The 115343-nt window shown below is 42.4% G+C and carries 107 protein-coding genes (1 of these 107 cut by a window edge); 3 read left to right on the top strand and 104 right to left on the bottom strand.

Going from position 1 to position 115343, the window contains the following annotated elements; genetic code table 11:
* Positions 1–699 carry the 5' portion of a GTPase HflX gene (gene hflX, locus B5X77_RS13675; RefSeq protein WP_079508537.1) on the bottom strand. 561 nt of this gene lie to the left of the window's left edge, so 699 of the gene's 1260 nt are visible here — the first part of the coding sequence; the start codon lies at positions 697–699; its stop codon lies beyond the left edge, outside the window.
* A gap of 181 nt (positions 700–880) precedes the next feature.
* On the opposite strand from hflX, the gene B5X77_RS13670 reads away from it, so the two are divergent.
* Positions 881–1486: a trimeric intracellular cation channel family protein gene (locus B5X77_RS13670; RefSeq protein ID WP_079508536.1), complete on the top strand. Its 606-nt coding sequence runs from the start codon at positions 881–883 to the stop codon at positions 1484–1486.
* A gap of 61 nt (positions 1487–1547) precedes the next feature.
* Here B5X77_RS13670 and B5X77_RS13665 read toward each other — a convergent pair whose 3' ends face one another.
* The 5 genes from B5X77_RS13665 to miaA form a co-directional block, all read right to left on the bottom strand.
* A complete protein-coding gene (locus tag B5X77_RS13665) occupies positions 1548–2567 on the bottom strand; it encodes an STAS domain-containing protein (protein WP_079508535.1) in 1020 nt (339 codons plus the stop codon).
* Positions 2568–2796: 229 nt separating this feature from the next.
* Complete coding sequence (locus tag B5X77_RS13660; RefSeq protein ID WP_079508534.1) at positions 2797–3027, bottom strand: glutaredoxin family protein; 231 nt, start codon at positions 3025–3027, stop codon at positions 2797–2799.
* An 86-nt stretch (positions 3028–3113) separates the two neighbouring features.
* Positions 3114–4073: a stage V sporulation protein K gene (gene spoVK / locus B5X77_RS13655; RefSeq protein WP_079508533.1), complete on the bottom strand. Its 960-nt coding sequence runs from the start codon at positions 4071–4073 to the stop codon at positions 3114–3116.
* Between the two features lie 319 nt (positions 4074–4392).
* The gene (gene hfq, locus B5X77_RS13650; RefSeq protein WP_041966638.1) at positions 4393–4623 is read right to left on the bottom strand and encodes an RNA chaperone Hfq; all 231 of its coding nucleotides are present in this window, start codon (positions 4621–4623) and stop codon (positions 4393–4395) included.
* Between the two features lie 30 nt (positions 4624–4653).
* Entirely contained in the window at positions 4654–5607 is a 954-nt protein-coding gene (gene miaA, locus B5X77_RS13645) for a tRNA (adenosine(37)-N6)-dimethylallyltransferase MiaA (RefSeq protein WP_079508532.1), read from the bottom strand.
* A gap of 274 nt (positions 5608–5881) precedes the next feature.
* Here miaA and mreBH point away from each other — a divergent pair, with 274 nt between their 5' ends.
* Positions 5882–6889: a rod-share determining protein MreBH gene (mreBH, locus tag B5X77_RS13640; protein ID WP_079508531.1), complete on the top strand. Its 1008-nt coding sequence runs from the start codon at positions 5882–5884 to the stop codon at positions 6887–6889.
* A gap of 617 nt (positions 6890–7506) precedes the next feature.
* On the opposite strand, the gene B5X77_RS13635 is transcribed toward mreBH, so the two are convergent.
* From B5X77_RS13635 to B5X77_RS13560, 16 genes are all read right to left on the bottom strand, one after another.
* Positions 7507–8025 (bottom strand): DinB family protein, encoded by a 519-nt coding sequence (locus tag B5X77_RS13635; RefSeq protein WP_079508530.1) that lies wholly within the window; start codon positions 8023–8025, stop codon positions 7507–7509.
* A 100-nt stretch (positions 8026–8125) separates the two neighbouring features.
* Positions 8126–8569 (bottom strand): hypothetical protein, encoded by a 444-nt coding sequence (locus B5X77_RS13630; RefSeq protein ID WP_257391886.1) that lies wholly within the window; start codon positions 8567–8569, stop codon positions 8126–8128.
* A gap of 205 nt (positions 8570–8774) precedes the next feature.
* A complete protein-coding gene (gene mutL, locus B5X77_RS13625; protein WP_079508528.1) occupies positions 8775–10697 on the bottom strand; it encodes a DNA mismatch repair endonuclease MutL in 1923 nt (640 codons plus the stop codon).
* A gap of 62 nt (positions 10698–10759) precedes the next feature.
* Complete coding sequence (gene mutS, locus B5X77_RS13620; RefSeq protein WP_079508527.1) at positions 10760–13411, bottom strand: DNA mismatch repair protein MutS; 2652 nt, start codon at positions 13409–13411, stop codon at positions 10760–10762.
* A 243-nt stretch (positions 13412–13654) separates the two neighbouring features.
* Positions 13655–14788, bottom strand: a complete 1134-nt coding sequence (locus B5X77_RS13615) for an ABC transporter permease (protein ID WP_079508526.1) — start codon at positions 14786–14788, stop codon at positions 13655–13657.
* The gene (locus B5X77_RS13610; protein WP_079508525.1) at positions 14781–15971 is read right to left on the bottom strand and encodes an ABC transporter permease; all 1191 of its coding nucleotides are present in this window, start codon (positions 15969–15971) and stop codon (positions 14781–14783) included. The genes B5X77_RS13615 and B5X77_RS13610 overlap by 8 nt, the downstream gene beginning before the upstream one ends.
* 13 nt (positions 15972–15984) lie before the next feature.
* Positions 15985–16911, bottom strand: a complete 927-nt coding sequence (locus B5X77_RS13605; protein WP_257391808.1) for an ABC transporter ATP-binding protein — start codon at positions 16909–16911, stop codon at positions 15985–15987.
* 186 nt (positions 16912–17097) lie between these two features.
* Positions 17098–17715: a response regulator transcription factor gene (locus tag B5X77_RS13600; RefSeq protein ID WP_257391885.1), complete on the bottom strand. Its 618-nt coding sequence runs from the start codon at positions 17713–17715 to the stop codon at positions 17098–17100.
* A complete protein-coding gene (locus B5X77_RS13595; protein ID WP_079508522.1) occupies positions 17702–18745 on the bottom strand; it encodes a sensor histidine kinase in 1044 nt (347 codons plus the stop codon). Before B5X77_RS13595 ends, B5X77_RS13600 begins: the two co-directional genes overlap by 14 nt.
* Positions 18746–18884: 139 nt before the next feature.
* Positions 18885–19388, bottom strand: coding sequence for a GNAT family N-acetyltransferase (locus tag B5X77_RS13590; RefSeq protein WP_079508521.1), 504 nt, complete (start codon positions 19386–19388; stop codon positions 18885–18887).
* Positions 19389–19490: 102 nt separating this feature from the next.
* The gene (locus B5X77_RS13585; RefSeq protein ID WP_079508520.1) at positions 19491–19817 is read right to left on the bottom strand and encodes a hypothetical protein; all 327 of its coding nucleotides are present in this window, start codon (positions 19815–19817) and stop codon (positions 19491–19493) included.
* A gap of 345 nt (positions 19818–20162) precedes the next feature.
* Positions 20163–20618, bottom strand: coding sequence for an NUDIX domain-containing protein (locus B5X77_RS13580; protein WP_079508519.1), 456 nt, complete (start codon positions 20616–20618; stop codon positions 20163–20165).
* Positions 20619–21477: 859 nt separating this feature from the next.
* Positions 21478–22374 (bottom strand): NrfD/PsrC family molybdoenzyme membrane anchor subunit, encoded by an 897-nt coding sequence (nrfD, locus tag B5X77_RS13575; RefSeq protein ID WP_079508518.1) that lies wholly within the window; start codon positions 22372–22374, stop codon positions 21478–21480.
* Positions 22375–22379: 5 nt separating this feature from the next.
* Positions 22380–22916 (bottom strand): 4Fe-4S dicluster domain-containing protein, encoded by a 537-nt coding sequence (locus tag B5X77_RS13570; protein WP_079508517.1) that lies wholly within the window; start codon positions 22914–22916, stop codon positions 22380–22382.
* The gene (locus tag B5X77_RS13565; protein WP_079508516.1) at positions 22916–25111 is read right to left on the bottom strand and encodes a molybdopterin-containing oxidoreductase family protein; all 2196 of its coding nucleotides are present in this window, start codon (positions 25109–25111) and stop codon (positions 22916–22918) included. The genes B5X77_RS13570 and B5X77_RS13565 overlap by 1 nt, the downstream gene beginning before the upstream one ends.
* A 132-nt stretch (positions 25112–25243) precedes the next feature.
* Positions 25244–25861 (bottom strand): TorD/DmsD family molecular chaperone, encoded by a 618-nt coding sequence (locus B5X77_RS13560; RefSeq protein WP_079508515.1) that lies wholly within the window; start codon positions 25859–25861, stop codon positions 25244–25246.
* Between the two features lie 318 nt (positions 25862–26179).
* Between B5X77_RS13560 and B5X77_RS13555 the strand changes: the two genes are divergently transcribed.
* On the top strand, positions 26180–27091 hold the full coding sequence (locus B5X77_RS13555; RefSeq protein ID WP_079508514.1) for an indolepyruvate ferredoxin oxidoreductase subunit alpha: 912 nt from the start codon (positions 26180–26182) through the stop codon (positions 27089–27091).
* A gap of 264 nt (positions 27092–27355) precedes the next feature.
* Here the strand turns inward: B5X77_RS13555 and B5X77_RS13545 are convergent, their stop codons facing one another.
* The 82 genes from B5X77_RS13545 to B5X77_RS13140 form a co-directional block, all read right to left on the bottom strand.
* Entirely contained in the window at positions 27356–27898 is a 543-nt protein-coding gene (locus B5X77_RS13545; protein ID WP_079508512.1) for an outer spore coat protein CotE, read from the bottom strand.
* A gap of 327 nt (positions 27899–28225) precedes the next feature.
* Positions 28226–28663, bottom strand: coding sequence for a YlbF/YmcA family competence regulator (locus B5X77_RS13540; RefSeq protein ID WP_079508511.1), 438 nt, complete (start codon positions 28661–28663; stop codon positions 28226–28228).
* A 1-nt stretch (position 28664) separates the two neighbouring features.
* Positions 28665–30209: a tRNA (N6-isopentenyl adenosine(37)-C2)-methylthiotransferase MiaB gene (miaB, locus tag B5X77_RS13535; protein WP_079508510.1), complete on the bottom strand. Its 1545-nt coding sequence runs from the start codon at positions 30207–30209 to the stop codon at positions 28665–28667.
* Between the two features lie 332 nt (positions 30210–30541).
* A complete protein-coding gene (locus B5X77_RS13530; RefSeq protein WP_079508509.1) occupies positions 30542–31408 on the bottom strand; it encodes a 2-oxoacid:ferredoxin oxidoreductase subunit beta in 867 nt (288 codons plus the stop codon).
* A 1-nt stretch (position 31409) separates the two neighbouring features.
* The gene (locus tag B5X77_RS13525; protein WP_079508508.1) at positions 31410–33143 is read right to left on the bottom strand and encodes a 2-oxoacid:acceptor oxidoreductase subunit alpha; all 1734 of its coding nucleotides are present in this window, start codon (positions 33141–33143) and stop codon (positions 31410–31412) included.
* 287 nt (positions 33144–33430) lie between these two features.
* Positions 33431–34393, bottom strand: a complete 963-nt coding sequence (locus B5X77_RS13520; protein WP_176167314.1) for a dipeptidase — start codon at positions 34391–34393, stop codon at positions 33431–33433.
* Between the two features lie 99 nt (positions 34394–34492).
* On the bottom strand, positions 34493–34753 hold the full coding sequence (gene spoVS, locus B5X77_RS13515) for a stage V sporulation protein SpoVS (RefSeq protein ID WP_079508506.1): 261 nt from the start codon (positions 34751–34753) through the stop codon (positions 34493–34495).
* A 447-nt stretch (positions 34754–35200) separates the two neighbouring features.
* The gene (locus tag B5X77_RS13510) at positions 35201–35998 is read right to left on the bottom strand and encodes a TIGR00282 family metallophosphoesterase (RefSeq protein WP_079508505.1); all 798 of its coding nucleotides are present in this window, start codon (positions 35996–35998) and stop codon (positions 35201–35203) included.
* Positions 35999–36129: 131 nt separating this feature from the next.
* Entirely contained in the window at positions 36130–37692 is a 1563-nt protein-coding gene (gene rny, locus B5X77_RS13505; RefSeq protein ID WP_079508504.1) for a ribonuclease Y, read from the bottom strand.
* A gap of 285 nt (positions 37693–37977) precedes the next feature.
* Entirely contained in the window at positions 37978–39018 is a 1041-nt protein-coding gene (recA, locus tag B5X77_RS13500; protein ID WP_079508503.1) for a recombinase RecA, read from the bottom strand.
* A 274-nt stretch (positions 39019–39292) separates the two neighbouring features.
* A complete protein-coding gene (locus B5X77_RS13495) occupies positions 39293–40540 on the bottom strand; it encodes a competence/damage-inducible protein A (protein WP_079508502.1) in 1248 nt (415 codons plus the stop codon).
* Positions 40541–40564: 24 nt separating this feature from the next.
* The gene (gene pgsA / locus B5X77_RS13490; RefSeq protein ID WP_079508501.1) at positions 40565–41143 is read right to left on the bottom strand and encodes a CDP-diacylglycerol--glycerol-3-phosphate 3-phosphatidyltransferase; all 579 of its coding nucleotides are present in this window, start codon (positions 41141–41143) and stop codon (positions 40565–40567) included.
* Positions 41144–41420: 277 nt separating this feature from the next.
* Positions 41421–42296 (bottom strand): helix-turn-helix domain-containing protein, encoded by an 876-nt coding sequence (locus B5X77_RS13485; protein ID WP_079508500.1) that lies wholly within the window; start codon positions 42294–42296, stop codon positions 41421–41423.
* A gap of 20 nt (positions 42297–42316) precedes the next feature.
* On the bottom strand, positions 42317–43108 hold the full coding sequence (locus B5X77_RS13480) for a DUF3388 domain-containing protein (protein ID WP_079508499.1): 792 nt from the start codon (positions 43106–43108) through the stop codon (positions 42317–42319).
* A gap of 191 nt (positions 43109–43299) precedes the next feature.
* On the bottom strand, positions 43300–43557 hold the full coding sequence (locus B5X77_RS13475; protein WP_079508498.1) for a DUF3243 domain-containing protein: 258 nt from the start codon (positions 43555–43557) through the stop codon (positions 43300–43302).
* A 103-nt stretch (positions 43558–43660) separates the two neighbouring features.
* The gene (gene ymfI, locus B5X77_RS13470; protein WP_079510233.1) at positions 43661–44383 is read right to left on the bottom strand and encodes an elongation factor P 5-aminopentanone reductase; all 723 of its coding nucleotides are present in this window, start codon (positions 44381–44383) and stop codon (positions 43661–43663) included.
* Positions 44384–44452: 69 nt separating this feature from the next.
* Positions 44453–45745, bottom strand: a complete 1293-nt coding sequence (gene yfmH / locus B5X77_RS13465) for an EF-P 5-aminopentanol modification-associated protein YfmH (protein ID WP_079508497.1) — start codon at positions 45743–45745, stop codon at positions 44453–44455.
* Positions 45745–47022 carry an EF-P 5-aminopentanol modification-associated protein YfmF gene (gene yfmF / locus B5X77_RS13460; RefSeq protein ID WP_079508496.1) on the bottom strand — a complete coding sequence of 426 codons (1278 nt, stop codon included), beginning with the start codon at positions 47020–47022 and terminating at the stop codon, positions 45745–45747. The genes yfmH and yfmF overlap by 1 nt, the downstream gene beginning before the upstream one ends.
* A gap of 274 nt (positions 47023–47296) precedes the next feature.
* Positions 47297–48388, bottom strand: coding sequence for a GGDEF domain-containing protein (locus tag B5X77_RS13455; RefSeq protein ID WP_079508495.1), 1092 nt, complete (start codon positions 48386–48388; stop codon positions 47297–47299).
* Positions 48389–48597: 209 nt separating this feature from the next.
* Positions 48598–49557, bottom strand: a complete 960-nt coding sequence (locus B5X77_RS13450) for an ABC transporter permease (RefSeq protein WP_079508494.1) — start codon at positions 49555–49557, stop codon at positions 48598–48600.
* A complete protein-coding gene (locus B5X77_RS13445) occupies positions 49558–50604 on the bottom strand; it encodes an ABC transporter permease (protein WP_079508493.1) in 1047 nt (348 codons plus the stop codon).
* On the bottom strand, positions 50597–52132 hold the full coding sequence (locus tag B5X77_RS13440) for an ABC transporter ATP-binding protein (protein ID WP_079508492.1): 1536 nt from the start codon (positions 52130–52132) through the stop codon (positions 50597–50599). The genes B5X77_RS13445 and B5X77_RS13440 overlap by 8 nt, the downstream gene beginning before the upstream one ends.
* A 220-nt stretch (positions 52133–52352) precedes the next feature.
* Entirely contained in the window at positions 52353–53462 is a 1110-nt protein-coding gene (locus B5X77_RS13435; RefSeq protein WP_079508491.1) for a BMP family lipoprotein, read from the bottom strand.
* Positions 53463–53550: 88 nt separating this feature from the next.
* On the bottom strand, positions 53551–54276 hold the full coding sequence (locus B5X77_RS13430; RefSeq protein WP_079508490.1) for a GntR family transcriptional regulator: 726 nt from the start codon (positions 54274–54276) through the stop codon (positions 53551–53553).
* Between the two features lie 394 nt (positions 54277–54670).
* On the bottom strand, positions 54671–55153 hold the full coding sequence (gene tnpA, locus B5X77_RS13425; protein ID WP_079508489.1) for an IS200/IS605 family transposase: 483 nt from the start codon (positions 55151–55153) through the stop codon (positions 54671–54673).
* Positions 55154–55335: 182 nt separating this feature from the next.
* Positions 55336–57669, bottom strand: coding sequence for an FtsK/SpoIIIE family DNA translocase (locus tag B5X77_RS13420; RefSeq protein ID WP_079508488.1), 2334 nt, complete (start codon positions 57667–57669; stop codon positions 55336–55338).
* 189 nt (positions 57670–57858) lie between these two features.
* A complete protein-coding gene (locus tag B5X77_RS13415) occupies positions 57859–58071 on the bottom strand; it encodes a YlzJ-like family protein (protein ID WP_079508487.1) in 213 nt (70 codons plus the stop codon).
* Entirely contained in the window at positions 58068–58829 is a 762-nt protein-coding gene (locus B5X77_RS13410) for a ClpP family protease (RefSeq protein WP_079508486.1), read from the bottom strand. Before B5X77_RS13410 ends, B5X77_RS13415 begins: the two co-directional genes overlap by 4 nt.
* A 151-nt stretch (positions 58830–58980) precedes the next feature.
* Entirely contained in the window at positions 58981–60651 is a 1671-nt protein-coding gene (locus B5X77_RS13405; protein ID WP_079508485.1) for a ribonuclease J, read from the bottom strand.
* A 316-nt stretch (positions 60652–60967) separates the two neighbouring features.
* Entirely contained in the window at positions 60968–61834 is an 867-nt protein-coding gene (gene dapA / locus B5X77_RS13400) for a 4-hydroxy-tetrahydrodipicolinate synthase (protein WP_079508484.1), read from the bottom strand.
* A 59-nt stretch (positions 61835–61893) separates the two neighbouring features.
* Complete coding sequence (dapG, locus tag B5X77_RS13395; protein ID WP_079508483.1) at positions 61894–63138, bottom strand: aspartate kinase; 1245 nt, start codon at positions 63136–63138, stop codon at positions 61894–61896.
* Between the two features lie 42 nt (positions 63139–63180).
* The gene (gene asd, locus B5X77_RS13390) at positions 63181–64230 is read right to left on the bottom strand and encodes an aspartate-semialdehyde dehydrogenase (protein ID WP_079508482.1); all 1050 of its coding nucleotides are present in this window, start codon (positions 64228–64230) and stop codon (positions 63181–63183) included.
* A gap of 403 nt (positions 64231–64633) precedes the next feature.
* A complete protein-coding gene (gene dpaB, locus B5X77_RS13385) occupies positions 64634–65230 on the bottom strand; it encodes a dipicolinate synthase subunit B (protein WP_079508481.1) in 597 nt (198 codons plus the stop codon).
* The gene (dpaA, locus tag B5X77_RS13380; RefSeq protein ID WP_079508480.1) at positions 65227–66129 is read right to left on the bottom strand and encodes a dipicolinic acid synthetase subunit A; all 903 of its coding nucleotides are present in this window, start codon (positions 66127–66129) and stop codon (positions 65227–65229) included. Before dpaA ends, dpaB begins: the two co-directional genes overlap by 4 nt.
* Before the next feature lie 178 nt (positions 66130–66307).
* Positions 66308–66553, bottom strand: coding sequence for a YlmC/YmxH family sporulation protein (locus tag B5X77_RS13375; RefSeq protein ID WP_079508479.1), 246 nt, complete (start codon positions 66551–66553; stop codon positions 66308–66310).
* Between the two features lie 110 nt (positions 66554–66663).
* Positions 66664–67893 carry a M16 family metallopeptidase gene (locus tag B5X77_RS13370; RefSeq protein ID WP_079508478.1) on the bottom strand — a complete coding sequence of 410 codons (1230 nt, stop codon included), beginning with the start codon at positions 67891–67893 and terminating at the stop codon, positions 66664–66666.
* Between the two features lie 84 nt (positions 67894–67977).
* The gene (locus tag B5X77_RS13365; protein WP_079508477.1) at positions 67978–68943 is read right to left on the bottom strand and encodes a polysaccharide deacetylase family protein; all 966 of its coding nucleotides are present in this window, start codon (positions 68941–68943) and stop codon (positions 67978–67980) included.
* 215 nt (positions 68944–69158) lie between these two features.
* Positions 69159–71276, bottom strand: a complete 2118-nt coding sequence (pnp, locus tag B5X77_RS13360) for a polyribonucleotide nucleotidyltransferase (protein WP_079508476.1) — start codon at positions 71274–71276, stop codon at positions 69159–69161.
* A 377-nt stretch (positions 71277–71653) separates the two neighbouring features.
* On the bottom strand, positions 71654–71923 hold the full coding sequence (gene rpsO, locus B5X77_RS13355) for a 30S ribosomal protein S15 (RefSeq protein WP_079508475.1): 270 nt from the start codon (positions 71921–71923) through the stop codon (positions 71654–71656).
* A gap of 123 nt (positions 71924–72046) precedes the next feature.
* Positions 72047–73000 (bottom strand): bifunctional riboflavin kinase/FAD synthetase, encoded by a 954-nt coding sequence (gene ribF, locus B5X77_RS13350; RefSeq protein WP_079508474.1) that lies wholly within the window; start codon positions 72998–73000, stop codon positions 72047–72049.
* Positions 73001–73095: 95 nt separating this feature from the next.
* The gene (gene truB / locus B5X77_RS13345) at positions 73096–74013 is read right to left on the bottom strand and encodes a tRNA pseudouridine(55) synthase TruB (RefSeq protein WP_079508473.1); all 918 of its coding nucleotides are present in this window, start codon (positions 74011–74013) and stop codon (positions 73096–73098) included.
* Between the two features lie 304 nt (positions 74014–74317).
* Positions 74318–74698 (bottom strand): 30S ribosome-binding factor RbfA, encoded by a 381-nt coding sequence (gene rbfA / locus B5X77_RS13340; protein ID WP_079508472.1) that lies wholly within the window; start codon positions 74696–74698, stop codon positions 74318–74320.
* Positions 74699–74716: 18 nt separating this feature from the next.
* Positions 74717–74998, bottom strand: coding sequence for a DUF503 domain-containing protein (locus B5X77_RS13335; protein ID WP_079508471.1), 282 nt, complete (start codon positions 74996–74998; stop codon positions 74717–74719).
* Positions 74998–77328 carry a translation initiation factor IF-2 gene (gene infB / locus B5X77_RS13330; RefSeq protein WP_079508470.1) on the bottom strand — a complete coding sequence of 777 codons (2331 nt, stop codon included), beginning with the start codon at positions 77326–77328 and terminating at the stop codon, positions 74998–75000. Before infB ends, B5X77_RS13335 begins: the two co-directional genes overlap by 1 nt.
* A 19-nt stretch (positions 77329–77347) precedes the next feature.
* The gene (locus tag B5X77_RS13325) at positions 77348–77650 is read right to left on the bottom strand and encodes a YlxQ family RNA-binding protein (protein ID WP_079508469.1); all 303 of its coding nucleotides are present in this window, start codon (positions 77648–77650) and stop codon (positions 77348–77350) included.
* On the bottom strand, positions 77650–77931 hold the full coding sequence (gene rnpM / locus B5X77_RS13320; protein WP_079508468.1) for an RNase P modulator RnpM: 282 nt from the start codon (positions 77929–77931) through the stop codon (positions 77650–77652). The genes B5X77_RS13325 and rnpM overlap by 1 nt, the downstream gene beginning before the upstream one ends.
* Positions 77932–77947: 16 nt before the next feature.
* Complete coding sequence (nusA, locus tag B5X77_RS13315; protein ID WP_079508467.1) at positions 77948–79057, bottom strand: transcription termination factor NusA; 1110 nt, start codon at positions 79055–79057, stop codon at positions 77948–77950.
* 120 nt (positions 79058–79177) lie between these two features.
* On the bottom strand, positions 79178–79648 hold the full coding sequence (gene rimP, locus B5X77_RS13310) for a ribosome maturation factor RimP (protein WP_079508466.1): 471 nt from the start codon (positions 79646–79648) through the stop codon (positions 79178–79180).
* Between the two features lie 263 nt (positions 79649–79911).
* Positions 79912–84237, bottom strand: coding sequence for a PolC-type DNA polymerase III (locus tag B5X77_RS13305; RefSeq protein ID WP_079508465.1), 4326 nt, complete (start codon positions 84235–84237; stop codon positions 79912–79914).
* 504 nt (positions 84238–84741) lie between these two features.
* Positions 84742–86445 carry a proline--tRNA ligase gene (locus B5X77_RS13300; protein ID WP_079508464.1) on the bottom strand — a complete coding sequence of 568 codons (1704 nt, stop codon included), beginning with the start codon at positions 86443–86445 and terminating at the stop codon, positions 84742–84744.
* Between the two features lie 81 nt (positions 86446–86526).
* Positions 86527–87789: an RIP metalloprotease RseP gene (gene rseP, locus B5X77_RS13295; RefSeq protein WP_079508463.1), complete on the bottom strand. Its 1263-nt coding sequence runs from the start codon at positions 87787–87789 to the stop codon at positions 86527–86529.
* A 45-nt stretch (positions 87790–87834) separates the two neighbouring features.
* Entirely contained in the window at positions 87835–88977 is a 1143-nt protein-coding gene (dxr, locus tag B5X77_RS13290; RefSeq protein WP_079508462.1) for a 1-deoxy-D-xylulose-5-phosphate reductoisomerase, read from the bottom strand.
* 90 nt (positions 88978–89067) lie between these two features.
* Entirely contained in the window at positions 89068–89856 is a 789-nt protein-coding gene (locus tag B5X77_RS13285; protein ID WP_079508461.1) for a phosphatidate cytidylyltransferase, read from the bottom strand.
* Positions 89857–89875: 19 nt separating this feature from the next.
* The gene (locus tag B5X77_RS13280) at positions 89876–90652 is read right to left on the bottom strand and encodes an isoprenyl transferase (protein ID WP_079508460.1); all 777 of its coding nucleotides are present in this window, start codon (positions 90650–90652) and stop codon (positions 89876–89878) included.
* A gap of 667 nt (positions 90653–91319) precedes the next feature.
* A complete protein-coding gene (gene frr / locus B5X77_RS13275; RefSeq protein WP_079508459.1) occupies positions 91320–91877 on the bottom strand; it encodes a ribosome recycling factor in 558 nt (185 codons plus the stop codon).
* Positions 91877–92602, bottom strand: a complete 726-nt coding sequence (gene pyrH, locus B5X77_RS13270) for a UMP kinase (RefSeq protein WP_079508458.1) — start codon at positions 92600–92602, stop codon at positions 91877–91879. Before pyrH ends, frr begins: the two co-directional genes overlap by 1 nt.
* Positions 92603–92730: 128 nt before the next feature.
* The gene (gene tsf / locus B5X77_RS13265) at positions 92731–93615 is read right to left on the bottom strand and encodes a translation elongation factor Ts (RefSeq protein ID WP_079508457.1); all 885 of its coding nucleotides are present in this window, start codon (positions 93613–93615) and stop codon (positions 92731–92733) included.
* Positions 93616–93764: 149 nt separating this feature from the next.
* Positions 93765–94475, bottom strand: a complete 711-nt coding sequence (rpsB, locus tag B5X77_RS13260) for a 30S ribosomal protein S2 (RefSeq protein ID WP_079508456.1) — start codon at positions 94473–94475, stop codon at positions 93765–93767.
* Between the two features lie 144 nt (positions 94476–94619).
* Positions 94620–95195: a hypothetical protein gene (locus B5X77_RS13255; RefSeq protein WP_079508455.1), complete on the bottom strand. Its 576-nt coding sequence runs from the start codon at positions 95193–95195 to the stop codon at positions 94620–94622.
* A 9-nt stretch (positions 95196–95204) separates the two neighbouring features.
* Positions 95205–95519, bottom strand: coding sequence for a hypothetical protein (locus B5X77_RS13250; RefSeq protein WP_257391807.1), 315 nt, complete (start codon positions 95517–95519; stop codon positions 95205–95207).
* Position 95520: 1 nt separating this feature from the next.
* Positions 95521–96909, bottom strand: coding sequence for a DUF342 domain-containing protein (locus B5X77_RS13245; protein ID WP_176167313.1), 1389 nt, complete (start codon positions 96907–96909; stop codon positions 95521–95523).
* A 19-nt stretch (positions 96910–96928) separates the two neighbouring features.
* Positions 96929–97690, bottom strand: coding sequence for a FliA/WhiG family RNA polymerase sigma factor (locus B5X77_RS13240; protein ID WP_079508452.1), 762 nt, complete (start codon positions 97688–97690; stop codon positions 96929–96931).
* 171 nt (positions 97691–97861) lie between these two features.
* A complete protein-coding gene (locus tag B5X77_RS13235) occupies positions 97862–98359 on the bottom strand; it encodes a chemotaxis protein CheD (protein WP_079508451.1) in 498 nt (165 codons plus the stop codon).
* Positions 98352–98993 (bottom strand): chemotaxis protein CheC, encoded by a 642-nt coding sequence (locus B5X77_RS13230; RefSeq protein WP_079508450.1) that lies wholly within the window; start codon positions 98991–98993, stop codon positions 98352–98354. Before B5X77_RS13230 ends, B5X77_RS13235 begins: the two co-directional genes overlap by 8 nt.
* Before the next feature lie 20 nt (positions 98994–99013).
* Positions 99014–99469, bottom strand: coding sequence for a chemotaxis protein CheW (locus B5X77_RS13225; RefSeq protein ID WP_139378354.1), 456 nt, complete (start codon positions 99467–99469; stop codon positions 99014–99016).
* A gap of 45 nt (positions 99470–99514) precedes the next feature.
* Positions 99515–101569: a chemotaxis protein CheA gene (locus B5X77_RS13220; RefSeq protein WP_079508448.1), complete on the bottom strand. Its 2055-nt coding sequence runs from the start codon at positions 101567–101569 to the stop codon at positions 99515–99517.
* Between the two features lie 18 nt (positions 101570–101587).
* A complete protein-coding gene (locus B5X77_RS13215) occupies positions 101588–102673 on the bottom strand; it encodes a protein-glutamate methylesterase/protein-glutamine glutaminase (protein WP_079508447.1) in 1086 nt (361 codons plus the stop codon).
* 7 nt (positions 102674–102680) lie between these two features.
* Complete coding sequence (locus B5X77_RS13210) at positions 102681–103547, bottom strand: MinD/ParA family protein (protein ID WP_079508446.1); 867 nt, start codon at positions 103545–103547, stop codon at positions 102681–102683.
* Entirely contained in the window at positions 103540–104718 is a 1179-nt protein-coding gene (gene flhF, locus B5X77_RS13205; RefSeq protein WP_079508445.1) for a flagellar biosynthesis protein FlhF, read from the bottom strand. Before flhF ends, B5X77_RS13210 begins: the two co-directional genes overlap by 8 nt.
* Positions 104715–106751: a flagellar biosynthesis protein FlhA gene (gene flhA, locus B5X77_RS13200; protein WP_079508444.1), complete on the bottom strand. Its 2037-nt coding sequence runs from the start codon at positions 106749–106751 to the stop codon at positions 104715–104717. Before flhA ends, flhF begins: the two co-directional genes overlap by 4 nt.
* A gap of 35 nt (positions 106752–106786) precedes the next feature.
* Positions 106787–107872, bottom strand: coding sequence for a flagellar biosynthesis protein FlhB (flhB, locus tag B5X77_RS13195; protein ID WP_079508443.1), 1086 nt, complete (start codon positions 107870–107872; stop codon positions 106787–106789).
* Positions 107873–107874: 2 nt separating this feature from the next.
* Positions 107875–108651, bottom strand: a complete 777-nt coding sequence (gene fliR / locus B5X77_RS13190; RefSeq protein ID WP_079508442.1) for a flagellar biosynthetic protein FliR — start codon at positions 108649–108651, stop codon at positions 107875–107877.
* A gap of 4 nt (positions 108652–108655) precedes the next feature.
* Complete coding sequence (gene fliQ / locus B5X77_RS13185; protein WP_079508441.1) at positions 108656–108925, bottom strand: flagellar biosynthesis protein FliQ; 270 nt, start codon at positions 108923–108925, stop codon at positions 108656–108658.
* A gap of 14 nt (positions 108926–108939) precedes the next feature.
* Positions 108940–109605, bottom strand: a complete 666-nt coding sequence (gene fliP, locus B5X77_RS13180) for a flagellar type III secretion system pore protein FliP (RefSeq protein ID WP_079508440.1) — start codon at positions 109603–109605, stop codon at positions 108940–108942.
* Complete coding sequence (locus B5X77_RS13175; RefSeq protein ID WP_373887812.1) at positions 109598–110266, bottom strand: flagellar biosynthetic protein FliO; 669 nt, start codon at positions 110264–110266, stop codon at positions 109598–109600. The genes fliP and B5X77_RS13175 overlap by 8 nt, the downstream gene beginning before the upstream one ends.
* A 24-nt stretch (positions 110267–110290) precedes the next feature.
* Complete coding sequence (locus B5X77_RS13170; protein ID WP_079508438.1) at positions 110291–110653, bottom strand: response regulator; 363 nt, start codon at positions 110651–110653, stop codon at positions 110291–110293.
* 18 nt (positions 110654–110671) lie between these two features.
* The gene (gene fliY, locus B5X77_RS13165) at positions 110672–111943 is read right to left on the bottom strand and encodes a flagellar motor switch phosphatase FliY (RefSeq protein ID WP_079510232.1); all 1272 of its coding nucleotides are present in this window, start codon (positions 111941–111943) and stop codon (positions 110672–110674) included.
* Positions 111930–112931 (bottom strand): flagellar motor switch protein FliM, encoded by a 1002-nt coding sequence (gene fliM, locus B5X77_RS13160; RefSeq protein WP_079508437.1) that lies wholly within the window; start codon positions 112929–112931, stop codon positions 111930–111932. The genes fliY and fliM overlap by 14 nt, the downstream gene beginning before the upstream one ends.
* A 42-nt stretch (positions 112932–112973) precedes the next feature.
* A complete protein-coding gene (fliL, locus tag B5X77_RS13155) occupies positions 112974–113402 on the bottom strand; it encodes a flagellar basal body-associated protein FliL (RefSeq protein ID WP_079508436.1) in 429 nt (142 codons plus the stop codon).
* Positions 113389–113613 carry a flagellar FlbD family protein gene (locus B5X77_RS13150; RefSeq protein ID WP_079508435.1) on the bottom strand — a complete coding sequence of 75 codons (225 nt, stop codon included), beginning with the start codon at positions 113611–113613 and terminating at the stop codon, positions 113389–113391. Before B5X77_RS13150 ends, fliL begins: the two co-directional genes overlap by 14 nt.
* Before the next feature lie 53 nt (positions 113614–113666).
* Positions 113667–114854 (bottom strand): flagellar hook protein FlgE, encoded by a 1188-nt coding sequence (locus B5X77_RS13145; protein ID WP_079508434.1) that lies wholly within the window; start codon positions 114852–114854, stop codon positions 113667–113669.
* A gap of 85 nt (positions 114855–114939) precedes the next feature.
* On the bottom strand, positions 114940–115329 hold the full coding sequence (locus tag B5X77_RS13140; RefSeq protein ID WP_079508433.1) for a TIGR02530 family flagellar biosynthesis protein: 390 nt from the start codon (positions 115327–115329) through the stop codon (positions 114940–114942).
* Positions 115330–115343: the final 14 nt, after the last annotated feature.

The raw sequence follows: 115343 nt of genomic DNA, 5'->3' as shown, positions 1-115343 counted from the left end.
CGTTGCGAAGAGCTGATTTTCCTCAAATGAGTCTGCTTCTGTCAAACGGTTAAACAATGTTGATTTTCCTGCATTTGTATAACCTACAAGCGCAATCTGGAAGGCTTTATTCTTTTTTCTTCTTTCTCTGTATCGGTCACGGTGCTGTACAATAACTGACAGCTGGGTTTTAATATCATCGATTCGTCTGCGGATATGGCGGCGGTCTGATTCAAGTTTTGTTTCACCAGGCCCCCTTGTCCCTATGCCAGCACCGAGCCGTGACATTTCTATCCCTTGTCCGCCAAGACGCGGGAGCAGGTATTGGAGCTGGGCTAACTCGACCTGGAGCTTGCCCTCCTTCGATCTGGCCCTTTGCGCGAAAATATCAAGAATCAGCTGTGTCCTGTCGATGATCCTCGCCTGTAGGCTAGCTGACAAATTCCGATTCTGACTGGGCGAGAGTTCATCATTGAATATGATGAGATCTGCCTCAAGTTCCTCTTCAAGAGCCTGGAGTTCTTCAACCTTCCCTTTTCCTATGTATGTAGCCGGATGAATTTTGGGCCGCTTTTGGGCAACCTGCATCAGGACATTTCCCTTCGCAGTTTCCGTGAGCGATTCGAGTTCCTCCATTGAGTATTGAAAACGAAGATCATCTTCTTCTGTCGTCTGGCAGCCTACAAGAATGACTTTTTCGAATACATTATCCTGTTCCAAATAGCACCCTTCTCTCCTTTTATAGCTAAAGACATCATACCAAAATACATCGGTAAATAAAAATATTGAAGACAGATTAAAAAGTAGTTGTAAATTGGAGCAAAGATGTTAAAATCAATATGTTTGTATTTTCATATTTTTAAGTCTTATGAGTTGATTTTATCTAGAGGAGAAAAGCAGAATGACATGGGAAGTTCTCAGCATGATTGGAACAGTAGCATTTGCGATTAGCGGTGCCATCATTGCAATGGAAGAAGAGTATGATATCTTCGGAGTTTATATATTGGGCATCGTTACTGCCTTTGGGGGCGGAGCAATCCGTAACCTTCTCATTGGAGTCCCCGTTTCAGCGATATGGGACCAGGGCATATTTTTCAATTTAGCCTTACTTTCAATCACAATCGTTTTCATGTTTCCCCGTAATCTTTTAAAACACTGGCAGCGTTGGGGAAACTTTTTCGATGCCATCGGGCTAGCGGCCTTTGCAATCCAGGGAGCAATTTACGCTTCTAACATGGGGCATCCACTAAGCGCAGTAATTGTAGCCGCAGTTCTGACTGGAAGCGGCGGAGGAATCATCCGCGACCTGCTAGCAGGCAGAAAACCATTAGTGTTAAAAGCAGAAATCTATGCTGTATGGGCCGTTCTCGCCGGCCTTGTCATCGGAATGGGTATGGCTGAAAAAGCAGCGGAACTCTATGGACTATTTATTGTTATCACTGCACTTCGTGTTCTTTCCTACACATATAAATGGCATTTGCCCGTCCGCAAACTCGGAGTAAACTAAATACAAGGAAAAAGCAGAGCCTATTTAAAGTTAGCTCTGCTTTTTGCTGACCGTCCATCACCTATATAATCTTTCTCCCCATCTGGCCAATTGCATAGTGGATGCCATGCTGGAGTGTCTGGAAGCAATCGAATTTTGCCAGGTTGATATTAGATTGAGTAATTTCGATACCCAATGTGGATGAAATCCCGACAAGTATTGTTTTTGTGCCGATGAGCCTTGCAGCTGACCCAATTTTCTCGATAAGGCTGACCGCATGTGGTCCTATTTCCCGATCCAACCCAGTTAAATCGAGAACAAGGTAGCTTGCTTTATATGATGGAAGTCGGTTTAGCGTGTTAATGATGAGCTGGTCCGCTCTCTCTTCGTCATACTTTCCAATCAGAGGGACGACGACGATGCCTTCAAGTACGGGTATGATTGGGGAAGAGAGTTGATGTACCAATGCTTTTAACTCTGAGGTCTTCTCCTCGACAAGGGATTCCAGTTTCTTGATTTGCTCAGACTCTTTCTTCCTGGCAAGTTGATGAATGTTGTCAGCAATGGTCACGTCGGACGGAAAATACTCAATGATGCTGTATTCATGTCCTTCCAATTGATGCTGGGTTATTTTATACCAAATATTCGTATTGAATAGACCAGAAAACACACCTGCATAATGTGCAGGCAGGAAATTGCCCCCTTTTTCTTTTCCCTGGGCTACATTTACCTTATGTTCCCAACTGTCTTTCATAAATGCGGTAAATGTTTTCGTTTCAAAATCAAGATCATTAATTATAGTTAAGCCCCATCCGGCGGTGGCATATGTATTAGTAATCATCTCAGCGGCTTCTTGGACACTGACCTCTTTCATTTTTTCAAAATATTGACCGACCACAAGTCCCTGGCGGAATCCCGTTGATTCGAACACAAGATTTGAAGCTTCTTCCCCAGAAATTTCTTCAATCGTATCAAAAAAAGTCTTCATTGCAGAAGAAATCCAAAATAGTACAGCATCCTCACCTTCATATGTGAACTTGCCGTTTTCAGTTTCCCATCCAAAACTAATACCTTTAATATCATATTTGTAGTCATACCCCATAATTTTTATAGCTCCTTTATATCTTCCTTTAAAAATAATCCAGTACTTTTATATCTCTGTATTAACGTGCAAAACCCTATTGTTTTTACCCATTTTTTACACACTTTAAACAAGATATCTAATAGTTTGTCCAATTTCAATGAAAAAGAAAGAAGAGATTAGTGACGCAGTTGGGAAAATAAAAATATAAAAAGGGATTCCAATTTAATGTGGAATCCCTTTTCTAAATTTATTTCAAGAAAGACATAATGGAATTAGGATCAAACCCCAGCACCCAGTTTCCATTCACGTTTGATTGCGGCACTCCCATTTGACCTGTTGCATTGACCAATCTCTGCGCCGCAATTGGATCTTGCTGAACATTTACTTCTTTATACGAAATCCCTTTATCGTCCAGGAAATTCTTGACCATGGTACAGTAAGGACATGTATTCGTTGTATAAACTGTAATTTCGTTCATTCTAAAACGCCTCCAGATATGTTTATAATATACCTATAAGGGTATATTAACAAATGCAAAAAACAATGTCAACAAAACTGCTGACATCATTTCCCTTTTAGATCATCTGAAAATACCAGGTCATTACTTCGCAGAGTCATCAGTTCATGCCGGTCATATTGATTTTGCATGAGTAGCCGCATTGCCTGTGCCCGTATTGATTTCTCAATCACGTTCCTGACATAACGACCATTCGAGAATGCGGCAGCCCCAAGCGATGATTTGACTGTTACAAGATGTTCTCTAAGTTTCCGTTCTGCCTCATGGCTCAGGCTATATTCTCTATCTTTCAGCATCCGCTGGCCGATTTCCATTAATTGATCTATGGAATAATCGGGAAAATCAATAACCAGAGGAAATCTTGAATGAAGGCCGGGATTCAGAGTCAAGAAAAAGTCCATTTCCCTCGAATAGCCTGCCAGAATCAAGATAAATTCATGCTGCTTATCCTCCATATGCTTAACTAATGTATCAATCGCTTCTTTTCCAAAGTCTTTCTCTCCTCCACGGCCGAGTGAATAGGCTTCATCAATGAACAGAATCCCTCCCATTGCCTTTTTAATCAGATCCCGGGTTTTTTGAGCGGTGTGTCCAATATATTCACCAACAAGATCGGCTCTCTCTGCTTCGATCAAATGCCCTTTGGAGAGGACATTCATCTTCAAGAAAAGCTTCCCGATAATCCTGGCGACTGTCGTCTTCCCTGTACCTGGATTTCCTTTGAACATCATGTGAAGAGCTTGCTTTCCGGCTTTAAGGCCCATGTCTTCCCGCTTTTTGTTCACATAGATCCAGGCATAGATTTCTTTAATCATCCTTTTCATTTCTTCCATACCAACAAGAGCTCCAAGCTCTTCCTCTATTTCCTTTAAAGCTGCGTGCTCCTGTGGAATTGACTTTGGAACCAGCTGCGGCTCAGGCAATTCCTTCGTTAACGCCTTTCTATTCTGGGCGTTCAATACAATGCTGATTTGACCGTTGTTTTTCTTTCGAAGCGGTTGGTCCAAAGATTTCACCTCTCATTCTGGAAACAATATGCGTCTCTTAACTGTATTGGTGATGTTCACCCATAAATTTAAAGATAAGTTACTAGGTCTTTTCATTTAAATTAAAACTGGGAAAAGACGCTTTTTGACAAATTCCAAAAGCATTTTTGTCTTTTTGTCACATTTTGCGGTTTCCCAAGAAATAAAACCTCTATATTTATATGTATTCAATCACGCTGGAATTCATTTTTAAAATAAACATTAAATCTCTACAGGATAAATCTCTCTTTTAGCCAATAAAAAAACCCGCAAATTTGCGGGTTTCCTACATGAATATGAATTAAGCCTGTCCTTCGAAATCAATCTGGACATTTTTTTGCGGCGCAAAGGTTGAAATGGCGTGCTTATAAACAAGCTGCTGTTTTCCTTCTGATTCGAATAGGACGGTAAAGTTATCAAATCCTTTAATTTGTCCCCTCAGCTGAAATCCGTTCAACAAAAATACGGTCACATTGATGTTGTCCTTGCGTAACTGGTTTAAATACTGGTCTTGAATGTTCACTTGTTTCATGGGCGGGATCCTCCTCTTTTATCTCTATTATTATGTATTCGCTTTTATCTTGAGCTTTCCTTCAATGAACTTGGAAATTTCAGCGAATTTTTTTTCAGCGTCATAAGACTCTGACATATCAAACCATTCCACATTCATCTTGTTTCGAAACCATGTTAGCTGCCTTTTTGCATATCTGCGGGAATTTTGTTTCAAATTCTCAATTGCCTCATCAAGGGAAACCTTGTCTTCAAAGTAGTCATACAGCTCTTTGTACCCTATTGCCTGGATGGATTGGCACTCTCTCAATCCTTTATCGTAAAAATACTGGACCTCTTCAAGCAGCCCTTGTTCCAACATTAGGTCTACACGCAAGTTGATTCGACGATAAAGCTGCTCTCTCTCCATCATCAGCCCCACCAACGCCGTATCATACAACAGTTCAGGTGACTGTTCTGACTGTAATTCTGCTGCAGTTTTGCCAGTACAATGTACGATCTCAAGTGCTCTGATAACACGGCGCACATTATTGGGGTGGATTCTTGATGCACTCACAGGATCGATCCTATCCAATTTTTCGTGTAAAAAAGCAAGGCCTTTTTCTTCTGCTTCATCTTCCAATTTACGCCGAAACCCAGGATCGGATGGTGCGTCAGTAAAATGATAATCATAAATAGCGGACTGAATATATAAACCGGTGCCGCCAACTATCATCGGCATTTTTCCGCGCGTACTGATTTCATCGATCTTCTCCCTGACCAGGTCTTGGAATTCTGCGGTCGAAAAGCTTTCTTCTGGCTCTTTCACATCGATTAAATGGTGACGAATCCCTTCCATTTCCTCAGGAGTGATTTTAGCGGTGCCAATATCCATTCCTTTATAAATTTGCATGGAGTCGCCACTGATGATTTCACCATTGAAATTTTTCGCAAGTTCAATGCTTAGCTTTGTTTTGCCAACTGCTGTCGGCCCAATTAACACAATCAATTTCTTTTTTTCATCCAAAAAATTTCACACTGCCTTTTCATAGAGGGTGTCAGGTCATTTAACTCTGACATCATGAATTTATTTTACCATTAAATAGAAAGCAGTTGAACATCTATGCATTATACCCCTGTTTTACAAGTATTATTCCCATATATCATTTTTAATAAATTTTTCCTGAACTTTTACAGTTAGATAACGATTGCGTAACATTAGCCCTTTTACCCCCAGAATCATGATAGTTTAATAGAAGTCTATGATGGTTTTATAATTTATAGGGAACTGGGTGAACACAATGTTATCTACTACAGAAATCGGAATTGATTTAGGTACTGCAAATACTCTTGTATATAGTAAAAATAAAGGAGTCGCCCTAAACGAACCTTCAGTTGTGGCGATTGATACTGAAACGAAAAATGTTCTTGCTGTCGGCAAGGAAGCGAAGGAAATGATCGGAAAGACACCTGGTAAAATTGTTGCCATTCGTCCACTAAAGGACGGGGTTATCGCCGATTTTGACGTAACTACCGAAATGCTTAAGCATATCATGAAGAAAGCTGCCAAAAAAGGCGGTTTTTCTCTTCGCAAGCCAGATGTCGTCGTTTGCACGCCTTCTGGATCAACAAGTGTAGAGCGCCGAGCGATTCAGGATGCAGTCAAAAACGCCGGAGCAAAAAAGGTGCATCTTATCGAGGAGCCTGTAGCAGCAGCTATTGGTGCTGGCCTGCCTGTTGATGAACCAGTGGCAAACGTTGTAGTGGATATTGGCGGAGGCACAACCGAGGTTGCAATCATCTCATACGGCGGCGTCGTTGCCTGCCACTCCATCCGAATTGCCGGCGACAGACTGGACGAGGATATCATCCAATATGTACGTAAAGAATACAATGTTCTGATTGGGGAAAGAACAGCTGAGAAAATCAAGATGGAGATTGGTTATGCGCTCGTAGACCATGAGGAATTGGAAATGGATATTCGCGGCCGCGACCTAGTTACAGGACTTCCAAAGACTGTAACACTCAATTCATATGAAATCAGGGATGCCATCAAGGAATCTCTTCTGCACATCATGGAAGCAATCCGTGCCACTTTAGAAGATTGCCCTGCCGAACTGAGCGGAGATATCGTCGACCGCGGCGTAATCCTTTCCGGAGGCGGCGCACTGCTTAACGGTATGCAGGACTGGCTGGGAAGCGAAATGGTAGTTCCTGTCCATATCGCTCCAAACCCGCTTGAATCTGTGGCAATCGGAACAGGCAAAGCATTGCAGTATATCCATAAGCTACAGCCAGCTGTAAGATAAATTACAGCCTAGTAAAAGATCGCTAATTAGTTAGCGGTCTTTTTTTTATGGCTAACTTGCAAATTATTTATCTCTGAGAACCTTAAATTCTTAAAGCGCTATTTGCGGCCTTGTAAGAGCTTTATTGAGTATATAGAATCTTGCTATATGACCTTTTTGGGTCAGGGACTTCTTTTTGGGCACATAGAAGATTTCTATATGACCTTTTTGGGCACATAGAATCTTTCTATATGACCTTTTTAGGTCTGGGACTTCTTTTTGGGCACATAGAATCTTTCTATAAGACCTTTTTGGGTTTGGGACTTCTTTTTGGGCACATAGAATCTTTCTATAAGACCTTTTTTAGGGCTGGGACCTCTTTTTGGGCACATAGAATCTTTCTATAAGACCTTTTTTAGGGCTGGGACCTCTTTTTGGGCACATAGAATCTTTCTATATGACCTTTTTAGGCCAGGGACTGTCTTTTGGTCACATAGAATCTTTCTATATGACCTTTTTAGGTCTGGGACTGCCTTTTGGTCACATAGAATCTTTCTATATGACCTTTTTGGGTTTGGGACTTCTTTTTGTGCACATAGATTTCACTCTATTAAAATCCTGGAAATTATGAGGTTCATTCAATCATTTATATACTTCTCTTGAATGATCTTCAGATGATGAAGTTCATGCCCTGCGATCATATAAGCGATGGATTCTACTGTTACGTCATATCCATTAGCATTGCCTTTATTCTGCAGGGATTTTTGCGGAAGTCCTTTCAACAAACTGATTGTTGATCTTCTGACATTTTGATAGTCTTCGAGAATGTCAGCTATTTTGCGATTGTGAAATGAGGCCTCTTTTACATATACATTTTCGTCGAATCCTTGGAGCGTATTCTTGTCTCCGCGGGCAATGCGCAGGATTCTGTAGTTCATGATCCTTTCAGTATCGGTCAAGTGTCCTAAGACTTCAGATAATGCCCATTTGCCTTCCGCATACCGATAGCCAGATTGCTCTACTGTAACTGTGGAAAATACCTTACTCGTTGTTTCAAGATGTTGGCCAAGAATATCAATTATATCGCCTTCTGGAAGTAATTGTATGTAGCTCCTTGTGTATTCAGGAAACTCTTCAAGATTTGGTCGTTTGTACATTCTTTTCATCCTTTCTTCATTAGTTATATAAATTCGCTGCCATGAAGATTATCCCTTTTAAGATAATAAAAAAGGCACCAAAATTCAGTGCCTTCTGGGTCTATTCTGATTGCTGCTTCCTTAATTTGTTGAAATAAAGGAATACCGGTAAAGGAATAACTATGAATCCGAGACTTTTTATTATTTGATTGATAGCTCTGTCTTTTTGCCGCTTCTCTTCTTCCTGAACATATATGTCATAGCTGCTGCGAATTTCTTCCTCACTCATTTCATTTTTAGAACCTTCCATTTTTCCAGCAACGATCATCTGCTTGTATTCGGTATAACTTTGATAATAACCGCTTGGACTTGCGAGATCAGCTGCGCCCATAAAAATTGAAACTCCGCCTCCAATGACCATCATCAATGTTGCAAATAAAACTAGATAGGTGTATAAATGTCTGACCACTTTTTCTCCCCCTTGCTCTTTATTTTTCACTGCAAAAGCAACAATAAAAACCACAATAACAATAGGCATGATTGATAATAATAACGAAAAAACCACCAATGGATCGCCTCCTTCCTCCAATATTACAAGAATCCGAGGTATTAGCATTTTCAAATCAGTACTTTTTAAAGTTTTACTTTAGTGTAATTTTACACTATTTCTAACCTGAATAAAAGCATTTTTTATCCATGTATTGAAAAATTTTCATAAAGGGCACAAAAAAAACAGTGTATCCTTTTTGGAAACACTGTTTTCTCATATATCACATTACCCTCTTGAACATTTTCTCCATTTCATAAGTTGAATAATGAACAATGATTGGCCGGCCATGCGGGCAGGTAAAAGGATCTGACGAGCGGCGCAGTTCATCTAGCAAGGCCTGAATTTCGTCATTTCGCAAATGATGATTTGCTTTGATGGATGCTTTGCAACTCATCATGATTGCTGCTTCTTCCCTTAGCTTTTTAATATCGACCTTTTTCATTAACAAAAGTTGTTCAATCATATCTTCAATCAGGCCTTTTTCCTCCCCACGAGGGAACCACTGGGGATGAGACCTGACAATGAAACTATTGTAGCCAAATGGCTCGAGAAATACGCCAACTTTCTCAAGTTCATGCTGATACTCATTGATTTTAATGCATTCATCCGCTGAATATTCAAGAGTGATTGGAACAAGCATATCCTGGAGTTCAGTCGCAACTTCGCCTACTTTTTCCCTGAAATACTCATATTTAATTCTTTCCTGGGCAGCATGCTGATCAATGATATACAAACCCCGTTCATTCTGGGCAAAAATATACGTTCCGTGCATCTGGCCGATTGGATATAAAGGTGGTACCCGGGAAGCCTGTTCGAGTGATTGAGATTCCTGTTCTTCAAAGTAGTTCTCTTTTTCAATCACTGTGTTATCAATCTCTTCATATTCATCTTCAACTACTTTAGTATCCATAAAGGATTCCTGGGCTACAAAGGCGTTTTGCCAGTTGGGTTCCTCTTCTTTAGAATGATCCTGCTGGACAGCAGCTTTATACCGCTGGCTCAATTCAGACGGCTTTTCCTCGACGAAAGGTTTGCTGAAACTGGTTGGTTTAGTAGAGTCTGACAGTTTAACCGCCTCGGGCATATGATCCAGTTCCATGTAGGTTTGTTCTGATTTAGGTTTTTCTAGCTTCTGTGCAACAAACCCGGCAGGAATCAGTTCCTTCGTCTTAAATGCTTTCTTGATAACGCTGGACACAAGTTCATTCAGTTCCTGTTCCTTGCTCAATCGGACTTCCATTTTTGAAGGGTGGACATTCACGTCTATGAGCAAGGGGTCCATCTCGATATTCAAAAGGACAACAGGATACCTGCCAATCGGGAGCAAGGTATGATACCCCTCCTGTATGGCCTTTACGAGTGCATAATTTTTTATAAAACGTCCATTGATCATCGTTGAAATATAATTTCTGGATGCCCTTGTAATATCAGGCAAAGAAATATAGCCGCTTATATTGTAATCCAGTGACTCTCCGGAAATGGGAATCATGGATTTTACCATATTGATGCCATAAATAGCGGCGAGCACCTGGCGGACGTCACCATTTCCAGTGGTTTTCAAAAGCTGGCGCCCATTATGGACAAGCCTGAATGAGATATCTGGATTTGCCAGTGCAAGACGGTTCACGACATCGGTGATATTACCTAGCTCTGTATGGATGGTCTTCATATATTTAAGGCGTGCCGGTGTGTTAAAAAACAAGTCCGAGATACTTATATCCGTCCCTTTACGGCTGTCTGCTTTTTCGATTGCTTCGACTTTGCCGCCTTCAATCACCACTTTATTGCCTTCAATTCCAGTCGATGTCTTCATTTCAAGCCTGGAAACTGACGCTATACTTGGCAGGGCTTCTCCCCTGAACCCGAGCGTCCTGATTCGGAATAAATCATTTTCATTCTTGATCTTGCTGGTAGCATGCCTCTGAAAGGCTAAAAGAACATCATCTTCCTGAATGCCATCTCCGTTATCCGTAATCCTGATCCTGGCAAGACCTGCTTCCTCAAGATCAATTTCAATTACAGTACTGTTGGCATCAATGGCGTTCTCAAGCAGCTCCTTTACAACTGAGGCTGGACGTTCCACTACCTCACCGGCCGCGATTTTGTTCGATAAAGCATCGTCGAGCTGCATAATCTTTCCCATTTCATCACCCCCCGCGCTTATTGAATATCATACAGTTCTCATGAATGGCAATACTCTTTATGTTACTTTCGAAGCTTTTTTTGTAATTCATACAGCATATTCATGGCTTGCAATGGTGTCATGTCCAGAATTTCCAGTCCACATAACTGATCTAAAACCTGTTTCTCCTTCTTGCTTGCCCTATTGGTTTTCTGTTGTTCAGGTCCTTCATCAAAAAAAGAAAGTTGTGCTGCTGCCGCGGTTTCCCTGTGTTGCAGAATGCTTTGATTGACTTGCACTGATTCTCGAGCAATATTCTGTCTACTTTTAGCATCCCGCTCATCAAAAGACTGATTGTCGGTCTGCTCGAGGAAATGCAGGATTTCTGCTGCCCGTTCAATTAGTTCTGGCGGCAATTCAGCAAGCTGGGCCACATGGATTCCGTAACTCTTATCAGCTGCCCCTTCCCTTATTTTATGAAGAAAAACGACTTTGCCGTTTTGCTCAACGGCACTGACATGGACATTTTTCAGTTTAGCTAATTCTTTTTCCAGTGAGGTCAATTCATGATAATGGGTGGAGAACAATGTCTTTGCACCAATTTTGTCATGAATATACTCAATCATTGCCTGGGCGAGGGCCATTCCATCATAAGTGGATGTTCCCCTGCCAATCTCATCAAACAAAATCAGGCTATCGCTTGAAGCATTGATAATCGCGTTCCTTGCTTCAAGCATTTCGACCATGAAAGTACTCTGTCCTGAAACAAGGTCGTCGGCTGCTCCAATTCTGGTAAACACCTGGTCAAATATTGGCAGTTCAGCTTTATCTGCAGGTACGAAGCAGCCGATTTGAGCCATAATGGCGGTTAATGCCACCTGGCGCATATAGGTGCTTTTACCCGACATATTTGGACCCGTAATCAGCAGGACTTCGCGTTCACTGTCCATAAAGCAATCATTAGGGACATATTCCTGTGCGTCCATTACCTTTTCGACAACAGGATGGCGCCCATCCTTCAGGACGATTTTTCTGTCAGAGGAGAATACAGGTTTAACGTAATGTCTTTGCTCACTGAGCTCTGCGAACCCAAGAAGGACATCCAGTTCACTTAAAGCCTTTGCGAGACCCTGCAGTCTTGGAATATAGTCTTTGATTGTCTCGCGGATGCCGACAAATAGCTGATACTCAAGCTCGACGCTCTTTTCCTCTGCAGCAAGGATTAATTCTTCCTTTTCCTTGAGTTCAGGAGTAATGAAACGCTCTGCGTTGGAAAGAGTCTGCTTTCTTTCGTACTGTCCTTCCTGCAGCAAATGCAAATTCGCCCTTGTCACTTCGATATAGTAGCCAAATATACGGTTGTATCCAACTTTAAGAGATTTAATGCCTGTTTTTTCACGTTCCTGCCGCTCGAGCATTGCAATCCAAGTCTTGCCATTCCGGCTGGCGTCACGGTACTGGTCCAGCTGCTGGTCATAACCATCACGAATGATGTTCCCTTCTTTAACAGATATAGGAGGATTATCGACAATCGCCTGTTCAAGTAAATCAGCTGCTTCCTCACATGGATCCAGTCGCTCTGCCATCATGGCAGCTTCCTCGTGGGGAAGGTTCTCCAAAATTCCCTTCAGCAACGGTACCTGCAGTAAGGATCTTTTCAGCTGCATCAAGTCCCTGGGATTCAAATTGCCAAAAGCTACACGGCCGGCCAAACGTTCCAGGTCGTAAACATCCTTCAGTTTTTCCCGTAATTCCTGACGTTCAAAGAACTGTCCGACGAAAAGCTGGACTAATTCCTGTCTGCGGCCGATTTCGGACTTGTCTATCAGCGGCCTGTTGATCCACTGCTTGAGCATCCTTCCGCCCATTGCCGTCATTGTTTCATCAAGCAGCCATAAAAGCGTTCCTTTTTTTGCGGTAGATCGGATAGTTTCGGTAAGCTCCAGATTCCTCTTGGAGAAATAATCGATTTTCATATATTGCTGGACTTTGTAGACTGACACCTTTTGCAAGTGGTCAAGGCTTCGCTTCTGGGTACGGTATAGATAATTGAATAATCTTGAAGCAGTGGTGATCAGCTGCTCATTATCCAATTCTGCCAAAAGACCTGAAAAGCTTTCATTAACCACACAGTTATCTTCTATGGAAAAAGCTAAAATCGAGCGTTCTTTAAGTTTTTTCTGGATTTCCGGTGATACACAGCTTTCAATTACTACTTCCTTCGCGCCGGATATTGATAATTCGTTAATCAGCTCTTCCGTACTTCCATTAATCAAGGTTGCTCTGCTCTCACCTGTTGATAGGTCACTGCAGGCAAAACCGAACTGATTTTCTCCGAAAACGGTAACTGTAGCAATGAAATTATTTTCTTTATCGAGAAGCCCTCGCCCCTCCATCACCGTTCCAGGGGTAATCAGCTGGACAACTTCCCGCTTTACAACACCTTTTGCCGTCTTCGGGTCTTCGGTTTGTTCACAAATCGCAACTTTATAGCCTTTATTTATAAGCTGCTCAATATAATTAGGAGCAGAATGGTAAGGCACGCCGCACATCGGAATCCGTTCCTCGCCGCCGCCCTCTCTGCTTGTTAATGTTATTTCCAGCTCCTGCGATGCCTTCAGCGCATCATCAAAGAACATTTCATAAAAATCGCCTAAGCGGAAAAATAAAAAGGCATCCTGGTAATCTGCCTTCACTTGCAGGTATTGCTTGATCATAGGGGTATATGTAGCCATATTCTCCTCCAACATTCACTATTGCTTAATCGTATTTTGGTAAACTTGCTTTTTACTAACATTGCGTCTATACAGCTTTAGGGCAATGCAGCTTTTCAACTTATACTTTTCTCATTCTCGGTCAGCTAAGCATTTTTTTAATTTCGACTCTTACTCTAAATATCTATTATAACTCGACAAAATATAATTTTCGATAGAATCCACTTAAAAACAATTACCAGTCCAAAACTGGACTGGCAATCGTTAATCATATTTCATTTTTTTTAAACCAACCACAAAGAATATCATACTGAAAGCGAGCAGCATCAAGGTGGACTTTATGATTGCCGGGGTGTATAAGCTCCCGCTGACAATCTCACGGAATCCAGTGATCATCCAGCTTTGAGGCACTGCCCTGGCTATTTGCTGCATGAATTCCGGGACGATTTCTAGCGGCCAGTAAACCCCTCCGATCATACATGTACTGACAATCAGCACTGCACTAATCGCACCTGACTGTTGTCTCGTTTTTACAATGCTGGCCATCATCAAACCAAAACCAACAATTGTTATGATCACCAGTCCTGCAAATGGTGCAAAATAAACAAGATTTCCCCAAGAGGAACCATAAATAAGGTTCATCACCACCATAAGAACCAATAATTGAATGGCCCCCATCATGAAATAAGAAATTAAATACCCTCCCATCACCTGCGCTTTTGATAATGGAGAGGTGAGCAGCCGCTGCCACGTACCGCCCATTCTTTCGTCAAGAATGGCCGATGCCGCTCCAGAAATCCCAAACATCATGAACATTATTGTGAAACCAATCGCCATCATGCCAACTGATTCAGAATCTGATTCCTCTTTTTGGGATATTTCCCTGCTGATCCCGATTGGTTCTCTCTCAGCCACTGCGTCCAGAATCCCAAAAGCTGTATCCATTCCTTTAACCGCGCCGATTTCAAATGACTGACTAACGATCCTTCCAATCCCTTCGACATAAGTGCTTAATGCCAGATACTCTTGTGTTTTCCTTTGGACAATGATTTGGAAAATAGGTTTTTCCCGATCGTAATTCGCACTGAATGGTTCTGTCATAACCACAGCAGCGATGGCCTCCAGGTTTTCGACTGAATTTCTTGCTTGATCCTCATCAGCCAGCTGCCATTTGTACTGGCTGTTTGAAGACAATAGCTCTGTTATTGCCTTTGCCCCATCCTCCTTTGGTTCAACCACAATGACAACAGGTTTCTTATTTGAGGAAGAGCCACCAGAGCCAATTCCACCAAAAATCAGACTGAATACTATCGGCATGACAAACATTAAAACAATAGCAGATGGCGTCTTGAACAAAGATTTAAGATGCAGACCGGCAATAGAAATAATCTTAAACATTTATAGCCCTCCCTCTTACAGAAAGAGATACAAATGCAAGCAAAAGTGAAACAATCCCGATCGTGATTAAAATAACTGCTTCCATCAACACTTGCGACAGTTCTGCACCGGTCATTAAATCCAGGAATGTCTGAAGTGCAAGGGCATTAGGGAGGACTTTCACAATGGAATTCATCCATTCAGGAAATAGATATAAAGGCACCATGCTCCCTCCAATGGCCGCCATGATTTGCGTGGCAAGCATGCCGGCAGCATTGAATGTTTTCTCTGTCTTTACGAAGGTACCAAGGAGAACCCCAAGTCCACAGACACTAAAAACAAACGAAAATCCGATAACGAAGACACCGCTCATTGAATTTCCCCAGTTAACACCATAGAGATAGCGTGTTCCGAGAAAAATGATGAAAAATTGAAGAGATGAAATGAACAACAATCCAATAAATTTGCCAATAAGATAATCGCGATTGGTCAATTTAGTAATAAGCAGACGACTGTAAACATCCTGCTCTTTTTCTTCAATCATTGCACTAACCCCTGTTATGACAGTCATTAGCAAAAACATCACCCCCATACCCGCGGCGTAATATTGAAACGAGCCTACTGGCTTCTGTTTCTGTTTTACCGCTACCTCTTCCATGATATTAAAAGAATCACCGACAGAATTAGCTATTCCAGGGGAAGAATTAACACGGCCAGGTTGACCCATAACCTGCATGGCTGCACCATTGACTGCAGATGACTGATTAAATTGAATTACTATACTCTCTATGATTGACGACTGGAGGGAAGCGGACGGAATGGAGACAATTTTCACCTGTGACTCTTCACCTAAAATTATATGATCCGAAAAGTCCTTCGGAAGAATGACTCCCACAGAAAGTTCCTGCTGCTTTAATTGATCTTTCATCTCCTTTTCGCTCATTCCCTCACCATCTATAAGTTCCGGCAGCCCATTCACGAATATTTCTTCTTCCAAAACCTTCCCCAATTCACCGTCGTCAAGATTGACAATTCCTATTTTGAATTTTTTTATCTGAGTTACTTCTTCATCACCCATCATATTGCCAAAAGCTGCACCAAGAATTCCAATTAATAAAATCGGCATGAAAATAAGTGTTAACAACGCCTTCTTATCCCTCGCAATAAGAACCGCATCCTTTAATGCCAGCCACCAAAATCCCACTATGTTTCCCCCCTTAATCCCTTAAGCTTCTTCCAGTAAGGCGGAGGAAGACACTTTCTAGATTAGGCTCAACGATTTCAACAGCTGTAATTTCAAATCCCGCTCCGGTAACTGACTGAATCAATTCGCTGAGAGCTTTTTGCGGCTCCGTATGGAAGATGGCAAGCTCCTTTTGCTGCATGACAAGATCTTCTTCAGGAACTATTGGAACCAGGAACTTTTTTAAGTTTCCGAGTTCGTGCACTTCTGAAAAATTCATTACAATACGAGATCGATCACCGATTGTCTCCCTTAATTCCGAAATGGTTCCAGAGGTAATGAATTCACCGTGATCCATAATGCCAATCTTTTCACAAAGATACTCGACTTCCTCCATATAATGACTGGTATAAATCACTGTCATACCTTCTTTATTCAGCTTTTTTACTGTATCAAGGATGTGGCTGCGAGACTGGGGATCAATACCCACGGTAGGTTCATCCATGATCAATAATTCAGGATTATGTAAAATGGCAGCACCAATATTGACTCTGCGTTTCATTCCACCAGAAAAAGTCTCTACTTTTTCCTTTGCCCGGTCTGCCAAACCGATGATTTCCAACACCTCGTTTATCCTTTTTTGCAGGCTGTTTCCCTTTAAACCATACATCTTCCCCCAAAAGGCCAGGTTTTCTCTTGCACTCATCGTTTGATAAAGAGCGATTTCCTGTGGAACTATTCCCAAAAGACCCTGCCCCTTTTTTGGGTGCCTGACCATATCAATTCCTGCAATCTCAATGTTTCCTGAAGTTGGGGGGAATAAGCCAGATACCATCTGAATCGTGGTTGTCTTACCCGCTCCATTTGGGCCCAGGAGACCAAATGATTCACCCTTATTGACAGAAAAAGAAACATTTTTTACCGCCTCTAAATCTTTAAATCTCTTCGTTACCTGTTTCACCTCAAGAACCTGCACACAAGACACCAACTTTCGGACTATTTTTCTTTTATTATCTCAAAAAAGCAAGTAACATGAAATAATTTCCATAAAAATAAATCAATCCCAAAACTTTTTTTCAATTTTTATGTTATTCTTTGCCATTTGCGTAAAGGCTAAATAAAAAAAGCAAGACAAATTATGTCCTGCTTAAGATTGAAACACATTGTATTTTCTGGCTGTTTCTACCCACTCATAACGCTTATGGGAGCCGAGCTTCTCGCCAATTTTCTGCCTGTGGTTTTCTACAGTTTTGACTGAAATGTCAAGCCTTTCTGCAATATCTTTTTGTGAATATCCTTTAACAGTGAGAACGAAAACCTCTTTTTCCCGTTTCGTTATCGGGAGGTCAATGAGGTTAAAATGGTCTGCTTCCGTATCATCTTCCAAAACATGTGTATCAAAGACCTTCTGATTTGCCATAATCTGATCAAGGGATTGGATGAGGTCATCCCGCTTCAGCTGTTTTATTAAAAAGCCATCAGCACCTGCTTCATATGCTTTTTTCTGATAGCCGATATCATCATGCATAGAGAATATGACAATCTTGGCCTCCGGCAGTAGTTTCCTTAATCTCTCCAGGGTTGTCATTCCATCCAATCCTCCCGGCATTGAAAGATCAAGCATCACTAGGTCTGCTGGAAAATCCTCTGCCGCTTTTACAGCCTCATAGCCATCACAGGCACAGATCCTTCCATCGATGCAAAAAGATTGCTGAAGGAGCATGCTCAAGCCATCCCTTACAATCTCATGGTCATCGATTATCATTAAGTTCACTTTCACTCTCTCCCTCCGCTTTTATCAAAGAGACAAATCCCTCCACTCTTGTCGGTCCGCCATCTTTGCTGAGCCATTTAATATCTCCATCAAGCATTTTGCATCGCTCATACATATGCTTTAAACCAAGCCCTTTCGATTTGTATCGCTCCGATATAAACCCTTTACCATTATCGTATAAATTAAAGAATACATATTGATAATAGTTTTTTAAATGAATGGAGAAATAGGTTGCTTGGCCGTGGCGAACCGCATTAGCGACACTTTCCTGGATAATCCTGAATAAGTGGAGTTCCTTTTCGGAATCAAGCTTTTGGTCTTTGTCCAGCTCCATTTCCAAAAATATCTCAATCTGGTATAGCTTCCTCCAGTCTTTCACCGCTTGACGAAGGGACTTTTCAAGACCTATATCATAAACAAGCTCAGGCCGCAGACTTTTCGTCAGCTGTTTTATGTTATTTAGCGTTTTTTCCATGACCTTAACCATATTGGAAAGGTGATGCTGATATTTCTCGTCAGTGATGGTCTGCTTAATGACCTCTAATCCAAGAAAAATACTGTAGACACTTTGCCCGATATGATCATGCAGTTCCCTGGCAATCCTTTTCCGTTCAGCCTCCTGCGCGAGCAGTGTCTCCTGCACGAGTAGCTCGTGGAACCGAGCCCTTTCACTATTTTCGTTCTGAATAGGCTGGCGAATCCTCAGTACATAATATACTTCATTGGCAACCTTTATTTTCTTTAGGGACATTTCAAACTCTTCAAGCCCTTCATATACTGCCATATGGGAATGAAAGAAAGGTATCGGCTCATCTGTCGTCAAAATGCAGCGGTTCTCATCCTCATCCACTTCTCGTTCCTGACAATACGTACAGTATGGAACCTTCTCGCCTAGCTTCCAGCCCGTCATATTGGTTGCCTTCTCATTGAGGTAGTGAATTGTCCGTACCGTGTCCATTACAATCATGCCTTCAGGAAGGTGATCTACAATGTCGGCCAAAAATTCTGTTTGCATTAACATAACTATCCCTCGCTACCGCGGTCTCTTTACAACTACATTGTAACCTCTGTTTTTGCCCTTTAAAGGATATGTTTATTAACATTGAGTGACATCTTCTTAGAACATTATAAAAATAAAAAGACCCAAGAAGGGTCCGGATTCAACGGCATATTTTTTTTTGATATTTATTGTGATGATCAGTTTCACCTATATAGTCGAAGCCATAATCAAGATAAAATTGGTTCAGTTTGCTGTTATTAGATACACAATCTAATTTTAGAAAGGATTTCTCTGTGTATATACTTTTTTCAATCCAAGCCAGTAACTCCCTTCCCAGTCCTCTTCCAATCAACTCAGGGGCTATGGCAAATCTGTGCAAATAGAGCGAATCGTGAGCAGCTTCTTCACCAAATATATGTATGTCCCATTCGCTCTGATCTCCCGAAAGCGTGAAGGTGGCAACCAACTCATCACCGTCCATAACGATATATGTTTCGTTCCTCTTTACTGCTTCTAAAATTTCATCATCGTCACCCCCACTTAGCAGAAATCGCCATTGATTGATCCCATTACCTTTCAGCCATTTAGCAACTCGTTTTAAAAAATGGACCACCTTTTGCCCATCATTGTTTTCAGCGAGTTTAATTACAGATCCATTTAGCAAATAATCACCCTGCTCTCAATTGTTTACTATAGGGTTTCGGGAAGTTTGCCTTTTTTCCTTCAAAAAAAACAGACTGAATACAGTCTGTTCCAACTAAATAGATTATTTTAGAGATTTAAGGACTTCCTCAATATCCTCTTGGACCATTTCGGATGCTTGCGCCATAGTCCTGACATCCTTTGATGCCCAGTAATCATAGAGGCGTGCCAAATCATTCCGATTGTAAACCTGATTACCAAAATGGCTGTAAAAATAAGCAACAAGAAGGTTTACAACATTATCTGGAAGCTTGTTCCTTGTTGAGATCGATCGAAGCGCAATATTCTCCAGGCCACGGATATTATTATCTGTGATTTTTTCAACCACCTCGATGGGTTCGGCAGTTTCACAGAAAGTAAGAAATTCTGGTTCAGTTATTTGTTTAGTCATAGAAAATCTCCTGCTTCATTATTTCAGATTGATTCGAGTGCATTTTCCAATAGTTCGATGTCTTGGGCTATTGTTCTTTTTATTCTAACATCTTCACAACGCTGGAAATCTTTTTTTAGCTTTCTTAGTTCTTCGTGAAAGATCAGATATTCATAGTTGGTATTCATAATCACCCTCATTATTCTTTGCTGTTCTAAGAAATATTTTCCCATTTTTCGCTTTCATCAAACAATTTATTACTGATTAATAGGTGATTAAGCTAACATTACCATTAAGCATGTGTGAAAGAAAAGAGGTAATTTGGGGTTATTTGATTTTCCCAATTGAGGCTGCTTATGGTAATTTTTACAGTGCCAAATTGTTTCTCATGATAGACAAAGCCTTTCGGACAGCCCAGCGTTGATGCTCATGAAAAAGGTTAACGACAGCTGTGTCGAATTCTTTCCATTCTAGATGGTGATCTATCTCGGTAGGACCATCCACCTCCCCGGAGATATGAGTAAAATAGAAATTCCCTTCACCCAGATAATGTTGTTCGTCTTTTGTTGAGTAAAAATATCGTTGTGCTTTGCCTACCCATTCACCAATTGAGAGTATCTTTCCAATTTCTTCTCTGCCTTCTCTAACAAGGCACTCCTCGTGACTTTCTCCATTTTCCAAGCCGCCACCTGGAAGAAAATACTTCCCATCATCAGTACTGACTAAAGCGATCTGATCCTTATTGTCATTAAAAATGATTCCATATACTCCCGGTCTCCATATGTATTGGACACCAGCATCCTTTTTGCCAAATATAATCATATCCATGTCCTATCAGTTAATTAGATAAGTTTCTGTATTCCAATCTCTACTTCTAGTTTAATTTCAAGAGTTTATATCGATTGCTCCAATGAACAGATGGTCCATTAACCTTTCGTGTTTTAGTAACATTTCTAGGTGTTGCAAAGGAAATTGTTTTGTCTGAACGTCATTCCACTTCTTACGTCTTATTCTTCTCCATGAGGTTATTAAAGAATAAACGCGATATTCTTATTGTAATATATTGTCATAAAAAAAGCCTATTTAATGTAAAAGGGAGTCCAACTGAAAAAGATTATAGTACGGTATGTCCATATGGTCATTTCATTTTCTATCAAGTTTACTTAATATACAGAGCAATTGATAGATTTTAACGGGTGCACATTCCAGGACTTTTGAAAACATAAGGACTCTTCCTAATCATAATTGGTTCTTTCATGTTGTCTTAAAATTAATAAAGGTTTATTTGGCAAGATAAGCTTTTCTCATGATCGTCGAGGGATTGGTTTCCTTGGAAAATGGTTATTAGCTGATGCTAATAGATCAATGTACTTTTACCAAAAATCAATAGGGGTTGATATAAACCGGGGCTTCAAGTATGGGTGCTAAATCAGCTAAAAACAAAAGCGTGGATTCTTATATAAGACTCCACGCTGACATTATCTGCTGCTTTTTATAAAAGGCTGTTTTCGTAAAGATTGTTGTTAAAATCCTAAAGCCGATTTTAACGTGATAAAAGCTATTTTGCAGGTCGGTACTAAGTTGGCAAGCTCTTTTCTCTTATTAAGCGTTAATTGTGAAGAAACTTAAGTAATTCCATCCTATTTTGTAGTCAATAGCAACAAAGTTTGAAAAAAGAGCCTTATAAAAATATCACCGGAACTGCTGCAGCCAACAAGAGATAGCGAAGGATGAATCCCCCTGTGAGGACAGCACTTTCTGTCAAAACAGTTGCTGCGATACCGTATGTTCCTCCTGAAGCAATCTCCAATCCAGCTCGGCCAGAATTAAGCTTCTTAAAATTGAATAGCTCCATCCCTTCGATGATAATTGGAACGACGAGTCCTGCTGCAATCAGTCCAATCCAGAAGAGAGCACTGTATTCTCCTGATAAGAGCATGGATACCGATTGTGAGGCCGATTCATTGGTTGAAGATGTAATCAAGAACATCGTGAATATCAGGAATACTTCAGCAACCAGCAAGGTTAAGTGGGTTTTTTTAATGGACGTCACATGATGGATGACTTTTTTGTCAACCACAGCTGCGCCAAGCATTGTGCCGGCAATCCCTGTTGAAAGTGCAGAGACAACGAACAGGATTGGCAAGATGGCTGTGTTCCAAAGTGGAACGGCACCGATGACACCGATTAGGAATCCTGTGTAAATGGCAGTTGCTACAGCAAATACGATGCCGACATATTCAATGATTTTGTTTATATCTTTTTTCAGCAGCTCCATTAAGGCTATATAAGCTGAAGCCATCATGAAAAAGCTGATGAAATACGTGCCGATTGTCATGACTGAATTAAAATTGGTAAATAAATAGATGAAGCGTAATGGATCCTTCAGACCTGCTTCGGCATCTACAATGAGAAGCAAAAGACCTATTCCCATAAGAATCGGGCTGATCAGCCTGCCGACAATGCGTAGGGCAACTGCATCAGGATATTTCCTCGCCGAATAGGAAGAAGTTAAAAACGCCCCGGCGCTCAGTCCAGCCAGGAATAAATAGGCTGCGATAATTGTTCCCCAAACCATTATAATCACCTCGCGTAGTAAATTTTTGCCTTGCCTAGATCCTGTCTCAAAGGCTTGGCATTCAATTTCACAATAGCTTTTGATACTTCGCTGTTCGGATCATCAAGGTCGCCGAAAATCCGGGCATTGCTGATACAAGTAGTGACACAGGCTGGCTGCTTTCCTTCCGCCACCAGTTCTGAACAGAAGCGGCATTTTTCCACTACCCCTGTCTTGTGATCCTGCGTCCTGGCCCCGTAATGGCAAGCAACCATGCAATATTTGCACCCTATACATTTTTCATGGTCTACGAGTACGATGCCATCTTCTGTCGTGTAGGTTGCTTTTGTTGGACATACACTTTCACAGGGAGCATCCTCACAATGCTGGCATTGAACCGGGATGATTTCATTCTTGACGTTCGGGAAAACACCTGTTTCTTTTTCATAAAACTTAATAAAAGACTCTTCCACCGGAAGCTCATTCTGCATCTGGCAGCTTACCCGGCATGCATAACAGCCGACACATTTCCTAGTGTCTATTACCATTCCATAGCGTGCCATCAGCCCTTCACCTTCCTAACCTTCACGATTACTTCGTGGATATTTCCTGCTCCGCTCCATTTCTCAAAATCGAACGGCACATGCTCCATGTATCCAAAGCCGACACCGTATCCTGTCTTCAAATCCTTGGATGTTATTCCATAATGGCTTGGAACAAAAATTGCTTCTGGGTGAATCCTTTCGGTAACCTTGACGCGGATTTTGCTGGCGGCTTCACTGGATTTCAATTCCACCATATCGCCATCCTTGATTCCCAGAGCTTTCGCACGTACAGGATTGATCCAGATTCTCTCTAAATCATAATCCTTCGTAATCTGCATCAAAATTGGTATATTTGCAGTCTGAGTATGGCTGTGGATCGCCTGTTTTCCTGTGATCAGCCGGAATGAATCATCCGCAGGGGCAACCTTTGGCTCAACCCATTCCACGATTGGTTTAAAGCCAGCTTCTTTGTACGTTTCACTGTAAAATTCAACTTTTCCAGACGGTGTTTTTAATTTTGGCATTTCACCCATCATAATTTCCTGTGCAGGAAACATGATCGTTCCTTTTTCTCTCAGCTGCTTATATGTGACGCCAGTCGGTGCCAGCATTGCCTCATTCAATTCATCAAGGGTGAAATTGAAGTATTCTCCGATGCCGCAAGCTTGTGCTAACTCTGTATAGATTTCATGGATTGGCTTCGTCTTCGGGTGTACTTTTTCAACCATTTGCTGCCTTAAGGCGATTCCTGGCATCTTCCCAGACAGCCCTTCAATCACTTCATCGCGTTCAATGTATGTCACTTCGGGAAGAACATAGTCCGCCAGCTGGGCCGTTTCAGACATTTGGACATCGATCGCAACGACAAGATCCATTTTTGAAAAGGCTTCCTTCATCACTTTAGGATTACCGTAGCCTAGCGCTGCATTTGAATGGTAGTAAATCGCTGCTTTCATTTTTCCTTCTAGAGCTTCTTTGGCTACGATGGTGGCTACACCGTTGTCTTCATAAGCCAGCGGGAATTCTTTTTTGCCCGCTTTTGGAGCTTCTGGTTCTTTTGGACTTGGATGTTTCTCTTTATCCAATTTCCCAAGTGAAGGCTTCCCACCGAAAATACTTCCGCCTTTTTGCTGGTAATTTCCCAATAAAGCATTGAACATCGCGACGGCACGGCCCGTTTCGGTACTGTTTTCATAATTACATCCGAACGCCCCTCTCCATGATTGTTCAATCAATGCCTTCGGTTTCGCTTTCCCCATATCGATGGCAATGCGTGTGATATCCTCTGCAGGAATCCCGGTAATACCCGCGGCCCATTGCGGAGTGTACTTCGTCAGAGCTTTAGCATATTCTTCAAAGCCAACTGTATAATTCTTAATAAATTCAAGATCGTGCAGGTTTTCCTTAATTAAAACATGAGACATTGCCAGCACCAGGGCGAGGTCTGTTCCCGGACGAATGGCCATCCATTCTGTAGCAAGATTGCCCGTGTTATTTAATCGAGGATCAACTATGACAATCTTCGCACCGTTATCCCTGGCCGCAGCCAAAGACTGGACAGAACTTGGACGTATTCCATCGCCATAGCTTCTGCCAATGAACATGATGTATTTTGCATTGCTTATGTCCGCGCTGGTTGCTGTTTCACCAACTGTATGAAGAAAGCCAGCATCTCTGGAATTCGAACAAACGACATGGTGTGTATAATAGTTGGACGATCCAAGAGCATGTATAAACCGTGGAGAATAAAATTTTCCTGATGCCCTGGGGTCTTCTGTAAGTGCCACTGCCTGCGGACCATGCTCTTTAATGATTTTGTTTAATTTTTCGGCAATTTCTTTATATGCCTGGTCCCAGCTAATTGGCTCGAATTCATTTTTCCCCACTCTTTTCAACGGCTGTGTCAGTCTGTCTTTAGAGTATACAACCGTCGCATACCCATGCCCTCTCGCACATAGCTTCCCTTTAGAATATGGATGATCAGGGTGCCCTGTAAGCTTCCACAAACGGCCATTCTTTATATGTCCTATCATTCCACATTTGCTTGAGCATGCATTACATGTACTAGCAATCTCCTTGATATCAACGTTTGCACCAGCTTTTGCATATTCCCTGGACCATTCATTAAAACCGACAGTGCCCGCAGAGGCAAGAGCAGCTGTGGCGGCAGAAGCTTTAATGAATCCGCGCCTTGATAGTTTTGTTTCTAGCATTGAATTAGCCCTCCTTTTTCTTTTGACCCTTCCCCGCCTTCAATGAGGCAGTCTCTGGTATGATTTAATACTCTAAGCGAACAGTTCGTTATTCTCACAGAAAGCATCACCACCTTCAGGCTATAAATCTTTTTATTTATGAAATTTGTGCTCTGCTTCGATTACCTTTATCAACATTTCAGTAATCCTTTCATAAAACGGATGGATGGATTGCACATTAAGCTGTCTTTCAAATTCAGTCAGCCAATCCAAGTGATCACGGATGAATCCTTTGCTGAATTTTTCAGGAGCATTCTCGATAAAATATGCAGCCAACTCAAGCAGAATGGATAAATGATCGGGTATTCCCCGGTACTCATTGGGAATTTCTATTTGCAGTTCATTTAAAATGAAATTAATATGCATTGCCGGGTCACCTAACAAGTAACCTTTTTCGCAGGCAAAAGGAAGAGTACAAGTTTCATCTTGTGTCCATGGTTTATAAAGAGATTCAATTGGAAAAACGGCATTTTCTTCTGCAGATCCGATTGCTTTGGTATGTATACGGCAAAACTGACCAAAGTCATCAGGCAAGATTCCCTCTAATGAAAATTCAACACTATAAAGGTCAGTGACCAATGACTCAAGGTTTTTCAGAAAATCTTTTTGCTCCAGCTCCCTCCAAATCTCCAAAGAAGGAGGCTTATATAAGTCTGCAAAAATTGTAAAAACCCTCGCTGCCGCTGCCTTCCTATCAATAATCTCAATCATCTAGATACACCACCTTTCGATTACATCTTCACTATATGGCAACCAAGTTTGTGAAACAATAAACATTCTGTGGAAAATACCCCGTAAGTATGTAAAGGAATACACCTAGTTTTTATTCAGGGATTTTGAGTGGGATTTTCGAAGGGCAGTCTGGAATGTGGGCTACTACTAAATTTTTAAACCTTTATTCCTTTAACTGAATGAAAGATTGTGAACAATCCTTTACATCTGTTTGAATTTATGGCGAACACGCCTTTTTTTATATAGATTAATCGTAAAATGATAGAGTAGAAATTATGAATTTCGAGGTGACCTTAAATGTCGCTGATTGGCAATTGGATCGAAAGCTTGAGTTATGAACAAGAGATTTCTGATGCCTGTACAAGGAGAATCAGTAATATGGGTTCCTGTACAGCTTGTATAGACGAATGTCCGGCAGATGCAATACATCTGGATAATGGAAAAATAAATATTAATGGAAAACTATGCACTACATGTGGTGTCTGTATCACGGTCTGCCCAGTTCAGGCAATCAAAGGTCAATCTCCCGCGCGGAAGGTCATTCAACATTACTTGTTCCTGCAGGATGACTCCACTTGGCCTACCATGGTTGAGCTTCTCTATTATCATAAAAAGGGGATACGGATTATTCATAAACCTTTGTTTAGCGAGGATTTAATGGAGCGGGTCGACCTGGCGAATGAACTATTGAACAAAATGAATTCTGAACCAATGATTTTGGTAAACAATGTGGTTTTGGAAAAAGAGGAGCAAACGAAGATTTCCAGGCGAGCCTTATTTACGAAGCTTGCATATGACAGCAAAAAGACCATTCTTACTTCTATGACTCCAATTAAATGGCGATTCAATGAGCGCAGCTTTCAAATTCCAGGCTTTTACAAGGACTGGTCTTTTTATGAAGTAAAGATGAATCTAGAAGACTGTACGTTATGCGAGGCGTGCTTTAAGATTTGTCCTTCAGATGTATTCAACCTTGATGGGGATTCACTGAAACTTACTGATCACAATTGCAGCGGTTGTCGTCTCTGCATTGATATTTGCAAGGAGAATTCGATAGAAATTATGCAAAATTTTCATAGGAGTGCAGAAATCAGTTATAAAGTGGTCAAGAACTATTGCAATAAATGCAAAATTGATTTCTATTCCTGGACCGAATCCGAAGAATGTAAAATTTGCAGCAGGACTGAAAAACCGGCTTTCTTCCTGTAAAAGATGGATGCAAAAGAGGCAGCAACCAAACAGTATAAACAATTACCGGAAGTTGCTGCCATTTTATATAAGGCAGTTTTCGCATTCATTGCTGCTTTTAGAACAATTCGTTTATCTGAAGGTTCCAAAGATTTGTCCAGAAAGATTCGGAACAGATTTCTTTTAAAAAACAGAAGCAGGACTATACTATAATTATAGAACTAACAAAAATTCCGAATAAGACTTATAAAAAAAACTAGGAAGTACGAGCTTCCTAGTTCGATGTTATTCTTCCTCACCAAGAAGGAAGTCCGGATTCAAGTCTTCAAATTCATCATCATCGATTCCATGACCCCACTCATCTTCATCGCAGTCACATCCGCCTGGATGAGTGACGACACAAACCTTCGTTTCACCAATGACTTCCACCAGGAATTCCCTTTCAACATGAACGATGATTTTATTGCCATTTGGCGAAATGACAGCTTCAATGCAGTTAGGCTGCTGAAGAACTTCAACAAGGACATCATGGTCATCCAGGCAATCCGGATCACGGTATTTAAGCTTGATGACATCGCAGTAAGTAACTTTCTCCGTGACTACTTCTGTTTTTGTATTGTCATCGTAGGAGTACCAGATGTTGGCTTCGTAAGACCCGTTTACCTCAACCACTTTTCCTACCTTTTTCGCCTTGTACTTATGGTTTATGACCCAAGCGCCCAGAATGCTGCTTGGATGATGCGCTGGGTTGATCGTATGATTGGACTGTGTGAATTTACGTCCTTTCGCTACGACGGCTTTCGTGATAATCTCTCTGTAATCTCCCATGCGAGCGAAACCTCCTCAATCTTTTTCAATTCATCCTATGCGTGATATTAGACTAGTGTGCGATTAATTTTAGAACCACTGATAAAAACTTAGGCATAGTTCATTGTATGCCCACACGCCCTGAATGTTCCCGATTATAAAAGATGATGGGGAATTCGGTTGTATTTATGACAGGTGAATGTATATGAGAAGAACCATGGAAAAAGAACCGTATTGTAAAAAAACAAATAACATTTCAGATTTAAAAATGCCCTCAGAAACTTATCAAAAGTGATATGGGCATAAAAAAGACACCTGCTAAAAAAAACAGGTGTCTTGTTTTTATAATTAATGTTCGTGACTGTGGCAGCTTGCTCCGTTTTTGAGTGAAGCGCCCGTTTCACCGCGAAGAATATCTCCTCCAGTTGAGGCGACAACTTCATCTGTAACAGCATTTGAAATAGTTGTTGCGACAAGTTGCAGCAAGTCATTTACATCAATCTGTGATTGCTTGAATTCCTGGACAACTGGAATTGCGTCAAGCTGCTCTTCTAAAGAAGCAATCTTTTCTTCAGTCTTCTTCAAAGCTTCTGTTTTTCCGTAGTGCTGGAAATTAACTGCTTGTTTTTGGAGACCTTTAATAGAAGAAATAAGTGTTCTAACTTTTTCATTCTCATGGATCTGTGCTTCTGCACGTTTGAAAAAGTCAACTTCCTCCGTTTCCGCAATCATTCTTGCGATTTCTCTTGAACGCTCGATAATGTCATCTTTATTGAATTTTGCCAACTTAATTCACCTCAACTGGTTCGATTTCTTCTACCATTTCCCCGTTTAAAGACCATGTTTTTGCATCTGTAATTTTTACTTTTACGATTTTGCCGATTGCCGATTTCGGTCCAACGAAATTGACAAGCTTAAGCTTGCTTGTATATCCAGCAAGTACATCAGGATTGTTTTTACTTTCGCCTTCGACCAGTACCTCTACAATTTGATCCTGATACTTCTTCATTGACTGGGCAGATTGCTCATTCACCAGTGCATTCAGGCGCTGCAGTCGTTCCTTCTTCACTTCCATAGGGACGTTATCCTGCATTTTAGCAGCCGGAGTTCCTTCCCTAGGAGAGTAGATGAATGTATAGGCTGATTCATAGCCAACCTCACGAACAAGAGACATTGTATCCTCGAATTGTTCCTCTGTCTCGTTCGGATACCCTACGATAATATCTGTCGTTAAAGTCACATTAGGAATGGCCGCCTTGATCTTGCGCACAAGTTCTAGATATTGTTCCCGTGTATACTTACGTGCCATGATCTTCAATACATCGGTAGAACCGGATTGTACCGGCAAATGGATGTGGTCCATGAGATTTCCGCCTTTTGCAAGGACTTCAATCAAGTGATCATCGAAGTCACGCGGATGGCTTGTTGTAAAACGGATTCGAGGGATATCAATCTTCCTCATTTCGTCCATCAAGTCCCCAAGACCATATTCAATATCAGTAAAATCTTTTCCATACGCGTTTACGTTCTGGCCAAGGAGGGTAATTTCCTGGTAGCCCTGGGCTGCAAGATGACGGACTTCCTGGATAATATCATCAGGACGGCGGCTTCGCTCTTTGCCTCGTGTGTATGGAACGATGCAGTATGTGCAGAATTTATCGCAGCCATACATAATGTTTACCCATGCCTTAATATTTCCACGGCGCACCTTTGGAAGGTTTTCTATTACGTCCCCTTCCTTTGACCATACTTCAACAACCATTTCTTTGGACATATACGCTTCCTGGAGGATATGTGGCAGACGATGAATATTATGCGTACCAAAAATCATATCAACCTGGTTATAGGTTTTCAGAATCTTGTTCACGACAGATTCTTCCTGGGACATACAGCCACAGACTCCCAACAGGAGGTCAGGCTTCTCCCTTTTTAAATGCTTCAAATGTCCAAGTTCTCCGAACACCTTGTTTTCAGCATTTTCCCTGATTGCACATGTATTCAGGAGAATGACATTTGCGTCCTCGACACTGTCAGTAGGCTCATAACCAAGACCCAGGAAAATACCAGCCATGACCTCAGTATCATGTTCATTCATCTGGCATCCATAGGTACGGATATAGAACTTACGGCCTTCTCCCATACCGATAAATTCTTCTGGGATGTTAAAGTCCTTATGGTACTTTACTTCTTCTTTTCCGCGCTTTTTCGCATCCTTTAAAGAAGGAGCTGTATATACTGATTCAAAGTACTTGCTATAATCCTTGCTGGATTTTTTGTCCGAAGAATTTCCAGTTAGTACTTGCTGTCCTTCCAAGCGTTGGTTTTCGTTCATTACAGATCTCCTTTCATTAGAAAGCGTACAGGCAGTTTATAACCCAGAACCTAGCGCCAGGTATAAAAACTCAACCTGCAAAAGGGGTATATTCCACCCCGAAAATATTAAATATACACATTATTATAGTATAAACTCTCGAATCAATGATGACAATAGCAGGCAATGGAAATAGAGCATTCACGGCAAAAAAAGCCAACTTAATCATATTATCTTAAATCTTTCATTATCGTAGTGATACTTGTCACTTAATCAATGATTCATAATATCCTTGAAAAATAAAACCCCAATCTATTAATGATTGGGGTTTTGATTCAATCCGGCAAATTCTGTTACATGAATTCAGCAACCAGCTTATCAAAATGAGCCTGGTCAAGCTTAAGGTCTGCTTTAGAAAGCGGAGTCTCAGAATAACCGCTTACCAGATCCTGATATGATTTGCGCTCTGTATTTTGATAGATTAGTCCTGTAACCAATCCGTTATGTTTCATCAATGTCTGCATCGCTGCTTCACGGTTTAATGGATCATAACCATCGATATCGCTTAGCTTTGTAAGGTTTTCTTTGAACCAGTCGTATGTGTTTACCTTGTTGTAAGTTACACAAGGGCTGAATACGTTGATAAGCGAGAAACCTTCATGCTTGATACCTGCTTCGATCAGGGCAGTCAGGTCTTTCAGGTCAGTTGAGAAGCTTTGAGCCACGAAAGTAGCACCAGCTGTCAGTGCCAATTCCATTGGAGAAATAGCTTGCTCAATAGAACCTGCTGGAGTTGATTTTGTCTTGAATCCAGCAGCCGAACGCGGAGAAGTTTGCCCCTTTGTCAGACCATAAATCTGGTTGTCCATGACAATGTAAGTGATATTGATGTTACGGCGGATCGCATGGACAGTATGTCCCATACCGATCGCGAAACCGTCTCCGTCACCACCGGAAGCGATAACAGTCAAATCACGGTTCGCCATCTTAACGCCCTGTGCAATTGGAAGCGCACGGCCATGGATTCCGTGGAAGCCATAAGAATTGATATATCCAGAGATACGGCCAGAACAGCCAATACCTGAGATTACAGCCAGATCTTCGGGCTCAAGGCCTACATTCGCAGCAGCGCGCTGCATGGCAGCTTGTACAGAGAAGTCGCCGCAGCCTGGGCACCAGTTTGGTTTTACATTATTGCGAAATTCTTTAAAAGTCGCCATCCTAGAACAACTCCTTGCATTTTGTGTGGACTTCCTGCGGCAAGAATGGATTTCCGTCGTACTTGAGGATCTTGTGGATCTTCTCATGTCCTCCGACATTCATTTTCATGATGTTTGCCAGTTGTCCAGTCGCATTGTTTTCAATAACTGCCACTTTCTTCGCAGATTTTACAAGCTGCATCATTTCATCAGCAGGGAATGGGTGGATCAGACGTACATGAGCGTGGTTTACTTTCAAACCATCCTTCTCAAGTCTTCCCATTGCCTCTTCGATTGCGCCTCGTGTAGAATTGAAACCTACGATCAGCAGATCAGCTTCTTCATGCGGAGCATTTTTATGGATTGGCGTATCGAACTTCAGATTACTGATTTTGCGGAAACGCTTATCCATCTGGGCAATACGGTTCGCTGCAGATTCTGAAGGTTTTCCTGTCTCATCATGTTCAACACCTGTTACGTGGTGGATTCCGTTTTTCATTCCTGGAATTACACGTGGCGAAACACCATCTTCTGTCACTTCATAACGCTTGAAGTAGCCCTTATTTTCAATTTCAGGAAGTTCTTCCGCAGCCAGCTTGCCACGGCGGATTTCCACTTTTTCAAAGTTTAACGGCTCAACCGTCTGCTTTCCAAGTGACAGTTGAAGGTCTGTCAACACGATAACCGGGCATTGATACTCTTCGGCAAGGTTGAATGCTTCTGCTGCATCATAGAATGCTTCCTGAACAGTACTCGGAGCCATGACAATCTTAGGAATTTCACCATGGGTTCCATAAATCATCGCCATAAGGTCTGATTGCTCCTGTTTTGTAGGAAGTCCTGTTGATGGACCGCCACGCTGTGTATCAACGATAACAAGCGGTGTTTCAGTGATTCCAGCAAGACCGATTGCTTCCATTTTCAATGAAAGGCCAGGACCGGCCGATGCAGTAATGGCACGGACACCGCCATAGTTAGCGCCAATTGCCATTGTTGCAGCTGCGATTTCGTCTTCTGTCTGAATGACAGTACCGCCAAGAGCCGGCAGCTTCTTGATCAGATATTCCATGATTTCTGATGCAGGCGTAATTGGATAAGCAGCCATAAAACGGCAGCCTCCTGCAACTGCACCCATGGCGATTGCATCATTACCGATCATGAACAGGCGTTTCTGTCCATCAGCCTTTTCAAGCTGCATCGTCTCAGCGCCAGACAATTGTTCCTTCGTATATTCGTAGCCAGCTTTAATCGCTTCCATGTTTTTATCGACAACTTGTTGACCTTTGCGTCCGAAGATTTCCTGGACGACTTCCTCGAAAACCTGGATATCCAGGTCCAGGATTGCACTAGTCGCACCAATTGCGACCATGTTTTTCATAAGAGATGTTCCAAGTTCAGTAGCCATTTCCGTAAATGGAACCGCATACAATGCAGCTTGAGTATCTTCTGGCTTCTTAGGGTCAAACTTGGCATCAGCTAAAATGACGCCTTTCTCATGCAATTCCTTGTAGTTTACATCGATCGTTTCCTGGTCGAAAGCTACAAGAATATCTAAATCGTCAGAAATAGATCGAACCTCTGTAGTGCTTACTCGAATCTTGTTATTTGTGTGCCCGCCCTTGATACGTGATGAAAAGTGACGGTAGCCATACAAGTAGTAGCCTAGACGGTTCAATGCAATAGAGAAAATTTCCCCGGTAGATTCAATTCCTTCTCCCTGCTGTCCGCCAACTTTCCATGAAAGTTGATTGATCATCTCTTACACCCCTTTAGATACGTAAAAAAATATGTAAAAACGCTTCGTTATTAAGTGTAGCACTTTTCCAAGTAATTCACTAGACATTACCGGATATCTCTCGAGAATCCTTTAGAAATCTAGCAAATGGATGGTACTAAACGCTTACAATTCTAGACCTATGTGAATAAAAAAGCAACCCTTTCAGAATAATTATTGACGAAAATATGAATATTTTTTTATTTATTAAAATATTGTAGAAATGTTGTACTCTTACCGTTGTCTGCAACTATTTATATCGGCTGTCACTATTGAACTAAGCCACTTTGCAGCGGGAGTCTGGCAGCCATGTTTTCGTAAAGGAACTTACGGACTTGTATATCAGTATAATATTTTTGCAATTCATTACAGAGATTCTCATATTGTTCATTTCCTGATAGATTTTTCACAGTAAATTCTATACCGTCAAAATCCGAGCCAAAGCCAACATGATTCTCTCCACCTAGAGAACAGATATGATCAAGGTGGCGAAGAACGTCATCTATGGATGCTGTTTCTTTTCTGCCTGATAAAAATTCCGGGACAAAGGTGATGCCAATGACTGAATTCCGCTTGATCAGCTCTTTAATCTGATCATCCCTCAGATTCCTTGGATGCGGGCATTTCACATAACTGTTTGAGTGGGAGGCAAATACGCTCTCTGCCACTTCTAGAACATCCCAGAAACCCCGCTCTGATAGATGAGAGACATCACACGCTGTTTTTGTTTCATTCAGCAGCTGGACGACCTGACGGCCAAATTTTGTAAGCCCAGCTCCCCGTTCCTCCATCGCCCCGTCTGCCACATGATTCGCATAATTCCAGGTCAATCCTACCGAACGGACTCCAAGTCGCAGCAAAGTCCGCAATTTCAGTAAATCCTGTCCTATAGCATCACAACCCTCGAGAGTTAGTAAGGCACCAATTTCATTTTCAGCAAGCTGCCCGATTTCCGCCCTGTTTGTCACCAGCTTCATTTGAGGATTTGGCGAAAGGACCTTTTCATAGAACAAGTCAACCATCCTTAAAGCTGCTTCGAATTTTAAATCAGGATGAACCGATTCCGGCACATAAATTGCAAACAATTGGACTCTGGTTCCTGACGAATTTAGCCTTTCCAAGTTAACCTGCAATTCAGCTGACTGGCAAAAATCAAGTGTCGGGTTGATAAATAATTTATATAGTACATCACAATGTCCATCAAAGATTTTCAAATAAATTCCTCCCCGCATCAATTATACAAAATAAAAAAGAAACCTGCTTGCACATGCAAACAGGCCAGTAATATATCAATGGATTCTTATGTGTATGGCTTTATGCGCCCTACCCCACTAGCGGGGTTCAACAATCAATTTGATGGCTGTACGCTCTTCGCCATCAATCAGGATATCGGTAAATGCCGGGATACAAATTAAATCAACTCCGCTAGGTGCTACGAACCCTCTTGCGATCGCTACTGCCTTAACGGCCTGATTCAATGCACCCGCCCCAATTGCCTGAATTTCTGCGCCCCCTCTTTCGCGCAGCACTCCAGCAAGCGCACCAGCTACAGAATTAGGATTAGATTTTGCTGAAACTTTTAATATATCCATTCCTGGCTCCTCCTTATTTTATCCCGTTCTGAATGCCCTGCGTGGACATCCAGGTTAGTCTGTTCCACTGCTACTATATTCAGGAGGAAGCTCAGATATGACCGTCACAAAAAAATTCACTGTGACATATAACGATTAGTAAAGCAGATTGTTTCGATTCTTTTTAGGACAAGATCATTATCAGTGTAGCCAATGTAAGCTTTCATAATTTTAATTGTGTACTTATATGGCCTTTTCCCTTTACATTAAGAATCTATTGCATACGGTTATAGCACCCTTATGCGGCCTTCTCTATTCTTCATAAGGGTCCATTTCATCGGGGGTAAATTGCTCTTTTCGATTGTCATACTCCTCCCGCCAACTTTCCAAAGGGAAATTAAAAGACTGCTGATAAGCTGAAATTAGCTTGTCTGCAGTCTCTATGGTTGTAGCCTATTTTATGAAGCTTCATTCATAAAAGGGGTGGTCATCATTAATCAGGACTTTTTGGATTTTTACTGCTTTGCCAGTCTTCTTATCCAAATCTATTAATACTGCTGAAAGCTGGTTCCTTCCATCCTTGGCTACTTCGAAACGTGTAGGAAGGCTTGTCATGAACCTTCTAAGCACCGCTTCTTTTTCCACTCCTAATATCCCATCATACGGGCCAGTCATGCCTACATCGGTCAAATATGCCGTACCAGAGGGCAGTATTCTGTCATCTGCTGTCTGTACATGAGTATGCGTACCGACTACAGCGGAAACCCTCCCATCAAGGTACCAGCCCATAGCCTGCTTTTCGCTAGTTGCCTCTGCATGAAAATCCACAAAAATGAGGGAAGTGCGCTTTTGGGCTTCCTCAATCAATTCATCCGCTTTTTTAAATGGGCAATCTATTGGCGTTAAGAAGGTGCGGCCCTGTAAATTGATAATTGCCAGCTCTTCCTGGTTGATTTTTAGATAAACAATCCCTTTTCCAGGAACTTCTTCAGGAAAATTAGCAGGCCTGACCAAATATTTAGCTCCATCGATGAATTCAAAAATTTCACGATTATCCCATGCATGGTTGCCTAGGGTTACAGCCTGTGCACCCTGCTCAAGAAACTGTCGATAAATCTTTTCGGTGATCCCTTTTCCGCTCGCAGCATTCTCACCATTTATGATTGTAACTGTCGGCCGAAATTTCCCCTTTAACTTTGGCAGGTATTCCGTTACCATATCACGACCCGGGGAACCTACTACATCTCCTACAAATAAAATCCTCATTGCATTCACATTCCTGTCTAAGATTAAATTGATTAGTAAAATTGTATCACACTATAGATTTCAGATGAAAACTATGTACAAAGTCATTTTCGAAAAAGGACAAAAAATAAAAGCGGCGCTTAAGCACCGCTTTATTTCGCGTATTCAACTGCACGAGTTTCACGAATGACTGTAACTTTGATATGTCCTGGATAATCGAGCTCTTCCTCGATTTTCTTGCGGATATCACGAGCGAGGCGGTGTGCCTGCAAGTCATCGATTTGATCAGGTCTAACCATGATCCTGATTTCCCTGCCCGCCTGAATGGCAAATGATTTCTCGACTCCCTCATAGGATTCTGAAATCTCTTCCAGCCTTTCAAGACGGCGGATATAGTTTTCAAGCGCTTCGCTGCGGGCACCTGGCCTTGCAGCTGATAAAGCGTCAGCGGCTGCAACAAGTACTGCGATGATCGAAGTTGGCTCAGTATCACCATGGTGGGAAGCAATACTGTTGATGACAACAGGATGTTCCTTGTATTTCGTACCCAGCTCAACGCCGATTTCAACGTGGCTGCCTTCTACTTCATGGTCAATCGCCTTTCCGATATCATGCAGGAGTCCTGCACGGCGGGCCAATGTTTCATCTTCACCTAGCTCAGCAGCAAGCAATCCGGACAATTGGGCTACTTCCATAGAATGTTTTAGTACATTCTGTCCGTAGCTTGTACGATACTTCAAACGGCCAAGAATTTTGATAAGGTCTGGATGAAGCCCGTGTACTCCCACTTCGAAGGTAGTCTGTTCCCCAACCTCACGAATATGTTCATCTACTTCACGTCTTGCTTTCTCAACCATTTCCTCAATTCGAGCCGGGTGAATACGTCCATCCTGGACAAGCTTTTCAAGAGCTAAACGGGCTGTTTCACGTCTGATTGGATCAAATCCGGATAGGATAACCGCTTCCGGAGTATCATCAATTATGAGGTCAATTCCCGTCAACGTTTCCAGGGTGCGGATATTCCGTCCCTCACGTCCGATAATCCTGCCTTTCATTTCATCATTCGGAAGGTTCACAACCGATACAGTCGTTTCTGCGACATGATCAGCCGCACACCTTTGAATGGCTAGTGAAAGTACTTCTTTCGCTTTCTTATCGGATTCTTCTTTCGCCCTGTTTTCGTTTTCCTTAATCATTAGTGCAATGTCGTGAGCAAGTTCTTGCTCAGTACGCTCCAAAATGATGGATTTAGCCTCATCACGCGTTAAGCCCGAGATGCGTTCCAGTTCAGCCTGCTGATTTCGTACCATCTCGTCCACTTTGCTTTCCATCTCTTCAATATGCTGTTGTCTTTTGGAAAGAGCGTCATCTTTTTTCTCTAAAAGATTTTCACGTTTGTTCAACGAATCATCTTTACGATCAAGATTCTCCTCTTTTTGCAATAAACGATTTTCTTGTTTTTGCAGTTCATTTCTTCGTTCACGAATCTCACGCTCTGCTTCTGTACGCAGCCTGTGATTTTCATCCTTAGCCTCCAGCAGGGCTTCCTTCTTCATAGCCTCTGCTTCACGCTTCGCATCTTCAACAATTTGTTCTGCGGCGTTTTTGGCACCTGCAATTTTTGCTTCCGCAACGGATTTACGATAAAAATAGCCAACAACTGCACCGACGAATAGGCCAAGCAAAATGGAGATGATTGAAATAATTGGATCCATCATTTTCACCTCCTCTTGCTATGAACTTGTGTTACGTTTTTTAAAGTGTCGGCATGTACATTGTTACAAGCATCAACATACAGCTCTAATGCTTTTAAACGTTTTTAATACCATGAAAATGTAAAATATACATTTTTAATTGTAAAGCTGCCAATTTTTATTGTCAAGGGTTTGTCCCATACGGATTCCACTGATTTTGATTAATTATTCAATCAATTCATATTTTTAGCCAGACAGCAACATAAATAAGGTCTCCTGACATTCAGGAGACCTTAAGCAAATCTATTAATCCAATTGGAATTCTTCCTGGTCTTCATCTGTTTCAGTTACAGTGAACTCACCATCAAGGCCGTAGTGGTCACGAATCTTTTTCTGGACTTCAAGACGGATGGACGGGTTTTCTTTAAGGAACAGCTTGGCGTTTTCCCTTCCCTGTCCAAGACGCTCACCATTATAGGAATACCAAGAACCGCTCTTATCGACGATATCAAGGTCTGAACCCATGTCGATGATCTCACCCTCTTTGGAAATCCCTTCGCCGTACATAATATCCACTTCAGCTGTACGGAATGGAGGCGCAACCTTGTTCTTGACAACTTTAATCTTAGTTTTGTTACCTACCATATCATTTCCCTGCTTCAATGTTTCAGCACGGCGCACTTCAAGACGCACACTTGAATAGAACTTCAAAGCACGGCCGCCTGGTGTAGTCTCAGGATTCCCGAACATAACACCGACTTTTTCACGAATCTGGTTAATGAAGATAGCGATAGTCTTAGATTTGTTGATAGCACCGGAAAGTTTACGCAGTGCCTGGGACATCAATCGAGCCTGAAGACCGACGTGGGAATCACCCATCTCACCCTCAATTTCTGCCTTAGGGACAAGAGCTGCAACGGAGTCAATAACGATGATATCGATTGCTCCGCTTCGCACTAATGCTTCCGCAATTTCCAATGCCTGCTCTCCTGTATCCGGCTGTGACAGAAGAAGTTCGTCAATGTTTACACCGAGTTTCTGTGCATATACAGGATCCAGCGCGTGTTCAGCGTCAATGAACGCTGCCTGGCCGCCATTAGCCTGCACTTCTGCAATTGCATGAAGCGCAACTGTTGTTTTACCAGAACTCTCAGGTCCATAGATTTCAATAACACGTCCGCGAGGATAGCCGCCTATTCCCAACGCTACATCCAGTGCAAGAGAACCACTTGGAGAAGTAGAAATCTTAGTGTCTGTCTTCTCCCCCAACTTCATGACCGATCCTTTACCAAATTGCTTTTCGATTTGTTTTAATGCCATATCTAACGCCGCTTGACGATCACTCACTCAATCTTCCTCCTTTTATATAAAAACGAACCAGCATGCTGCCTGTCCGCAAATCTCTTATTTAAAGCCTACTATTACTATACCTTTTTCCATGCAGTTTGTCCATTAAAAAATCGAACATTTATTCGTTTTTTTTAAGGCGAAAAAAATCAACAAAACTCAATTTCTGATGCAGTTTTAACTAGATTTAATATGTAATATACCCTTTAAAATACGTTTTTGGCAAAAAGTCTGCCTATTAATTATCCATTCCATAAAAAACACGGAAGCATATTCACTTCCGTGTTGCTGATAATCTATTAATTATGAGCTGGCATCCAAATTTTACTGACCTGCTCCTGATTGCTGTACGTGACCCGCTCAGGCTTAGTTTTTCCACATGTACTGGCTGCCCCTTTATATGCACGCCGATGAAAACCGTCCCTGGCTGATGGCCTTCCAGACTTTCGGGGCCAGCGACACCGGTGAAACTGATGCCGATATCCGATTTGGCAATCGACGAAATATTGACTGCCAGCTCTTCTGCGCATTCCTTGCTGACAGCCCCATAGTTTTCTATTATTTCGGGTCTGACATTAACGAGTCCGATTTTAGCCTCATTGGAATAGCAGACAATTCCGCCCTTGAATAGGCTGCTTGCACCGGAAACAGAAGTCAATTCCTGCTGGAACATTCCACCCGTGAGGCTTTCCGCTGCTGAAATCGTCAGGTTTCTGCTTTTCAATAGTTTGGATAGTTCCAAGATTAACGAGGTTTCATCGTAACCATAAAAAAACTCGCCAACTCGCGACATGATTTCAGCTTCCACTTTATCAATCAATGTTTGGGCCGTGCTGTTAGCATCAGCTCTTGCCGTCAGCCTCAAGGTGACTTCACCGTCGCCAGCAAGCGGGGCAATCGTAGGGTTGCTTTGCTGATCAATCAAATCCTCTATCTTTGCTTCAAGTGCTGCCTCGCCGATTCCAAAGAAGCGCAGGACCCTTGATTCAATTCTTGACTGGTTCCCATTTATTCCAGCAATGGCTTCCTGTCCATATTTTATGAACATAGGCTCCATTTCTGAAGGAGGGCCTGGCAAAAGCATATACTTATGATCTGCAGTTGTAAGGAACATGCCAGGAGCCATGCCATTTTCATTTTTAAGGATAACAGAGCCCTCAATAACAAGTGCCTGCTTCCTGTTATTCTCGGTCATGACCCTTTTCGTTTTATCGAAATAAAGCTCGATCGACCTCATCGCTTCTTCATCAAGTACCAGCTTCTTACCGAGCTCCCCGGCAATTGTGTCTTTGGTCAGGTCATCTTTAGTCGGCCCCAGGCCGCCTGTAAAAACAATCAGCTCTGCCCGCTCTTGCGCGATACTGATTGCGCTTTTCAGTCTATCGGGATTATCCCCGACGACTGTATGATAGAATACATTGATTCCTAATTCCGCAAGCTGCCTGGAAAGGAATCTGGCATTTGTATTGACAATTTGCCCGAGAAGCAATTCGGATCCAACTGCAATTATTTCTGCATTCATTTGTCATCCTCCTGGCAAATTCAACTATTTAGAATTACTGAATACTTGTTTGTTCTTAGCGAAGTAATCCCATCCAGACCAGATTGTAAAGAACATGGCCACCCACAAGGCGATATCCGCAAACGGGATAGAGAAAGCTTCAAAAATAATGTTATGAAGCAACAAAGCAGATATTGCGACCGTTTGTGCCCACATTTTGATTTTGCCCGGCATTTTGGCAGCCACTACCTCACCGCCTCCTGCGAGCAATAAACGAAGTCCCGTTACTGCAAATTCCCTGCTGATGATAATGATGACAATCCATGCAGGTGCATACCCTAGTCCAACAAGAACAATCAGTGCCGAAGACACCAGCAGTTTATCCGCAAGAGGGTCAAGAAATTTCCCCAGATTGGTAACTAGATTGTGTTTTCGTGCAAGATATCCATCAACCCAGTCTGTTACAGAAGCGAAAATATAAATCAACGCTCCTACTAAATGTGTGACCGGCATTGTTGTTCCAAGCAGGGAAATTTCACCCCAGGAAAATGGAACGATCATCACGATCATGAATAACGGAATCAATAAAATCCGTGAAACCGTAATTTTATTTGGCAAGTTCATATCCTATTCCTCCAGATGATAAATACACAGCGATTTTGCTGACTTCTTTCATTATATCCAATATGTAAATAACAACATTAAATTTGCCTATGATAAGAAAAGCGCAGGCGCCTTGGTCAGCCCCGAAGCGTTTCAAGCGCAGGCAGACGCTAATCTTATGTTGATAATTCATATCCTTATACAGTAAGTATAGCCCGTATAAACAAACGTCCATACGGGCATTTTGAAGCGGAAATTGTGCGCAGGCATATATAAAAAATACGCATGCACTGCAGCACTATTTTACATACTTAATGGTAATTAACTGGGTCATATCTTCTTCAGGTGGAACTTTATACTCAACCTTTTGGTCGTTTACATAAATTTCTGTTTCTGGTGCCCGGCCTACATTGATGACTGCCTGTGCTTCGTTGGTCAAGTCTTCCGTACGACTTTCATTTTTGCCTTTAACCAGCGTTTCCTGGAAGATTGTTTTGGAACCATTAGAAAGTCCAACCCAGGTTTGTCCCAGGGAAACGATCTTAATGACAAATTTATCGGTATTCTTCAGTTCGTACACTGTATTGCTGCCACTGCTGGATGCGACAGTAAGCTCCTGTGCAGGAGTTTCAGGTTCTGCTTCTTCTTCGGCAGGTTCTTTATCAGCCGAATCCCCGGATCCATTGCCATCTTCATCAACGGACTCATCTTGAATCTCTGCAGGTTCTTCAACCTTTGTTTCCTTGCCTGTCGTTGCCGGCTCTTTTGCTTCATCCCCCGCATTTTGGACAATCAGATACCAAACCAGAGCTATGGCGCCAATAATGAAGATTCCAATCAATATCTTTGGAAGTACGTCCAGGACTTTCGAAGTTTCAGGCGAAAAACTCTTTCTTGACTGTACGCGGGACAGCTGTTCTGGCAGCTCTTCGTTGTATGTAGATGGAATTTCGGATTTATGCTGTTCAAATAGCTGATCTGGATCAAGTCCGACTGCCTCGGCATACTGTTTTATAAATGCCCGCACATAGAACTTTCCGGGCATCATAGAATAGTTTCCTTCTTCAATGCCAAGCAGATAGCGTTTTTGTATTTTCGTGATGGACTGAAGTTCGTCCAGGCTGAGGCCTTTTGCTTCACGGGCTTCCTTTAAAATAATTCCTAACTCAGACACATTAACACCTTCCAATACTGTTAAAAATCAAATCCCCCAAAATCAGAATCAGTAAACATGTGATTCTTCTGGACCATATCATAAATGATTTCTTCATCAGGATTATTTCTCAATTCGATAATATAATCAAAATCATCTATTGTATATTCCGTATTCTGGACAAAAATATCCGGATGTTCAACTACCTTTATCGCAGGCAGACGCATGATTTCCCTGACAAGCTGCCAGTGCTTTTCATTTGCCCTCCGAGTGGAAACAATACCGTCAATGATAAATAAGTTATCTGCATTATACTCATCCTCAATGAGCTGATTGCGTATTGTCTGTTTCAATAATGTTGAGGATACAAAAAGCCACCTTTTATTGGCACAGACACTTGATGCCACAACAGATTCTGTCTTGCCTACCCGGGGCATTCCGCGTATCCCAATCAGTTTATGGCCCTCCATCTTAAACAATTCTGCCATAAAATCCACAAGCAGTCCAAGTTCATCCCTTACGAAGCGGAATGTTTTTTTATCATCGGCGTCACGCTGTATGTATCTGCCATGTCTGACTGCCATCCGGTCACGCAGCTTAGGCTCCCTTATCTTTATTACCCTTATTGTATCCATTGTATTTAAAATTGACTCTAACCTCTCAATTTGATCATCATCTTTTGCAAGGATCAAGAGGCCTCGTCTTCCTTCATCCACCCCATTGATCGTAACTATGTTAATCGACAGCATCCCAAGCAAAGAGGAAATATCACCTAGCAGTCCTGGACGGTTAATCACAATTTCATATTCCAAGTACCATTCTTTCTTCTCCATCATTCTCCTCCTCTGCTTTGCCAATAATTGCGACACATTTTGACATCGAATATCTAGCTACTATAATATATGATTTTCTAAGAAGATGAAAGGAAAAACAAGCCAGAAAAGAAAACTGGCGAAAAGTCCCCTGATGTACCCATAAAAATAAAAAAAGAGAGGATTGAAAGTCCCCTCTTTGCCTAATTCACTTATCTTGTTCCGTTGTTATGAACCAGCTTTACCATCATTGTAGCAATGGCATGCTGCTCGTCAGGACTTGCTACTGACCAAAGATCTGCAAGGACTCTTTCCTGTTCGTTCTTTGGGTCGACATTCTTGGCAAGATAGTCCCCGATCTGATAGGCAAGATCACCCATCACTTCTTTATTCATTCCCTGATCCTGCGCCTGATTAAGACGGTCTCCCAGGAAGTCTTTCCACTGATTCCAATTATCCAATACGGACATATTTGACAACCTCCTTGTCTTAAAATAGTACAAGGTTATTTTGCATTCGTTCTTAAAGAATTATTCATAATGCGATATGATTAGAAAATTTGTCACATTTCGTTCAGGTTAACCATCCGCCGTTGATTGCCAATACCTGTCCGGTAATATAGGAAGATTTTTCAGATAAAAGGAATTCTACACCGCTGGCCACTTCCTCAGGATGCCCTAGACGTCCTGCTGGAACCTCCGCAGCAATAGCTTCAAGTTCCTCAAGTGAAAACCCTTCAACCATCGGGGTTTCGATCACTCCCGGGGCTACTGCATTCACTCTTATTTTTGAGGGTGCCAGTTCTTTGCTGAGTGCTTTTGCAAATGACAGCTGTGCTCCTTTCACCGTGGAGTAAGCCACCTCGTAAGATGCTCCTGTTTGGCCCCAGATCGATGACACGATTACTATATTCCCCTGTCCTTTTTGGAGCAATTTAGGTATAAGCTTTTTTGTTAAAAGAAGAGGAGAAGTGATATGTATTTGTATCAGGGATTCTGCCTGATCTTCAGTTATGTCCTCAAGCAAACCGTATAAAGCATTGCCAGCATTATGTACGATGGCATCAATGGAAAAAATCTGGTCAGCTAACTCCAGGTACCCAGTCTTTGAAGCTAAATTAGCCCTGACCGGTATATATTCACCTCCATAGGTGTCAATTTCTTCAAGGAGTTCGCCAATCCCTCTATCGTTCTGATGGTAATGAAGATATAGTGAATAACCGACGGATGCCAGCCTTTTGGATATTGCCATGCCAATTGCTCCACTTGCTCCGGTTACGAGTGCGAATTTTTTCATTTTTTCTCTCTCCAATATTCTAATTAAATATGCGCCGGCATTGACCGGCGCATACATTCATGTGTACTTTTACTTCCCCTTAGGCACTACCTGGCAGACAGTAAATCGGTCTTCGGATATGAAACGGCTGGCAGCCTGCTTCAAGTCATCCAGAGTCAGACTCTCGAGGACCGGCACGACTTCGAACAAATCCATATCATTAAAAGCGTAACGAGTGAATTGATTGGCTATATATTCAGGTGAATTGACCGCCCTTAAGAATGCCCCGATTTTTTTCTTTTTTGTTCTTTCAAGATGCTCAGCTGTCAGTCCTTGACCCGATTTCGCATCCATCAGCATCGTTTCCAGTTTAGCGGCAAGGACATCGGGTTCATTTGTATCCCCGCCAACCATCGCGAATCCAAAACCCTGCTCCTGTGTATAGTCATAGGAAAACGTATCATCAATCAGGCCTGAACCATATAGTTCAGTGTAGTTCTCAGAGCTTTTACCAAATAGAATATCAAGCATTACATTGATCGAAAGCTCATTTTTCAGCATATCCCTGCCAGATTCGGTTGGATTCGCCGCCTTAACTCCAACCAGACATTTGGATGTCTGTACATTCATTTTAAGAACTTGTTTCTTTTCTGCGGCGCCAGCTGGTTCCACATCGAATTTGCGTTGAATTTCCGGCTTGTTTTTATAATCTTTATTGCTCTGATTTTCTTTTATCAAGCCCATAATTTCATCGGCGTTGATCGGACCGACTACGAACAACAGCATATTACTTGGATGGTAAAAGGTTTCATAGCATTCGTACAGCATATCTTTCGTTATATGGGAGATTGATTCGATTGTGCCAGCAATATCAATACTAACAGGGTGGTTTTTATACATATTCTGTATAAGACCAAAATAGAGTCTCCAGTCCGGATTATCATCATACATGGTGATCTCCTGACCGATGATACCCTTTTCCTTTTCAACCGTTTTCTCGGTAAAGTACGGTTCCTGAACAAAGTCGATCAATGTTTCCAGGTTTTTATTCACATTGGATGTACTGGAGAATAAATATGCTGTCCTGGTGAAGGAGGTGAAAGCATTTGCAGAAGCACCCTGCTTGCTGAATTGCTGGAATACATCACCATCTTCCTTTTCGAACAACTTATGCTCAAGGAAGTGGGCGATGCCATCTGGTACCTTAACATGATCATCCTTTCCAGGAGGAAGGAAGTGGTTATCAATCGAACCATATTTTGTCGTGAAAGTAGCATATGTTTTGTTAAATCCTTTTTTCGGGAGAATATATACATCCAGTCCGTTCTCCAGCTTTTCGTAAAACATTTCCTCCTGCAGCTGTTCAAAAGTGATTTTCTCCATTATTTGTCCGCCTCCAATCCAGTTAAGAAGTAGACCGTATCAAGCTGAACCTTTTTGGCTACATCGACGATTTCTTCTTTTGTTGTTTTTCTCATGCCCTCAAGCCAATCATCGAGGCTGACATTTTGCAGGGATACAACATTATGGTAAAGAACCTCGACCATCCCTCTTGCAGTATCCATAGTTTCAAGCATTTGATTTTCGATTACAGCTTTAGTCTGTTCCATCTCTTGCTCGGTAAAATCACCCGTCTGCATGGCTTCCATTTGTTCCCGAATGATCTTTACAGCGAGCTCAAAATTTTCAAATTCAATCCCGGACATAACCATCATCAATCCCTTATGGCTTTCCAGACGGCTTGCAACATAATATGCGAGGCTATTTTTTTCGCGGACGTTCAAGAACAGCTTGGAATGTGAAAAGCCGCCAAAAATCCCATTGAACACCTGCAGAGCATAATAATCCTTATCGCCATAAAGTACATTTGTCCTGTAACCGATATTCAGCTTTCCTTGTTTTACATCTTCACGATCCTTAACAGTCTTCTCCTCCACAGAATCCCCCTTCACTGAATCGACCAGCTTCGGGCTGCGCTGTTCAAATTTAAGGAGTTCTTCTGAAATAGATTGGACTTCGTCCTCGTTCACATCACCAATGATGAACAAATCAAGCTCATCCTCGGCGAAAGCTTTTTTATAGTATTGGTACAGGTTTTTCTCATCGATTTGAGAAATATCATCAATTTCGCCATTCACATGGAGAGCATATGGTTCGTCCTTGCACATTTCCTGGACTAACCTGAAGTTCGAGTATCTCATTTTGTCATCATATACGGCCTGTATACGTTGTTTTAAAGTGCGCTTTTCCTTCTCGATTGTTTCTTTGTCAAATGCTTCATTTTCGACGAGAGGATTTACAAGGATTTCAGCAATCAGCTGCATTCCTTTTTTCAATAGCGGTTCCGGATCACTCAAAAACTTTTCATTGGCAATTTCCAGTGAGAAACTTAGGACCTGATATTCTCCCTTTTTTGATACATCAACGTATAGATTGGCTCCATATAGCTCATCAAGATACGAACGCAACTTCGAAGTAGCCGGAAATGCCTTTGAGCTGCTCTGGAGTACGTAGGGAAGCAGAGCCCGTTTGGTAACATCCTCCCTAGTCAGTGGTGCCTTCATCTTCCAGACAATTGTATTCGTCTTGAATTTCTCGGTTTTCACAATATGCAGCTTGTAGCCTTTCATACTCTTGATCGTTTCTGAAATGACAGCCATCGAAATCCTCCTTTATTTATCACAGCGAGACTTACAATCATTCTTCTTCACATCATTCCGCATGTTGAAACATTCCCTTAATTATGCTCTCTTTGAATGGTTTTAAGTTTTCTCTATAAAGACAACCATTTAAAAACAGCCTTAATTTATGTATACGTTGTGAAGTCTATATTTAATATTCCAATAAAGATACTCCTACTATACCTTTCACAGTTATGCAATTTCAAGGAATTGGGAGCTGAGGACAAGAAAAGCTTCCCTTACTGGGAAGCTTCTACTGTTGACTTGCTGCGGCAACCTCTTCATGTGCCTGTGAATTTAAATATGTATAACCCGTTTCAAATTTAGCCTGATTTTTGCCATTAGCTTTTGCATTGTACAAAAGCTGGTCTGTGAAACCAAGAAGTTTATCAGGCAAAACTTCACCTTTCGAAGCGGCAATACCAAAGCTCATGGTGATACTCTTGCATTCTTCACTCAAGTTCCCGGATGACAGCCTTGAGTATAAATCTTCAAAGAAACTGATTTGACGGGTTTCGTCCATAGCGGGCAATAAAAAGGCGAACTCTTCGCCGCCATAGCGGAATGCCTGTGCATCATATGCATCGGCAAGATCCTGCAAGACCCTACCTAATTTTTTCAAAATTTCATCGCCGGTCAAATGGCCGAATTGATCATTTATTTGTTTAAAGTGATCAATATCTCCCATTACGAGCAGGAAATTTTGCCGGGCACTCGTCATGACTCTTAATTGTTCCTGAAAATGCCTATGATTATACAAGCCGGTCAAGTAATCAGTGAACATAAGCTCGTGAAAGATTTCTTTTTGCCTCAAATGCTTTCGTTCCCGAATGACGATCAGCGATCCGAATACCCCGACAATCCAGATGAAATTAAGATTAACAATATACATAAAGACCGTCTGGAATTCAAAAGGACCTTGAATTGCAAAAATAGCCGAGTAACCTAGTGTCAGAAACAGCGATGAGAAAAAAGCGCCTTTTGTGCGCCAGTAAATTGTTGCGTGCATGACAACAAGGAATGAAACCGAAAAAAAAGGAGAACTTACCCCATTGGTCAAACAAAGGAGCCATACTAATGCGATATAATCGAATACTATGCCAGCCTTGGTCAATAGATTAAAATATTCATTTCCTGATGACATTTTCAGCAGGGCAATTTGGGCGCTAGCCATATATACGATTCCGATTGTCAATAATAACGGAAACGATTCCTGATTATAATCAAGCCTGTCTGCCAGTGGAGGAAAGTAAAATACCAATACAGCAACGAACAAAAAAACCCACCGTAAATAGGAAAAAATTTTCTCTGTCTCACGATCATCCATATATAAAGAAAGCTTCATATTCTTGTCCTCAGGCTACTGTTATTTTTTACTAACTTTTCCTATATTTTAACACAAAGTTTATTATCAGTATTAAAATTTTTTATAAATTTTATGGCTGTGCAACAAAAAATTCCCGGGCTTGAAGACCCGGGAATTTTTTGTAAATTTCAGTTTGAAAATTGTCCTTATCCGCACTTGACGTTGCCGGACAAAGCTTTTCCTGTTAATTATCTGCTTCCCTTGATGTATGGAACACCATTTGCTTTTGGTCCTTCTGCTCTTCCAATGAATCCTGTCAAGGCAAGGATTGTCAATACATAAGGAGCAATCAGCAAGTACACACTCGGAATATTCTCAAGGAATGGCAAACTGTTTCCGATGATACTTAAGCTTTGCGCAAAGCCGAAGAAGATTGCAGCTCCCATAGCGCCAAGCGGATGCCACTTACCGAAGATCAGGGCAGCGAGGGCCATGAAACCCTGGCCGCTGATTGTGGCGTGTCCGAAATCGGAAGTAATTGACTGAGCATATACACCGCCGCCAATTCCCGCCAAAGCACCAGAGATAATAACACCGATATAACGCATTTTGTAAACGTTGATACCCATTGTATCTGCTGCCATCGGATGTTCACCGACAGATCGTAAACGCAGACCGAATGCTGTCTTATACATAACAAACCATGCAATGACTGCAACAATGATAGCTACGTAGGAAGTATAGTATGTGTTCTGGAAGAATAAAGGCCCTATTAGTGGAATGTCTCCCAGAACAGGAATATCTACTTTTCTGAAGCTCTTCTGGATGATATCAGTCTGTCCTTTTCCGTAAATCAATTTTACCAGGAAAAGCGCAGCTCCGACTGCAAGCAGGTTGATTGCAACACCCGAAACTACCTGATCAGCACGGAATGTAATAGATGCAACTGCATGGAGGATTGATAAAATCCCCCCAACCAGCATAGCTGCCAATAATGCAACCCAAGGAGTGGCTTCTCCTAGGACGCTATCGAATGCAAGGTTGAATACAATAGCTGTGAATGCACCGATCACCATTAAACCTTCAAGCCCGATGTTTACAACACCGGCACGCTCAGAAAAGTTTCCGCCAAGAGCGGTGAAAATAAGCGGGGCCGCCCATAATAAGGTAGAAGGTATCAGGATGAGTAAGATTTCCATTATGCTCACTTATTTCGCCCCCTTTTTGCTGATACGCTCAATAAACCAGCGAATCATGTAACTTGCTGCTACGAAGAAAATAATCATGGCGATAATGATATCGACAAGCTCGTTTGGAACACCAGATTGAAGCGGCATATTTAACGCCCCGACCTTCAAGCCTCCAAACAGGATTGCAGCGAGTATGACCCCAACTGCTGTATTGCCTCCCAGGAGGGCAACCGCGATACCGTCAAAACCTACGCCTGTAAATCCACCCTTAATCGATGCGTATCCAAAAGTTCCTAGACCTTCCATTGCACCAGCAAGGCCGGCAAATGTTCCGGAAATGGCCATTGACAGGATAATATTTTTATTTACATTCATGCCTGCATATTGTGAAGCATGCTGGTTAAATCCAACTGAACGCAATTCAAAACCTCTTGTTGTCTTTTCAAGCAAAAACCACATAAAGAAAGCGGCGATCAACGCGACGAATATTCCCCAGTGGAGGCGGGAGTAATCTGTCAGGCTTTCAAAGAACGGTGAACGAAGGCTTGCAGAAACTGCAATTTTTTCCGTTTTATCACTGCCTTCTGATAGTACTGTACGAATCAAATAGTTTGTTACGTGAAGTGCCACATAGTTCATCATGATAGTAACGATAACTTCGTGGACACGGAACTTTGCTTTTAAATAACCAGGGATGAATCCCCAGAGAGCGCCTGCTGCTCCGGCAGCAATGATTGCAAGAGGCAGGTGGATGATCTTAGGAAGTTCGAATGCCACACCTACCCAGACTGCTGCAAGCCAGCCGACAATTAATTGCCCTTCAACACCGATATTGAACAATCCAGTACGGAAAGCAAAAGCTACCGCAAGACCGGCTAAAATATACGGTGTAACCTGACGAATCACTTCACCAATATAGTAGATATCTCCAAAGGCTCCACTCCATAGAGCAGCGAATGCAGCAGCTGGATTATAACCACTGACCAACATGATGATTGTTCCGACCAAAATGCCTAAGAAGACAGCGATTAACGGAACGATGATGTTTTGTACGCGATTAGACATTGGCTTCTTCACCTGCTTCCTTCCGTTTCGATCCTGCCATCAGCAAGCCAAGCTCCTGCTCAGTTGTTTCTTTCGGATCAACAATAGCGACAATTTTACCTTCATAGATTACAGCAATTCTGTCACTTACGTTCATAATCTCATCTAATTCGAATGAAATCAGCAGGACACCTTTGCCCTTGTCGCGCTGTTCAATCAGGCGCCTATGAATGAATTCGATTGCCCCTACATCCAGTCCGCGTGTAGGCTGGGCAGCGATCAGGATATCCGGGTCCCTGTCGACTTCACGGCCGATAATCGCTTTTTGCTGGTTCCCTCCGGAAAGCGATCTAGCCAGTGTGAACTCACTAGGAGTACGGACGTCAAATTCTTTTATAAGAGTCGTAGCTTTGTTGTAGATTTGTTTGAAATCTAGAATCCCATTCTTAGAGAACGGTTTTTGGTAATATGTTTGCAATACCATATTTTCGCCAATTGGGAAATCAAGCACTAGTCCATGCTTATGACGGTCCTGCGGGATATGGGCAAGTCCAGATTCAGTAATTTTCCTTGGCGTGCTGTTCAACATCTCTTTTCCGTTCAGCTTTATGCTTCCGGATTCAGCCTTGCGAAGTCCTGTTATAGCTTCTATTAATTCGGATTGTCCGTTTCCGTCAACCCCGGCGATTCCCACAATTTCTCCCGCCCGCACATTTAAGTCCAGATGGTTTACAGCAGTGACTCCACGGGTATCTTTTACTGACAGGTCTGTAATTTCAAGTACAATCTGGTCTGGTTTGGCTGCAGTCTTCTCTGTTTTGAATTCCACATCGCGACCGACCATTAGGCTTGCCAGTTCATTCGGATTTGTATCCGGAACGTTTACAGTCCCAATTCCGACACCTTTGCGTATTACTGTTACACGGTCACATACTTCCATAATTTCTTTGAGCTTATGTGTAATAAGGATAATTGACTTTCCTTCTTTTATTAGCGTTTTCATAATTTGGATCAATTCTTTAATTTCCTGGGGTGTAAGCACAGCTGTCGGCTCATCGAAAATCAGGATTTCCGCTCCGCGATAAAGCGTCTTCAGAATTTCGACACGCTGCTGCATACCTACAGAAATATCAGAAATCTTCGCCTGGGGATCGACCGCCAAACCATAACGTTCTGAAATTTCACGAACTTCTTTTTCAGCTTTTTTAATATCAATCGTAAGACCCTTTTTTGTTTCTTTTCCGAGGATGATATTCTCTGTAACAGTAAAAGTATCAACAAGCATAAAGTGTTGATGAACCATTCCAATTCCAAGATCATTGGCGATATTTGGGTTGGTGATTTTCACTGGTTTTCCTTTTACACGAATTTCCCCCTGTTCCGGCTGATATAAGCCGAACAAAACGTTCATCAGTGTGGATTTTCCTGCTCCATTTTCACCAAGCAGCGCATGGATTTCCCCTTTCTTCAATTGAAGGGTGATGTTGTCATTTGCCACGATACCCGGGAATTCTTTACGAATATTGAGCATTTCAATTACATAGTCCACTGTTTTTCACTCCCTGCAATAAGGTAAGAAATTAGGTAGTTAGAGGTCAGACCTTAACTAATATTTAAAAATGGGGGAGGCCCCCAGTTAAAACCACAAATGAAAACCAGAATCCCTATTCCGATCTTCAGTTAGAGTTTTAATTTTGAATGAATAAAAATAGGAATAAGGGGCAGGCGGGCTGCCCGCTTATTCCGGATGCATAAAGTTGTTAAAGATCTTATTTCGCCATGAATGCTTCTAGTTCTTTGAATGTGCCGGGAGCAACAATTTCGCCGCTCTTAAGCTTTTCCTGGAATTCTTTTACTTTCGCTTCAATTTCAGCCTTGTTAGCAACTTCAGCGTTGATTTCTGCAAGACCTACGCCGTCTTCAGCAAGACCGTAAGTAGTAACTTCTCCACCAGGGAAGTTTCCTTCAGAAGCTTTAAGTGAAAGGTCCTTTACAGCGTTGTCAACACGCTTCAAAGCTGATGTGATGATTACGTTGTGTTCTTTGCCGTCGATTTCTACTACACCTTCAGCAGTCTGGTCTGAGTCAACACCGATTGCCCAAATTTTCTTCTCAGGGTTTTTCTTCTTAAGGTCTTTTGCTTCAGTGAATAGACCATTTCCAGTTCCGCCAGCAGCGTGGAAAATTACATCTACACCAGAAGAGTACATTTTAGAAGCGATAGCTTTACCAGCTTCTGCTTTGTCGAATGCTTCTGCATACTGAACATCAACTTTGATGTCAGGGTTAACAGAGTGTACACCAGCACGGAAACCAGATTCAAAACGCTCGATTACCGGAATCTTCATTCCGCCAAGGAAACCGATTTTGTCTGTTTCAGTAGCCATTGCAGCTGTTACACCAGCAAGGAATGCAGCTTCTTGTTCTTTGAACAGGATGCTAGCAGTGTTTGGCTGTTCAACGACAGCGTCAACGATAGCGAAATGTGAATCTTTTTGCTGTTGCGCGATTTCATCAACAGCTGCCTGCATCAAGAAACCGATACCGAAAATCAAGTCGAAGTCTTGACGAGCAAGTGTATTCAGGTTTGTAGCATAGTCAGCATCAGATTGTGACTGAAGGTAGTCAAAGCCTTTGCCTCCCTTTTCCAAACCTTTATCCGCACCATATGCTTGAAGGCCTTCCCATGCAGACTGGTTGAATGACTTATCATCAACTCCGCCTACATCAGTAACCATTGCTACAGTGAATGCCTCTTCTGTTTTTTCACCAAAGCCCTTTGTACCTTCTTTTGTATCTTCTTTTGCGCCACAAGCACCAAGAATTGTTCCAGCAGCAAGGACAAGTGACATAGCCAAACCAAATTTGCGCTTTTTCAAGGTTTGTACCCCCCAGAGAATGTTTGTTGGATTTCGCAGGAATGTTCAGAAAAGCCTTTCAGATAGCGTTTTCATAACTAAGAAAAAATTAAACTCTTTTTCTCAAGACATGGAAACTGAACTTATCAGCTTTAAAGTAATTCACCGAATAAAGAATCGGCACATCGTTTTCATCGAAATGCATCTGCTTTAAAACAAGCAATGCTGTTTCAGGATCACATTCCAAAATTGGTGAAATCTTCTCATGATAGCCTATTGGCTCGATTTGCGCGACCGCATATGTAACTTTCCTGTTTGACATGACTTCCAGCAGATGAAGCAATGATTCATCATCATGTGAAAAGTCGCCAGAAAGGATTTTTCCTGGGATTTTGTCCAGACAATAGACAACTGGTTCCCCATTTGCGGTCCTTACTCGTTCAATCAAAGTAATTTCATCATCAATGGAACATGAAAAACGACGAATATCCTCTTCTGTTGGCCCGGTTGCCGTTGAGTTCAAAAAGATTGTTCCTGGCTTCATCCCAGCCTGCTCAATCATTGCCGTTACACTGTTAAGCTGCTCGATACCAGACGAGAACAGCGGCTTCGCATTAACAAAAGTACCTACTCCATGCCTGCGAATGATGACGTTTTCTTCTTCAAGAATCCGCAAGGCCTCTCTTAGGGTAGCTCTGCTTACGCCAAGCTGTTTTGCAAGATCAAATTCCGAGGGAAGTTTTTCTCTTTCTTTATAAACACCCTTTTGAATGTCCTGCTTCAGGTGATCGATTACTTGTAAATACAGGTGCCGGTTATCTGATTTGATCGACATGAGGCGTTCCTCCAACCCTTTTGCTCAGAGACATCAGACCTCTGATGTATAGCATTCCTACTAATCGAAAATACTATAACACTTTTTCGCAGATAAATAAATAGTGTTTCAACATTTTGTCGAAAAAAGCTAGAAAGACCAAAATTGTCATTTTTTCCGGGACAAAAAACCTACATTTTTGTTATAATTGTAGTTTGAAAGCGTTTTTAATAGTATGACACTATCAAATTCAAAGGGTTCGATTTTCCTATAACCAAATAAAAACCACCCGTGAGAACGGGTGGTTTTCTCTGCGGCTGAAAGCCTTTGTTACTGACCAAACCCTAAAGGGCTACTGAAAGGTTCGCCAATTGTACTACTTCTACTGGCCAGACCTCAAAGGCCTTCACCTCTTCTAACTTCGTTTCTTTTTCTTCACTTCTTCTCCCGTAAATGGGTCAATGTATTCCATCATCGTTAACTGCTCTGCGATTATATCATCTTGTATTTGATTTCGAATATATTCTTCTATCACCTTTTTGTTTCTTCCAACTGTATCGACGTAATACCCTGTACACCAGAATTTCCGATTTCCATACCGGTATTTCAAGTTAACATGCCGATCAAATATCATTAAACTGCTTTTACCTTTTAAGTACCCGACAAAAGAGGACACACTTATTTTTGGCGGTATACTCACTAACATATGTACGTGGTCCTTACATGCAGTTGCTTCAATTATTTCTACACCTTTTCTTTCACATAATGTGCGCAGTATTTCTCCAATATCTTTTTTGATTTTCCCATAAATGATTTGTCTCCTATACTTTGGGGCGAATACAATGTGATACTTACAATTCCAGGTAGTGTGTGCTAAACTGTTATTGTCTTTAGACATGGGACTTCCTCCGTGCTGATATTTTTGGTTGGCGAACCAAAAAATATTTTAGCACCGTGGGGAAGTTTTTTTAATACCACGCTGAAAGCTTTTTGGAACCCCGGGCATAGCCCGGGGTTTTCATTTTCACAACAAAAAAAGCCGGATGTTAGCATCCGGCTTTTGTCTTAGTAAAAATGGTTTTATGCTTCCTCTGACTTAGCTAGCAGAACGGTCCGTGGTTTACTGCCTTCATATGGTCCGACTACTCCGCGAAGTTCCATCTCATCTATCAGTCTTGCCGCCCGTGAATATCCAATTCTGAACCTTCTTTGAAGCATTGAAACAGATGCTGTCTGCATCTCAACCACAAGGTCTACAGCATCATTATAGAGGTCATCCTCTACTTCTGAGGTATTCTCAGGAATATCTTCAGGGATCATTTCCTCCTGGTATTGGGCCTTCTGCTGACCGATTACATAGTTAACGATTTCTTCTACCTCTTCATCCGACAAAAACGCACCCTGCACCCTGACAGGCTTTGATGCCCCTACGGGAAGGAACAGCATGTCCCCTCTCCCGAGCAGCTTCTCGGCTCCGCCCATATCAAGTATGGTCCTGGAGTCTGTCATAGAAGATACAGCAAATGCAATTCTTGAAGGTATGTTTGCTTTTATCACTCCGGTAATGACATCAACGGAAGGCCTTTGGGTAGCAATGATTAAATGGATTCCCGCAGCACGGGCCATCTGCGCAAGCCGTGTGATGGAATCCTCGACATCCGAAGATGCGACCATCATCAAATCTGCAAGCTCATCCACGATGACAACTATGAAGGGCAGGAGAGGTTGTTTGGCTTCTTCCTCATTATTATGCCTCTTGATATATTCATTATAGCCTTCAATATTCCTTGTCCCTGTGTGTGAGAAGAGTTCATAACGCCTTTCCATCTCGCTGACCACCTTTTTGAGTGCCTGTGATGCTTTTTTCGCATCCGTCACGACTGGTGCCAGCAAGTGGGGAACACCATTATACACATTCAGTTCCACCATTTTTGGATCGATCATCATAAGCTTTACTTCATGAGGCTTGGCCCTCATAAGGATGCTCGTAATGATTCCGTTTATACAAACACTCTTACCGCTGCCTGTTGCACCGGCAACAAGGAGATGGGGCATTTTATTCAACTCTGCCAGGACTGCTTCACCTGTTATATCCCGCCCAAGTCCGATTTGCAGCTTTGAACCAGGTTTGTTATGCTGCTTTGATTCAATAACCTCCCGCAAAGAAACCATAGCCACTTCTGAATTTGGAACTTCAATCCCAATTGCTGACTTTCCTGGTATCGGTGCCTCGATTCTGATATCCTTGGCAGCCAGAGCAAGAGCTAAATCATCATTCAGGCTCACAATTCTGCTGACCTTCACCCCTACATCTGGATGGACTTCATATTTAGTAACCGCTGGCCCCAGATGGACCTGAGTAACCCTTGCCTTAACACCGAAACTGTGAAATGTCCGTTCAAGCTTGGCAGCATTGGCATGGATCATTTCATATTCGCCGCTCTGGTCGGTTTTATTCGGAAGCTTTAATAATTCGATTGGCGGCAGCTCATATGATGTATTCTCTACCTCTGTAAAAGTAATCGGCTGCTGCAGGTCCTCACCCGCATCTTCAGTCTCCGATTCAGCTTTAGCTTTCTTTTCAGGCTGCTGTGATTGTGGTTCAGCAGGAGCTGAATACGCTCGCTCTGCAAAGCTTGAGATAAGTGGTTCCGGAGCTGGTGCCTCTGTTATATCAATAGTCTGTTCCAAAGGCTCTTCCTCAAAGGAAGTCAGTTTACCGTCCCGTTTAGGCTGTTTTGCCTTTTTAGCGGCGGATGTTTTTTGCTGTTTATTTACTTTCCATTGCTGCAGGTCATCAATGAATGAATTCCATTGTTCCCTTATAAATCTGCCAATTGGTATAAGCAGTTTTCCAGCCACTTCGGTAAATGTTTTGCCTGTAACGAGAATCCCGCCAATGACAATTAAAAGAAATGCAATCAATTGCGAACCGGCAGCATCAAACAAATAGTAAAATAACGCGAACATCACAGCGCCAATCATGCCGCCGCCCAGGTCTGTAGTGCTTGTCTCACCCTTTGCCTCCATGACATATAAATCAAAAGTATTTTTGATGACGCTTGGGTCATCAAACTTCCCGCCATTGGATAAGAGTTCAAATAATGTCACATGGCTTAGTAATAAGACTGCACCCACAATTAAATATGTACCAATCAATTTCGTATGGAAAATAAAAGGCAGATGCCGTTTCCACATAATATAAATACTAAATACGGCCAGTCCAACGAGACTGAGCATATACCACTCGCCGAAGAAAAAGCGGAAAAACATCACGATTGACCTTCCGACAGCTCCCAAATCCGCCATCGCAATGATGGCCAATGCGAGTAACGCTAACCCGGCAAGTTCAAATTGAACAGTTGTTTTTACGGCATTCTTCTTTCTCGATTGCCGTCTTTTCTTTTTGGCCATTATATCACCTGAATCTTTATAGCTTCACTAACAGCATAATCAACAAGATCAACCTTCAAACTTCTCATAAGAAGAAAAGCAGCCAATTTGGCTGCCCAATGCTGAGTGTATCCATATTATATCATATTTGCCAGTCAAAACGGCACTACGTTTTATTAAGACCGGTTTAATTAAATAAAAGGATATTTATTAAGTAAGTGTGATGGTCGACCCAGGGAGGCATGAGGGTTCCATATAATGATTCGGGTCTGTACTCATAACCCTGACAACCCGGTATTCATGATTTTCTGTCCACTCTGCCATAATCGGGATACCATTGTAGGAAATCATAACCTGGCTCACAGCTCCTTCCTCACTATGAGGGAATACCTGTTCATATGGCATCATTGTATAAAGGATCATTGTACAATCACTTCTGTCTTTTGTTTGTTCATTTCAATCAGTTCATTAAGCTTTTTCATCGCCTGTCCAATGCCCCCAACTTCGTGGATTAATCCTGTTTCCACTGCATCATGGCCAACGACGTTGGTTCCAATATCCCTGGTAAGGTTCCCTTTTGCAAACATAAGCTCTTTGAATTTTTCCTCAGGAATGTTCGAATGCTTCGTTACAAAATTAACAACTCTCTCTTGCATTTTATCCAAATATTCAAAGGTTGCTGGAACCCCTATTACCAGACCGGTCAATCTGATTGGATGAATGGTCATCGTCGCTGTCCCTGCGATAAATGAGTAATCACAAGAAACGGCTATTGGGACTCCTATTGAATGTCCCCCACCTAATACGATTGAAACAGTTGGCTTCGAAAGGGAAGCGAGCATCTCTGAAATGGCCAGTCCTGCTTCTACATCTCCTCCAACAGTGTTCAAGATGACGAGAAGACCTTCAATATTCGGGTTTTGCTCAATGGCAACAATCTGTGGAATCAAATGCTCATACTTCGTCGTCTTATTGTGAGGAGGCAACTGCATATGTCCTTCGATTTGGCCAACGATTGTCAGACAGTGGATTTTCGAATCCTGAGACAGCTGCGGTACATTTGTCTGCCCAAGCTGCTGTATTTTTTCAAGAAGGCCCGATGATTTATTTTCCTGTTCGCCCTGCGGCCCCTGCTGTCCTTCTTGATTATCTGAACTATTCAAATTACTATCCATATCCATCTTTTAAGCTCCCTTCAGACATGATAATTTTAGTATGAACATCATCTACAATTTCATTCCCAAAGCAATTCTCATACATTCGAGAGACTGAAAGCGCACAAGCTCTGTAGACAAAAAAAGTACTTGCAATGTGCCAGTACTTTTTCATCAATCATTTAACTTCCATTATAATGGGCATAATCATTGGACGGCGTTTTGTTTTTTCAAATAAATACTGATTCAATGTATCTCGGATATCCTGCTTCAAGCCATTCCAGTCAAAAGGCTCTTTGGTAAGATTTTTTTCAACAGTTTCCCTTACGAGCACTGATGAATCCGCCATTAATTTTTCGGATTCGCGTACATAGACAAAGCCACGGGAGATTATTTCCGGGCCTGCAGCAATCTTCCTGTCGGCTTTATACAGTGTAACCACAACGATTAAAACGCCATCCTGGGAAAGAAGCCTTCGATCACGGAGTACAATATTCCCGACATCACCTATACCGATACCATCGATCAAGGTGTTGCCTGCCTGCACCTTTTCTGTAGCCTTTAATTTCCCGCCAGAGATTTCAATCACATCGCCCCGATCGGGTATATAAATATTTTCTTCCGGTATACCGCATGACTGGGCTACTTTTTTATGAGCTTTAAGCATCTTATATTCACCGTGTACAGGTATGAAGAATTTTGGATTCATCAGGTTGATCATGAATTTTAATTCTTCCTGGCTTCCATGGCTTGAAACCTGGACGCTTTTTTTAATAGATACTACATTGGCACCTGCCCTGAAGAGCATATCCATTGTTTTGTATATGAATACTTCACTTCCCCTTAATGGAGAAGCAGCAAACAGAACGGTGTCACCTTCCCGGATATTCACCTGCGGGTGGGTTTGTTTAGCCATTTTCTGCAAGGCATCTATAGGCTCTCCCTGGCTGCCGGTCGTCAGAATAACGATTTCATTATCACGGTATTTTTTCAGTTCATCTATCTGTATCAGCAAGTCACTTTCAACCTGAAGATAGCCAAGATTCAAGGCGATATCATATACCCTTTTAAGGCTTTTCCCAACCACTGCCACCTTGCGGCCATGAGCCCCAGCACTGTCAAAAAGATGTTGGATCCTGTTAAGGTCAGATGCAAAGCATGCAGCAATAATGCGGCCTTGCGAATTATAAAAGACATTTGATAGTTCATTAACAACTGTTGTCTCAGAAGGAGTATAACCAGGTTTTTCAGCTTCTGTACTGTCCGACAGCAAACACAGTACTCCTTTTTCACCAATGGAAGCCATCTTTCCAATTTCCGGTTTATAAAGTGATGTTGCAGCCTGATCAAATTTAAAGTCCCCGGTATGTACAATTGCCCCTTCAGATGTATGGATGCTGATGCCAACAGAATCAGGAATACTATGGTTTGTCTTGAAGAATGAAACAGATACCACGCCGAAATCCAGTTCTGTTTCTGGGGTAATTTCACGGAACTCCAACTTGCCGGCAAATTCCTGTTCTTTCATTTTTTCCTTGGCAAGAGCAAGTGTAAGTTTCGTACCATACACTGGAACATTGATTTTACGCAGAACATAACTTAAGGCCCCAATATGGTCTTCATGCCCATGTGTCAGGAATATTGCTTTTACTCTCTCACTATTAGCGGTTAAATAGGTAATGTCAGGAATGACAATATCGATCCCCAGCATCCCATCTTCCGGAAACATCAATCCGGCATCCACTACAAAAATATCACCGTCCACTTCGGTGACATACATGTTTTTGCCGATTTCCCCTACGCCACCCAGTGCGATGATTTTTATACTTTCGTTTTTCTTCGTAATCAATTCCTTGCTCCTCCTATGCTGGTATATCCCGAACGCAATCAGTTAAAATCATTATACTTGATGACTGAATTTCTTTACAACTTTATTCTAACTGGTCATCCCGACTATGTTTTTACCTTTTGAGCTTTAGAGTTTGGATGTCGGGCAAAGCTGGGCAATGGAATGGCGCTGCTTTTACCGTTTTTGCTCCTGAGGTGATATTTCGGGCAATGCAGAGGCTTTGCTTTTACCGTTTCTCGCCTGAGTTCAATTTTTAGAATGCTGAGGCTCTGTTTTTATATAAAATAAAGCCAACCGCTTCCGGTTGGCTTTGTTTCTATTCGAATAATTTTGCTACAGCTGTTCTTTCTTGTTCTGTCAATGGCACCATTGGCAAGCGTACGGAGCCGACATCAAGACCTTTTAGCTGCAACGCAGTTTTCACTGGTGAAGGGCTTGGTGCTGCAAATAGCCCTTGCATAATCGGAAGAAGACGCTGGTGCAGTTTTGCTGCATCCTCATTTCTTCCACTGAAGTATGCTTCAACCATTGCTTGCATTTCATTTCCGATTACATGAGATGCGACCGAGACGATTCCTGTTCCGCCTATAGCCAGTACCGGAAGAGTCAAGCCATCGTCACCGCTGTAAAGAAGGAAATCATCTGGTGTGTTGGCAATGATTTTGGTCATTGCGTTCAGGTCTCCGCTCGCTTCCTTAACAGCCACAATATTAGGGATTTCAGCCAGCTTGATAACTGTTTCTGGCAGAATATTGACGACAGATCTGCCCGGGATGTTATATACCATCACTGGCAATGAAGTAGCTTCAGCTGCTGCTTTAAAATGCTGGTACAGACCTTCCTGATTTGGCTTATTATAATAAGGTGCCACGATCATGATCGCATCTACACCAATTTCTTCCGCTTTCTTCGTCAATTCGACTGTGGCATAAGTGTTATTGCTTCCAGTTCCAGCAATAACAGGCACTCTTTTGTCGACTACTTTCACAACATGCTGGAATAAAGCGATTTTTTCTTCCTTGGAAAGAGTAGGAGATTCACCAGTCGTTCCGGCAACGACGAGCGAATCTGTTCCGTTATTAATCAAATGGTTTACTAGCTGGGTTGTTTTTGCAAAATCAATGTGACCTTTATGATCAAATGGGGTCACCATTGCTGTAGATACTCTACCGAATTGAACCATTCCCGTTCACTCCTATTCTAAAAGCTTCTGCCAGTAAAGACTGGGAAGCAAGGTTCTTTTTATATGTCATGCCGCTCGTATTCTATTGTTTCTTCTTCTAGTTGGAATGCATCATGGAGTGCATTTACTGCCTTTCCCAGATCCTTTTGTTTCACAAGTACCCAAATGGTTGTATGGCTGTCAGCAGATTGGAGGATCCGGATGCCTTTTTCGGATAACGCTGTGACAATCTTCGAGGTTACACCTGGAACTCCTGCCATTCCTGCACCTACAACAGAAACCTTTGCGCATTCCCTCTCTATTTGCGGAGCATGGCCTAAACCTTCCAGGACTTTTACCGCCCGGTCCGTCATTTCATCCAGCACTGTATACACAACTCCATTAGGAGAAATGTTGATAAAATCAACACTGATATTTTCATTGGCCATTGCCTTGAAAACTTCTGATTGCAGATTGTATTGATCCTTCTTGGCAAAAACCTTGATCTGGCTGACATTCGAAACATGGGCAATCCCTGTAACAGGGCGCTCCTTGATGTCTGTTCCCTTATTTTCACGGTTCAGGGTTGTAACCAAAGTTCCAAGGCCTTCCGAATAGGTGGATCTGATTCTGATTGGCACTTTGGCCTGCATGGCAATCTCAACAGCCCGAGGATGAATGACCTTCGCTCCCTGATAAGCCATATTACAAACCTCTGTATAGGTCACTACAGAAAGAGGGCGTGCATTATCAGCAATCCTTGGATCAGCTGTCATGATACCTTCGACATCGGTGAAAATATCAATCCATTCTGCGTTCAGGGCTGCGCCTAACGCTGCTGCAGAAGTATCACTTCCGCCTCTTCCGATGGTAGTTATATCCCCATTTTTTGCTGCTCCCTGGAAACCGGCTACGACAACTACATCGACCTGGTCAAGCTCACGCAGCAAACGATCACACTTCATATCAAGTATTCTCGCATTCGTATGCTCACTATTTGTCCTGAATCCTGCCTGTGCACCAGTAAGGGCTGTCGCATTGATGCCATTATCAAGCAGCATGTTTGTAAAAACGACACTGGAAATGGTTTCACCACAGGACAGCAAAAGATCATGCTCTCGCTTGCTGATTCTGCTGTCATTCCCGCCAATCAGGCTTAGAAGGGTGTCAGTGGCGTACGGATCACCCTTCCGGCCCATTGCAGAAACAACCACTACTGCTTTATATCCATCTGCAACCGCCTTTTTTATATGGCTCATTGCCTGGTTTCGGCCTTGCTCATCACGAACAGACGTTCCTCCAAATTTTTGGACGATTATTTTCATCGTAACACCTCAGAAATTCTGTCATTAAATCTACTACGCTTTTTATTTTACAAGACCCAGCTTCACAAGGCTTTCAGCAATCTGCACAGAGTTCCATGCCGCACCTTTCAGCAGGTTATCTGATACGACCCACATATGGAAGCCTTTGTCATTATCAAGGTCCTTTCTGATGCGTCCTACAAAGACATCATTTTTACCCACACAGAAAGCAGGCATCGGATACAACTGCTGGTCTGGATCATCCTGGAGGACCACTCCTGGGGCCTCTGCCAGCAACTCTTTCACTTCTGACGCTGTTACTCCGCCTTCGCCAATTTCAATATATACAGATTCGGAGTGGCCAGTGCCAACAGGCAGGCGCACACATGTAGCTGCAACCTGAAGTTCAGGCATATGCATGATTTTCTTCGTTTCATTAATCATTTTCATTTCTTCATACGTAAACCCATTATCAACAAATGTGTCAATTTGGGGAATAGCATTGAAGGCAATCTGGTAATGTTTTTCCCCAGATTTCACGGGAAGAATCTTAGGTTCATATTCTTTGCCATCGAGGATTGCACGAGTTTGATCTTCGAGTTCCTCAACCGCTGCTGCACCTGCTCCTGAAACTGCCTGGTATGTTGAAACGATGATTTTTTCAAGACCATACTTCTTGCGCAGTGGTTCCAGTGCCACTACCATCTGGATCGTGGAACAGTTCGGGTTGGCGATGATTCCATTATGATTGCGCAGGTCTTCCTCATTCACCTCAGGTACTACAAGCGGAATATTTTCGTCCATCCTGAACGCGCTTGTGTTATCAACCACGATTGCTCCGCGTTTAACGGCCTCGGGTGCCAATTGTTTCGAGACACTGCCACCAGCGCTGAAAAGGGCGATATCTATTCCTTCAAAGCTTTCCGGTTTCGCTTCCTCAACCGTTAATTCGATTCCTTTATAATGAACCTTTGTACCAGCAGATCTTGACGAAGACAGCAATAATAGTTCTGAAACAGGAAAATCCCTGTTTTCAAGCGTCTGGATCATTTGCTGTCCAACTGCTCCTGTTGCTCCCACTACTGCTACTCGGTAACCTTTTCTCTCTGACATCACTGTTTCCCCTTCCACTACCAATATCGTTTTCATATCCGGGATTTACCGGTTGTTTGTACTATAAGTATAACGGCTATTCACAAGAAAAAACACAAGCGCCTTGGTCAGCCCCGACAAGCGGCCCGAGCTGCTCAAAGCTAACGCTCTCGAAAGCGGCTCGAAGATGCACAGTCGAGGATAAAAACTGCTAGGCGCTGGAGCAGGACATTATTCTATGTGAAAATGTCTTTCTTTCTTATAAAAAACCGCCTTGTATATTATCCTATATTTTATCATAATTAATCAGTATGAAAAGTAACATTTTGCTTCACTGCCAGAGAAAAGCGTTTCCAGTTAATTAAAAGCAGCATTTTAGTCGATTCTTGCTGGTCCTTCCTTTAAATTGGGGCCAGCAGAAATTTTAGTTATCCTTATAACGCTCGACCAGGACGGGCTGAAGCTGCCTGCCGTTCATTGCCTCCACTATGGTATCAGACAGCATCTCCATTCTGGCAACCATTGAATTTGGTTTTTTCACCGGGTCATCCTGGCCAAACGGAATCATGAAAATATTCTTGGTTGCCATCAGCCTCATCAGATTTACACCATTAAGTCCCAAAGCGTCGTTAGTGGAGATGCCAAGTACCACTGGCTTTTGATTCCTTAACGTTGCTTTTGCCGCCATCAACACAGGTGAGTCTGTCATGGCATTCGCAAACTTGCTCATGGAGTTCCCTGTCAGCGGTGCTATGACCATGCAATCAAGCGGTATTTTCGGGCCAAGCGGCTCCGCCTTCACAATAGAGTCAATCACTTTATTTCCTGTGAGCTCTTCAATTCGCTGTACCCAATCTTCACCTTTTCCAAAACGTGTTTCTGTACTTTGAACAGTGAAAGTGACAACTGGCAAAACTTCAGCTCCTGCATTCACCAGCTTTTCAATTTCCGGAAAAACAGCATCATACGTACAATGTGAACCTGTTAATCCAAAACCGATCTTTTTCCCTTTTACACTCATTCTTCTTTCTCCTTTCGGTTCAAAAAGTCTTCCATAAGCAGCTGAGAAAGAACATTCGCTAAAATTTGCCCGGCTGTCTTAGGCGCTACGATTCCTGGTAAACCTGGGGCAAGCAAAGCTTTGATTCCACGTTTTTCCGCATAGCGAAAATCCGTTCCACCGGGTTTTGATGCAAGGTCAATGATCAAAGTATGGGCAGGCATCCTTGAAATCACGGAAGCAGTAACAATTTGATGGGGGATTGTATTAATGCAAATATCACTATCGGAAACCGCTTTGCCTATATCTGATAAAAGGAAAGGTTCTAATCCCATTTCCGTAATTCTAGCAATGTGTTCACTTTTCCTGGCACCTACCTTAACCTTTGCTCCAAGTGCGTGGAATGTTCTTGCAACACTCATACCGACTCTCCCAAGACCAAGGACAGAGACATTAGAGCCATGAATCGTGAAGTCCGTATGCTGAATCGCCATCATGATCGTTCCTTCCACCGTCGGAATAGAGTTATAGATGGCTACATCATCCCTGGAGAAGAGCTGTACAAGTTTCCTGTTTGCCCGCTTGGCAATTCCGGTCAAGTATGCGTTGCTAATGCCTGAATAAACTGTGCAATGTTCTGGAGTCCGTTCAAGCATTTCTTGTATGAGAACTACTTTTTCATTTGAGAAAATGGTTTCGACCTGACCATCCAGACTGGTTCCTGGAACAGGCAGGATCAAAGCATCCTGAACAGAAAAATCAACTTCATCTATCTTTTCTTTTGAGGCACCTGTAAAAGCATGGTCCAACTGCTCGAAGCCTATTAAAGAAAGTTTTGCATCAAGCTCTGTCAGCTTGCGAATAATCTCCAGCTGTCTTGCATCACCGCCAATAATCGCGATTTGCATTTCTGTCAGCATGAGAACAATCACCTTCTTTTCCATTAATCCTGGATTAAAATTCTATTCAACATGAACTACTTCAACATCATATGTATAAAAGGCGGAATAGGTGAGTTCTCTATAAAAGAAAAGCGGCTGCATAATAGGAAAGTAAATTAATCAAATGGCAAAAAAAAACAGGCTCTGCAGCCCGTTTTTATTCTTCATCATCTGGAATATCAATGATAATCATATCAGAACCTATTTTTTTAATATGCTTCCATGGCACTCTCACTTCTCCAGATTGCTTGCGGAGCCCAAACCATTTTACCGATGGAATGATCAGTGCCTCAATCTGGCCAGTTCTTTCATTAATTTCAAGGTCTGTCTGGCCCAGTACCCCTAATCTTTCAGCTCTTTTCACATCGACTATTTCTTTTCCGCCAAGTTCACTTAGTTTCATTATGGACCTCCCCGTCACTTTGTCCTTATTCTATATGTATCGTTCCTGATTCTGTTTTAGAATATAAAAACAGCAGCTCCTTTTAGAAACTGCTGTCTCATGTTTATTTATTATACTGGCAATTCGCCATTCGGGCTGATCAATGATACTGAATACTGGCTTGTAAAAATATCATTCGCCATTCCATCAACGCTGCCCTTTGTTACCTGATCAATCTGCTCGACGATTTCATCAAGTGAACGATGTCTTCCGAGCAGCAGTTCATTCTTTCCATTCCTGCTCATACGGCTATTTGTGCTTTCAAGGCTTAGCATCAGGCTGCCTTTAAGCTGTTCTTTGCTGTTATTAAGCTCTTTCTCGGTAATGCCATCTGCGCGAAGCTTTGAAAGTGTCTCCTGGATTGTTTCATACAGGACGTTCAGCTGGTTTGCACCGGTTCCTCCATAAATTGTCACCATCCCGCTATCGCGATAGGCTGAATGATAGGAAAATACAGAATATGCCAGTCCTCGCTGTTCACGGACATCCTGGAATAACCTGCTGCTCATGCTGCCTCCCAGAATATTATTCAGGACGATCAGGCTGTAGACATCAGAATGACCTATCTGCAACCCTTCGAATCCAAGGCAAAGATGAGCTTGCTCCGTTTCTTTTTTGCGGGAAACTTTTGTAGCATGGAACTCGGGTTTGATGTGCTCAATCTCCTCTTTGCTCGCTTCATATGAGCCAAAGAATTGTTCTGCATTTTTGATGAACGATTCAGGAACATTCCCGGCAATCGATATAACGACATTTTCCGGCCTATACATATCGTGCATATACTGCTCTAATTTTTCCCCGGTAAAGCTTTGGAGAGTTTCCTCTGTTCCCAGGATTGGATATGCCAGTGGATGATCGCCATAGACTGCCTGGCTTAGCAGGTCATGAACGATATCATCCGGCGTATCTTCATACATTTTGATTTCTTCATTGACGACATTCTTTTCTTTATTTAACTCTTCAGAATCAAATGTAGAATTAAAGAACATATCAGCTAATACTTCAAGGGCATATTGTGCATGATTATCCAATACCTTTGCGTAATAGCATGTGTACTCTTTAGAAGTGAATGCATTCACCTGCCCGCCGATGCTGTCGAATGATTCAGCTATTTCTCTTGCAGATCTGGTTTTAGTACCTTTAAAGAACATATGCTCAAGGAAATGGGAAATTCCATTGTTCTCAGGATTTTCATTCCGAGATCCTGTACCGATCCATACACCGATTGCCACAGAACGGACAGTGGGGATTTGTTCTAGTACAATTCTTACACCGTTTTGGCATGTATATTTCTTTATCATTATATTCCTCCTCTGGAACCTGCTGCTAAAACTGCTGCATTTACTAAGTATAGTCCATTTAACTTACTTTTTCCAAATACAATGCTATTCTTTCATATTTTTTGGCGGGAGAATCCGGTTTTCGCTCAATAGTTCTGATACAGTGCCAATTTGCAAGTTCTTACCCTTGATTTGCATGATTAATTCGTCAAGGGAGGAGGCTGTGACTTCTGTAGGATGCATCAGGATCATTGCGCCATTATGGACTTTTCCCATTACACGGTTGATTAGTTTCTCCTGGCTGGGTTTCTGCCAGTCGATTGTATCCACACTCCACATAACAGTCCCCAAATTATGGGCAGACGCAATCTGAACTACCTCGTCTTTATAATAGCCGCTTGGAGGAGCAAACCATTTAGTCTTTGCACCGGTCACTGCTTCAATGACCTCATTAGTCTTATGAATTTCCTCATTTATTTTAGGAGCTGAAAGTTCTTTCATATTCGGATGTGTGAAGGAATGGTTTCCAATCTCATGCCCAGCATCAGCAATCATTTTCGCCATGCCCGGGTTATTCTTTACCCATCTGCCCTCTAAAAAAAAACTTGCAGTTACATTATGCTTTTTTAATGTTGCAAGCATTCCTGAAAGATACTCATTTCCCCATGCAACATTGATGATAAAGCTGACCATCGGTTTTTCAGGATGTCCTTTGTAAATTGCCATTGGCGGTAAATCACTTATATGGACGTCGGGCGGCACCTGTTTAAAAACAAGTTTTTCGGGATTGTATTTCCCTTCTTTCTTCATCTTCTCATATGATTTTTTTACATCCACTTTTAATCCATTATAGCCTGGAACCACCTTCCAGACCGGATCCTTCCTTGCGTTGGACGGTTCAATTTCATATTCTTCCGCTTTCTGTTCAATTTCAGCCATCAATGAATTTTCGCTTCCAGATACAGCCACGGTTCCTGCTTTTAGTGCTGTTACATATGTATGGGAAAATGGAGCATTGACCATTGTCCAGGCTGCAATCAGCATCACAGATACCAATGCGATTTTTTTCATTCTATTTGCCTCCTCTTCTGTACGGCCTAAAATCCCTAGTATTAACGTTGATTAGCCTTATTTTAATTTATGAAGAAGAAGGACAAGGTAGAACGATTGACAGCTTAATGTATTTTTATTGAGCATGAATACGGGGGGCCCCTGGTTCACAGTAACTTGTTATTAACCGGGGGCAAATAAGAAAAAGGCCGGGGCATCCCCCGGCCTTAATATGCTTATGATTGTTTCTCAGCTTTTTCACGCTGTTCTTTCAATACTGCCTTGCGGGAAAGATTTACTCTTCCTTGTTTGTCGATTTCAGTGACCTTAACCAGAAGTTCATCTCCCAGCTTGAGGACATCTTCCACTTTTCCTACCCGCTCTTCAGCAAGCTCGGAAATGTGTACCAGACCGTCTTTCCCAGGGAAGATTTCCACGAACGCACCAAACTTTTCAATGCGGCGGACTTTGCCAAGATACATCTCTCCGACTTCGACTTCACGGACGATATCTTCGATGATTTTCTTGGCTCTTTGGATCATTTCTTCGTCTACTGAACCAATAAATACTGTACCATCTTGTTCGATATCGATTTTTACGCCAGTTTCTTCAATGATTTTATTGATCTGTTTTCCACTTGGCCCAATGACGTCACGGATTTTATCCGGTTTGATCCACATCGTAATGATTTTCGGAGCATATTGTGAAAGCTGTTCTCGTGGTTCTTTGATAGTTGCAAGCATTGATTCAAGAATATGCATACGACCTTTTTTAGCCTGTTGTAAAGCTTCATCAAGAATCTCACGAGATAACCCTTCAATTTTGATATCCATTTGCAGAGCTGTAACACCTTTTGCAGTTCCAGCTACTTTGAAGTCCATGTCACCAAGGTGATCTTCCATACCCTGGATATCAGAGAGAATAGAGTAGTGTTCTCCTGATTTGATTAGACCCATAGCAATACCAGCTACCGGTGCTTTAATAGGCACACCAGCATCCATCAAAGCTAATGTACTTGCACAAATACTCGCCTGTGAAGTAGAACCATTTGATTCGAGAACCTCGGATACAAGGCGGACCGTATATGGGAAGTCTTTTTCATTAGGGATAACAGGTTCAAGTGCACGTTCACCAAGCGCACCGTGCCCAATTTCACGTCGGCCCGGTCCGCGGATCGGCCCAGTTTCACCTACAGAGAATAATGGGAAGTTGTAATGGTGCATAAAACGTTTTTCTTCTTCGATTCCAAGGCCATCAAGGATTTGGACATCCCCCATAGCTCCAAGCGTACAGATGCTTAGCGCCTGTGTTTGTCCCCTTGTGAACAATCCTGAACCATGTGTTCTAGGAAGCATGCCTACCTCAGATGAAAGCGGCCTGATTTCATCGACTCCACGGCCATCTGGACGTACTTTTTCTTCTGTAATCAAGCGGCGAACTTCACCTTTGACAATTTTATCAAGGATTTGTTTTACCTGCTTAAGTTTGTCGTCATCCGCTTCCTGTTCTTCATAGCGAGCGACAACAGCATTTTTCACTTCTTTGATTGCGTCTTCACGGGCGTGCTTTTCCTGCACCTGGATAGCCGTAATCATGTCTTGCTCACAAACTCCGCGCACTTCAGCTTCTAGCTCTTTATCTAATTCAAATAGTTTAATTTCTCTTTTTTCTTTGCCAACCTGCGCGACGATTTCCTGTTGGAACGCGATTAAACGCTTGATTTCGTCATGTCCGAACATAATTGCCTCAAGCATGATTTCCTCAGGAACTTCTTCAGCACCTGCTTCAACCATGTTGATTGCATCCATTGTACCTGCCACAACGAGGTGCATATCGCTCTTTTCAGTTTCTTCAACAGATGGATTGATGACAAACTTGCCATCGATCCTTCCCACAGTAACACCAGCGATTGGTCCTCCAAATGGGATATCTGAGACTGATAAAGCTAAAGATGACCCGAACATGGCAGCCATTTCTGAAGAGCAATCTTGATCAACACTCATGACAATGCTGATTACCTGGACATCGTTGCGGAATCCATCCGGGAATAATGGGCGGATTGGCCGGTCGATTAAACGGCTTGCAAGAATAGCCTTTTCGCTTGGACGTCCTTCACGCTTAATAAAGCCGCCAGGAATTTTTCCGACAGCATATAATCTTTCTTCATAGTTCACTGTCAATGGGAAGAAGTCAAGATTCTTCGGTTCCTTAGACGCAGTGGCTGTACTTAATACTGCAGTGTCTCCATAACGGACAAGGACTGCGCCATTTGCCTGCTTCGCAAGCTGTCCAATTTCAACTGTAAGCTTACGTCCTGCCCAGTCAAAGGAAAAACTTTGTTTTTCTTGTTCCATGCTTTTTTAGCCCCTCTCTAACACTAAATACACCCTGGCTAAGCCCGGGTAATTATAACTTTATAAGTAAAAACTTTTCAAACTTAGATTAGTTTCAAGCTCCAATGCCTTGCCATTAAAGTCGTTAGCTTTTCTTATAAACAACTTAAACACATGTCTTATAACAAATATACCTTTATAATCGATTATAAAACCATATTCTTCCCTAACATCATGTGATAAAAGCTTGTCCAGCCCATGATGAAATCGGGAGTCATTTTTTAAATATCTTTTATGTTATATTATGCTCCAAAAAGGAGTGCTTAATATCAATCAATTGTTATGTACTGACGAAAAATTGCCTAATAAAAAAGCGGGATAAATCCCGCTTTTACAGACTATCTACGTAAGCCAAGCTTGTTGATTAACTCGCGGTAACGAGCAACGTCCTTGTTACGAAGGTAAGTCAAAAGGTTACGACGCTTACCTACCATTTTCAAAAGACCGCGACGTGAGTGGTGGTCCTTCTTGTGAACGCGCAAGTGGTCGTTCAAAGTGTTGATTTCTTCAGTAAGGACAGCGATTTGAACTTCTGGAGATCCAGTATCACTTTCGTGAACTTTGAACTCGTTGATTAGTTCGTTTTTACGTACTTTTGTGATTGCCATCCGTATTCACCTCCAATATTATAATCCCCTGTTACCGAGCAAGCGTCGGTGACTCGACTTGCCAAGCAAAGGTTCCTTTTGATACGTAAATAAGAATACATCTTTTTACGACAAAAAGCAAGTCTAAGCCCTGTTTTTTTCAAAGTACAGAATGGCTTCCTGCTTATCCTTCTCGATTTGGGCAACAAGCTGCTGGATTCCCTCGAATTTCTTTTCACTTCTCAGCCGCAGATGCCATTCAATTTTCGCGGTTTCACCGTAGATATCTTTGTTGAAATCGAAAATATGGACTTCCACTGATGGCTTGTCTTTTGTTTCCTTGTGGAAGGTCGGTTTATAGCCAACATTACAGACGCCCTCATGCCATGTACCTTCAACATGGATTTTAACAGCGTAAACTCCTGTAGGAGGCAGGATATACTGATCATCCATCAGCACGTTTGCAGTCGGGAACCCAATTGTGCGGCCACGTCGTTCCCCATTTACCACTGAGCCTTTTGTGATATAGTATCTGCCCAGCAACTCTGGCATCTCACCCACTTTGCCGTCTCTCAGCAGGCCGCGGATCATGGTAGAACTCACCTTTTCTTCCTGGGAAGTTGACAATTTGGATACGATAGAAAAATCAAATTTTGACCTGGAATGGAACTGGATCGTCTCCATATTTCCCTTCCCCATTTTCCCGTATGAATAGTCAAAGCCCGCTACGACATGGTGGACATTTAACCCAATGATATATTGGTCCACGAATTCCTGTGGCAATAAACCCGAGAATTCAGTCGAGAAACAGACGACAAATAGGTAATCAACTCCCATTGCATTGATTATTCGAGCTTTCTCCTCCAATGGAGTGATATATTCTATATGTTGAACGCTTTTGCCCAGTACGACTGAAGGATGGGGATCAAATGTCATAACCGCACTTTTTAGGCCCCTGGCTTCAGCCACTCTTTTTGCTTCATTGATCACCTGCTGGTGGCCTAAATGGACTCCGTCAAAATAACCCAGCGCCATGGCCATCGCCGGAAAATCTTCTAATTTATATTCATGAGGATGGTTTAGCTTTATCAATTCCATGAATTAACTCACCTTTTCTGACCTAGCTGCTCATTTAATCACGATACTTTCAGGAAACGCTGACTATGTATCTATCGGGGCAATACTTTTCTGTCTTATTGCTCATTTCTTAATACTTTATCAGGCTTCATCATCCCCGCTTTGCTGGGATGTACCCTGTAAATGGCGAGCGCTTTTCCGTCTTCTGTTTCTGCTACGATAGGGCCTTCAACCCCTTCAAGTTCCTCTGGAATCGGAAGCTGGGCCCCATTTTTCACTTTCTCTGCTACTTTATCATTAATGCGATATTTCGGCAAATAAGATATTCCAGCCTCTAGAGGGTACAGAGCTGTTTCTAGTTTTTCATCCAAAGCCAATTCTTCCAGCTGTTCGAAGGTAAAGCAGTCATCGAGTGAAAAGGAAGCAGACTGAATCCTCACCAATGATGACATATGGGCTGGATACCCCAATTTTTCACCGATTGTTACAGCTAATGTCCTAATATATGTACCTTTGCTGCATGAAACTCGGAATTTAAAACTGACCAGTTCCCCTTCAAAAAAAGTCCGACTGTCAAGCAGCTCAATGCTGGATATAGTCACTTTCCTGGTTGGCCTCTCTACTTCAATTCCCTGTCTTGCATATTCATATAGTTTCTTCCCATTAACTTTTACTGCAGAATACATTGGTGGGGTTTGATCTATTTCCCCAATCAACGACTGGAGAACCTTTTCGACTTCATGTCTTGTAATCGATCTGTCTACTGGCTTTTCTTCAACTTTTTCTCCTGAAGCATCTTCTGTTGTAGTGGTGAATCCAAGGGTAACTTCCCCTTCATAAGCTTTACCTGAATCTGTTATGTATTCGGCAATTTTCGTTGCTTTGCCGACACAGATTGGAAGCACGCCGGTTACATCTGGATCAAGAGTCCCAGTATGTCCCACTTTCTTTGTTCTCAAAAGCTTCCTGAGCTTAAATACACAATCATGCGAAGTCATCCCTGCTGGTTTGAAAAGAGGCAGAATCCCTTCCATATCCTTTCCTCCTTAATGTTTTATGTATTTTTAAAAAAGGCTGTTTTTGTAAAGATTGTTGTTAAAATCCTAAAGCCTGTTTTAACGTAAAAAAAGCCATTTTGTAGGTCGGTACTAAGTTGGCAAGCTCTTTTCTCTTATTAAGCATTAAATTTTGTGAAGAAACTTAGTTCATTTCATCCTATTTTGTAGTCAATAGCAACAAAGTTTGAGAAAACAGCCTAAAAAAAATATCGAAAAAAATGGATAGACGTTTTGTCTATCCATTTTTATCAGGTTAAATTCCTGACTAAATGCTTTCCTTTTAGTCATTATCCTTTTCTTGCTCTTCTTCTCCAGGCTGCTCTTCTCTGTGCAGCTCGTGGATCAATGAATTGATACGATTACCATATGCCATTGTTTCATCGAATTCAAAGATCAACTCAGGTGTCTTTCTTAGTCGGATTCGCTGGCCAATTTCGGTCCTGATGAAGCCCTTTGCCTTCGCTAGCCCTTTAAGAGTATCTTCCCTCTGTTGTTCGTCTCCTAAAACAGAGATATAAACCTTTGCCTGCTGCAGGTCTCCTGTAACCTGGACATCTGTCACGGTTACAAAACCAACTCGCGGATCCTTGATTTTCCGGCTGATGATATCGCCTAATTCTTTTTTCATTTGTTCGCCAACACGATTTACTCTATGACCCATTTTCAATCACCTCGTTAATCAAAGCCATTCAATATCGGTGATGGTACGTTCGATCTCAGGAAAAGAATCAATCATTTTCAAGGCGTTCTGAAGCTCCCTTTCGGTCGATACCTTTGATGCTGAGACAGCTGCAATGGCAATTGTAGTGCGCTGCCAGAGATCATGATGCTCTACTTCAGACACGGAAACATTGTACTTTTGTTTCAGCCTTGTGATGATTCGCTGCAGGACAGCTCTCTTTTCTTTTAGAGAATGAGCATCATAGATGATGCATTCACAGGCTGCTAAGCCTACTACCATTAACGTTCCACTTCTTCCATGATATATGCTTCAATAACATCGCCTTCCTTGACGTCATTGAAGTTTTTAATGGTAATACCACATTCATAGCCTGCTGATACTTCCTTGGCATCATCCTTGAAACGTTTTAACGCATCAAGTTGTCCTTCAAAAATTACAACTCCCTCACGGATCAAGCGAACACCGCTGTCACGGGTGATTTTTCCATCAGTGACATATGAACCTGCAATTGTTCCGATTTTTGATACCTTGAAAGTCTGTCGGACTTCAGCCTGGCCAATAACTTTTTCTGCATAAACAGGGTCAAGCATTCCCTTCATGGCTGATTCGATTTCTTCAATCACCTTATAAATAATACGGTGTAGTCGGATATCAACCTTTTCAGAATCGGCTGCACGTTTAGCGTTATTGTCCGGACGTACGTTGAAACCAATGACGATACCGTTTGAAGCTGCAGCAAGAGTGATGTCAGACTCATTGATCGCACCAACACCAGTGTGAATAATCCTCACATTGACACCTTCAACCTCCAGTTTTTGCAATGCTGCTGCAAGTGCTTCAACTGAACCTTGAACGTCGGCTTTAATAATTAGATTTAGGTCTTTCATTTCCCCTTGTTTCATATGTTCAAACAATGTATCGAGGCTTACGCGGGCTTTTTCACTGCGCTGAGCCTGCAATGCTTGCTGTGAACGAATTTCACCAATCTGGCGCGCTGTTTTTTCGTCTTCAAATACGACGAAACGGTCTCCTGCCTGTGGCACATCATTAAGCCCTGTAATTTCAACAGGTGTTGATGGGCCTGCATCCTTTACGCGGCGGCCTAAATCGTTAACCATGGCACGTACACGGCCGAAAGTGTTTCCAACAACAATCGGGTCACCGATTTTCAAAGTACCGTTCTGGACAAGCAATGTTGCCACGGAGCCACGGCCTTTATCAAGCTGCGCTTCAATAACCGTTCCAATGGCATTCCTGTTAGGATTTGCCTTGTATTCTTCCACTTCTCCTACAAGCAGGATCATTTCCAGCAAGCTATCGATGCCTTCCCCTGTAAGAGCTGAAATAGGAACAAAGATTGTTTCGCCGCCCCATGCCTCTGGAACCAGGCCATACTCTGTCAATTCCTGCATTACTCGATCAGGGTTCGCAGTTGGTTTATCCATCTTGTTAACCGCGACGATGATTGGTACTTCTGCAGCTTTGGCATGGTTCAACGCTTCTACAGTCTGTGGCTTTACTCCGTCATCTGCTGCCACAACCAGGATGGTAATATCGGTAATCTTCGCACCGCGGGCACGCATGGTTGTAAAGGCTGCGTGACCTGGTGTATCAAGGAATGTAATTTTCTTGCCATTATCCTCAACCTGGTAAGCACCGATATGCTGAGTGATTCCACCAGCCTCGCCTGCAGTTACCTTAGTATTGCGGATAGAGTCAAGCAAAGTTGTTTTACCATGGTCAACGTGGCCCATGATTGTAACGACTGATGGTCTTTCAACCATATTCGCTTCTTCATCTTCAGTGAAGTATACTTCAAGATCGGTTGTATCGATTTTGATTTCTTCTTCGACCTCTACGCCATAATCTGTAGCAATCAATTCGATAGCATCTTTGTCTAGATCCTGATTGATTGTTGCCATAACACCAAGCATGAATAGCTTCTTGATGATTTCAGAAGGTTCACGATTAAGCTTCTTGGCAAGTTCAGCCACTGTCAAGGACTCGCTGAAAGTAATCTTTGTTGGAAGCTCTTTCACCTTTTTCGGCTGTTGTGGAGCCTGCTGCTGGCTTTGTCGGCCTTTATTCTGGTTTTGCTGGTTTCTGTTCTTATTATTCTGTTTGTTCTTGTTATTTTTGTTGAAAGGCTGAGAGTTCCCAGGCTTTTTATTAGGCGTTGCTGAGCTTTTTACCTTCTCAGGAGTTGTTGCGCGGCGCTCGTCATCTGAAAAAGCGCTGGCAGTTGTCTTAAGCTGAGGTTTTTGCTGCCCTGTGTTGTTTCTTTGCTGGTTTTGGGATTGATTGCGATTCTGACCCGAATTTTGGGAATGATTGCGATTTTGCCCCTGGTTTGGCTTTTGGCCCTGGTTTCTGTTGTGCGCTTGTTTGTCGCCCTGTGAAGACTTGGGCTGGCTTTGCTGCTGCGGCTTATTCGCTGGCTGCTTTTCTTCTCTCTTTTGGTAGATCGCATCAAGCTTCTTTACGGTTTCATCTTCCATTGCAGTCATATGGTTGGAAACCTCTATGTTCATTTCTTTCAATTTTATAATCACGTCTTTACTCGATAAATTATGCTTCTTTGCATATTCATAAACGCGCGTTTTACTCATATTTTCACCCCCGCTAGAATTAATCGAGCAACGTCAACAGTTTTTTTGCAAAACCCTCGTCCAACAGGGCTACTACAACGCGGGCATCCTTTCCAATCGCCTGGCCAAGCTGGAACCTGTCCGGGACCATCTTGCAGGGAACATTATAGGAATTGCACTTGTCGGTAATTTTCTTTGTAGTATTTGCGGATGCATCCGCTGAAAGCAAAATGAGTTTCGCTTTTCCGCTTCTGATTTCTTTGACGGAAAGCTCTTCCCCTGAAATAATTTTCCGTGCTCGATTCGCTAAACCAAGCAATGACATCCATTGATTAGAATTCATCAGGATTGTCTGCTCTCCTTTTCGATGAGGTCATACAACTCATCATAAATTGCATTGTCCACTTGAGTTTCAAGCTGTTTGGACAATATATTCCGTTTCTTGGCTAAATCTACTGCTTCTTTATCTTTTGAAAGATATGCCCCGCGGCCTGACTTTTTCCCTGTCACGTCGACGGATACTTCTCCTTCTTTAGAGCGAACGATGCGAACTAGTTCTTTTTTCGGCCTCATTTCACCGGTAGCGACACATTTTCGCATAGGAACCTTCTTGTGGCTGTTCACGATCATTCACCTCACATTAATCAATGTCTTCATCTTCATAATCATCATTTGCAGATAAAAGCGGCTCATTGTCGCGTGGATAAATGCCTGAATCTCTCGCCTCAGTTTCTGCCTTAATGTCAATTTTCCAGCCAGTAAGCTTAGCAGCAAGCCGTGCGTTCTGCCCGCGTTTTCCAATCGCCAGTGAAAGCTGGTAATCAGGAACGATTACTGTTGTCGCTTTTTCCTCTTCATTAACAATGACATCAAGAACTTTTGAAGGACTCAATGCATTGGCTACAAATACGACAGGATCTTCAGACCACTTGACGATATCGATTTTTTCGCCCTTAAGCTCATTGACAACTGCCTGAACGCGATTTCCGCGAGGACCGACACATGAACCGACTGGATCAACTTCCTGGTTATCAGAATGAACAGAGATCTTTGAACGGTCGCCTGCTTCGCGTGCAACTGACTTTATTTCAACAGTACCGTCATAAATTTCAGGTACTTCAATTTCGAAAAGTCTCTTCAAAAGCCCAGGGTGTGTTCTCGAAACGAATATTTGTGGCCCTTTAGTGGTTTTTTCAACCTTGGTAATAAACACTTTAATTCTGTCATGAGGCTTGTAATGTTCGTTAGGCATCTGCTCATTGGCTGGCAGGATTGCCTCAATTTTACCCAGACTCACATAGATGAACTTTGGATCCTGACGCTGTACGATACCTGTCATGATATCCTCTTCGCGATCGATGAATTCAGAATAGATGATGCCTCTTTCTGCTTCACGTACACGCTGTGTAACCACCTGTTTGGCTGTCTGTGCAGCAATTCTTCCGAAGTCCTTCGGTGTCACTTCGAGTTCAACAACATCTTCTACCACATAGTTAGGATTGATCTTTTGTGCTTCTTCCAAAGAGATCTCAAGGCGTGGATCGAAGACTTCGTCGACAACTTCCTTTCTGGCAAAAACGCGCATTGAACCATTTCCTAAGTTCAAATCGATACGGACGTTTTGTGCCTGGTTGAAGTTGCGGCGATAAGCAGAAATAAGTGCTGCTTCGATTGCCTCAATTAAAATGTCCCTGGAAATCCCTTTTTCTTTTTCAAGAATCGTAAGAGCATCCAACAATTCGCTGCTCATGAGATATAAATCCCCCTTTTTTAACTACCCATCTTTATAAGGCTTTTTTCAGAAACTATGTAACCCAGATGGATCCAAATAGGCCTTTAAATAATAAACTGAAGATATTTTCTAGACAGATTATGAAAAAGTGACTGCAAGCCTCGCGCTGGCAATCTTTTCAAAAGGTATTGCAACTGTTTTCTTTCGTGTTTTAATTTTCACTTCCACAGTTATTGTTTCACCATTGTAATCGGTCAAAATCCCTTCAAACGCCTTTTCGCCATCGATTGGTTCATACGTTTTGACAAAGACATTCTTGCCGATTGCTTTTTGATAATCCTTTTCCTTTTTCAAAGGGCGTTCTGCACCTGGTGAGGAGACTTCCAAAAAGTAGTTATGCGGGATTGGATCAATGGCATCAAGCTTTTCGCTAAGGCGCTCACTGACGATGCCGCATTCCTCGATATCAATACCGTTGTCCTTATCAATGTATACGCGCAGGAACCAGTTCTTTCCTTCTTTTACGTATTCAATATCTACTAATTCTAGGTCGTTTTCATTCAAGATGGGAGTTACTAGCTCTTCCACTACTTCTGTAACCTTGCTCATAAAATCCCTCCTTTGACACAACATGACTTTCATACTTTTATGGATATTATCCCACGAAAAAGTGCTTAACAAACAAGAAAGAGCGGGTTGCCCCACTCTCATCTGCCAGAGTTATCCTTAGTATTTCCAATAAAAATATAACATAACCAGTTATTTATTGCAACCAAGGGGTATTTAGACGTTGTTTTCATAATGGGTTCGCGACGTTTATGGATGTATAAAAAAATAGACTCCGTATTCGGAGTCTATTCAGTTTTGTGCTTTTAAAATAATGACAGCTGGTTTTGATCCGGCATACCTTCAAGGCAGCCATGGTTATCCAGATATTCAAGAATTGTCTTTGAAATTTTCCCGCGCTGCTGGAGATCTTCTTTAGATAGAAATTCCCCTTCCTCACGCGCCTTTACGATATTGATTGCTGCGTTCGTTCCGAGTCCTGGGATCGCATTGAATGGCGGAATCAATTTATCATCTTCGATAATGAACTCTGATGCACTCGATTTGTAGAGATCGACCTTCGCGAATCCGAAACCGCGCTCACACATTTCCAGTGCAATTTCCATTACTGTCATAAGGTTCTTTTCCTTGGTGGATGCTTCGAGCCCTTTGGCGTTGATTTCCTCAATCACCGCTCGGATGCTCTCAGAACCACGCACCATCGCGTCGACATCAAAGTCATCTGCCCTTACGGTAAAGTATGCTGCATAATACATGAGCGGATGGTGCACTTTGAAATACGCAATCCTTACCGCCATTAAAACGTAGGCAGCCGCGTGGGCTTTAGGGAACATGTACTTGATTTTTTTGCAGGAATCAATATACCATTCCGGCACTTTATTCTTGCGCATCTCTTCTTCCATTTCATCGGTAAGGCCTTTACCCTTACGGACAGATTCCATTATCTTAAAAGCGAATGCCGGCTCGAGTCCCTGATAAATCAGGTAAACCATGATATCGTCACGGCAGCCGATTACTTCGCTGAGATTGCAGATATTATTATGGATCAGTTCCTGGGCATTTCCGAGCCATACGTCCGTACCGTGTGAAAGGCCGGAAATCTGTACGAGCTCTGAGAACGTCGTCGGCTTCGTATCCTCAAGCATCTGGCGTACAAAGCGCGTCCCGAATTCCGGTATCCCTAATGAACCTGTTTTTGACATGATTTGTTCTTCGGTCACACCCAGTGATTCAGTGCCGCTGAATATTTTCATGACTTCAGGGTCATCAGTCGGGATTGTCTTTGGGTCAATACCGCTTAAATCCTGAAGCATCCTGATTACCGTTGGATCATCGTGTCCCAGGATATCAAGCTTTAACAGGTTATCGTGAATCGAATGGAAATCAAAATGAGTGGTTTTCCATTCTGATGTGCTGCTGTCTGCCGGGAATTGAATTGGCGAAAAATCAAAAATATCCATATAATCCGGTACAACAATGATACCGCCAGGGTGCTGCCCGGTTGTCCTTTTTACACCCGTACAGCCAGAAGCCAGGCGGTCGATTTCTGCCCCGCGAAGCTGAAGATTGTTATCGCCCTGGTAGCCTTTCACATATCCATAAGCTGTCTTATCCGCTACGGTACCGATGGTTCCTGCACGGTATACATACTCCTCACCAAATAGCACTTTCGTATAGTTATGGGCACGAGGCTGGTATTCACCGGAGAAGTTCAAATCGATATCGGGAACCTTGTCACCTTTGAATCCCAGGAAGGTTTCAAACGGGATATCGTGTCCATCCTTTTTATATTTGATCCTGCAATCCGGGCAATCCTTATCAGGCAGGTCGAATCCTGAACCGACTGAACCATCATTGAAGAACTCGGACTTTTTGCACTTAGGGCATACGTAATGCGGCGGAAGCGGATTAACCTCCGTAATCTCGGTCATGGTAGCTACAAAGGATGAACCGACTGAACCACGGGATCCTACAAGATAGCCATCATCCAATGATTTTTTTACGAGTTTATGAGAAATGAGGTAAATGACCGCAAACCCGTTATCGATGATACTCTTCAATTCTTTTTCCAATCGGGCTTCAACGATTTCAGGAAGGTCGTCTCCGTATATACTCCGCGCCATTCCATAACTCATGCTGCGCATTTCTTCGTCAGCGCCTTCGATTTTCGGAGTATACAGATCATCTTTTATAGGCTTGATCACATCAATCAAATCCGCAATTTTATTCGTATTTTCGACCACAATCTCTTTCGCTTTTTCTTCTCCGAGGAATTTAAATGCATCCAGCATCTCATTCGTCGTCCTGAAATGGACGTCCGGCAGCTCATGACGATTAAGCGGGTTTGCTCCACCCTGGGAGTTGACCAGGATTTTGCGGTAGATTTTATCATTTTCATTCAGATAATGGACATTCCCTGTGGCAACGACTGGCAAGTCCAGCTTCTCTCCCAGCCTGACAATATTCGTGATGATATCTTCTAGTGCCTTCTGGTCCCTTACTAACTCCAACTCTAGCAAATGAGCGTAAACAGCTTTCGGATGAACCTCAAGATAGTCATAGAATTGCGCTGCTTCTTCAACCTCTTCCGGGCCTTTTTGCATCATGCCCTCAAAAACTTCACCTTTGTCACATCCGGATCCGATCAATATACCTTCGCGATGCTTATTCAGCACAGAACGCGGAATTCTCGGCACCCTGTAAAAATAATCGATATGGGAAATGGAAACTAGCTTAAAAATGTTTTTCAGGCCAACCTCGTTCTGAGCAAGCAGGGTGGCATGATATGGCCGCGCTCTCTGGAATGCTTTACCCTGGCCCATATTATCATTAAGCTGATCATGGTATTCCAGGCCTTTTTCTGATGCATCCTTTAGCATTTTCAACAATAAGTACCCTGTAGCTTCGGCATCATAAATCGCACGGTGGTGCTGCGTCAATTCAATATCGAATTTCTTGGCAAGGGTATTCAGCCTATGGTTTTTCATTTCAGGATAAAGGAAGCGGCCGAGTTCCAGTGTGTCTATAACCGGATTTGCTGCTTTTCCAATGCCGATTTTTTTATATCCAACATTAAGGAATCCCATATCAAATGAAGCATTGTGGGCAACAAGAACACTGTCTTCTGTCCACTGATGGAATTTTTGCAGGACTTCACTTACCTCCGGTGCATTGCGGACCATATCGTCGGTAATACCCGTCAGGTTAATGGTCGTTGCTGACAAACGGTGATGAGGATTGGCAAATGATTCGAATCGGTCGATGATTTCACCGCCGCGAATTTTCACTGCTGCAAGTTCAATGATCGTATCGTATACCGCTGACAGACCTGTTGTCTCGACGTCAAAAACAACATATGTATCTTCAGCCAGCAATCTATGCGCGTCATTATAGGCGATGGGAACTCCATCATCAACCAGGTTAATTTCCACACCATAAAGGATCTTAATGTCATTTTTCTTTCCGGCACCGAATGCTTCCGGATAAGATTGGACAACTGCGTGATCCGTAATCGCCACGGCTTTATGTCCCCACTTTGCGGCCTGAGCAACAAGGGAACTGACAGGAGTTACTGCGTCCATCTGGCTCATAGGTGAATGAAGATGCAGTTCAACCCGTTTTTCTCCCTCAGGAGCGGTGTCTATCCTACCTTTAGGCTTGATTTCATTGATATCGTTACCGATCATGACAAGATCGCGCACAAAAGTATCATTCTGTATACTTCCTCGAACTTTAAGCCACATCCCTTTGGATACACGCTGGTAAAGTGCTGCGTCTTCTTTATCTCTGGAGAACATCTTCACCATGATCGAGCTTGTATAATCAGTAATTTTGAAAGTTAGAAGTGTTCTGCCGCTGCGAAGCTCTTTAGTCTCAGCAAAGAATACAAATCCTTCAATAGCTACGCGACGCTCTTCATCGATAATATCCTCGAGCTTGCGGAAATCTGCATCATCTTTGATTGTCAGACCGATGGTTAACGGCCCATCCTGTGCAGGTCCGTCACCCTGAGCTTTTTCGGCTTCCTTCTTCTGCATTTCTATCATAGCCATCAGTCCACGTTCCTGGTCTTCCTTCTCCTTGGCTTTCATGAATTTCTCATACTCATCCGAAGTGCTTTCTTCGCTGACTACGGTATCAATCGTCAATAATGGAAAACCAAAACCCTGGTAGATGTCGGCAATAGTTCCGCCGTATTTTCTTTTTAGAGCAAGTCCTTCTGCTTCATTTCTGGCTGTTAAAACAACTTTTGTACCCTGGATTTTTGGTGTCTGTTCATTCAGCAGTTTTAATAATGGAGGGGCAATGCCGTCGATTTCCTTTATGCATACCTTCCAGTAATCAAGGATGTGCTGTTCAGTGATTGTCTGCTCAAGCACTCTCACCGAGTAGGATATTTTAGCAATATGCGAGAAAGTCTGTTCAAGCTTCCCTACGAATGTGCTGTAAAGCTGACAAGGAATGATTCTTTCAAACTGAAAAAAGAAATGCCACTTTCTTGCCTGCTTTTCAATTACTACCCGGTCAATTTCAGCATTTTGAAAATGAGTGACAATAGCATCTTCTGTTAGCTGCAGCTGCTGCAGCAGGAGCTGAAACCTTTCTTTTTTCCCTGACGAAAGATCACTCATGATTATTTTCTCTCCCATCTGAAAAGCTTAATTCTATCTATCAGGCTCAATTGCCCATTGGAAAACAACTCTAGTTGTGTTAATCCGTGTTTAATAGCAAAGGTTATTATAACATAAAATGTTTGTGCCGTTACCCGTGTTTGATATTTCCATTTTGGTTATTAAAACTCTTTCTAGCTCAACTGCAGCCGTATTAAATGGCTAGGGAATCATAACCTGTTAACGAAGTTACTGTTGACTGAGATTTCTTGTCTACGGAGACTAATTTCTTTTAATGTCACCGTGTACCCTGAGATTTCTCTTTGGCGGGTACATGTTCGCCTTTTATGTAACGATAATCTACTGGGTTTCACTTTTATCCGCACATGAACGCCTTTTATGTGGCGATAAAGTACATGCTTTCACTTATATCCGCACATCAAACACCGTTTACGTAACCATAAAAACACCAGATGACAAATTAACATAAATAAAGCGGATCCTTTTCTAGGACCCGCTGGTTTATCATAGTTCTTGCAAAATGTTTTTCAAAGTATCCGCTAAATCATCTTTGTGCACTTCCTGCATTTCGCCGTTTTTGCGGATTTTGACTTCGACGATTCCTTCACTGGCTTTCTTCCCGACTGTAACTCTAACAGGCAAACCGATCAGGTCTGAATCGGCGAATTTCACTCCCGGGCGCTCCTGGCGGTCATCGAACAGGATGTCCATTCCCGCTTTCTGCAGGCCTGAGTATAATTCTGCTGCCAGGTCTGCCTGGGCACCATCTTTCATGTTCACGGCAATCAGGTGGACATCAAATGGTGAAATAGTTGGAGGCCATACTAATCCATTTTCATCATTGAATTGTTCGGCAACGGCCGCCATTGTCCGGGAAACCCCGATTCCGTAGCAGCCCATGATCATTGGCTTAGTCCGTCCATTTTCATCAAGGATTTCAGCATTCATGGCTTCACTGTACCTTGTGCCAAGCTTGAATACATGTCCTACTTCGATTCCCTTTGCAAAAACAATTGTTCCCTGGCCATCTGGAGATGGATCACCTTCTTTAATAAAACGCAGGTCTGTATATTCCGTTACTTTGAAGTCACGTTCAGGATTTACATTAGTGTAATGATAATTCTCTTCATTGGCACCGCAGACGCCATTAACAATTGCTTTAACGGCATTGTCAGCGATCACTTCAACGCCATCTACTCCGATTGGACCAAGAGATCCGACTGAGCATCCCAAAACTTCTTTTGTTGTATTAGTGTCTGCCAATTCTACAACTGAAGCTTCATAGAAATTCTTCAGCTTGATATCGTTCACTTCATGGTCACCACGGACTAAAACAAGAACAAAGCGATCATCCACTTTGAACAGCAAAGACTTAATGCATACATTATCTTCGACATTCAGGAAGCTGGACACTTCTTCAATCGTCTTCTGGTTTTCAGTATGAACTTTTTTGAGCTCTTTTGCCGATTCACCGCTCTTTTCATATACAGCAGTAACTGGTGCCATTTCAATATTGGCCGCATAGTTGGAAGTATCCGAGTAAGCAATGGTATCCTCTCCGATATCTGAAAGTACCATGAACTCGTGAGTGTCCTTGCCTCCCATTGCGCCGGAATCTGCAATGACTGCGCGGAAATTAAGGCCACAGCGCGTGAACACATTGGTGTATGCCTGGAAAATCCGATCATAAACCTCGTCAAGGCTTTCCTGTGTTGCATGGAAGGAATACGCATCCTTCATAATGAATTCACGGCCGCGGAGAAGGCCGAATCTTGGACGCTTTTCGTCACGGAATTTAGTCTGGATCTGGTATAGCGTCAATGGAAGACGCTTGTATGATTTAACCTCATCACGCACAAGACTTGTGATGACCTCTTCATGGGTAGCACCAAGAGCAAACTCTCGATCATGCCTGTCCCTTAGCCTCATCAGCTCTGGTCCATAAGAATACCAGCGGCCGGATTCCTGCCATAGTTCTGCCTGCTGCAGCGCTGGCATGAATAATTCAGCTGCGCCGGCATGGTTCATTTCTTCCCTGATGATTGCCTCTACTTTTTGAAGGACCTTTCTCCCTAAAGGCATATATGTATAGACACCGCTCGCGTTTTGGCGGATAAACCCTGCCCTGAGCAATAGCTGATGGCTTTTGACTTCTGCATCCGCTGGCACTTCTCTTAAAGTAGGAATAAGCGACATACTCTGCTTCATTAACGAACACCTCATTATGATAATTTCATATCTTTCGAAAAAATGTTTCCTGCCCAATGAGTCTCAGGCAGGAAATTTATTTTACAGGAAAAATCTCTGGATGTCATTCCACGTGACCACAAGCATTAAAAGCATTAGCAATGCAAATCCAATAAAGTGGACCATTCCTTCTTTTTGCTTATCGATCGGTTTTCCTCTTAACGCTTCAACCGCAAAGAACGTCAGCCTGCCGCCATCCAGAGCTGGAAACGGAAGCAGGTTCATAATTCCAAGATTTATGCTTAAGATTGCTGCCCATTTCATAAGATAGAAGATTCCTGATTTGGCCACAGTGTCTGTAGAAACATAAATACCCACCGGTCCAGACAAGGCATCAATCGAAAATTGTCCCGTCAAAAGCTTCCCAAGCATGGAGAAAATTTCGACAGTCCAGAAATAGGTCTCTTTCACTCCATAGGAGATGGATTTCAATGGTGATTTTTCTACAGGGCTGTATACACCAATCAATCCGATTTTTTCGCCTTCAACTTCTTTTGATTCAGGTATAACCGGCAATTCCATACTTTGTCCATCACGATTAATCGAGAAGCCTAGCTCATTTCCAGGATTTTTACGGATGATTTCCACCACATCCTGCCAGCTTGATACTTCCGAACCCTCGATGCTGTTGACAACATCCCCTTCCTGCAGCCCCGCTTTAAGGGCACTGCCATCAGGAGTAAGCTTGCCCAGTACAGGTTCGTTAGAAGGAATTCCCTGGAACAAGGCAAGGATAATGAAAATGACCATTGCCAGGATGAAATTCATCATTGGTCCTGCGAAGATTGCCATTGTTCTTTGGCCGAGAGTTTTTGAGCCGAATTGCCTGTCATAAGGGGCAATTTGTGTTTCTACTCCATTTTCAACAAGAACAGCAGTCTTACTGACAGGGAAGGATTTCAGAAGGCTGTCGTCTTCTCCCTCCTCGTATCCTTTTATAAAAAGCTCATGTTCAATATCTGCTTTTTCGACCTCAATGATTCTTGCATTTGGAAACTTTTCCTTATTTGTAAGGATAATTTTTTGAACTTCATCGTTCTTATTAAAAAGCAAACCCACTCTATGCCCTGGCTTGATTTCAATCATTTCCGGGTCTTCGCCAGCCATTCTCACAAATCCGCCGATTGGCAGGAGACGGACCGTATAGGTCGTTTCATTTTTTTTATGTGAAAAGACTTTTGGGCCAAATCCAATTGCAAATTCCCTGCAGAGGATACCTGCTCTTTTAGCGAATATAAGATGCCCAAGTTCATGAAAGAATACGAGGGCGCCAAAAATGACAATAAAGGCAATAACTGTATTCAAATTATCTAACCACCTTTTTTAAGGATAAGAATCGACTTTTTCCTTTTATAATAGCGAATTCACAAAGCTCCTTGTCTCTTTGTCAACCTCTTGGATCGTTTCCAGGTCGGGATTTTCTATGATGTCATGGTTTTCCATTGATTTCTCTATTAAGTCTTCAATTTGGAGGAAATTGATTCTGTCGTCCAAAAAGGCGGCTACCGCTGCTTCATTTGCTGCATTCATTACCGCAGGCATTGTGCCTCCTGCCCGACCGGCATCATAAGCGAATTTAAGGCAACGGAAACGGTCAAGGTCCATGTCTGTGAAGTGAAGCTTTCCCACTTCGGCCAGGTTCAGCCTTTTCCCTGTAACTAAAGGCAGTCGGTCAGGGTATGTAAGAGCATATTGAATTGGCACCTTCATATCCGGGGTCCCAAGTTGTGCAATGATACTTGTGTCATGGAATTCAACCATTGAATGAATGATGCTCTCCCTGTGGAGCAGAACCGAAATGTCATCATACGGCAGGGAAAACAGCCAATGTGCTTCAATGACCTCTAAACCTTTGTTCATCATTGTCGCGGAATCAATCGTAATCTTAGCACCCATCGACCAGTTTGGATGGTTCAAAGCATCTGATTTAGTAACGCCCTGAAGTTCATCCCTTGTCCGGTCCCTGAAGCTCCCTCCGGATGCTGTCAGGATCAATCGTTCAATATTCTTTTCTTTTTCACCCTGTAATGCCTGGAAGATGGCGGAATGCTCACTGTCGACCGGAAGGATGGCAACTTTATGCCGCTTCGCTTCGCCCATAACGATATGACCAGCAGTTACAAGCGTTTCCTTATTTGCGATCGCAATGGTTTTTCCTGATCGAATGGCTTCGAGTGTCGGCTTTAGCCCCACACTGCCTAAGACGGCGTTTATGAGCACGTCAGCCTTGTTAAAAACTGCAGCTTCTACAAGACCTTCATGTCCATACACCATTTTTATCGAGGGAAATTCTGACCTTAAACAATCTGCATCTGCTTTCTCCTGTACTGAAACAAGTTCCGGCTGAAATTCATTGATAATCTTCCTGCTAAGCTCTACATTCCTGCCAGCAGACATCGAAACAAGTTTGAACTCCTCAGGATGCTCCCTGATGACATCTAGTGTCTGGATCCCAATTGACCCGGTAGCACCCAACAAGCTGATTCTCTTCACGATTTTTTCACTCCTAATATCTTCAGCGGGTAAAAATAATACCCGAAATTATCTGTCCAGATAAATCACGTACAATGTCCGGAACAACCATTATAGCAAATGAATTAAATGGATTAACGGCCAGACAAAGAGCAGACTGTCAAAACGGTCAAGCATGCCCCCGTGGCCTGGAAGTATATTTCCTGAGTCCTTCACATTGTAATGCCGCTTTAATGCTGACTCGACTAGGTCGCCTATTTGTCCAAAAACAGATAAGAAGGCAGTCGCAGCCAAAAGCAGGATTGCCGATACTTCCATATCGCCAAATATACTGAAAAGCAAGGCAACAACCAGTGCTGATACTATACCTCCAAAAAAGCCCTCTGTCGTCTTATTGGGACTGATTTCGGGCCAAAGCTTATGTTTGCCGATCGCCCTCCCAATAAAATATGCTCCAGAATCGGTAGCCCAAATAATGAAGAGCGAGTAAAAAACATATATCAGGCTTGCTTCCCTGGTTTCAATAAAGAAATAAAAACCAAGTCCGACATAAAGTGTCGACATGATTGAATAGGCTACATCTTCAAAAGTGAAGCGGTTTTTAGTAATGACAGTATAAGTCAGAAATAAAAGGACTCCAAGAAAGAAAAGCTCCAATTTTGTATAATCCAACTCATTTAGAAAACCACTGTATCTGCTTGGAATCAGGAAAATCCATAATAGGATCAAGGAAAGAATACCAGGAACCGAGAAAAGATTTAACTGTTTCATTTTAAGTGCTTCATATAAGGCTACGGAAGCTATCAAATATACCATTGCGATGAATGGCCACCCCCCAAAAATAACGATTGGAAGGAAAATAGCTGCTGCTATGACTGCTGTAATGATTCTTTGCTTCATCTATTTATTCACACCTTTTTTATACTCCTCCAAAACGCCGCTGCCGGCCTTGGAATGCTTCAATTGCTTCGATAAAATGTTCTTCATTAAAATCCGGCCACAGTACGTCAGTGAACCAGAATTCGGTATATGCAAGCTGCCAAAGCATGAAATTGCTCAGACGAATTTCTCCGCTTGTCCTGATCAGCAAGTCCGGATCGACCAATTCCTTTGTCATTAAGTATGATGAAAAGGCTTCTTCTGTCAGGTCATCTTCCGAAATCTTGCCGGACTTCACATCTTCCATGACTTTTTTTACACCGTCTAAAATTTCTGCTCTGCTTCCGTAATTAAGAGCAAAGTTTAGTACAAGACCTGTGTTATTCTTTGTCTCCTCCATTGCTTTGCCAACTGCTCTCCTTGTATGCTCAGGAAGCACATCCATGTATCCGATCATTTCTACACGGACATTCTCTTCAATCAACTCTGGAAGGAATGTACCCAGGAACTCTTCTGGAAGCTTCATCAGGAAATCAACTTCCATTTTTGGCCTCTTCCAATTCTCTGTTGAAAAAGCGTATACAGTAAGTGCCTTTACTCCAATTTCGTTAGCCAGCCTGGTAATTTTACGTACAACTTTCATTCCTTCATGATGGCCGGCTACACGAGGCAATGCCCGTTTTTTGGCCCAGCGACCGTTTCCGTCCATGATAATGGCAACATGAGACGGTACTTGGTGGTCTTTTATTTGAAGTATACGATCTCGGAAACCGGAAGGACTTGGATCCTTCTTCCACGGATTCATTTTATTTAACATTAGGACAGCTCCCCCAAAAGATTATCTTTAGCTCCAACAAGTCATTCAACCAGGATTGATTTTCCCTGAATGGATTGGAGCTGAAGCCGGATTGCTCACTAAAAGACATTAGAGTAATCCTTTTCTTCTCTCTTCCATTTCCATATGCCACTATCATACCAAAAAAGAATAAAGATATCTCTATAAACGGATAGACTATGGGTGATATTATTTGCTTCAGCCTGCTCAATAAAATTCACAGCTTTTATATAAGGCTATTTTTTCATTGCTTGCCGCTTTCCAAAAACAATTTGTTCTTCTGCATCCTAAAAAAAGGGTTCTGGTTTCTTTCGGCGGACTCCTAGACATGAATGGAGATGATACCTGCACTGTACCTGGTCAACCTTTTGGCAAAAGCAACAATTTTTTGCGAAACGAGCCTTATATAAAAGCTATGTTTGTCTAATAAAAATAAGAATAGATCAGCCAATATTATTATATTCTATCATTCAGGCCGTTTTCATAAACTCATGGTTTCAGATTCCCTTTAAAATTGTCTGGATTATTGACAGTTTCGGCAGGAAATTCTTACATTCCGATAAGTACCGCTTAAAAAATTGATATTATGTATAGAGAAAAAACCCCCTGGAAAACAGAGGGTTTTCGATGATCATTCCCAGGAAGTGAATTAAACTTCCATGATTTCTTTTTCTTTGTCTTTTGCAATCTGATCGATCTTGGTGATATGTTCATCCGTAAGCTTTTGAATATCGTCAGAGTATCCACGAAGATCGTCTTCAGTGATTTCTCCGTTTTTCTCCAATTTCTTCAAATCTTCATTTCCATCACGGCGAATGTTACGAACTGCAACTTTTGCTTCTTCAGCTTCCTTTTTCACAAGCTTCGCAAGTTCCTTACGGCGTTCCTCTGTCAACTGAGGGATTGCGATTCTGATGATCGAACCATCGTTCGCAGGATTTAATCCAAGATCAGATTTCAGGATTGCTTTCTCAATTTCGCCAAGGATTGACTTATCATAAGGCTGGATGACCAAGAGTCGTGCTTCCGGCACTGAAATTCCGGCAAGCTGATTAACCGGTGTAGGTGCTCCGTAATAATCCACCTGGATCCTGTCTAAAAGAGAGGCATTTGCCCTGCCTGCACGGATGCTGGCAAGTTCGCGGGTAAAAGCCTGGATCGCTTTTGACATTCTTTCTTTCACATTAGCAATTGCTTGTTTTGGCATTAGTTTTTCCCCCTCACGATAGTTCCGATTGTTTCACCCATTACTGCTCGTTTAATATTACCTTTTTCCATGATCGAGAATACAATTAATGGTATGTCATTGTCCATACATAGGGATGAAGCGGTAGAATCCATGACAGCAAGGCCTTCCTTGAGCACATCCAAATAAGAAAGCTCTTCGTACTTCGTCGCGTTCTTGTCCACACGCGGATCTGCAGAGTAAACACCATCAACATTGTTCTTAGCCATAAGGATCACATCTGCTTCAATCTCAGCAGCCCGCAGTGCAGCGGTTGTATCCGTCGAGAAGTACGGATTTCCTGTTCCGGCAGCAAAAATGACAACGCGTTTCTTCTCGAGATGCCTGATTGCCCTTCTTCTAATATATGGTTCTGCAACCTGACGCATTTCGATGGAAGTTTGAACCCTTGTCTCGATTCCCGCTTGTTCCAGACTGTCCTGCAAAGACAGGGAATTCATGACGGTAGCAAGCATGCCCATATAGTCTGCCGTCGCTCTGTCCATTCCCATTTCTTCGCCGATTTTGCCTCTCCAGATATTTCCTCCGCCAACTACTACAGCGACTTCCACATCGAGTTCCGCAATCTCTTTCACCTGGTCTGCAACATTTTTAATTACCGACGGATTGATGCCAAATCCTTGTTCTCCGGCTAATGCTTCTCCACTTAACTTTAAAACAACTCTTTTGTATTTAGGGCTGGTCATAGGGTACCTCCATATGTAATTTCAGGCTTTTCACTCGCATGGTTCAAGCGGAAAAAGCCTGATTAAAGCTATGTCCAAAAACAGGGAACACAAGAGTGTTCCCTGCAATTACATAGGCTAGTAAATAATTATTTCTTGTTTACTTGGTTCATTACTTCCTCAGCAAAGTTGTCTTCACGCTTTTCGATACCTTCGCCTACTTCGTAACGAGTAAACTCACGAAGAGTTCCGCCTTTTGATTCAACAAACTGGCGTACTTTTTGATCAGGGTTCTTTACAAATGCCTGGTCAAGAACACAAACATCTTCGAAATATTTGCTTAGGCGGCCTTCAACCATTTTAGCAACGATATTTTCCGGCTTGCCTTCGTTAAGAGCTTGCTGAGTAAGAATTTGACGCTCATGCTCAACTTCTTCTTGAGATACTTCGTCACGTGATACATATTTAGGGTTCAATGCAGCGATGTGCATGGAAACATCTTTAGCTGCTGCTTCGTCAGTAGTTCCTTCAAGAACGGATAGTACGCCAATGCGTCCGCCCATGTGAAGGTATGCACCGAATGCATCGCTGTCTGTTTTTGTTTTAACTTCGAAACGGCGAAGTGAAAGCTTCTCACCAATTTTAGCAATTGCATTGTTGATGCGAGTTTCTACTGTATCGCCATTTTCCATTGTTTGAGCGTTAGCTTCTTCAACAGATGCAGGCTTATTCTTGAGAAGGTGCTCAGCGATTTCCTTAACAAGAACCTGGAAGCCTTCGTTCTTTGCTACGAAGTCTGTCTCAGAGTTAACTTCAAGGATTACAGCTTCGTTGCCTTCTGAAAGGATGTAAGTTGTGCCTTCAGCAGCGATGCGGTCAGCTTTTTTAGCAGCTTTCGCGATTCCTTTTTCACGAAGGAAATCGATCGCCTGGTCCATATCACCATTTGTTTCCTGAAGTGCTTTTTTGCAGTCCATCATTCCAGCGCCAGTTTTTTCGCGCAATTCTTTTACCATTTGTGCAGTAATTGCCATAATGAAATTCCTCCTAAAATCTTGGTTATATGTAACTATACTTTATTTTAACTTGATTTCGCCAATATAAACCCCAATGGAATTTATCTGGAATATAAGTCTTAAAAAAAGGTGATAAAGGGTGCTTCCCTATATCACCTTATTTTAAATTAAGCTTCTACAGCTTCTGTAGTTTCTTCACCTTGCTTAGCTTCGATAATAGCATCAGCCATTTTTGAAGTTAGCAATTTAACAGCGCGGATCGCGTCATCGTTCGCAGGGATAACTACGTCGATTTCGTCTGGATCACAGTTTGTATCAACAATTCCAACGATAGGAATGTTCAATTTGCGTGCTTCAGCAACAGCGATGCGCTCTTTGCGTGGGTCAATGATGAAAAGAGCATCTGGAAGGCTCTTCATGTCCTTGATTCCGCCCAAGAACTTTTCTAAACGCTCTTGCTCTTTCTTCAATTGAACTACTTCTTTCTTAGGAAGCACTTCAAAAGTTCCATCTTCAGACATTCTTTCGATGTTCTTAAGACGAGAAATACGCTTTTGGATTGTTTCGAAGTTAGTTAGAGTACCACCCAACCAACGTTGGTTAACATAGTACATACCAGAACGAGCTGCTTCTTCTTTAACAGAATCTTGAGCTTGTTTCTTAGTACCTACGAAAAGAACAGTACCGCCGTTACCAGCTAGTTCCTTCACATAGTTGTATGCTTCTTCAACCTTCTTAACAGTCTTTTGAAGGTCGATGATGTAGATGCCGTTACGCTCAGTGAAGATATATTTCTTCATCTTAGGGTTCCAACGGCGAGTCTGGTGACCGAAGTGTACACCAGCTTCAAGCAGTTGCTTCATAGAAATTACTGACATTGTGTTTCCTCCTAATGGTTTTGTTTTCCTCCGTCCAAATCATTTTCAGCCAGGAACTGTCTAAACAGCACCATCTGGCCAAATCAATGAACGTGTGTATTAACACCATGAGATAATATAGCATAAAAAAAAATGACATTCAAGTTATTCTTGCGTATTTTGGCGAAATTTAAGCAGAAGTTCTATTTCTGTCTTTCCTTTATCCAGTTTCCTGGCTATTTCTTCTGTAGTCAAGCCCTGGGTTTTCATAGATACAACCTGGTCAATGATGCTTAGCTCCCTTGCTTCCGGTCCAGGATCCTCTGGAAGAATGCTCTCCATTTCTGTCTCTTTGGTTTCCACAGAAGCAATTGCGGCCGTTTCACTGTTTTTCTTATAAGCCTGTCGCGCAGCTTGGTATGAGATTCCTTTTCCAAGGCGGTTCTCCTGGCTCTTAATACCAGCTTCCTCATCCATATGAGTACCGACTGCATCATCAGAGGACTTAACTTGGCTAGTCTTTGCTCGTAAATCAGTATTTGCCATCAATTCAAGGAATTTATCATTCTCTTCCTTCAATTCAAAAAGATAGGACGAAAATATTTCTTCTATTTCGCTGATGATTTTTCCCTGCTTTTTCTCAGCTTCCACGAGCCTGTTTTGTCTTAAGTATAATAGGATAATTGCGAAGATCGCTGCCGCGTTTAGTATGAGGCTTAAAAGTAGTAGAAAAGTGGTCATAACATCCCTCTATCCGCTGTAATCAATCACCTTCCCTTTATAAGGGTGGTGTGGCTTTACTGGCTGAGGATCCTTGTTCTTTTGATTGCCCCTGCCGTTTTGCTCCTGATGGCCTGAATGGGAGTCCTCCTGATTCAGGCGGGCTTCTTGCTTTTGATGATTCTTAACTACCGTCTTGCGCTTTAAATCATCTTCCTTTGCCACACTTTGTGCCGCATGCTCCTGAAGATGCTGTCCCCGCTGCTGAAGTTGTTCCTGAATTTTGCCGGCATCATGTGTCCTCGGAAGAGCAATCTGCAATTCGATTGCTTTGAGGCTCATCATGTCACATCCTAACTAGTGGAGTATCGACGTTTACGATCGAATTAATGGAAATTTCACTGTTTTCAAGATAAAAACCAACACTTTTGTACAGCTGGTTTGTCAGGATTGCATATTTCCCAAAAAAGACCTTGGTATTTGGGAAAACTTTTTCATATACAAGTAAGGAGGAATGCATCCGATCCTGTTTTTCAAGCTGTAAGAGTTCCAGATCAGCCTGCAGTTCTGATAGACTCTGTTCCATCTTGAGCCTGGTATTCCGCTGTTTTGCAATCATTTGCTTCTGCTCACTCGATAGTGTACCTGTCCGCTTGCCAATTTCAGAAAGCTTAACTTCTATTTCTGTCAATTTTCGTATATTCGCTTTTGCAGTTTCGATGGATGAAAGGGTTTCTTGTTCTGTTTTTTCAAGTAAAGGATCCCAGCCGACAGCTAATTCTGTCTTGGTAAAAAGTTCATTCCCCAATTCCTTTACGGTAATATTCCGGCCAGCCGAAATTGTCCCGCCAATTATGGTTCCGGTATGGCAATCCACATTCCCTGCAGCTGTCAACTTACTATGCAGAATGGAAGATTTCACAATAATGTCCTGACCTGCTTTTACATTTGCCTGGTTTAGATAGTTCGCAAATACGCTCCCCCCAGCAGCAACTCTTCCCTTCATCGCTCCGGCCACCCCGCCTTTGATGACAATATTGCCTCCTGCCTGGATATTTGCTGCTTCTACAAGACCATCTACTATGATGTCGCCCCCAGCTATGAGCTGATATCCGCTTGGAACATTGCCTTTAATGGCTATATTGCCGACAAAATCAACGTTCCCTGTTCTCAAATCAAGATCACCTTTGACCTCGAAAACAGGATTAACTGAGATGGATTTTTGCGTAATGCTCACCTGTCCATCACATAGAGCATAAAATTGTCCAGATTCATAGACAACATTATTGCCTGCCCTAATCCTTAGAGGACGGCCGTGCTTTGCAGGAATGATTCTGCCGGAAACATTTTTCCCTGGTGTCCCTTTAACAGGCGGAACAACAGTTGCCAGCAACTGGCCTTTACTAACTGAAGGAATCTGCATAATAGTACGGAAATTAAAGACCTTCTGTTCTTTAAGGCTATTTTGATCTAGTTCGTTGCGCAAATAGGAATCTTCTCCATCAACATTCCGCGTTCCTTTCGCTATTGTCACCGGATATTGTACAGAATCGGGATTTTCTGAAATTTTCGCCAGTACATCCATTTTTATCCCGTAAACAATCTTTTCCTTCTGCAAGATCTTCAATAATTTTTCTACTGAAATAGATAGCTCTTCAACCTGAACATCCAGTTCAAGTTCTGCTGTAAGTCCGTCTTGTGATATCCTTACTCTGCACTCCGAAGCCAAATCCATCTCCATCTCCTGCCTTCTATCAGGCTGACTGCAGCCATTTTCTTAATTTAAAAATTGCCTTTGAATGAATCTGCGATATTCTGGAGGTAGATAAATTCATGACTTGACCTATTTCTGTTAACGTTAATTCTTCTTTATAAAATAAACTCAACACAAGCTGCTCTTTATCATTTAATTTTGAGATTTTATCAGCTACCTCTTCGAGCATTTCGGACTTGATGAGCTTGTCCTCAGGAATTTCAGCCTTATCATCCTTGATTACGAATGACTGGTTATCACGCTCATCATTCTCATTTGGATGCTCGTCGATGGAGAGGATATTTGCGAAAAAGTGTTCATTAATTGTCGTGTAGATTTCAGTTTCATCCACATTCAATTCGTTAGCGATTTCTTCAATGGTTGCATTACGCATCAGTCGCTGTTCGAGTCTCTCGATTGCTGCATCTATTTTTTTGGCTTTTTCCCGTGTACTTCTTGGGAGCCAGTCTTCCTTTCTTAACCCGTCCAATATCGCCCCGCGAATCCTAAATGAAGAATATGTATCAAACTTCAGATCCCTGTTTGGATCGAATTTTTCCAGAGCATCATATAAACCAATCATTCCCAGACTCCTTAAATCATCTCTGGAAACACTCTTTGGCAGACTCACTGAGATTCTTTGCACATGGTAGGAAACAAGTGGCATGTATTTTTTTATCAGCATATTCCCCGCATCCGGATCACGGGACTGTACCCATTTATCCCATGTTTCCTGTTCCTCGGAAGTGGATCCTCGTACCATTGTCATCCTCCTCACGCGCATTACGCATTATTCTTGGTGTTACTCTAATTTGATTGCTGCTTTAGTTAACGGTGTTCCTAAGCCATTTGGTAACTTATTAGCCCAAATGCTTTAATAGTTTTAAAAAACAAACATACCAGGCTTTATGCTTTACTCTCCGAAGCCAATTAATTAAATCTCACTATTACCTTTATTAACCGTCCTGATCTGCATCAAACCGGTTTTTGGGTCGAACTCGATAGTCCTGCCGCTATTACCGCCAACATCCTGTGCTATGACAGGAATCCGGAGTTCCTTCAATTCCTGTAAAACCGCTTCTACGTTCCTTGGCCCAATCCTCATCATGTCATTGCTTCCTGAGAATTGGAACATTTGTGCTCCTCCGGCGATCTTTGCTTTTATCCCTGTCTGCTTTGCTCCTGATTTTACCATTATCTCATAAAGTTCCTTAACAGCAGTATTTGCAAATTTCGCCTTATTCAGCGGTTCTGTGCGCGATAGCGATGAATCCGGCAGCATGATATGCGCCATGCCAGCCATCTCTCTCGCCTGGTCATACAATACTACTCCAACACAGGATCCAAGGCCAGTTGTCCGGATTAAGTCAGGGACCTTGACCATATTCATATCCGCAATGCCAACTTTAACGATTTCTGCTGTTTTATACATCAACCTTTACTCCCAGCGCGGAAAAAATAATATTAAAAGAATCCGGGTCAGGCAATAGGAAAAAATGCCCTTTCACGCTTTCCGGGAGCTGAGCGTCTTCTTCATCGAGGGCGGTATCTATCACGATCGCGTAATCACTTACCTGCGACAATTCCAGCAGTCCAAAACTGATAACTGCACCAACCATATCAATACTTAATGCTGGCACGGATGGATACAGGCTCAATTTAGTAAAATCAGACAAAGAAGAAAGATAGGATCCCGATAAAATATTGCCAAGTTCCTGGAGTGCCGACAATGCCAATTCATGATCCTGTTTATCGGAAAACGAGAATGATTGATTCTTAGTCAGCTGGCCGATATATTTTTCTGCCTGAGGAAGCGGAAGTATAAAGAACATACTTCCAGGAGCCTCTCCCTCAATGCGAAGAAAAACACTTGCTACGACGTTGTCTGCGCCTCCTGCCAGTTCCATCACTTCGTCAAATGAGACAACCCGGACACTGGGCACTTTCATATCTATTTTTTTATCCAATAAAGTAGATAAGGCTGTTGCAGCATGTCCAGCCCCAATATTGCCAACCTCTTTTAAAATGTCCAGATGAATGTCCGAAATGCTTTTAAGAAAAGTCATCGTCAACTTCCTTTCTCTCCCTATAAAGCTGGTACTTCTTCGGACGCCAGAATTTTATCCAGATCAATTAAAATTAATAACCTCTTATCAAGATTGGCTACTCCCTTGATGAATCCCTCTGCCGCTAATCCAACTACCTCCGGCGGGGGTTCAATCACGCTTGCTGGGATATCAATGACATCATTAGCTCCATCAACAATCAAGCCAACTTCCTTATCTTCAACAGAAACAATGATTACTCGAGTGCTATCAGAGTAACCTTGTACCTCGATCCCAAATCTTATGCGTAAATCCAAAAGCGGAGTCACAACTCCTCGAAGGTTCATTACCCCTTTTACAAATGGGTTAACATGGGGCACACGTGTAATATGCATGATTTTTTCAATTGATTTAACCTGGCTAACAGGTACTGCATATTCTTTATTGTTTAATTGGAATACGATAACTTTTAAATCTGAACCTGAATGTTCAGCCATCTTCATCACTCCTAAAATATCGTCTTCATCAGCCTGACAATGAATCTATTTAATTAACGCGTTGCAATCCACAATCAATGCTACCTGGCCATCACCAAGAATTGTTGCTCCGGAAATCGCGAATACATTTGTTAAATAGTTTCCTAACGATTTAAGGACTACCTCTTGCTGGCCAATAAAGGAGTCGACTATTAAGCCGGCCATTTTATCCCCTTTTCGGACGATTATGACAGAGTGGAATGAATCATCCTGCGCTTCATAAGGAACCTCGAAAATATCTTTGAGGAAAAGCAGCGGAACAACTTTGCCTCTAAAATCAATCACTTTTTGATTATGGGCATTCATGATATCAGAATCTTTGATAATGGCTGTCTCAATAATGGATGATAAAGGAATAGCGAACTTCTCTTTCTGGATTTCTACTAACATAACTGAAATAATTGATAGTGTTAGAGGGAGCTGAATAGAGAAAACCGTCCCCTGATTCTCTTTGGAATCAATAGAAATAGAGCCTCCCAGAGATTCTATCGTATTTTTAACAACATCCAGTCCTACACCTCGTCCAGAGATATCGGAAATCGTCTCTGCAGTTGAAAAACCTGATGAGAGGATTAATTCAAAGGCTTGTTTATCAGTAAAGCTGGCAGCTGATTGTTCAGTTATGATTCCCTTGCTGATAGCTTTCTGCAATACCTTCTCCCTGTTGATTCCAGCCCCATCATCTTCAATTTCAATGAAAACATGGTTTCCGCTATGGAAAGCCCGCAGGACAACAGTTCCCTCTTCATTCTTCCCTTTCGCTCTGCGAACTTCAGGAGATTCAATCCCATGATCCACCGAATTTCTCAGCAAGTGTACCAGCGGGTCGCCAATCTCATCTATGACAGTGCGGTCCAGTTCTGTTTCCGCACCAATGATTTCCAGGTTGATTTTTTTATTCAAGTCTCTGGCTAATTGACGGATCATTCTAGGGAATCGATTGAATACTGTTTCAACTTGTACCATACGCATATTTAAAATGATATTCTGGAGATCCCCGGATATCCTTGACATACGTTCAACCGTTTCGGTAAGTTCACCATTGTCCAAATCCTTGGATATTTGCTCCAGTCGCCCGCGGTCGATAACTAATTCTTCAAATAAATTCATTAAGATATCCAAACGCTCGATATTTACACGGATAGTTTTGCTGCTGTTAACCTGCTGTTTAACACTGTTCTTTTTTTCCTCGACAGGTGATGCATCTGGTCCATTGGATGGTAACAGTTCAGCTAGTGGAGCATTTTCCGCATCTGTGTCCACTGATTTTTCTAGAGCTTCGACTTTTAAATTCATTTTGTCTACATCAAGCTCTATTGGCCGGACTTCCGTTTTAACCACTTCAGATACCTTCATAATCTTGCTTTTAATATCCTCAGGAATCTCTCTGGAGATAAACGTTACCGAGAATTCGTGATCAAACTGTTCTTCCTCAAGCTGTTCGACTGAAGGGTTCGCTTTGATTACCTCTCCGATTTTTTCCAGGACTTCGAACACCATATAAACCCTGGCAGCTTTCAGCAGGCAATCTTCACGCAATGCGATTTCAATTTCATACACTCCAAATCCCTGTTCTTTAGACTGCTTAAGAACCGTCAGTTCAAATTCATCATAATTTGATTTTGGTGCTTCCATTACCAATGAAGCTGCTACTTCTGCATCAGCTGCTGTGTGCAGGGTTTCACCTTTTTCTATCAGAATTAACTTCTCAACTGTTTCGGACACGTCCTTTTTCCCATCGCCTCCAGCTGCAATCGACTGGACCATATCTTCGAGATGATCGACAGCCATGAAAATGACATCGATGATTTCCGGTGTTGTGAGCAAACGGTTATTCCGAATCGCATCCAGAACATTTTCCATTTGATGAGTCAGGCTGGCCAAATCTTCATACCCCATCGTGGCAGACATCCCTTTAAGGGTATGGGCAGATCTGAAGATTTCGTTAATAATCGATAAATCGTGCGGATTCTTCTCCAGCTCAAGCAGTTGTTCATTACAGGCCTGTAAATGTTCCTTGCTTTCTTCTATAAAAACTTCTAAATATTGATTTAATTCCACGTGCTGGCACCTCCGGCCTCAAATATAATTCATGATTGTTTCAGCAATGTGTTCAACATTTGCCACATCATCCACCATGTTCGTTGCAATAGCAGCTTTCGGCATCCCGAAAACAATGGATGAATCCTGCGATTCTGCAATGGCCTTTACATTCCCATTCTTCTTCATTTCGATTAGGCCTCTGGAACCATCTGCACCCATCCCGGTCATGACGACAGCTACTTTGGAGTAGTTCTTGATTGCACTGACCGACTCAAACATCACATCTACGGAAGGTCGATGACCGTTTCGCGGAGGAGCTTGGCTTAACCTGACCGCCAATGATGGACCTACATTCTTAACTTCCAGATGAAATCCTCCCGGCGCTATATATGCCGTCCCTTTTTGTAAAAGCTCCCCATCTTCTGCTTCCTTGACCGTAATGCTGCTCAAGGAATCCAGACGGGCGGCAAGAGACTTCGTAAAGCCTGGCGGCATGTGCTGGACAACAAGCAAAGGTACCCCTATATCTTTTGGCAGTGAGGTTAAAACTTGCTGCAGAGCTCTTGGTCCTCCTGTCGAAGTACCGATGCAGACAATTTTCTTCGCTTCTGGACTAAATCTTTTGCCAAAAAGTTTTGCTGAATTTTTTTCTGGTTGTGTTGAAGTGTTTATCGCCATTCCTGCCGTTCGTGCTTCTTGCTGGCTGCTTAATTTAGATAGATTCGCCTTGCTTGCAGATAACACTTTCTCGATTAATTCTGTTTTGACTTTATGTAAATCAATAGATATGGATCCTGAGGGCTTTGCCACAAAATCCACTGCACCTGCCTGAATTGCCTGGAGTGTTGTATCAGCACCCTCTTTTGTTGTGCTTGATAGCATGACGACCGGCAGAGGCCGTTCTTGCATGATTATTTTCAAGACTTCCAGGCCATTAAGTTTTGGCATTTCAACATCAAGGGTGATGACATCCGGGTGTGTTTCCCGATATTTTTTCAAGGCATCCTCTCCGTTACGTGCCGTGCCAATTACTTCAATCTCAGGATGTTCTGATAGAAAGTCGCTGATCAGCTTTCGCATGAAAGCTGAATCATCTACGATGAGAACTCTTATCCTTGCCACTCGACCACTACCTTTCGAAAAGGAATTGCTTCAATCTTGTTGTAAAACTCCTGTTATCTCTCTTTTCGGCATTGTAGCTCTCTTTATTGATATATTTTCCGATTATTTCAGCCATTCCTTTTGAAGCTTGTGACCGTTCATTGAACAGCACAAATGGAATTTGCCGTTTTACCGCTTCCTGTACAGATTTATCATCGGGCAGCAGTCCCAGCTTAATCGGTGTTCTGCCCAAAAATTTCCGGAGTACATCCTCTAATCTGGCCATCGTTTCCATACCTTCCTTAATAGATCCAGCCCTGTTAACGACGAGGTAGAAAGGCAGGCTATCATCGGCGAGATGGATATATTTCATTGTTGCATAAGCATCCATCAAGGAGGTGGGCTCTGTTGTGGTTATCACGAAAATCTCATTTACCGATAAGAGTATTGAAAGCGTTTCTTCATTCAAGCCGGCACCCATATCAAAAATGATATAGTCATATTTTCTTAATACGTCACTTAAACTCGTGGTGAAATATTCTACACTTTCCTTGTCCATCCTGATTAACTGACTCAGCCCTGTCCCGCCTGAAATATATTCAACACCATGAGGGCCTTGAAAAATAACCTCTTCCATCGAAGCCTTGCCGGCTAGAAAGTCTGCAATGGATAGTGAAGAATGCTTGCCCATTAAAATTTCAATGTTTCCCATTCCAATATCCAGATCAAACAGCAATACCTTATTACCTTTCTTGGCGAGGGAAATCGAGAAGTTCAAAGAAAAATTCGATTTGCCAACCCCTCCCTTGCCACTGACAACCGCGAGTGTCTTTGCTTCCCGGTCAGGAATAGTTGTCCTGAGACGGTTTCTCAGCTTTTCTGCCTGGTCACTCATAGATGTGGACTCCAAGAATAGAATTTGCTGTTATTTCAGGGCTTGCCCCAATTATGTCATCTGGAACGTCTTGTCCATTTGTCAAATAGGCAATTCCAGTAGTGTATTTATCTGCCATATTGAGCATGGATCCATAAACAGATGTCTCATCCAGTTTTGTAAAGATGAATTTGTCGATATGGATTAGCGAAAATTGGTTGCGGATTTCTTCCATATCCTTTTGCTTTGAAGTGAGAGCCAATACTAGAAAGGTTTCCATTTCCTCATTAAAATCAATGACATCTTTCAAATCATTTACATATTTTTGATTCCGGAAATTTCGTCCTGCTGTATCGATAAAGACCAAATCAAAATCGGCAAACTTTTCAGTCGCACCCTTGAAATCGTCCATGTTGTAGCAAACCTCGATTGGCACATCGAGAATTTTCGCGTAAGTTTTCAACTGCTCAATCGCTGCGATCCTATATGTGTCAGTTGTTATGAACGCAACTCTCTTTTGATGCTTCAATACACAATCTGCAGCGATTTTTGCAAGTGTAGTCGTTTTGCCTACACCTGTCGGCCCAATCACATTTACAAACCTCTTCTTAAAACTGACCCCTCCGAAAGAAAGTCCGTTTAATCTTTGCTGAATTGCCGAGCCACACCATCCGATAATTTCTTCAGCACTTGCTGCTGCGCCGCTTAGATACCATTTTTCCAGGATGACTGAGGACAAATCATCAATTATCGTCTGGTCCACATCCTGGTTTCTTAAGTGTTGGAGATGTCTGCTTACAGGCTCAGGAAGTGGAATCCCATCGGTGCTGCCGGATGATTTTAGCAGGTCTTTCAGCTGTGATATCTCTCTGATCAAATCTCCATCAACTGTTGGGGGTGCTGCTACAGGAGGGAGCTTATTTCCAGTTTTCAACTCCACTATGGATTCCTCTGTTTTAATCACTGGAGGATTGTATTTCACTGATTTCTCGATACTGGTAGGCTTCTGAGTCATATCGGTGTCCGGATCAATGGCGGCAATGACCTCTATGCTGTTTTTCTTGAAAAAGCCCATGAATCCTCCTGTTTGTATAACACGTGAATTAAGGATTACTGCATCGCTTCCAAGTTCGGCTCTTACTTGTTTCATTGCTTCCGGCATAGATGAAGCTTTATATTTTTTTACTTTCATTCTCCATTCACCACTCCGACACTTTGTACTTCGACATTAGCTTCTAGCTCGTTATAAGACAATACAGGGATCTGGGCAAAATATCTTTCCGTCAGCTGGCGCACATACATCCTTACTGCAGGCGAGCACAGAATGATCGGAGTCTGTTCCATGATGCTCAGCTGCTCGATTTGATTGGCTACTGATTCAAGAATCCCCTGGGATACTGTCGGGTCAAGCGATAAATAGTTTCCGTGTTCAGTTTGCTGGACACCTTCTGCAATCAACTTTTCAACTCTGCCTGATAATGTGATTACCTTCAGTGTTTCGCCGTTCCTGGAATACTGGTTGGTAATTTGCCTTGCAAGTGCCTGGCGCACATATTCAGCAAGGATATCTGTATCTGTTGTGATCTTTCCATAGTCTGCAAGAGTTTCAAAGATGATGGGCAGATTCCTGATTGAAACATTCTCCTTCAGAAGCTTGCCCAGTACTTTTTGAATCTCGCCGACTGACAGAGGATTTGGCGTCGCTTCCTCGACAAGGATTGGATAGCTTTCACGCAGATGGTCGATCAGCTGCTTGGTTTCCTGTCGCCCTAGAAGCTCATGAGCATTTGCCTTGATCACTTCAGTTATATGGGTGGATACGACGGAAGGTGGATCAACTACGGTATAACCAAAGATTTCAGCCTGCTCCTTCATTTCTTCTGTAATCCATTTAGCAGGCAAGCCAAAGCTTGGTTCCACAGTATCGATTCCTTCGATCGATTCATCCTCGATTCCAGGACTCATCGCGAGATAATGATCCAACAGCAATTCTCCCCTTGCCATTTCATTTCCTTTTATTTTCAGCCTGTATTCATTTGGCTGTAGCTGGATATTGTCCCGAATTCTAACGACAGGAATAACGAGGCCAAGCTCTATTGCAAGCTGTCTCCTGATCATGACAATCCTGTCTAACAGGTCTCCTCCCTGGTTTGCGTCTGCGAGAGGAATCAATCCATAGCCGAATTCAAATTCTATCGGATCTACATTCAATAGATTGACAACACTTTCTGGACTCTTCATTTCATCCATCTGGATATCCTCTTCCATTTCCTGAATCTGTTGCTGGTCAGGTTCAGGCACACGAGAGAATGCATATCCGCCATAAGCCAATAGACCAGCTAACGGAATGGTCAGCAAATCTGTTATTGGTGTGAACAAACCAAGCAGGAAAATCGTACCACCGGCAACATACAGCATCTTAGGATAAGCAGTAAGCTGCGAAGTTATGTCGAAACCCAAATTCCCATCTGATGCTGCCCTGGTGACCACAATGCCGGTAGCAGTTGAAATCAACAACGCGGGGATCTGGCTGACAATACCATCTCCTACCGTCAAAAGCGAGTACCGTTGAGCGGCATCGCCAATTGCCAATCCCTGCTGCGTCATACCGATGACAATACCAAAAATCAGGTTAATCAAAACAATGATGATACCAGCAATTGCATCCCCTTTTACAAATTTACTGGCACCGTCCATCGCTCCATAGAAATCAGACTCCCTGCTAACCTTTTCGCGACGTTCACGGGCCTGTTGTTCAGAGATCATCCCTGCATTCAAATCCGCATCGATACTCATCTGTTTCCCAGGCATTGCATCGAGTGTAAACCTCGCTGCAACCTCTGATACACGTTCAGATCCTTTTGTAATAACTATGAATTGGATAATGACCAAAATGAAGAAAACAACCATACCCACTACTACATTGCCGCCGACAACGAATGAACCGAATACCTCAACAACTCCCCCGGCCTCTCCATGTGACAAAATAGCACGGGTTGTGGAGACATTCAGTCCCAATCGAAACAAAGTTAAAATTAACAGCAATGAAGGAAAAACAGAAAATTGCAGCGGCTCCGTCATATTCATTGTGTTCAAAAGCACCAGCAGTGCGATTGATATATTGACCATAATCAGTATACTTAACAGCCAGGATGGAAAAGGAATGATTAACATCGCAACTATTAAAATGACACCGAATATGACAGATAGGTCTTTTCCGGACATATTTCTTCTCTCCTAAACACTGCATACCTTGAAAATTACAGCACTTTATTTTTTGTTTGATATACATACGCAAGAATCTCTGCCACAGCCTTGAAAAATTCTTCGGGTATGGCATCCCCGATCTCAGCCTGACTATATAAAGCCCTGGCAAGCGGACGATTTTCGACAGACATGATTTCGTTTTCTTTGGCAATCAATTTAATTTTCTGTGCGACAAAGTCGACACCTTTGGCAACCACGACCGGCGCATCGGCCTTCTCTTCGTCATACTTTAACGCTATGGCGTAGTGAGTCGGGTTTGTTATGACTACATCTGCTTTCGGAACTTCTTGCATCATCCGCCGCATTGCCATCTCTCTTTGCTTTTGCTTGATCTTTGATTTGATGAGCGGGTCACCTTCTATATTTTTATACTCATCCTTCAAGTCTTGCTTTGACATACGGATGCCCTTTTCAAAGTCATATTTTTGGTACATAAAGTCCAATAATGATAAAAATAGCAATGCTCCGGAAGCAAAAAGTCCCATTTGGAGCGTGAGTCCGGCAATTGTCGCAATTGCTGCACCAACGCTTTTATTAGCCAGCAGCAAAACTTCTTCCATTTTAAGCCAAAGGACTGAAAAAGCGATCACTCCAATGAAGGTGATTTTAAGGATTGATTTGAGCAATTCAACTATTGCCCTCATCGAAAAAATTCTCTTGAAGCCGCTGATCGGATTGATCTTCTCCAGTTTCATCTGGATGGCTTCAGTGGAAAACATAAAGCCAACCTGCATATAATTGGCTGCCACGCCCGCAATCAAAGCGACCATCATGACGGGGCCGAGGAAAAAGGCAAGTTCATATAATATTTCAATGACAATCGACTCAATATTCTTTGCTGTCAATTCCATGAACATATAATTTTGCAGCGCGTGACGAAGGACTCCAATCAATCTTTCGACCATCGTCTTTCCAAAAAACATCAAAAACAGGAATACGGCAAGTAGAACAATTGCGGTATTTACATCCTGGCTTTTGGCAACCTGCCCTTTTTTCCGGGCATCCTGTCTTTTTTTAGGAGTTGCTTTCTCTGTTTTTTCACCTGCAAAATATTGAAGGTCCATTGTCAAAAAGTTCATTTTTAAGCTCCTCCGATCAATTCCATCAATCCTCTCATTGTCATCAGAGTGGTGGAAACAAGATCTGAAATAACCATGATCAGCACACCCATCACCGCAATTAGAACGAGAAAGCTGACACCGATTTTAATCGGCAGACCAACAACGAAGATATTCAACTGCGGAACAGTCCTGGCCACTATACCCAGGGCAACGTCTACCAGAAACAAGGTGCCTACAACAGGCAGGGACATCTGGAATGCAATAATGAACATCTTATTAAAAGAAAGAATAATGAATTCGGCGATGTTTTCGTTTCCGAATGGAATCATCAGCTGGTCGATCGGTATAAAGTTATAACTATAAAAAATGCCGTCCATTAACAAGTGATGGCCGTTTACTGTCAGCAGAAACAGAAGTGCGATTGTATATAAATACTGTCCCATCAACGGGCTTTGTGCTCCTGTTTGTGGATCGATGACATTCGCAATGGCAAATCCCATCTGAAAATCAATGAACCCGCCTGCAATCTGGATAGCAGACATCATTAATGCAGCAATGAACCCTATGAACAAACCAACCATGGCCTCCTTGATAACTAAAAGGAAGTAATTGCTGTCAATCGCAATCTCAGGAGCGCCAATTGCGGAAAACATGATGACTGAAAGCATGAAGCCAAGTCCGATTTTATGCGTTGCAGGGATCGTCCGATAAGAAAACAACGGCACCATTAAGAAAAATGACGTCACCCTTACAAAAATCAGCAGGAATGCAGGAAATGAAGGAATAAAATCTAGCATATTATCAGCCTACGAACCGTGTTAGATTCGAAAAAATCTCTGTTGCATAGGAAAGCATATAGCTGAGCATCCAGGGTCCGAAAAAAATCACACCCACCAGGACCGCCACTATTTTTGGAACGAAAGCCAGTGTCTGTTCCTGGATTTGAGTAGTTGCCTGAAAGATACTGACGATCAACCCAACAACAAGCGCCAATATCAGCAATGGTCCTGAAATCATTAAAACTGTATATATTCCTCGTTCGGCTATGGAAATTACCGATTCTGATGTCATTATCAATCACCTGCTTAAAAACTTTGTAATAACGATTTCACGACCAAATACCAGCCATCCACCATGACGAACAGGAGGATCTTGAACGGCAATGAAATCATTACCGGAGGCAGCATCATCATACCCATAGACATCAGGACACTCGCTACTACCATATCAATTACCAGGAAAGGAATGAAAATCATAAATCCGATCTGAAAGGCAGTCTTGATTTCACTGATGGCAAAAGCCGGAACCAGTGCCGTCAGCGGGATATCCTGGATCGATTCAGGAGTTTCAGCCTTTGAATATTCAAGGAACAATGCAAGATCCTTTTGCCTGGTATGAGCGCTCATGAACTCCTTAAAAGGAATCGAAGCTTTCTCATAAGCCTGCTCAAGGTTGATTTCTTCATTAAATAATGGCGTAAGGGCCTGTTCGTTCACTTCCTGGAAAGTTGGGGCCATGATGAAGAACGAAAGGAACATCGCTAGACCTACCAATACCTGGTTTGGCGGCATTTGCTGAGTTGCAAGCGCCGTTCTGACAAAGGAAAGAACGATGATGATTCTTGTGAAACTAGTCATTAAAATCAAGATGCCTGGCGCAATAGAAAGGACAGTCAGCAATAGCATCAGCTTTACAGAAGTGGATACACTCTCCGCATCACTGCCGTTGAAAAACTCCATGAACTCATTCATTTTTCTCTGACCCTTTCTTTTGCATCTCCGCTAGCATTTTCTTTCTTCCGCTCGCCATGTCATTCAGCTGACTCTTCAACAATGCGGAAAAATTGGAATTCTGTGTATTGTCGCCATCTTTATTCGTTCTTTTAAGCAACTTTGTCACAATATCGCTTGGCTGCATAAGCTGTTCCATTTTATTGTTATACTCCTGGATGACTTGACTGTACTCTTCTGGATCGTCTATTTCTCTTAAAAGCTGGATATTCTCGCCTACTCCAACGATCAAAAGCCGGTTTCCCGCCTTGACGATCTGTACCGATCTATTGGCTCCAAGGCTTGTACCACCGAGATTTTCAACAAGCTGGGAACTTTTGAAAGACCTGCTTTTTTTATTGATGAATCTGAGAAGGAAATATAATAAAGCCGCAACAAATGCGGTTGCAAAAATCATCCTGACAAAATCCAGGAAACTTACTCCTACCTTTGTTCCTTCTTCACCTGATTGGTTTACTGTTTTTTCTGCCTGCCCATCATCACAAGACCCTGGTTTTTTTATGCAGTCCTGCACACTTTTATTCAGCTGCTCTGCGTTAGCGAAGCCAATCGGGCCCAACAGAGCAGCTAATAAGAAAAGTAGTGTCGAGGCAGTTCGGATTAGTCTTAACAATTGCCGCACCCTCTAAAAAAGATAAATAGTCCATTAACCTAAAGTTTTGGAAATAGCTTCAATAACACGGTCCGCCTGGAAAGGTTTTACGATAAAATCTTTGGCTCCTGCCTGGATGGCATCAATGACCATTGCCTGCTGGCCCATTGCTGAACACATAATTACTTTGGCATTCGGATTGATCTTTTTAATTTCCTTCAATGATGTGATTCCGTCCATTTCCGGCATCGTGATATCCATTGTGACAAGGTCTGGCTGGAACTCTTTATATTTTTCAAGCGCCTGAGCTCCATCAGCTGCTTCTGCAACTACCTCAAAACCGTTCTTGGTCAAAATATCTTTAATCATCATTCTCATGAAAGCCGCATCATCAACGACTAAAATTTTGTTCGCCATTAGAATTCCTCCTGTAGATTATTTCAATTTTTTAATTCGATCGCTCTGGCTGATAATATCTGTAACCCGGACTCCAAAGTTCTCATCAATGACGACAACTTCCCCCTGGGCGATCAGTCGGTTATTGACTAAGATATCAACAGGTTCGCCTGCAAGCTTATCCAATTCAATGATTGACCCTGCTCCCAGTTCAAGAATATCCTTCACCGACCTTTTCGTCCTGCCCAATTCCACAGTAACCTGCAATGGAATATCAAGCAGCATATTCAGGTTCTTTGTTTCGGCCTGCTGTTGAGGCACCGTATCGAAACTGGAGAAGACCGCTGGCTGGACCGTTGGCTGGCTTCCAGTCATCACATTGCCAAAATGCTGTGGTCCCTGCTGCATCGTCTGAGGGTTATATCCATAGCCTTGTGGCATATTCTGTGAGGCATGAGGCTGATAAAAAACCTGCTCCTGCTGCGGATAATATTCTGGTTGCTGATAACCCTGCTGTTGGACAGTGTTTTGCTGCTGCCCCTGCTCAAAAGAATGTTGTTCTGTTGGAGCGTGGCTTTCCTGCGGGCTTTGAGGCGTACTTTCCTCTGGCTGGGCCGCCCCTGATCCTCCTGGATTCAGCAATTCATCTACAAGACTTTTTGCAAAAGTTACAGGCAGCAGCTGCATGATATTTGAATCAATTAAACTGCCAATTTTTAATGAGAAGGAAACCTTAACTAAAATATCATCTTCAGGAATTGACTCTGTACCTTCGCCTTCAGCAACATTCAACAAATTAATATTCGGAGGCGAAATATCCACTCTCTTGCTAAATACAGTCGACATCGAGGTTGCAGCAGAACCCATCATCTGATTCATGGCCTCCTGCACTGCACTCAGCTGAATCTCATCGAGCAGTTCTCTTGGATTCAATCCATCTCCGCCAAGCATTAAATCCGCAATAATCGCTGCATCATTTTGCTGGATCACAAGCATATTGCTGCCGATGAATCCTTCAGTATAATGAACCTGGACGGCCACATAAGGATCCGGAAATTCAGATTCAAGTTTTGTCTTGTGTACAACTGTAACCGTTGGAGTATTAATTTCCACTTTTTGGTTCAAGAGTGTAGACAAGGCCGTTGCAGAGCTGCCAAATGAAATATTCCCTATTTCACCAAGTGCATCTCTCTCCATAAAAGAAAAATAATCATCTACATCAATCGCACTTTCACCTGGTTCCTCCTCATTAGAAGTTCCTTTTAGAAGCGCATCAATTTCATCTTGAGATAACATGTCATCGCTCACCATCATCGTCTCCCCCCTTAAATGTATCAAACACTTGAATGGCTAATTTTTTGTTCACTTTCCCTGGCTGTCCTACAAATTTAGGGATATCTCCGACTTTTATCAGTAAAGGCTGGTCAATCTGCTGGTTCAATTCGATTACATCACCGATATCAAGCATCAGGAAATCCTGGATTGAGATTTCGGACGAACCTATTTCAGCTGTAATTGAAACGTCAGCTTTTTGAATTTCACTCTGCAGAATTGAATTTTCGATAGGCAAGCTCTGTTTCTTGTCTGACTGCATCCAATATTTCACTGACAATTTAGGAATGATCGGCTCAAGGACTACATGCGGAATACATATATTGATCATTCCGCTTGCTTCACCGATCGTGGTATTCAAAGAGATGACCACGACGGTTTCATTTGGCGAAACCATTTGCAAAAATTGTGGATTGATTTCAAATTCTGAAAGCTGCGGATCTATATCAGAAATCGATCCCCATGCCTCCCTGAAGTTTTCAAAGGCTTTCTCAAACATGTTTGACATGATCCTGGTCTCAATTTCTGTTAAACTATCGACCTTATTGTGGCTTGTCCCCCTGCCTCCCAGTAATCGGTCCATCATAGCATAGGCGATGTTGGGATTGACCTCCATGAGGATTCTTCCTTCAAGCGGTTCTACATCAAACACATTCAATATCGTAATCTTTGGAATAGACCGGATAAATTCTTCATAAGGTATCTGGTCAGCTGATGCCACGCTGATATTGACATATGTCCTTAGCTGAGCTGAGAAAAAGGTTGTCAACAGCCTGGCAAAGTTTTCATGAATCCGGGTCAGACTGCGGATCTGATCCTTAGAGAAGCGCAACGCCCTCCTGAAATCATAGACTTTGACTCTTTTTTCTACCTGTTCCTTCTTTAATTCATCCGCATCCATTTCTCCTGTAGACAGCGCGGATAACAAAGCGTCTATTTCATTTTGTGATAATACCTCTCCCGACATTCTCTTCACCTCCATACGGTTACGGTAATAGGATTCATTCTGTTACTGGAGGAGAGAACCTGTTATGTAGACCTTCTTGATTTTTCCTTCCTGCATCAGGTCATTCAACTTCATTTTGAGAGTTTCTTCAAGGTTCTTCTTGCCTTCCTTGCCTTGCAATTCTTCAGCCTTTTTCTCGGATAGTTCATAAATAATCAGATTCTTGACCTGAAAATCTCTTTTCTCAAGCTCTTCTTTTGCCTTTTTACCGTCTGTTTCAATTTTAAATGAAATTTTAATAAAATCATTTGAAGCCAGGTTCGTAGTGACCTCTGGTATATCCACTGAAGCTTCCAGCACTTCTTCAATACTTGGTTCTTTTTCACCATCACCAGCTTTAAGCTTCATGACCGCTACAACTGCAACTGTCCCGACAAGCAGGATGGCTACCAGCATGACTGTCATAATCATAACCAGTTTATTCTTCTTCATTTTCCTTTTCCTCCAACAACCGCCCTCTAAGAAGGCCGATACTCTGGTAAAAATTCTTCATTAAAATGGCCACTTCATCTTCACTTTCCCTGACAACATACTTTCGGCCATTCGTTAGCGTAATTGTGGTATCCGGAAAGGCCTCAACAGTTTCAATAAATAAAGAATTGATACTAAATGGTTTACCATTTAATTTAGTTACTTTGATCACTATTATCCACAGGGGCTAAAAGGATGCCCTTTCAGCCCTGCTCCTCTCTTAATCTATCGTTTTAGGTTTACGAGCTCCTGGAGGATTTCATCAGATGTAGTAATGATTCTCGTATTAGCCTGGAAACCACGCTGGGCTGTAATCATCTCTGTAAACTCTTCAGAGAGATCCACATTGGACATTTCAAGTGCACCAGCCGCGATTGACCCGCGCCCTTCACCAGGAACATTGATATTTGCAGTACCAGAGTTCACTGATTCCTGGAATGTATTATTCCCTACTTTAGAAAGGCCAGATGGATTGCTGAATTTGGCAAGTGCTAATTGTCCAAGAGTAAGGACAAGACCATTTGAAAAGACACCGTTAATTTCACCTGTTGAACCAATATTGAAGCTTTCAAGCGCACCCTGGGTGTTGCCATCAGGGTAGGCGTTCGCATCCATGCTGCCGCCATTCATCGTCAAATCTTCAATAGAGACTTCTACAGTGAATGGAGTCTCCCCACCAAGATCTAATTCCAATGTGAGATTTGCACGATCACCTTGAAGATTTATCTGTGCCGGCTCAGGAACGATAGGGGTTGGATTTTCTAATGCCTTGTTAGTAAATGTTACATTCCATAACCCATTCTGTGCATTTGCTGGGTTAATAGCCATATCTATTACATGCTCAACGCCATTGTCATCGACTATTTTTAGTTGTTGAAGCAATTCTGAAGAACCTTTTGCATCCTTAGGTAGATTCCCTTTCATAACTAACTCATTTGTTTGCTTTGCAGGCAATAAAGCATTCACGTTAACGGTGATATCTTCCAATTGACCTTTCTCATTCAAGGACTGAACTTTCAATCCATCTCCAGTAACGAGTGTTCCATTATCATCAAGATAAAAGTTACCGGCACGTGTATACATTTGAGATTGTCCTTGTTTTACTACGAAATAGCCATCTCCTGATATCGCAAGGTCAAGTGCACGTCCTGTAGTTTGCAAGCTTGATTGGGTATCGATTAAATCAATGCTGGCGATTGTGGAGCCAAGACCTACCTGCATAGGGTTTTTTCCGCCCTTATTCTGTGTCGCTGCGCTTGCCCCGGAGATGGTTTGATTCATTGTATCTTTAAAAGTAACACGGCCTTTTTTGAAGCCGTATGTATTAACATTGGCAATATTGTTTCCGATGACATCAAGTTTCGTTTGAAAGTTTTTCATTCCGCTGATTCCTGAATACATTGAACGAAGCATATCTGTAAAACTCCTTTCGATTTAGGGGCTGCTTCAATCGGTCCACAGCCCAGGCCTCCGTGAAGGTCCAGCCATTTTGAGTATTTTAGTTTTCCATTACTATGGTGCCGTTAATATTTGTGAAAATTTGTTCTGCTGCTTCCTGTCTTCCCATTGCAGTAATGACAGTGTTGTTTTTCGCACTGACAATAAGCGCTGCGTCCTTTAGCAGAACAAGCGAATCACTCACGCCCTTGGCCTTTGCCTGGCTGACTTTTTCCCCTATCCTTTTCCAGCGGTCTTGTGATATCTCTATCCCCCGCTGTTCAAGTCTTTCAGTTGCATGCTTGCTGATGGTAAGCCCACTCTTCGATTGAATTGCCGATTGCAACTGTAAGGAAAAAGGTGCTTGCGATAAATTGCTGGCTTTAACAGGTTTTTGGTAAGGTCTGCTAACAGGCAGTGAATGAATTGGACGAAAATTTGTTTTATCCATTACATCACTTCCAA

Source organism: Mesobacillus jeotgali, assembly GCF_900166585.1.
GTDB lineage: Bacteria > Bacillota > Bacilli > Bacillales > Cytobacillaceae > Mesobacillus > Mesobacillus jeotgali_A.
Note: the sequence above shows the minus strand (reverse complement) of the source record. Positions and strands in the feature narration are given on the sequence as shown.

What these genes read in the sequence shown, in the direction of transcription:
- B5X77_RS13670 (WP_079508536.1), top strand. Translation starts at nt 881, where the DNA reads ATGACATGGGAAGTTCTCAGCATGATTGGAACAGTAGCATTTGCGATT.
- B5X77_RS13665 (WP_079508535.1), bottom strand. Translation starts at nt 2,567, where the DNA reads ATGGGGTATGACTACAAATATGATATTAAAGGTATTAGTTTTGGATGG.
- B5X77_RS13660 (WP_079508534.1), bottom strand. Translation starts at nt 3,027, where the DNA reads ATGAACGAAATTACAGTTTATACAACGAATACATGTCCTTACTGTACC.
- hfq (WP_041966638.1), bottom strand. Translation starts at nt 4,623, where the DNA reads ATGAAACAAGTGAACATTCAAGACCAGTATTTAAACCAGTTACGCAAG.
- mreBH (WP_079508531.1), top strand. Translation starts at nt 5,882, where the DNA reads ATGTTATCTACTACAGAAATCGGAATTGATTTAGGTACTGCAAATACT.
- B5X77_RS13635 (WP_079508530.1), bottom strand. Translation starts at nt 8,025, where the DNA reads ATGTACAAACGACCAAATCTTGAAGAGTTTCCTGAATACACAAGGAGC.
- mutL (WP_079508528.1), bottom strand. Translation starts at nt 10,697, where the DNA reads ATGGGAAAGATTATGCAGCTCGACGATGCTTTATCGAACAAAATCGCG.
- mutS (WP_079508527.1), bottom strand. Translation starts at nt 13,411, where the DNA reads ATGGCTACATATACCCCTATGATCAAGCAATACCTGCAAGTGAAGGCA.
- B5X77_RS13615 (WP_079508526.1), bottom strand. Translation starts at nt 14,788, where the DNA reads ATGTTTAAGATTATTTCTATTGCCGGTCTGCATCTTAAATCTTTGTTC.
- B5X77_RS13600 (WP_257391885.1), bottom strand. Translation starts at nt 17,715, where the DNA reads ATGATAATCGATGACCATGAGATTGTAAGGGATGGCTTGAGCATGCTC.
- B5X77_RS13595 (WP_079508522.1), bottom strand. Translation starts at nt 18,745, where the DNA reads ATGTTAATGCAAACAGAATTTTTGGCCGACATTGTAGATCACCTTCCT.
- B5X77_RS13585 (WP_079508520.1), bottom strand. Translation starts at nt 19,817, where the DNA reads ATGACTAAACAAATAACTGAACCAGAATTTCTTACTTTCTGTGAAACT.
- B5X77_RS13580 (WP_079508519.1), bottom strand. Translation starts at nt 20,618, where the DNA reads ATGATTATATTTGGCAAAAAGGATGCTGGTGTCCAATACATATGGAGA.
- nrfD (WP_079508518.1), bottom strand. Translation starts at nt 22,374, where the DNA reads ATGGTTTGGGGAACAATTATCGCAGCCTATTTATTCCTGGCTGGACTG.
- B5X77_RS13570 (WP_079508517.1), bottom strand. Translation starts at nt 22,916, where the DNA reads ATGGCACGCTATGGAATGGTAATAGACACTAGGAAATGTGTCGGCTGT.
- B5X77_RS13565 (WP_079508516.1), bottom strand. Translation starts at nt 25,111, where the DNA reads ATGCTAGAAACAAAACTATCAAGGCGCGGATTCATTAAAGCTTCTGCC.
- B5X77_RS13560 (WP_079508515.1), bottom strand. Translation starts at nt 25,861, where the DNA reads ATGATTGAGATTATTGATAGGAAGGCAGCGGCAGCGAGGGTTTTTACA.
- B5X77_RS13555 (WP_079508514.1), top strand. Translation starts at nt 26,180, where the DNA reads ATGTCGCTGATTGGCAATTGGATCGAAAGCTTGAGTTATGAACAAGAG.
- B5X77_RS13545 (WP_079508512.1), bottom strand. Translation starts at nt 27,898, where the DNA reads ATGGGAGATTACAGAGAGATTATCACGAAAGCCGTCGTAGCGAAAGGA.
- miaB (WP_079508510.1), bottom strand. Translation starts at nt 30,209, where the DNA reads ATGAACGAAAACCAACGCTTGGAAGGACAGCAAGTACTAACTGGAAAT.
- B5X77_RS13530 (WP_079508509.1), bottom strand. Translation starts at nt 31,408, where the DNA reads ATGGCGACTTTTAAAGAATTTCGCAATAATGTAAAACCAAACTGGTGC.
- B5X77_RS13525 (WP_079508508.1), bottom strand. Translation starts at nt 33,143, where the DNA reads ATGATCAATCAACTTTCATGGAAAGTTGGCGGACAGCAGGGAGAAGGA.
- B5X77_RS13520 (WP_176167314.1), bottom strand. Translation starts at nt 34,393, where the DNA reads ATGCGGGGAGGAATTTATTTGAAAATCTTTGATGGACATTGTGATGTA.
- spoVS (WP_079508506.1), bottom strand. Translation starts at nt 34,753, where the DNA reads ATGGATATATTAAAAGTTTCAGCAAAATCTAATCCTAATTCTGTAGCT.
- B5X77_RS13510 (WP_079508505.1), bottom strand. Translation starts at nt 35,998, where the DNA reads ATGAGGATTTTATTTGTAGGAGATGTAGTAGGTTCCCCGGGTCGTGAT.
- rny (WP_079508504.1), bottom strand. Translation starts at nt 37,692, where the DNA reads ATGGATCCAATTATTTCAATCATCTCCATTTTGCTTGGCCTATTCGTC.
- B5X77_RS13495 (WP_079508502.1), bottom strand. Translation starts at nt 40,540, where the DNA reads ATGAATGCAGAAATAATTGCAGTTGGATCCGAATTGCTTCTCGGGCAA.
- pgsA (WP_079508501.1), bottom strand. Translation starts at nt 41,143, where the DNA reads ATGAACTTGCCAAATAAAATTACGGTTTCACGGATTTTATTGATTCCG.
- B5X77_RS13480 (WP_079508499.1), bottom strand. Translation starts at nt 43,108, where the DNA reads ATGGAGAAGAAAGAATGGTACTTGGAATATGAAATTGTGATTAACCGT.
- B5X77_RS13475 (WP_079508498.1), bottom strand. Translation starts at nt 43,557, where the DNA reads ATGTCCGTATTGGATAATTGGAATCAGTGGAAAGACTTCCTGGGAGAC.
- ymfI (WP_079510233.1), bottom strand. Translation starts at nt 44,383, where the DNA reads ATGAAAAAATTCGCACTCGTAACCGGAGCAAGTGGAGCAATTGGCATG.
- yfmH (WP_079508497.1), bottom strand. Translation starts at nt 45,745, where the DNA reads ATGGAGAAAATCACTTTTGAACAGCTGCAGGAGGAAATGTTTTACGAA.
- yfmF (WP_079508496.1), bottom strand. Translation starts at nt 47,022, where the DNA reads ATGGCTGTCATTTCAGAAACGATCAAGAGTATGAAAGGCTACAAGCTG.
- B5X77_RS13455 (WP_079508495.1), bottom strand. Translation starts at nt 48,388, where the DNA reads ATGAAGCTTTCTTTATATATGGATGATCGTGAGACAGAGAAAATTTTT.
- B5X77_RS13445 (WP_079508493.1), bottom strand. Translation starts at nt 50,604, where the DNA reads ATGTCTAATCGCGTACAAAACATCATCGTTCCGTTAATCGCTGTCTTC.
- B5X77_RS13430 (WP_079508490.1), bottom strand. Translation starts at nt 54,276, where the DNA reads ATGTCGATCAAATCAGATAACCGGCACCTGTATTTACAAGTAATCGAT.
- tnpA (WP_079508489.1), bottom strand. Translation starts at nt 55,153, where the DNA reads ATGTCTAAAGACAATAACAGTTTAGCACACACTACCTGGAATTGTAAG.
- B5X77_RS13420 (WP_079508488.1), bottom strand. Translation starts at nt 57,669, where the DNA reads ATGGCCAAAAAGAAAAGACGGCAATCGAGAAAGAAGAATGCCGTAAAA.
- B5X77_RS13415 (WP_079508487.1), bottom strand. Translation starts at nt 58,071, where the DNA reads ATGATCCTTTATACAATGATGCCATATGAACAGGTATTCCCTCATAGT.
- B5X77_RS13410 (WP_079508486.1), bottom strand. Translation starts at nt 58,829, where the DNA reads ATGGATATGGATAGTAATTTGAATAGTTCAGATAATCAAGAAGGACAG.
- dapA (WP_079508484.1), bottom strand. Translation starts at nt 61,834, where the DNA reads ATGGTTCAATTCGGTAGAGTATCTACAGCAATGGTGACCCCATTTGAT.
- dapG (WP_079508483.1), bottom strand. Translation starts at nt 63,138, where the DNA reads ATGAAAATAATCGTCCAAAAATTTGGAGGAACGTCTGTTCGTGATGAG.
- asd (WP_079508482.1), bottom strand. Translation starts at nt 64,230, where the DNA reads ATGTCAGAGAGAAAAGGTTACCGAGTAGCAGTAGTGGGAGCAACAGGA.
- dpaB (WP_079508481.1), bottom strand. Translation starts at nt 65,230, where the DNA reads ATGAGTGTAAAAGGGAAAAAGATCGGTTTTGGATTAACAGGTTCACAT.
- dpaA (WP_079508480.1), bottom strand. Translation starts at nt 66,129, where the DNA reads ATGCTGACAGAAATGCAAATCGCGATTATTGGCGGTGATGCAAGACAG.
- B5X77_RS13375 (WP_079508479.1), bottom strand. Translation starts at nt 66,553, where the DNA reads ATGAAACTAAGTGAACTTGGCGGAAAAGAAATAGTCGATGTGAAAAGA.
- B5X77_RS13370 (WP_079508478.1), bottom strand. Translation starts at nt 67,893, where the DNA reads ATGATAAAGAAATATACATGCCAAAACGGTGTAAGAATTGTACTAGAA.
- B5X77_RS13365 (WP_079508477.1), bottom strand. Translation starts at nt 68,943, where the DNA reads ATGAAAAAAATCGCATTGGTATCTGTGATGCTGATTGCAGCCTGGACA.
- pnp (WP_079508476.1), bottom strand. Translation starts at nt 71,276, where the DNA reads ATGGAACAAGAAAAACAAAGTTTTTCCTTTGACTGGGCAGGACGTAAG.
- rpsO (WP_079508475.1), bottom strand. Translation starts at nt 71,923, where the DNA reads ATGGCAATCACAAAAGTACGTAAAAACGAACTAATCAACGAGTTCAAA.
- ribF (WP_079508474.1), bottom strand. Translation starts at nt 73,000, where the DNA reads ATGGAATTGATAAAGCTAAACCATCCTCATGAATATAAATTAGAAGAT.
- truB (WP_079508473.1), bottom strand. Translation starts at nt 74,013, where the DNA reads ATGGAAGGGATTCTGCCTCTTTTCAAACCAGCAGGGATGACTTCGCAT.
- rbfA (WP_079508472.1), bottom strand. Translation starts at nt 74,698, where the DNA reads ATGGGTCATAGAGTAAATCGTGTTGGCGAACAAATGAAAAAAGAATTA.
- B5X77_RS13335 (WP_079508471.1), bottom strand. Translation starts at nt 74,998, where the DNA reads ATGGTAGTAGGCTTAGCAGCCTGTGAATGCATCATCTATGATGCTCAT.
- infB (WP_079508470.1), bottom strand. Translation starts at nt 77,328, where the DNA reads ATGAGTAAAACGCGCGTTTATGAATATGCAAAGAAGCATAATTTATCG.
- B5X77_RS13325 (WP_079508469.1), bottom strand. Translation starts at nt 77,650, where the DNA reads ATGAATTCTAATCAATGGATGTCATTGCTTGGTTTAGCGAATCGAGCA.
- nusA (WP_079508467.1), bottom strand. Translation starts at nt 79,057, where the DNA reads ATGAGCAGCGAATTGTTGGATGCTCTTACGATTCTTGAAAAAGAAAAA.
- rimP (WP_079508466.1), bottom strand. Translation starts at nt 79,648, where the DNA reads ATGAGCAAGGTTACAGAAGTAGTGGAAGAGCTAGTAACTCCCATCTTG.
- B5X77_RS13305 (WP_079508465.1), bottom strand. Translation starts at nt 84,237, where the DNA reads ATGAGTGATCTTTCGTCAGGGAAAAAAGAAAGGTTTCAGCTCCTGCTG.
- B5X77_RS13300 (WP_079508464.1), bottom strand. Translation starts at nt 86,445, where the DNA reads ATGAAGCAGAGTATGTCGCTTATTCCTACTTTAAGAGAAGTGCCAGCG.
- B5X77_RS13285 (WP_079508461.1), bottom strand. Translation starts at nt 89,856, where the DNA reads ATGAAGCAAAGAATCATTACAGCAGTCATAGCAGCAGCTATTTTCCTT.
- B5X77_RS13280 (WP_079508460.1), bottom strand. Translation starts at nt 90,652, where the DNA reads ATGTTAAATAAAATGAATCCGTGGAAGAAGGATCCAAGTCCTTCCGGT.
- frr (WP_079508459.1), bottom strand. Translation starts at nt 91,877, where the DNA reads ATGCCAAAACAAGCAATTGCTAATGTGAAAGAAAGAATGTCAAAAGCG.
- pyrH (WP_079508458.1), bottom strand. Translation starts at nt 92,602, where the DNA reads ATGACCAGCCCTAAATACAAAAGAGTTGTTTTAAAGTTAAGTGGAGAA.
- tsf (WP_079508457.1), bottom strand. Translation starts at nt 93,615, where the DNA reads ATGGCAATTACTGCACAAATGGTAAAAGAATTGCGCGAAAAAACTGGC.
- rpsB (WP_079508456.1), bottom strand. Translation starts at nt 94,475, where the DNA reads ATGTCAGTAATTTCTATGAAGCAACTGCTTGAAGCTGGTGTACACTTC.
- B5X77_RS13255 (WP_079508455.1), bottom strand. Translation starts at nt 95,195, where the DNA reads ATGACCACTTTTCTACTACTTTTAAGCCTCATACTAAACGCGGCAGCG.
- B5X77_RS13250 (WP_257391807.1), bottom strand. Translation starts at nt 95,519, where the DNA reads ATGATGAGCCTCAAAGCAATCGAATTGCAGATTGCTCTTCCGAGGACA.
- B5X77_RS13245 (WP_176167313.1), bottom strand. Translation starts at nt 96,909, where the DNA reads ATGGATTTGGCTTCGGAGTGCAGAGTAAGGATATCACAAGACGGACTT.
- B5X77_RS13240 (WP_079508452.1), bottom strand. Translation starts at nt 97,690, where the DNA reads ATGGTACGAGGATCCACTTCCGAGGAACAGGAAACATGGGATAAATGG.
- B5X77_RS13235 (WP_079508451.1), bottom strand. Translation starts at nt 98,359, where the DNA reads ATGTATAAAACAGCAGAAATCGTTAAAGTTGGCATTGCGGATATGAAT.
- B5X77_RS13230 (WP_079508450.1), bottom strand. Translation starts at nt 98,993, where the DNA reads ATGACTTTTCTTAAAAGCATTTCGGACATTCATCTGGACATTTTAAAA.
- B5X77_RS13225 (WP_139378354.1), bottom strand. Translation starts at nt 99,469, where the DNA reads ATGGCTGAACATTCAGGTTCAGATTTAAAAGTTATCGTATTCCAATTA.
- B5X77_RS13210 (WP_079508446.1), bottom strand. Translation starts at nt 103,547, where the DNA reads ATGAGTGACCAGGCAGAAAAGCTGAGAAACCGTCTCAGGACAACTATT.
- flhF (WP_079508445.1), bottom strand. Translation starts at nt 104,718, where the DNA reads ATGAAAGTAAAAAAATATAAAGCTTCATCTATGCCGGAAGCAATGAAA.
- flhA (WP_079508444.1), bottom strand. Translation starts at nt 106,751, where the DNA reads ATGTCCGGAAAAGACCTATCTGTCATATTCGGTGTCATTTTAATAGTT.
- flhB (WP_079508443.1), bottom strand. Translation starts at nt 107,872, where the DNA reads ATGAACTTTTTGACAATGGACCTTCAATATTTTGCAGGTGAAAAAACA.
- fliR (WP_079508442.1), bottom strand. Translation starts at nt 108,651, where the DNA reads ATGCTAGATTTTATTCCTTCATTTCCTGCATTCCTGCTGATTTTTGTA.
- fliQ (WP_079508441.1), bottom strand. Translation starts at nt 108,925, where the DNA reads ATGACATCAGAATCGGTAATTTCCATAGCCGAACGAGGAATATATACA.
- fliP (WP_079508440.1), bottom strand. Translation starts at nt 109,605, where the DNA reads ATGAATGAGTTCATGGAGTTTTTCAACGGCAGTGATGCGGAGAGTGTA.
- B5X77_RS13170 (WP_079508438.1), bottom strand. Translation starts at nt 110,653, where the DNA reads ATGGCGAACAAAATTTTAGTCGTTGATGATGCGGCTTTCATGAGAATG.
- fliY (WP_079510232.1), bottom strand. Translation starts at nt 111,943, where the DNA reads ATGGTGAGCGATGACATGTTATCTCAAGATGAAATTGATGCGCTTCTA.
- fliM (WP_079508437.1), bottom strand. Translation starts at nt 112,931, where the DNA reads ATGTCGGGAGAGGTATTATCACAAAATGAAATAGACGCTTTGTTATCC.
- fliL (WP_079508436.1), bottom strand. Translation starts at nt 113,402, where the DNA reads ATGAAGAAGAATAAACTGGTTATGATTATGACAGTCATGCTGGTAGCC.
- B5X77_RS13145 (WP_079508434.1), bottom strand. Translation starts at nt 114,854, where the DNA reads ATGCTTCGTTCAATGTATTCAGGAATCAGCGGAATGAAAAACTTTCAA.
- B5X77_RS13140 (WP_079508433.1), bottom strand. Translation starts at nt 115,329, where the DNA reads ATGGATAAAACAAATTTTCGTCCAATTCATTCACTGCCTGTTAGCAGA.